The sequence below is a fragment of the Ornithinimicrobium cavernae genome (assembly GCF_003121625.1).
In the GTDB taxonomy this organism is placed as follows: Bacteria; Actinomycetota; Actinomycetes; order Actinomycetales; family Dermatophilaceae; genus Ornithinicoccus; species Ornithinicoccus cavernae.
In genome coordinates, this window is the sequence record NZ_QDDJ01000006.1 from 56,606 (window position 1) to 171,948 (window position 115,343).

The 115,343-nt window shown below is 71.6% G+C and carries 95 protein-coding genes (1 of these 95 cut by a window edge); 49 read left to right on the plus strand and 46 right to left on the minus strand.

The window, feature by feature from the left end:
- The 6 genes from DA085_RS07940 to DA085_RS07965 all read right to left on the minus strand — a co-directional run.
- Positions 1-23: the 5' end (the start) of a tartrate dehydrogenase gene (locus DA085_RS07940; protein ID WP_109472428.1), read on the minus strand. 1,069 nt of this gene lie to the left of the window's left edge; the window shows 23 of its 1,092 coding nt (coding positions 1-23); it begins with the start codon at positions 21-23; its stop codon lies off the left edge, out of view.
- A gap of 131 nt (positions 24-154) precedes the next feature.
- The gene (locus DA085_RS07945; protein ID WP_109472429.1) at positions 155-544 is read right to left on the minus strand and encodes an MmcQ/YjbR family DNA-binding protein; all 390 of its coding nucleotides are present in this window, start codon (positions 542-544) and stop codon (positions 155-157) included.
- 32 nt (positions 545-576) lie between these two features.
- On the minus strand, positions 577-1,992 hold the full coding sequence (gene purB / locus DA085_RS07950) for an adenylosuccinate lyase (protein ID WP_109472430.1): 1,416 nt from the start codon (positions 1,990-1,992) through the stop codon (positions 577-579).
- A 134-nt stretch (positions 1,993-2,126) separates the two neighbouring features.
- The gene (locus tag DA085_RS07955; RefSeq protein WP_109472431.1) at positions 2,127-2,483 is read right to left on the minus strand and encodes a hypothetical protein; all 357 of its coding nucleotides are present in this window, start codon (positions 2,481-2,483) and stop codon (positions 2,127-2,129) included.
- Between the two features lie 108 nt (positions 2,484-2,591).
- Positions 2,592-2,948 carry a hypothetical protein gene (locus DA085_RS07960; protein WP_154402133.1) on the minus strand — a complete coding sequence of 119 codons (357 nt, stop codon included), beginning with the start codon at positions 2,946-2,948 and terminating at the stop codon, positions 2,592-2,594.
- A 131-nt stretch (positions 2,949-3,079) separates the two neighbouring features.
- A complete protein-coding gene (locus DA085_RS07965; RefSeq protein ID WP_109472433.1) occupies positions 3,080-3,805 on the minus strand; it encodes an MFS transporter in 726 nt (241 codons plus the stop codon).
- Positions 3,806-3,849: 44 nt separating this feature from the next.
- Here DA085_RS07965 and DA085_RS21995 point away from each other — a divergent pair, with 44 nt between their 5' ends.
- The gene (locus DA085_RS21995) at positions 3,850-4,233 is read left to right on the plus strand and encodes a MerR family DNA-binding protein (RefSeq protein WP_161958448.1); all 384 of its coding nucleotides are present in this window, start codon (positions 3,850-3,852) and stop codon (positions 4,231-4,233) included.
- 734 nt (positions 4,234-4,967) lie between these two features.
- Here DA085_RS21995 and DA085_RS07980 read toward each other — a convergent pair.
- From DA085_RS07980 to DA085_RS08015, 8 genes are all read right to left on the minus strand, one after another.
- On the minus strand, positions 4,968-5,267 hold the full coding sequence (locus DA085_RS07980) for a MafI2 family immunity protein (protein ID WP_474100141.1): 300 nt from the start codon (positions 5,265-5,267) through the stop codon (positions 4,968-4,970).
- Between the two features lie 278 nt (positions 5,268-5,545).
- Positions 5,546-8,980 (minus strand): thiol reductant ABC exporter subunit CydD, encoded by a 3,435-nt coding sequence (cydD, locus tag DA085_RS07985; RefSeq protein WP_109472437.1) that lies wholly within the window; start codon positions 8,978-8,980, stop codon positions 5,546-5,548.
- Positions 8,977-10,026, minus strand: a complete 1,050-nt coding sequence (gene cydB, locus DA085_RS07990) for a cytochrome d ubiquinol oxidase subunit II (protein ID WP_109472438.1) — start codon at positions 10,024-10,026, stop codon at positions 8,977-8,979. Before cydB ends, cydD begins: the two co-directional genes overlap by 4 nt.
- 31 nt (positions 10,027-10,057) lie before the next feature.
- Complete coding sequence (locus DA085_RS07995) at positions 10,058-11,500, minus strand: cytochrome ubiquinol oxidase subunit I (RefSeq protein ID WP_109472439.1); 1,443 nt, start codon at positions 11,498-11,500, stop codon at positions 10,058-10,060.
- Between the two features lie 188 nt (positions 11,501-11,688).
- On the minus strand, positions 11,689-17,862 hold the full coding sequence (locus DA085_RS08000) for a S8 family serine peptidase (protein ID WP_109472440.1): 6,174 nt from the start codon (positions 17,860-17,862) through the stop codon (positions 11,689-11,691).
- 349 nt (positions 17,863-18,211) lie between these two features.
- Complete coding sequence (locus tag DA085_RS08005) at positions 18,212-21,130, minus strand: AAA family ATPase (protein ID WP_202619151.1); 2,919 nt, start codon at positions 21,128-21,130, stop codon at positions 18,212-18,214.
- A 275-nt stretch (positions 21,131-21,405) separates the two neighbouring features.
- On the minus strand, positions 21,406-22,299 hold the full coding sequence (locus DA085_RS08010) for a M56 family metallopeptidase (RefSeq protein WP_109472442.1): 894 nt from the start codon (positions 22,297-22,299) through the stop codon (positions 21,406-21,408).
- Positions 22,300-22,312: 13 nt separating this feature from the next.
- The gene (locus DA085_RS08015; protein WP_109472443.1) at positions 22,313-22,699 is read right to left on the minus strand and encodes a BlaI/MecI/CopY family transcriptional regulator; all 387 of its coding nucleotides are present in this window, start codon (positions 22,697-22,699) and stop codon (positions 22,313-22,315) included.
- Between the two features lie 192 nt (positions 22,700-22,891).
- Here DA085_RS08015 and DA085_RS08020 point away from each other — a divergent pair, with 192 nt between their 5' ends.
- The 4 genes from DA085_RS08020 to DA085_RS08030 are packed head-to-tail and all read left to right on the plus strand — an operon-like array spanning position 22,892 to position 25,933.
- Complete coding sequence (locus tag DA085_RS08020) at positions 22,892-23,101, plus strand: heavy-metal-associated domain-containing protein (RefSeq protein ID WP_109472444.1); 210 nt, start codon at positions 22,892-22,894, stop codon at positions 23,099-23,101.
- On the plus strand, positions 23,101-23,256 hold the full coding sequence (locus DA085_RS20910; RefSeq protein WP_154402135.1) for a hypothetical protein: 156 nt from the start codon (positions 23,101-23,103) through the stop codon (positions 23,254-23,256). Before DA085_RS08020 ends, DA085_RS20910 begins: the two co-directional genes overlap by 1 nt.
- Before the next feature lie 39 nt (positions 23,257-23,295).
- A complete protein-coding gene (locus DA085_RS08025; RefSeq protein WP_109472445.1) occupies positions 23,296-25,569 on the plus strand; it encodes a heavy metal translocating P-type ATPase in 2,274 nt (757 codons plus the stop codon).
- A gap of 34 nt (positions 25,570-25,603) precedes the next feature.
- Positions 25,604-25,933, plus strand: a complete 330-nt coding sequence (locus DA085_RS08030) for a metal-sensitive transcriptional regulator (RefSeq protein ID WP_109472446.1) — start codon at positions 25,604-25,606, stop codon at positions 25,931-25,933.
- A gap of 45 nt (positions 25,934-25,978) precedes the next feature.
- Here DA085_RS08030 and galE read toward each other — a convergent pair whose 3' ends face one another.
- The 7 genes from galE to DA085_RS08065 form a co-directional block, all read right to left on the minus strand.
- Entirely contained in the window at positions 25,979-27,001 is a 1,023-nt protein-coding gene (gene galE, locus DA085_RS08035) for a UDP-glucose 4-epimerase GalE (protein ID WP_109472447.1), read from the minus strand.
- Positions 27,002-27,013: 12 nt separating this feature from the next.
- Entirely contained in the window at positions 27,014-27,724 is a 711-nt protein-coding gene (locus DA085_RS08040) for an ABC transporter ATP-binding protein (protein ID WP_109472448.1), read from the minus strand.
- Positions 27,721-28,857 (minus strand): ATP-binding cassette domain-containing protein, encoded by a 1,137-nt coding sequence (locus DA085_RS08045; protein ID WP_202619152.1) that lies wholly within the window; start codon positions 28,855-28,857, stop codon positions 27,721-27,723. The genes DA085_RS08040 and DA085_RS08045 overlap by 4 nt, the downstream gene beginning before the upstream one ends.
- 23 nt (positions 28,858-28,880) lie before the next feature.
- On the minus strand, positions 28,881-31,700 hold the full coding sequence (locus tag DA085_RS08050) for an FtsX-like permease family protein (RefSeq protein ID WP_109472449.1): 2,820 nt from the start codon (positions 31,698-31,700) through the stop codon (positions 28,881-28,883).
- Positions 31,697-35,188, minus strand: coding sequence for an FtsX-like permease family protein (locus DA085_RS21820; RefSeq protein WP_109472450.1), 3,492 nt, complete (start codon positions 35,186-35,188; stop codon positions 31,697-31,699). Before DA085_RS21820 ends, DA085_RS08050 begins: the two co-directional genes overlap by 4 nt.
- Positions 35,189-35,358: 170 nt before the next feature.
- Positions 35,359-35,784 carry a hydroxyphenylacetyl-CoA thioesterase PaaI gene (paaI, locus tag DA085_RS08060; RefSeq protein ID WP_237565381.1) on the minus strand — a complete coding sequence of 142 codons (426 nt, stop codon included), beginning with the start codon at positions 35,782-35,784 and terminating at the stop codon, positions 35,359-35,361.
- Positions 35,781-37,184, minus strand: coding sequence for a glycosyltransferase family A protein (locus DA085_RS08065; RefSeq protein ID WP_109472451.1), 1,404 nt, complete (start codon positions 37,182-37,184; stop codon positions 35,781-35,783). Before DA085_RS08065 ends, paaI begins: the two co-directional genes overlap by 4 nt.
- A gap of 68 nt (positions 37,185-37,252) precedes the next feature.
- Between DA085_RS08065 and DA085_RS08070 the strand changes: the two genes are divergently transcribed.
- Positions 37,253-38,308 carry a hypothetical protein gene (locus DA085_RS08070; RefSeq protein ID WP_109472452.1) on the plus strand — a complete coding sequence of 352 codons (1,056 nt, stop codon included), beginning with the start codon at positions 37,253-37,255 and terminating at the stop codon, positions 38,306-38,308.
- Here DA085_RS08070 and DA085_RS08075 read toward each other — a convergent pair.
- Positions 38,239-41,448, minus strand: coding sequence for a glycosyltransferase (locus tag DA085_RS08075; protein WP_109472453.1), 3,210 nt, complete (start codon positions 41,446-41,448; stop codon positions 38,239-38,241). The two genes, DA085_RS08070 and DA085_RS08075, sit on opposite strands and share 70 nt — an antisense overlap.
- Positions 41,449-41,599: 151 nt before the next feature.
- Here DA085_RS08075 and DA085_RS08080 point away from each other — a divergent pair, with 151 nt between their 5' ends.
- Entirely contained in the window at positions 41,600-43,717 is a 2,118-nt protein-coding gene (locus tag DA085_RS08080) for an acyltransferase family protein (RefSeq protein ID WP_109472454.1), read from the plus strand.
- The gene (locus DA085_RS08085; protein WP_109472455.1) at positions 43,714-45,873 is read left to right on the plus strand and encodes a glycosyltransferase family protein; all 2,160 of its coding nucleotides are present in this window, start codon (positions 43,714-43,716) and stop codon (positions 45,871-45,873) included. Before DA085_RS08080 ends, DA085_RS08085 begins: the two co-directional genes overlap by 4 nt.
- Before the next feature lie 502 nt (positions 45,874-46,375).
- Here the strand turns inward: DA085_RS08085 and DA085_RS08090 are convergent.
- Positions 46,376-47,662 carry a glycosyltransferase family protein gene (locus DA085_RS08090; RefSeq protein WP_109472456.1) on the minus strand — a complete coding sequence of 429 codons (1,287 nt, stop codon included), beginning with the start codon at positions 47,660-47,662 and terminating at the stop codon, positions 46,376-46,378.
- Positions 47,663-47,864: 202 nt separating this feature from the next.
- Between DA085_RS08090 and DA085_RS08095 the strand changes: the two genes are divergently transcribed.
- On the plus strand, positions 47,865-51,584 hold the full coding sequence (locus tag DA085_RS08095; protein WP_154402136.1) for a glycosyltransferase: 3,720 nt from the start codon (positions 47,865-47,867) through the stop codon (positions 51,582-51,584).
- A gap of 3 nt (positions 51,585-51,587) precedes the next feature.
- Here the strand turns inward: DA085_RS08095 and DA085_RS08100 are convergent, their stop codons facing one another.
- Together DA085_RS08100 and DA085_RS08105 are read right to left on the minus strand one after the other, a co-directional pair.
- Positions 51,588-52,781, minus strand: coding sequence for a 3-hydroxyacyl-CoA dehydrogenase NAD-binding domain-containing protein (locus DA085_RS08100; protein WP_109472458.1), 1,194 nt, complete (start codon positions 52,779-52,781; stop codon positions 51,588-51,590).
- A gap of 82 nt (positions 52,782-52,863) precedes the next feature.
- Entirely contained in the window at positions 52,864-53,793 is a 930-nt protein-coding gene (locus tag DA085_RS08105) for a deoxyribonuclease IV (protein ID WP_109472459.1), read from the minus strand.
- Between the two features lie 104 nt (positions 53,794-53,897).
- On the opposite strand from DA085_RS08105, the gene DA085_RS08110 reads away from it, so the two are divergent.
- Genes DA085_RS08110 through DA085_RS08135 form a run of 6 tightly spaced genes read left to right on the plus strand, consistent with a single transcriptional unit; the run spans position 53,898 to position 61,667 of the window.
- On the plus strand, positions 53,898-55,529 hold the full coding sequence (locus tag DA085_RS08110) for an ABC transporter substrate-binding protein (RefSeq protein ID WP_109472460.1): 1,632 nt from the start codon (positions 53,898-53,900) through the stop codon (positions 55,527-55,529).
- A complete protein-coding gene (locus DA085_RS08115) occupies positions 55,526-56,482 on the plus strand; it encodes an ABC transporter permease (protein ID WP_109472461.1) in 957 nt (318 codons plus the stop codon). The genes DA085_RS08110 and DA085_RS08115 overlap by 4 nt, the downstream gene beginning before the upstream one ends.
- A complete protein-coding gene (locus DA085_RS08120) occupies positions 56,479-57,498 on the plus strand; it encodes an ABC transporter permease (protein WP_237565382.1) in 1,020 nt (339 codons plus the stop codon). The genes DA085_RS08115 and DA085_RS08120 overlap by 4 nt, the downstream gene beginning before the upstream one ends.
- The gene (locus tag DA085_RS08125) at positions 57,495-59,378 is read left to right on the plus strand and encodes a gamma-glutamyltransferase family protein (RefSeq protein WP_109472462.1); all 1,884 of its coding nucleotides are present in this window, start codon (positions 57,495-57,497) and stop codon (positions 59,376-59,378) included. Before DA085_RS08120 ends, DA085_RS08125 begins: the two co-directional genes overlap by 4 nt.
- A gap of 5 nt (positions 59,379-59,383) precedes the next feature.
- Positions 59,384-60,994 (plus strand): dipeptide ABC transporter ATP-binding protein, encoded by a 1,611-nt coding sequence (locus DA085_RS08130; RefSeq protein ID WP_109472463.1) that lies wholly within the window; start codon positions 59,384-59,386, stop codon positions 60,992-60,994.
- Positions 60,987-61,667, plus strand: a complete 681-nt coding sequence (locus DA085_RS08135; protein ID WP_109472464.1) for a GntR family transcriptional regulator — start codon at positions 60,987-60,989, stop codon at positions 61,665-61,667. Before DA085_RS08130 ends, DA085_RS08135 begins: the two co-directional genes overlap by 8 nt.
- Positions 61,668-61,745: 78 nt before the next feature.
- Here DA085_RS08135 and DA085_RS08140 read toward each other — a convergent pair whose 3' ends face one another.
- Positions 61,746-62,411, minus strand: coding sequence for a YoaK family protein (locus DA085_RS08140; RefSeq protein ID WP_109472465.1), 666 nt, complete (start codon positions 62,409-62,411; stop codon positions 61,746-61,748).
- A gap of 91 nt (positions 62,412-62,502) precedes the next feature.
- Between DA085_RS08140 and paaN the strand changes: the two genes are divergently transcribed.
- From paaN to DA085_RS21570, 4 genes are all read left to right on the plus strand, one after another.
- On the plus strand, positions 62,503-64,218 hold the full coding sequence (gene paaN / locus DA085_RS08145) for a phenylacetic acid degradation protein PaaN (protein ID WP_109472466.1): 1,716 nt from the start codon (positions 62,503-62,505) through the stop codon (positions 64,216-64,218).
- Positions 64,211-64,672 carry a DUF3817 domain-containing protein gene (locus DA085_RS08150; RefSeq protein ID WP_237565383.1) on the plus strand — a complete coding sequence of 154 codons (462 nt, stop codon included), beginning with the start codon at positions 64,211-64,213 and terminating at the stop codon, positions 64,670-64,672. Before paaN ends, DA085_RS08150 begins: the two co-directional genes overlap by 8 nt.
- Positions 64,673-64,825: 153 nt before the next feature.
- The gene (gene fdhA / locus DA085_RS08155) at positions 64,826-66,040 is read left to right on the plus strand and encodes a formaldehyde dehydrogenase, glutathione-independent (RefSeq protein ID WP_109472467.1); all 1,215 of its coding nucleotides are present in this window, start codon (positions 64,826-64,828) and stop codon (positions 66,038-66,040) included.
- 121 nt (positions 66,041-66,161) lie between these two features.
- Positions 66,162-66,950: an NUDIX hydrolase gene (locus tag DA085_RS21570; protein WP_237565384.1), complete on the plus strand. Its 789-nt coding sequence runs from the start codon at positions 66,162-66,164 to the stop codon at positions 66,948-66,950.
- 42 nt (positions 66,951-66,992) lie between these two features.
- Here DA085_RS21570 and DA085_RS08165 read toward each other — a convergent pair whose 3' ends face one another.
- The 4 genes from DA085_RS08165 to DA085_RS08180 all read right to left on the minus strand — a co-directional run bounded on the left by DA085_RS08165 (position 66,993) and on the right by DA085_RS08180 (position 68,813).
- Positions 66,993-67,277, minus strand: a complete 285-nt coding sequence (locus DA085_RS08165; RefSeq protein ID WP_109472468.1) for a DUF6458 family protein — start codon at positions 67,275-67,277, stop codon at positions 66,993-66,995.
- A 104-nt stretch (positions 67,278-67,381) separates the two neighbouring features.
- Positions 67,382-67,648 carry a hypothetical protein gene (locus tag DA085_RS08170; RefSeq protein ID WP_109472469.1) on the minus strand — a complete coding sequence of 89 codons (267 nt, stop codon included), beginning with the start codon at positions 67,646-67,648 and terminating at the stop codon, positions 67,382-67,384.
- 57 nt (positions 67,649-67,705) lie between these two features.
- Positions 67,706-68,428: a dienelactone hydrolase family protein gene (locus DA085_RS08175; RefSeq protein WP_109472470.1), complete on the minus strand. Its 723-nt coding sequence runs from the start codon at positions 68,426-68,428 to the stop codon at positions 67,706-67,708.
- Position 68,429: 1 nt separating this feature from the next.
- Positions 68,430-68,813 (minus strand): phage holin family protein, encoded by a 384-nt coding sequence (locus DA085_RS08180; protein WP_109472471.1) that lies wholly within the window; start codon positions 68,811-68,813, stop codon positions 68,430-68,432.
- A gap of 138 nt (positions 68,814-68,951) precedes the next feature.
- Between DA085_RS08180 and hisC the strand changes: the two genes are divergently transcribed.
- Positions 68,952-70,028 carry a histidinol-phosphate transaminase gene (gene hisC / locus DA085_RS08185; protein WP_109472472.1) on the plus strand — a complete coding sequence of 359 codons (1,077 nt, stop codon included), beginning with the start codon at positions 68,952-68,954 and terminating at the stop codon, positions 70,026-70,028.
- 45 nt (positions 70,029-70,073) lie between these two features.
- Here hisC and DA085_RS08190 read toward each other — a convergent pair whose 3' ends face one another.
- Positions 70,074-71,573 (minus strand): gluconokinase, encoded by a 1,500-nt coding sequence (locus DA085_RS08190; protein WP_109472473.1) that lies wholly within the window; start codon positions 71,571-71,573, stop codon positions 70,074-70,076.
- 118 nt (positions 71,574-71,691) lie between these two features.
- Between DA085_RS08190 and pdhA the strand changes: the two genes are divergently transcribed.
- The 6 genes from pdhA to DA085_RS08220 all read left to right on the plus strand — a co-directional run bounded on the left by pdhA (position 71,692) and on the right by DA085_RS08220 (position 78,055).
- Positions 71,692-72,879 carry a pyruvate dehydrogenase (acetyl-transferring) E1 component subunit alpha gene (gene pdhA / locus DA085_RS08195; RefSeq protein WP_419866503.1) on the plus strand — a complete coding sequence of 396 codons (1,188 nt, stop codon included), beginning with the start codon at positions 71,692-71,694 and terminating at the stop codon, positions 72,877-72,879.
- Between the two features lie 74 nt (positions 72,880-72,953).
- Positions 72,954-73,922, plus strand: coding sequence for an alpha-ketoacid dehydrogenase subunit beta (locus DA085_RS08200; RefSeq protein WP_237565402.1), 969 nt, complete (start codon positions 72,954-72,956; stop codon positions 73,920-73,922).
- Positions 73,923-73,994: 72 nt separating this feature from the next.
- Positions 73,995-75,548, plus strand: coding sequence for a dihydrolipoamide acetyltransferase family protein (locus DA085_RS08205; protein WP_109472475.1), 1,554 nt, complete (start codon positions 73,995-73,997; stop codon positions 75,546-75,548).
- Between the two features lie 2 nt (positions 75,549-75,550).
- Positions 75,551-75,952 (plus strand): DUF2178 domain-containing protein, encoded by a 402-nt coding sequence (locus DA085_RS08210; protein ID WP_109472476.1) that lies wholly within the window; start codon positions 75,551-75,553, stop codon positions 75,950-75,952.
- Positions 75,953-76,159: 207 nt separating this feature from the next.
- Positions 76,160-76,573, plus strand: a complete 414-nt coding sequence (locus DA085_RS08215) for a VOC family protein (protein ID WP_109472477.1) — start codon at positions 76,160-76,162, stop codon at positions 76,571-76,573.
- A 129-nt stretch (positions 76,574-76,702) separates the two neighbouring features.
- On the plus strand, positions 76,703-78,055 hold the full coding sequence (locus DA085_RS08220; protein ID WP_109472478.1) for a hypothetical protein: 1,353 nt from the start codon (positions 76,703-76,705) through the stop codon (positions 78,053-78,055).
- On the opposite strand, the gene DA085_RS08225 is transcribed toward DA085_RS08220, so the two are convergent.
- Genes DA085_RS08225 through DA085_RS20915 form a run of 3 tightly spaced genes read right to left on the minus strand, consistent with a single transcriptional unit; the run spans position 78,030 to position 79,752 of the window.
- The gene (locus DA085_RS08225) at positions 78,030-78,569 is read right to left on the minus strand and encodes a hypothetical protein (protein WP_109472479.1); all 540 of its coding nucleotides are present in this window, start codon (positions 78,567-78,569) and stop codon (positions 78,030-78,032) included. The genes DA085_RS08220 and DA085_RS08225 overlap by 26 nt on opposite strands.
- A complete protein-coding gene (locus DA085_RS08230; protein ID WP_109472480.1) occupies positions 78,566-79,123 on the minus strand; it encodes a DUF4352 domain-containing protein in 558 nt (185 codons plus the stop codon). Before DA085_RS08230 ends, DA085_RS08225 begins: the two co-directional genes overlap by 4 nt.
- Complete coding sequence (locus DA085_RS20915; RefSeq protein ID WP_154402137.1) at positions 79,120-79,752, minus strand: hypothetical protein; 633 nt, start codon at positions 79,750-79,752, stop codon at positions 79,120-79,122. The genes DA085_RS08230 and DA085_RS20915 overlap by 4 nt, the downstream gene beginning before the upstream one ends.
- Before the next feature lie 39 nt (positions 79,753-79,791).
- Here DA085_RS20915 and DA085_RS08240 point away from each other — a divergent pair, with 39 nt between their 5' ends.
- Positions 79,792-80,349, plus strand: coding sequence for a YybH family protein (locus DA085_RS08240; protein WP_237565385.1), 558 nt, complete (start codon positions 79,792-79,794; stop codon positions 80,347-80,349).
- An 87-nt stretch (positions 80,350-80,436) separates the two neighbouring features.
- Here the strand turns inward: DA085_RS08240 and DA085_RS20920 are convergent, their stop codons facing one another.
- Positions 80,437-81,030 (minus strand): hypothetical protein, encoded by a 594-nt coding sequence (locus DA085_RS20920; RefSeq protein ID WP_154402138.1) that lies wholly within the window; start codon positions 81,028-81,030, stop codon positions 80,437-80,439.
- Positions 81,031-81,279: 249 nt separating this feature from the next.
- Positions 81,280-82,152: a maleylpyruvate isomerase family mycothiol-dependent enzyme gene (locus tag DA085_RS08250; RefSeq protein ID WP_109472481.1), complete on the minus strand. Its 873-nt coding sequence runs from the start codon at positions 82,150-82,152 to the stop codon at positions 81,280-81,282.
- Positions 82,153-82,178: 26 nt separating this feature from the next.
- On the opposite strand from DA085_RS08250, the gene DA085_RS08255 reads away from it, so the two are divergent.
- A complete protein-coding gene (locus tag DA085_RS08255) occupies positions 82,179-84,191 on the plus strand; it encodes a bifunctional copper resistance protein CopD/cytochrome c oxidase assembly protein (protein ID WP_109472482.1) in 2,013 nt (670 codons plus the stop codon).
- Positions 84,192-84,201: 10 nt separating this feature from the next.
- The gene (locus tag DA085_RS08260; RefSeq protein ID WP_109472483.1) at positions 84,202-85,011 is read left to right on the plus strand and encodes a carbon-nitrogen family hydrolase; all 810 of its coding nucleotides are present in this window, start codon (positions 84,202-84,204) and stop codon (positions 85,009-85,011) included.
- A 112-nt stretch (positions 85,012-85,123) separates the two neighbouring features.
- Here the strand turns inward: DA085_RS08260 and DA085_RS08265 are convergent, their stop codons facing one another.
- On the minus strand, positions 85,124-85,897 hold the full coding sequence (locus DA085_RS08265) for a helical backbone metal receptor (protein WP_109472484.1): 774 nt from the start codon (positions 85,895-85,897) through the stop codon (positions 85,124-85,126).
- A gap of 88 nt (positions 85,898-85,985) precedes the next feature.
- Here DA085_RS08265 and DA085_RS08270 point away from each other — a divergent pair, with 88 nt between their 5' ends.
- Both DA085_RS08270 and DA085_RS08275 read left to right on the plus strand, forming a co-directional pair.
- A complete protein-coding gene (locus DA085_RS08270) occupies positions 85,986-86,759 on the plus strand; it encodes an SIR2 family NAD-dependent protein deacylase (RefSeq protein WP_109472485.1) in 774 nt (257 codons plus the stop codon).
- Between the two features lie 45 nt (positions 86,760-86,804).
- Positions 86,805-88,439, plus strand: coding sequence for an FAD/NAD(P)-binding protein (locus tag DA085_RS08275; protein ID WP_109472486.1), 1,635 nt, complete (start codon positions 86,805-86,807; stop codon positions 88,437-88,439).
- Positions 88,440-88,588: 149 nt separating this feature from the next.
- Here the strand turns inward: DA085_RS08275 and DA085_RS08280 are convergent, their stop codons facing one another.
- The 3 genes from DA085_RS08280 to DA085_RS08290 all read right to left on the minus strand — a co-directional run bounded on the left by DA085_RS08280 (position 88,589) and on the right by DA085_RS08290 (position 92,134).
- The gene (locus DA085_RS08280) at positions 88,589-90,439 is read right to left on the minus strand and encodes an acyl-CoA dehydrogenase (protein WP_109472487.1); all 1,851 of its coding nucleotides are present in this window, start codon (positions 90,437-90,439) and stop codon (positions 88,589-88,591) included.
- A 172-nt stretch (positions 90,440-90,611) separates the two neighbouring features.
- Positions 90,612-91,244, minus strand: a complete 633-nt coding sequence (locus DA085_RS08285; protein WP_109472488.1) for an NAD(P)-dependent oxidoreductase — start codon at positions 91,242-91,244, stop codon at positions 90,612-90,614.
- A complete protein-coding gene (locus tag DA085_RS08290) occupies positions 91,241-92,134 on the minus strand; it encodes an EamA family transporter (protein WP_109472489.1) in 894 nt (297 codons plus the stop codon). The genes DA085_RS08285 and DA085_RS08290 overlap by 4 nt, the downstream gene beginning before the upstream one ends.
- Positions 92,135-92,231: 97 nt before the next feature.
- Here DA085_RS08290 and DA085_RS08295 point away from each other — a divergent pair, with 97 nt between their 5' ends.
- Positions 92,232-92,741 carry a MarR family winged helix-turn-helix transcriptional regulator gene (locus DA085_RS08295; protein ID WP_237565386.1) on the plus strand — a complete coding sequence of 170 codons (510 nt, stop codon included), beginning with the start codon at positions 92,232-92,234 and terminating at the stop codon, positions 92,739-92,741.
- A 15-nt stretch (positions 92,742-92,756) separates the two neighbouring features.
- On the opposite strand, the gene DA085_RS08300 is transcribed toward DA085_RS08295, so the two are convergent.
- The 3 genes from DA085_RS08300 to DA085_RS08310 all read right to left on the minus strand — a co-directional run bounded on the left by DA085_RS08300 (position 92,757) and on the right by DA085_RS08310 (position 94,619).
- On the minus strand, positions 92,757-93,158 hold the full coding sequence (locus DA085_RS08300) for a DUF202 domain-containing protein (protein ID WP_109472490.1): 402 nt from the start codon (positions 93,156-93,158) through the stop codon (positions 92,757-92,759).
- Positions 93,155-93,547 carry a YidH family protein gene (locus tag DA085_RS08305; RefSeq protein WP_109472491.1) on the minus strand — a complete coding sequence of 131 codons (393 nt, stop codon included), beginning with the start codon at positions 93,545-93,547 and terminating at the stop codon, positions 93,155-93,157. The genes DA085_RS08300 and DA085_RS08305 overlap by 4 nt, the downstream gene beginning before the upstream one ends.
- A 103-nt stretch (positions 93,548-93,650) precedes the next feature.
- Positions 93,651-94,619, minus strand: a complete 969-nt coding sequence (locus DA085_RS08310; protein ID WP_109472492.1) for a sugar-binding transcriptional regulator — start codon at positions 94,617-94,619, stop codon at positions 93,651-93,653.
- Positions 94,620-94,805: 186 nt separating this feature from the next.
- On the opposite strand from DA085_RS08310, the gene DA085_RS08315 reads away from it, so the two are divergent.
- The 10 genes from DA085_RS08315 to DA085_RS08360 all read left to right on the plus strand — a co-directional run bounded on the left by DA085_RS08315 (position 94,806) and on the right by DA085_RS08360 (position 105,412).
- Positions 94,806-95,795: a phosphotriesterase family protein gene (locus DA085_RS08315; RefSeq protein WP_109472493.1), complete on the plus strand. Its 990-nt coding sequence runs from the start codon at positions 94,806-94,808 to the stop codon at positions 95,793-95,795.
- Entirely contained in the window at positions 95,792-96,478 is a 687-nt protein-coding gene (locus tag DA085_RS08320) for an orotidine 5'-phosphate decarboxylase / HUMPS family protein (RefSeq protein ID WP_109472494.1), read from the plus strand. Before DA085_RS08315 ends, DA085_RS08320 begins: the two co-directional genes overlap by 4 nt.
- Positions 96,475-97,323, plus strand: a complete 849-nt coding sequence (locus tag DA085_RS08325; RefSeq protein ID WP_109472495.1) for an L-ribulose-5-phosphate 3-epimerase — start codon at positions 96,475-96,477, stop codon at positions 97,321-97,323. Before DA085_RS08320 ends, DA085_RS08325 begins: the two co-directional genes overlap by 4 nt.
- 16 nt (positions 97,324-97,339) lie before the next feature.
- The gene (locus DA085_RS08330) at positions 97,340-98,302 is read left to right on the plus strand and encodes a sugar kinase (RefSeq protein WP_272914481.1); all 963 of its coding nucleotides are present in this window, start codon (positions 97,340-97,342) and stop codon (positions 98,300-98,302) included.
- Positions 98,303-98,313: 11 nt separating this feature from the next.
- Positions 98,314-99,006 carry an L-ribulose-5-phosphate 4-epimerase gene (locus tag DA085_RS08335; RefSeq protein ID WP_109472497.1) on the plus strand — a complete coding sequence of 231 codons (693 nt, stop codon included), beginning with the start codon at positions 98,314-98,316 and terminating at the stop codon, positions 99,004-99,006.
- A 161-nt stretch (positions 99,007-99,167) separates the two neighbouring features.
- Complete coding sequence (locus DA085_RS08340; RefSeq protein WP_109472498.1) at positions 99,168-100,238, plus strand: ABC transporter substrate-binding protein; 1,071 nt, start codon at positions 99,168-99,170, stop codon at positions 100,236-100,238.
- Positions 100,235-101,932 (plus strand): ABC transporter permease, encoded by a 1,698-nt coding sequence (locus DA085_RS08345; protein WP_161958450.1) that lies wholly within the window; start codon positions 100,235-100,237, stop codon positions 101,930-101,932. Before DA085_RS08340 ends, DA085_RS08345 begins: the two co-directional genes overlap by 4 nt.
- Positions 101,929-103,014, plus strand: a complete 1,086-nt coding sequence (locus DA085_RS08350) for an ABC transporter ATP-binding protein (RefSeq protein WP_109472500.1) — start codon at positions 101,929-101,931, stop codon at positions 103,012-103,014. Before DA085_RS08345 ends, DA085_RS08350 begins: the two co-directional genes overlap by 4 nt.
- Complete coding sequence (locus DA085_RS08355; RefSeq protein ID WP_161958451.1) at positions 103,011-104,462, plus strand: sulfatase family protein; 1,452 nt, start codon at positions 103,011-103,013, stop codon at positions 104,460-104,462. Before DA085_RS08350 ends, DA085_RS08355 begins: the two co-directional genes overlap by 4 nt.
- Entirely contained in the window at positions 104,459-105,412 is a 954-nt protein-coding gene (locus DA085_RS08360; protein WP_109472502.1) for a formylglycine-generating enzyme family protein, read from the plus strand. Before DA085_RS08355 ends, DA085_RS08360 begins: the two co-directional genes overlap by 4 nt.
- Before the next feature lie 14 nt (positions 105,413-105,426).
- Here DA085_RS08360 and DA085_RS08365 read toward each other — a convergent pair whose 3' ends face one another.
- Entirely contained in the window at positions 105,427-106,344 is a 918-nt protein-coding gene (locus DA085_RS08365) for a sugar-binding transcriptional regulator (RefSeq protein WP_161958452.1), read from the minus strand.
- A 238-nt stretch (positions 106,345-106,582) separates the two neighbouring features.
- Here DA085_RS08365 and DA085_RS08370 point away from each other — a divergent pair, with 238 nt between their 5' ends.
- The 5 genes from DA085_RS08370 to DA085_RS08390 all read left to right on the plus strand — a co-directional run bounded on the left by DA085_RS08370 (position 106,583) and on the right by DA085_RS08390 (position 111,392).
- Positions 106,583-107,494 carry an ABC transporter substrate-binding protein gene (locus tag DA085_RS08370; RefSeq protein ID WP_272914483.1) on the plus strand — a complete coding sequence of 304 codons (912 nt, stop codon included), beginning with the start codon at positions 106,583-106,585 and terminating at the stop codon, positions 107,492-107,494.
- 88 nt (positions 107,495-107,582) lie between these two features.
- Positions 107,583-108,332, plus strand: coding sequence for an ABC transporter permease (locus DA085_RS08375; protein ID WP_161958454.1), 750 nt, complete (start codon positions 107,583-107,585; stop codon positions 108,330-108,332).
- A gap of 56 nt (positions 108,333-108,388) precedes the next feature.
- Positions 108,389-109,114, plus strand: coding sequence for an ABC transporter permease (locus DA085_RS08380; RefSeq protein ID WP_161958455.1), 726 nt, complete (start codon positions 108,389-108,391; stop codon positions 109,112-109,114).
- On the plus strand, positions 109,111-109,971 hold the full coding sequence (locus tag DA085_RS08385) for an ABC transporter ATP-binding protein (protein WP_109472507.1): 861 nt from the start codon (positions 109,111-109,113) through the stop codon (positions 109,969-109,971). The genes DA085_RS08380 and DA085_RS08385 overlap by 4 nt, the downstream gene beginning before the upstream one ends.
- Positions 109,968-111,392, plus strand: coding sequence for a sulfatase-like hydrolase/transferase (locus DA085_RS08390; protein WP_109472508.1), 1,425 nt, complete (start codon positions 109,968-109,970; stop codon positions 111,390-111,392). Before DA085_RS08385 ends, DA085_RS08390 begins: the two co-directional genes overlap by 4 nt.
- Before the next feature lie 160 nt (positions 111,393-111,552).
- On the opposite strand, the gene DA085_RS08395 is transcribed toward DA085_RS08390, so the two are convergent.
- Positions 111,553-112,278, minus strand: coding sequence for a response regulator transcription factor (locus DA085_RS08395; protein WP_237565388.1), 726 nt, complete (start codon positions 112,276-112,278; stop codon positions 111,553-111,555).
- Positions 112,275-113,471, minus strand: coding sequence for a sensor histidine kinase (locus DA085_RS08400; protein ID WP_109472509.1), 1,197 nt, complete (start codon positions 113,469-113,471; stop codon positions 112,275-112,277). Before DA085_RS08400 ends, DA085_RS08395 begins: the two co-directional genes overlap by 4 nt.
- Positions 113,472-113,612: 141 nt before the next feature.
- Between DA085_RS08400 and DA085_RS08405 the strand changes: the two genes are divergently transcribed.
- Together DA085_RS08405 and DA085_RS08410 are read left to right on the plus strand one after the other, a co-directional pair.
- Entirely contained in the window at positions 113,613-114,512 is a 900-nt protein-coding gene (locus DA085_RS08405) for an ABC transporter ATP-binding protein (RefSeq protein ID WP_109472510.1), read from the plus strand.
- On the plus strand, positions 114,509-115,327 hold the full coding sequence (locus DA085_RS08410) for an ABC transporter permease (protein ID WP_109472511.1): 819 nt from the start codon (positions 114,509-114,511) through the stop codon (positions 115,325-115,327). Before DA085_RS08405 ends, DA085_RS08410 begins: the two co-directional genes overlap by 4 nt.
- Positions 115,328-115,343: the final 16 nt, after the last annotated feature.

Genomic DNA, 115,343 nt, shown 5'->3' on the forward strand with positions numbered 1-115,343 from the left:
ATGCGGTGGGTCGTGCCTGGCATGGGTCCTCCTCGTATTGGCTGCTGGAGGTCAGCGTGCCACGTGGGCCATCCCCGGGGGGCAGGGGCCTGCAGTTCGAGCTCCACGCCAAAGCCGGATCAGGAACCCGGAGGGAACGGGGCGACGGGGAGGCTCAGTCCTCGAGCGACGACTCCAGATAGGTCCTGGCCAGCCGTTTGGGTGCGCGCACGAGCCAGGACTCGATCATCACCTCGCGCAGCTCCTCGACCGGGATCGCTGCCAGGTGCACGAGGATCATGCGCGAGTTCGCGAAGTGCGGCGTCGTCATGAAGTAGCCGGAGTCGTCGGCCGCCAACACGTCTTTGGTCTCCAGGTCCGGCACGTAGAGCACGACGAGGCCCTCGATGCGCTCACCGTGCTCGTCGACGGCATCGTGCCGCGGCTCCCGTCGCAGCACGAACCACTTGTCCCGCACCAGGAACGCCGGCCGACCCCAACCGAGACCCTCGGACGTCTCCGGCAGCTCGCCGGCGATCGTCCGCACGTCGTCCCAGGTGGCCATCGGTGCCTCCTTGTGTGGCAGCCCAGCTGCCCTCAGCCGCGCTCGCTCTCCAGGTGAGCGACCAGATCAGGTGCGAGTCCGACATACTGCGCCGGGGTCAGGCTGGCCAGGCGCTCCTCGACCTCGGCCGGCAGACCCAGCCCGCGCACGAACTCGACCAGCTCCGGCTGACCGATGCGACGGCCCCGGGTGAGCTCCTTGAGACGCTCGTAGGGGTTGTCCATGCCGGGGTGACCGGCCGCCGCCAGCGCGCGCATGGCGGACTGGATCGGCTCGGCGAGCACCTCCCAGTTCGCGTCGAGGTCGGCGGCCATCCGCTCCGGGGCCGCGTCCAGACCGGCCAGCCCGCGGGCGACGTTGTCCAGCGCCAGCAGGGAGTGGCCCAGGGCGGTGCCGATGTTGCGCTGCATCGAGGAGTCGGTGAGGTCGCGCTGCAGCCGGGAGGTCACCAGGGTCGAGGCGAGCACGTCGAGCAGCGCGTTGGAGACCTCCAGGTTGGCCTCGGCGTTCTCGAAGCGGATCGGGTTGACCTTGTGCGGCATGGTGGAGGAGCCGACGGTGCCCTGCCCGCGGACCTGGGCGAAGTAGCCCATGGAGATGTAGGACCAGACATCCGTGCACAGGTTGTGCAGCACCCGGTTGAACCGTGCGAGGTCGGCATAGACCTCGGCCTGCCAGTCGTGGCTCTCGATCTGCGTGGTCAGCGGGTTCCAGGTCAGCCCCAGCCCGGTGACGAAGTCGTGGCTGACGGCCTGCCAGTCGGCTTCCGGCACGGCCGCCAGGTGGGCGCCGTAGGTGCCGGTCGCACCGTTGAGCTTGCCGAGGTACTCCGCGCCGGCGATGCGCGTGAGCTGCCGGCTCAACCGCCAGGCCAGCACGGCGAGCTCCTTGCCCATCGTGGTGGGCGTGGCCGGCTGACCGTGCGTGTGGGCCAGCAGCGGTATGCCGCTCAGCTCGCGGGCCATCCCGCTCACCTGCTCGACCAGCTCGGTGGCGCGGGGGAGCCAGACCTGTTGCACCGCGCCCTGGACCATGAGGGCGTAGGAGAGGTTGTTGATGTCCTCGGACGTGCAGGCGAAGTGCACCAGCTCGGCCAGGTCGCCGCGGCTGTCGAGCCGGTCGGTGAGACGCCGCTTCAGGTAGTACTCGATGGCCTTGACGTCGTGGACCGTCTCCGCCTCGATGGCCGCGAGCTCCTCGATGGCCGCCCGGTCGAACTCGTCGACGAGCGCGCGCAGGCTGGCGGCCTCCTCCTCGCTCAGGGTCCCCGCGCCGGGCACGACCTGGTGCGAGGTCAGGTGGATGAGCCACTCGATCTCGACGTGCAGTCTGGTCCGGTTGAGCGCCGGCTCGGAGAGGTGGTCAACCAGCGGCGCGACGGCGCGGCGGTAGCGGCCGTCGAGGGAGCCGAGGGCGATCGGGGGCGTCAGGTCTGCGAGGGAGGCCATGACCCCGATTCTCGCAGAGCGTGGCAGGGCCAGGGACCGCTGTTGCTCCACCGGGCGACCCCGTGTCAGGCATTGTCGGGGCCTGCACCCTGGGAACGCCTGACACGGGACCCTCGGCGACCGGTGCCCTTCCGCTACTTCTTGGTCTCGGGGTCGATCTCGTCGGCCTCGACGTAGCTCTCGGTGACCCGGTCGCGGTGGTCGCGCGCGTCGGCCGTGGCTGCCCTGGCCTCCCGGTCGCGCGCGGCCGCCTCACGCTCGGCCTGCGCGACGCGCTCCTTGGCGGCCTCGGCCTCCTCCTGCGCCTGGCGGGCGGCCGCCTCCCGGGCCTCGGCGTAGTGCTCCCCGCCGGCTGCTCGCCGCCGGATCAGCTCTGCCTCCTCGTGCGCACGGACCCGGTCCCGCTCCCGCTTCCTGAGGAAGAACCAGACCGCGCCGAGCAGCACGAGGACCAGCACCGCGAGCAGCACCCACATCAGCCAGTTGTCCATGAGGCACCTCCTGTCGTCCTCCCCAACGTAGTCACGGTCGGCGCGGGCGGCGACCGCTGGACGCGGGCACCGCCATGACGCCGTTCGCTCCGACCCGGGTGCTGAACCTCAGGGGCTGGTATGGCGCAGGATGAGTGTGAGCGTGGGTGGGACCACGAGGGTGAGCGCTATGGCCGTCGAGGTCGCGAGGGTGTCGGGGTTCATTTCACTGGCGATGAGTACCAGGATGTAGGCGAGGGCGGCTCCAGCTCTGGCGATGATCGACCACATGGCGTAGGTCCGGCCCAGGGTGCGGTCTGGTGTCGTGCGAGCGACGTAGGTGTCGGTCATGACGCTCTCTGGCCCGAAGATGACTCCCCAGACGAACCAGGACAGCGGGAGTGCCCACCAAGGGCCGATGAAGCCTGAGGCTGCGATGAGCCCGTAGAGCGCGGCTGACCCCACGAGCACTCTGGGGATCAACACCTCGGGCCAGCGGATTCGACCCGCTAGCCACAGGCCGAGGAGAGCGCCGGCGCTGTAGGCAGACAAGGCGTACCCGTAGGCGCCATCTGGCGCGGCTGGGTCATCCTGAAGGGTCGGCACTCCGAGCGCGATCACGACACCACGAGAAGTGAAGAGAACAGCGTCGCGATGAACGTCGGCAACGTCCAGCTGGCCATCACTCGATGCAGCTCAGGAAGCGAAGGCGATGCCATGACCGGGATGGCCTGACCATCTCCAGCATCTTCCAAGTGACCGACTCCGCGCAGAAGAAGCAGGGCCAGGGCCAGCAGCACGAGTGAGCCGAAGAACCCAATGGTGCTGCCGCCAAGTCCCACCAGTAGGCCGGCCAGTGCCGGCCCAACCATCTGCGAGAGTGCTTGTCCCGCCTTCCGGACCACGGCCAGCGACGTCAGTTCGTGACGGTGAAGCACGCGCAGACCCGCCTCTGCCGCGGGATTGTCGAACGCTCCGACGGCGCCGAGCGTGACGCCGACCAGTGCGAATGCCCACATGGGCAACGGAGCGAGCAAGACGCTCAGCAAGGTGATTCTGGAAACCAGGCTCCACATCAGGAGGGCTCGCCGGGGTGCTCGGTCTGCCAACCAGCCGCCTCCCCATCCCGTGGCAGCTGAGAGGAGGAGTCTGCCGAGGAAGGTCAGAGCCAAGAGGGTCACGCTCTGTGTGAGTGCATAGACGGACAGCGGCACGAGCACGGTCACGACACCGTCGGCGAGTTCAGCCAGGAGGTAGGACGACAGGAGCGGACGCGTGCGTTGGTCTCGCCAGGGGCGGGGGTCTCGGCCCTGGGAGTGATGGGGGATCGGCATGACCGGCATACTCGGTGCTCAAGTGAGCTTGAACGCAAGCAAGGAGAGTGTTCGTGGGATCCCTGAGCATCGCCGACGTCGCCGCGCAGTCGGGTCTTGCACCCTCTGCGCTGAGGTACTACGAGAGTCTTGGTCTGATCAGTGCCCAACGGGACAGTCTGGGGCACAGGTGTTACTCGCGCCTGATGCTGCGGCGTCTCGGCCTCATCCGCCTTGGCCGCTCGCTCGGTCTCAGCTTGCAGCACATTGGCGGGGAACTTGGTCACCTGCCACCGCACCGCGCCCCCACGCGAGCAGAATGGCGCGAGATCTCCACTCGGTGGGACTCATTGCTACGAAACGAGATTGCCGCCCTGACGACCGCACGCAAGTCCCTCTCAGAATGCACTGAGTGTGGCTGCCTCAAGCCAACGTCGTGCACTCTCCTCGCAGCGTGATGGGGACGGTCTGAGAACGGCCAAACCAAGGTCCGAAACTCGACACGACAGCGACTCGCGACCGGCGGCAAAGTAGTGCGCCGCGGAGCCCGTTCGCTCAACCTCGTTGCGGGGACGCGATAGCGCTGCTCTGTCCTGACCTCGTGACCGGCCGAGGCTGCTCCCCGAGGCCGAAGGCAAGGCCCGTTCCCTCATCTACGGTTAGACACACGAGGGCGCGCGGCAACGTCACCGACATCGAGAGAGGAAGAGTCGTGAGCGACATCGCCGGCAACTCCCAGAGCCACTTCGAATTCCCACCCGTGGAGACCGCCCGGTCTCCTCAGACCGCGAAGGTCTTGAGCCGCCTGCACGAGGACATGTCGCGAGCTGCGAGCGGAACGCCCATGGACCACACAGGGGTCATTCTCGTCCTACACAAGGCCGTTATGGACCTTGCCTACGTTGTGGGCGGCCTTGAGGCGGAACGGCGTCACGACGCTGGGGATTCCGGTTCGCGACGGCACGTGAATGAGTTGATCGAGGGTCAAACCGTGGTGGCCTTGGCCGCCGGTACAACCTCATGGGCGACGTCGCGCAGTAGTCCGGACGCCTCGCGATCGATGATCTTCAGAACACGGTAGTCGCCGAAGCGGCCCGGCGCGGGACTCCTGCACCAGCCGGTGACGTATGACTTCTGAGCCCCAGATGTGACGAGGCGGTCGGCCGACCCGACCTGCGGCAAGAGCGGACATTCATGCCTCTGGTTCCCAGCGCAGGAACACCCAGTGTTCACCCGGGACGAGTTCGCGGGCCGCGTGCTCGACCGCCCGGAACCTTACTGAGACCTCTGGTGGAAAGTCCGCGATGCAGTAGGCCTCAGCCAAGGACACGCAATCAGCTTGCACGGCACGGATCTCGCCGTCGTACAGGAAGCGGGCCTCCACTGATCCCTGCGCGGATGACCCTTGGAACGCCACGGTCACTCCGCGTAGGTCGGCGGTCACCTGCTCCCAAAGGGCTCGCATCATTGACAGCATCACATCGGTCCTCATGTCCGCCACAGGTCGAGTATGACGCCGCCCGCTCATCGGCGAGACCGATTCCCAGCATGGTCGGACGCTACGCGCCCGCAGAGCGGCAGAGTCGGATACGACCGTGTTGGCGGCGCGGACGTCGTCTTGGAGCCGCGCATCGTTCTCAGAGCGTGAAATAGCCGGCTCGAAGAACGCTTGGCGGCTCCAAGACGACGTCGGACTCCGAAGGAGTACGTCTGACACTCGGCAGTTGAGTTATGTCACGACCATCGGCACGCAGAGCGCCGTGCTGACGGTTAGCGGCTCGCCAGCCGCATCGTGGGGCGTCCGTCGCTGAGGTCGACCTCGGCCCAGCCGGCAGGCCGCAGCCCGTGCGAGACCACGACCGTCGTCCGGTCGCTGTCGGAGGCCAGCCGGCCCAGCACCCTGCGCGCCGTGGGCTCGTCCAGGTGAGCGGTCGGCTCGTCCAGGAGCAGCACGGGGCGGCCGGACAGTATGCCGCGTGCCACGGAGAGGCGGGTGCGCTCGCCGCCGCTCAGGCCGGTCAGCGGTGTGTCCAGTCCGTCGCTGAGCCGGCTGAGCCAGTGCCCGAGGTCGGCTCCGTGGAGCGCCGCGACCAGCTCGCTGTCCTTGGCCTCCGGGCGGGCCAGCAGGAGGTTGCCCCGCACGGTGGCGGCGAAGGCGTGCGGCTCGTCGTCAACGACCGCGAACAGCGCGCGCGCCAGGTCGAGCTCGACCCGGCGTGCGTCGGCGTCGTCGAACTGGTAGCTGCCGGCCACGGGGTCGAGGTGGCGTGCGAGCACGGCGAGCAGGGTGGACTTGCCGACGCCGTTGGGGCCGGTCAGCACGACGGCGTCACCCGGCTGCAGGGTGAGGTCGGTCGCCGCCAGGTCGGAGGAGGTGCCGTGACCCCTCGGTTCCGGGGACCAGGACGCCTCCAGCCGGTCGGCGACGAGGGCGGGGTGCCGGGTGAGGGTCGCGAAAGGTGGCCGGGGGTCCGTGACCGCAGGCTCCTGGGTCAGAACGGCGGTGAGCCGATCCCGCGCGGCGTGGGCACGCGCCCGGGCGCCGAAGGCATCGGGCAACCCGGTCCAGGCCTCGGCCAGTGCCATGGGCGTGAGGGTGACGAGCGCGGCGACCGGGCCCGCCAACGTGCCGGAGGCGTGCGCGACCGCAGCCAGCCACGCGGTCGTGCCCACCGCACCGGAGACCAGCACCCACGTTGCGGCGATCATTACGCCGCGGGTCACACTCAGGGACCGGACCGCGCGGTCGGCCAGCACCTGCTGCCGGGCGACGCGGGACACGACCTGGTCGGCACCGCCGGTGGTGCCGGTGACCGACTGCACGGCGGTCAGCTGACTCGTCACGAGCGCCGTGAGCCGGTGGACCGCGCCCCGGTGGGCGACCGCGCGGCCGTGCGCCCGCTGCTCCAGCGCCTGCCCGGCGCGACCGAGCAGGAAGACGGCCAGCGTGCCGCCGGCGACGACCCAGCCGGCGGACGGCAGGAAGGCACCCACGACCAGGGCGGCCACCCCGCCTGCAATCGCGGTGTCGACGAGCGGCACCACGACGCGGACCTGCTCGTCCACCACATCGTCGAGATCCCGCACGACCGCGGTCAGCACGTCGCCGCGGCTGCGCCGGCCCAGCCGCGCCGGGGTCAGCGGGATGAGCCGGCGGTAGACCTGCGTGCGCTGGTGGGCGAGCTCTGCCAGGGCGACGTCGTGGGAGAGGACGCGTTCGGCATACCGCAGCACCGGCCGCGCCAGCCCGAAGGCGCGCACCCCGACGACGGCCACGAGCAGGGTGAGCACGACGGGCTGGTAGGACGCCTGCACGATCAGCCAACCCGACGTCGCCGTCAGCGCCACACCCGAGGCGGTGGCCAGGCCGCCGATCGTCGCGGCGATCCAGAGCCGCCGGCGCGGCGAGACCCTCCCCCACCGTCCCCGACCGGTCGGCGGCGCCTCCTCCTCGACCGGGCGCGCCGCCACGTGAGATTCCACCGCACCGGGCGCGCCGGCGAGGTCAGTTTCGATCCCAGCGGGCGCGCCGGGGCTGGTCGGGTCACCGAGCAGGGGGAGGTGCCAGCGCTGGTCCGCCAGGGCGGCCAGCTCGAGGTCGTGCGTCGCCACGATCACGCGCCGCCGCCGTGCCAGCTCGAGGATGACCTGCCGCAGCGCGGCAACCGTGTCCGGCGCGACGTGTGCTGTCGGCTCGTCGAGCAACACGAGCGGTGCCTCGGAGAGCAGTGCCCGCGCCAGCGCCAGTCGGCCGCGCTGGCCGGCCGAGAGACCGAAGCCGTCGTCGCCCAGCACAGTGTCCAGCCCACCGCGCCCGGCGATGGCCTCCCACAACCCGACCGAGCCCAGTGCCAGACGCATCTCACCATCGGTCGCCGCCGGTGCGGCGAGCGCGAGGTTCTCCCGCACGCTCCCCGGCAGCAGCAGGGGGCGCTGCGTCGCCAGGTGTGCCTCCGGTGCCTGCACGCTGCCCTCGTTCGGGACGCGCAGCCCGGCGAGCAGCTCCAGCAGGGTGGTCTTTCCTGCGCCGGACGGGCCGGTCAGGGCGGTCAGACCGGGGCCGGACGGGCTGGAGAGGTCGAGACCCCGCAGCGTGTCGGTTGCCCCAGGGTGGTGGTAGGACAGCCCGGCGGCGACGACGTCCTCGTCTGGCAGGGCGCCCGGTGGGGTGGAAACCGCCTTCGCCGACGGACCCGGTGGGGTGGAAACCGCCTTCGCCGACGTGCCCGGTGGGGTGGGAACTCGCTCGCCGGCGCGCTCGGTCGAGGGGGAGGCGGCGAGGCCCTCGCCCAGCGCCTCGAGCGCCGCGGCGCCGTCGGCCGCACTGTGGAACTCTGCGCCGACCCGCCGGACCGGCCAGTACGCCTCGGGCGCCAGCAGGATCGCTGTCATCGCCACCTGCAGGTCCATCGCGCCGTAGGCCAGCCGCAGGCCGACGCACACGGCGACCAGCGCGACCGAGATGGTGGCCAGCAGCTCCAGCGCCACGGTGCTCAGGAACGCCGTGCGCAGGGTCCGCACGGTCGCCAGCCGGTGACGGCGCCCCACCTCGGCCACGACACCCACCTGGCGCTCGGCGCGACCGTAGGCGACCAGCGTGGGCAGCCCCCGGACCACGTCGAGGAAGTGCCCGGACAGGTCGGTCAGGGCGCTCCAACGGCGCTCGGTCTCGGCCTGGGTGTGCTTGCCGATGAGCACGGCGAACACCGGGAGCAGCGGCAGGGTGAGGACGACGATCAACGCTGCCCACACGTCCACGACCACCAGCGTCACCACGGACAGCACCGGCACCACCGCTCCGGCGACGAGCGCGGGGAGGTACCGCGCGACATACGGCTCGACGGAGGCGACCCCCTCCGTCGCCCGGGTCAGGGCCACCTCCGGCGCCGGCCGGGCGCCCTCGGGCAGGCGGGCCCACCGGTGCAGCAGCTGCACGCGGATCCCCGAGGCGACGCGGTGACCGGCCCAGCCGCCCAGCCACTCCTGACCACCGGAGAGCAGGCCGCGGGTCAGCAGCAGCAGGACCGTCCAGGTCAGCGGTGTCATCACCCCGGCACCGGTCACCACCGCGCTCGCCAGCCAGGCCAGACAGACCGCCTGGGCGACGGCGACCGCACCCCCGGCTACCCCCGCCACGGACAGGGCCGCCACCGGGAGCCGGGCGGCCGGCACGTCCCGGAGCAGCGCGGGGTCGAACGGCCTCATCGGGTGTGCGCCGGCTCCTCGCCGACGGCCTGCGGGGTGGGGATGTGGTGACCACTGACGCGCTTGCGGAAGGTCCAGTAGGTGAACGCGGTGTAGGCCAGGACGACCGGGACGAAGAACGCCGCCACCCACGTCATGATCAGCAGCGTGTAGTCCGTCGACGACGCGTTGGTCGTGGTCAGGCTGAACGCGGGGTCGGTGCTGCTCGGCATCACGTCCGGGAACAGCGCGAAGAAGAGCGAGGCCACCGCCAGCCCGATCGCCGCGAAGGTGCCGGTGAAGGCCCAGCCCTCTGCGCCACGGCGGGCCAGGACGAGCGAGCCGCCCAGGGCCGCGGCAGCGAGACCGGCCACGAGCCAGGACAGGGCGGTGCCCGTGTCGCGGTGGATGATCGCCAGCCAGACCGCCGCCAGCACCGCGGTGACGCCGCCGACCCGCACTGCCAGCGCGCGCGCCTCGTGGCGGATGGGGCCGTCGGTCTTCAGGGCGAGGAACATTGCGCCGTGCGTGACGCTCAGGCCGAGCAGGACCACCCCGCCGAGCAGGGCCACCGGGTTGAGCAGGCTGAGGAAGCCACCGGTGTACTCCATCGACGCGTCGATCGGGACCCCGCGCACGATGTTGGTGAACGCGATGCCCCAGAGCACCGCCGGGACCACCGACCCGGCGACGATGCAGAGGTCCCAGCGCCTCCGCCAGACGGCGCTGTCGACCTTGCCCCGGTAGTCGAAGCCGAGCGCGCGCAGGATCAGCGCGACCAGGATGAGGAACAGGGGCAGGTAGAAGCCGGAGAAGAGGGTGGCGTACCAGTGCGGGAACGCCGCGAACATCGCCCCGCCGGCCGTGATCAGCCAGACCTCGTTGCCGTCCCAGACCGGGCCGATCGTGGACAGCATGACGCGTTTGCGGGTCTCGCCGTCCATCGCCTCGTCACCCTTCCCGAGCACCGGGAAGAGTGCGCCGACGCCGAAGTCGAAGCCCTCCAGGACGAAGTAGCCGACCCAGAGCACCGCGATGAGGACGAACCAGACGGTGGACAGTTCCATTGCTCTGCTTCCTTTCGGTATGCCGTGTGGCTCAGTAGGTGAAGACGAACGGCTGGTCGTCGGTCCGGTCCGCCGGGTCGAGGGACTTCCCGTCGTAGGGCTCGGCGCCGGCGCGGGTGTAGCGCAGGATGAGGCCGACCTCGATCACGGCGAGCACGCCGTAGAGCAGGGTGAACAGCACCATGGAGGTGAGCACCTCTGCGGTCGTCGTCCCGGGGGAGACGCCGGTCCGGGTGGTCATCAGACCGAAGACGAGCCACGGCTGGCGACCCATCTCGGTGAAGATCCAGCCCCAGGAGTTGGCGAGCAGCGGCAGGAACGCCACCGCCACGGCGGCCCAGTGCCAGAGCCGGTGCCGCATGTCCCAGCCCCTCCACAGCCACAGCAGGGCAGCGGCCGCGATCCCCATGGCGGCGAAGCCGAAGCCCATCATCAGCCGGAAGGTCCAGTAGGTGACCGGTACGACCGGGCGGTAGTTCTCCGCCTCGGTCAGCTCGTGGCCTGCGTAGGTGAGGGTGTACTCGGCCTGGAGGTCGTTGATGCCCTCGACGCCGCCCTCGAACGTGCCTGTGGACAGGTAGGACAGCAGCTTGGGGACCGTGAGGGCCCAGACCTCCTCGTGGCCGTCGAGGGTGCCGACGGTGATGATCGAGAACGGTGCGCCCTCGCCCTCGGGGACCGAGTCGTAGAGCGCCTCGGCCGCGGCCATCTTCATCGGCTGGACCTCGGTCATCACCTTGCCCTGGAGGTCGCCGGAGATGACGGTGCCGAGGCCGCCGACGAGGATCGTCACGGCGCCGATGGCGGCGGCCCGGCGGTACATCCGACGGTCGCTTGCGGGGGTCCGTGCGCGCCACACGTGCCACAGGGCGATGGCCAGCATGAAGCCTCCACCGGTCATCCACGCTGCGGCGAGGACGTGCGGGAAGGTCACCAGCTGGACCGGGTTGGTGAGGACGGCCCAGAAGTCGGTGAGCTCGGCCCGCCCGGTCTCGGGGTTGTTGACGAAGCCGACCGGGTGCTGCATGAAGGAGTTGGCGGCGAGGATGAAGTAGGCCGACAGGACGGTGCCGATGTGCACGATCCACATACATGAGGCGTGCAGCAGCTCGGGGATGCGGCCCCAGCCGAAGATCCACAGCCCGAGGAACGTCGACTCCAGGAAGAACGCGAGCAGCGCCTCGATCGCCAGCGGTGCGCCGAAGATGTCGCCCACGAAGCGGGAGTAGTCCGACCAGTTCATGCCGAACTGGAACTCCTGGACGATGCCGGTCACCAGGCCGAGGGCGAAGTTGATCGTGAACAGCTTGCCGAAGAACTTGGTCAGCCGCAGCCACTCCGGGTTGCGGGTGCGCATCCACAGTGTCTGCAGGATCGCGACCAGCAGGGACAGGCCGATCGTGATCGGCACGAAGAAGTAGTGGTAGACGGTCGTGATGCCGAACTGCCACCGGGCCAGCTCAAGGGCTTCCATGGGCGCTCCCACCTGTGTGACGGCCGGACGCAGCCTCTACTACGTCCGGTAGTTACACTACGCCACGTAGTAGGTCAGGTCGAGTCGTCCGCTGGTGAGTTGCCTCACTCCCTCGGGTTCCGGTGCCCTCCGGCACGCGCCTGGGCAGCCGCGACAGAGCCACGGCTGCCCAGACGGCGATCACTCGGTCAGTCGCGCGGGTCCTCCCGGAGCCGGAGCGTGCTGAGGATCGGGTCCAGCTGGCCGTTCTCGCCGACCAGCCGGACCGTCAGGTCACCGCCGGCGTGCTCGATCGTGACCGAGTGGGTGTCCGCGGCGAGCTTCCCGGCCTCCGCCTGCACGTCGTGCTCGTACAGCGCGACGTCCCCGCCGACCACGACGTCGAAGGTGCGCCGTCCGGCCTTGACGTTGTCGATCTCGGCGAACCCGAGCTCGACGTGGTAAGCCCCGGCCGGTGCGTCAGTGAAGACGTAGGAGAAGGTCGGGCCGGTCCGCTGGGTGCGGAACACAGGGTCCTCGTCAGTGCCGGCGATCTCCGCGTCCGTGGACCGCTGCGACCCGCCGACGTGACCCCAGGCGGACGTCGACGACTCGGGGTCCAGTGCCTGGTCGGGGGACCAGGTGAACCCGTTCGCGTCGACGTGCCCAGGACCTCCGGCGTCGACGCCCAACCAGTAGGCCGAGGTCGCCATACGGGCGCGCACCGGTTGCTCAGGGGCACGTCCGGCTGTCGAGGCCACGAGGACCTCACCGGTCAGGACCCCGGGCTCCGTGCCGGCGTTGTCGACCGTCACCGTGACGGTGGTGGTCTCACCGACCGCGAGCTCGGCCGTTCCCGCGGCGGCGTCCCCGGTCAGGGACAACCAGGGCAGGTCGGCGGGCTCACTGTCGCTGCCCCGCTCCGTGAGCGTCACGTCGAGCGGCGCGCTGCCCGCATTGGTCACGGTGAGTTCCGTCGTCGCGGTCCCGTCCGGGCCGAGCAGCCAGTCGAGCTCGCCGTCGACCTCGGCGATGCCGGTGGCCAGCACGGTGTCGAGCACCTCCGCCTGCCCCTTCTCGGTGAGGGTCACCAGGTCGCTGGTGGCGACGTAGTGGGGAGCGGAGACCTCGACGGTGTGCCCGCCGACCAGGGCCTGGGCCTTCCAGCGCCCGAGCTCGTCCGCGATGACAGTCCGGGAGCTGTCGTCGGCCTCGGCGGTCAGGGTGACGACCGCGCCGCCGACGGGTTTGCCGTCGTTGGCGTCGACGACCTCGCCCTCGATCGTGCCCGACTGCGGGAGGGTGTACTCCAGCCCCAGCCCCGGTGTCAGGACCGGTTCGTTGTAGGAGTACCGCTCCACCGGGTTGCCGACCAGGCTCTGGATGCCGATCGTCGCCGAGGACCCCTTGGTCAGCGGGTTCTCGCCGCCGACGCCGGGACCGTAGCCGATCTGGATGCGCCCGTCCTCGATGAGGGTCACCGAGAAGCTCACCCGCTGCGACGGGTCCGACCTGAAGACCAGGTTGCGGTACTCGATGACCTGTCCTCGCAACCCGTCGACCTCGGTCACGCCGACATAGATGCCCGCCTCGTCGTCGACGTCCAGCTCGTCCCAGAACGGATAGATCGCGTCGGCGTCGTCCCGGGTGGGCAGATCCGTGTTGGTCGACCTCGAGCGGGAACGGTCAAAGGTCATCATGCCGTTCGTCCCCACGCACACCCCGTCCCAGGCGGTGTCATAGAACGGGAAGTCGAAGGCGAACCACAGCACGCCGCAGCTGTACCGGCTGCTCCACCCGGTCTCGGTGGTGCCCTGTCGGTACAACCCGGTCGTCTCGGTCAGGGTGTAGGACCGCCCCGCAGGCACGACCGGCACCTCCTCGGGCTCCGGCTGGGTCGGTCCGGGTGCCTCCTTCTGTGCCTCGCGGGGGTCCAGCGTCACGCGCAGCGACGCGACGCTCGGTCGCCGGAGGCCTCGCGCGCCGCGCAGCTCGACGGTCAACGGACCACCGTCGTGCTCGACGACGGTGGTGCGCACGTCCGCGGTGCCCATGCCGACCGCCGCGGCGACGTCGTAGGCGTAGTGGGTCACCTCGCCGTTGACGAGGACGTCGAGGACGCGCCTGCCGGCCTCGGCATCCTCGATCTCCGCGAAGCCGAGCTCGACGAGGTAGCTGCCCTCGGGGGCGTCATCGAACGCGTAGGTCAGTCCGGTCCCGTCGGCAGTGCGCTGGGCCTGGAACAGGGCATCGTCGTCGGTGGCCAGCACGTCGGCCTCCGTGGCGGTCGTGCGGTCCTTGCCGAGGTATCCCCACGAACCGTCGCGCTGTGACTGGTCGGCCGACCAGTTGAAGCCGACGCCGTCCGTGAACGCCGACCCACCGGCGTTGACGGCGACCTGGAAGGCCGTGGTGGTCAGTGTGACCGGGACATACTCCTTGGACTGTCGCCCGGCGTCGGACCGCACGAGGATGTTCGCACCCAGGACCCCTGGCTCGAGCCCCTCGCTGGAGTAGGACACCTCGACCGTCATCGACTCGCCCGGTGCCAGCGTCCCGCCCGTCGTCGACAGCGAGAGCCACGGCAGGTCGGTCACGAGGTCGTCCTCGACGTCGACCAGCAGCACCTCGTCACTGAACTGGTCAACGGCCCACAGGGCACCGGTGGCATCGGTCGCCAGGCCACCGGCATTCCCCCTCTGCTGCCCGGGGAACCACCACGCGTTGACCAGGCTGCAGTCGACGGGGTCGACCTGCAGGAGTCGGGTGGGGCGGTCCGTGGTCCGGTCGGTGTACCAGATGGTGTCCGAGGTGGGGTTGTAGGCCAGCCCCATCACCTCGGGAAGGGGCGGTTCGCAGTAGGACAGGAACTCACCCGGCGTCTCGTGCGAGGTGCCGGCGACCGTGCCGATCGCGCCGATGCCGCGACCACCCACGTAGAAGACGTCGAGGTTGGCGTTGTAGGCGAGCCCGGTCAGCTGCGTGTTGGACCAGGCCCCCTCGATCTCCCGGGTCTTCTCGCCCGTCTCGCGGTCGAAACAGTGAATCAGGCTGGCCGGGCTGTCCTCGATCTGGCACATGTCACCGGTCAGGCTGTCGAAGGCCAGGTCGAAGGCGCGGAAGTCCGGGTTCCACTTCGCAGGGAACTCCTTGCCGGTCTTCTCTCCGGTCACGGTGTAGACCGCGTTGACCCGCTCGTTGTAGTCGTGGACCCACACGTCGCCGTCGAAGCCCACGCCGGTGGCAGAGGACATGTCGGTCGCGATCCGAGCCAGGACGTCACCACCGGAGTGAGTGCCGATCTGGTCGGCCTCGTCACCGGTTGGTGTGCGCGCTCCGTCGCCGGTGGTGGACTCTGCGAAGTCCTCCGGCGCTGCGCTGGCTGCCTCGTTCCATGCCGTCAGGTCGAGGGTGCTCTCCTCTCCGGTCACGGTGCGTGTCGTCACGTTGTCGCTGTCCAGCTCCGGGTGACGCTCCATCTCGCCCAGGTCGAAGGTGACCGGCGCCGTGCCCGGGTTGGTCAGGGTCAGGGTCCCGGTGCCGTTCTGGCCGGCTCCGAGCACCGCGTCCAGACCCTCGGGTGCCAGCCCGGCGATGCCGGTGGTGAGCTGCGCGTCGACCTCAGCCGTCGCATACAGCTCCTCGAGGGAGAACTCGTAGTCCTCGGTCACATAGTTGGGGGCCACCACGGTCATCGTGTAGTCGCCGGTGTGCAGCTGCCGATGGAAGGAGCCGTCCGCGCCGGTCGTGACGTCCTCGACCAGGCCGTCGGCGTCCGCGATCGTGACGGTGGCCCCGGCGATCGGGAGGCCGTCGTTGGCATCGGTGACCGTCGTGTCGACGTAGCCGAAGTCGGGCATGTCGTAGGTCACGACCATGCCCTCGTGCAGGACTGCCGCGTTCTCGGAGAACCGGATCCCGTCCTGCCCCTCCCAGCCCTGGATCCCGGTGAGGGACACCAGGCCTGCCGTCAGTGGGTCCTCGGCGCCCACGCCGTCGCCGTAGGCAAAGATCACGGTGCCGGAGCGGGTGATGGTGGTGGAGAAGCTGATGGGGGTCTCGGACTCGCGTGGGTAGTTCGACCCACCCCAGATGATGACGTCGCGATACTCGATCACGAAGGCGTCCTCACCGTCGACGGTGGTCTCCGCGGTGTAGATCCCGCCCTCGTCCAACCGGAGGGGGCTCTGGGTGTAGAACGGGAAGAGCGCTGCACCCCCGTGGCCGGGGCCGGAGGTCTGTGACTCCACGGCCACGACTCCACGCCTGCCGATGTTGAGGGTGTCGTGGCTGGTGTTGTAGATGGCCACCGGGAACGGCAGCTCGACCTGCGACCAGACGCCGGAGGTGAACACCACCTCGTCGGTGCCGGTGCGGAACTCGCCCTCGGACACCGCGCAGGTGTAGCCCCACTCGTCGACGACCAGCTCAACGGGGACCGTGACCGTCACGTCCTCGGCAACCCCCAGTGGCATGGTGAGCGGTGAGAAGCAGGCATTCGGCACGACCTCGAGGGTGTAGTCGCCCGTGGGGACGCCCGGGATCGTGAAGGTGCCGTCCGCGGCCGAGGTGACGGCCGGCAGCGGAGTGCGGGGGACAGAGACCGTGGCGTTCGGGACAGGCTCTCCGCCGGACAGCACGGTGCCGCTGACGGTATGCCGTGGCGCCACCTGGAGCGTGAGGTCCACCGTCACCTCCTCCCCGACCTCCACCGTGGTGGCGGCCGAGCCGTCGAGATAGCCGAACGCGGTGGCGGTGAGGTCGTACTCGCCGGCGGGCAGGTGCACCGAGAAGGTGCCGTCCTCGGCCGTGCCGACGGTCCGGGTGAACGGCCCGTCGAGGGTGACCTCGGCCCCGGCGACCGGCCCACCGTCTCCGGTCACGACACCGGTCAGGGTGCCGCCCTCCCGCGGAGCGAGCTGGATGAGCCGGGCCAGGTCGAGGCGTCCCTCGCCGTACTTGTTGTTGAAGTCGGCGGTGCCGCCGCACGCCGTGTCGTCGACGTCGACGGCCGAGTCCGCCAGCAGCTGGCGGGTCAGGTCGATCTGCCCGATGAGGGTCGGGTCGTAGCTCCACAGTGCGGCCACTGCGCCGGCGACGTGCGGCGCCGCCATGGAGGTGCCGCTGATCGTGTGGTAGCTGTTGCCCGGCCAGGCCGAGCGCACGCTCACACCGGGCGCGGAGATCTCCGGCTTGATCACACCGTCCTCGCCCTCGCCCTTGCGGGAGAAGGCTCCCAGGGTCCCCGTCGAGCCGAAGGCGCCGACGGAGTAGGCGTTCGGGTGCGAACCCGGCGAGGAGACGGTGTCGCAGGCCGCCCCCGGTGAGGTGTTCCCGGCCGACCAGACACCGAAGATCCCGGCGGCGCTCCACGCCTCGTTGATCGCGGTGTAGAAGTCCGAGTAGGCGCCCTCTGCACTCGAGCCCCACGAGTTGTTCACGATGTGGGGGCGCTTCGAGACGTCCGGGTTCTCGCCGTTGCGGTCGGTGGGGGCCAGGACCCACCAGCCGGACTCGAGCAGGGTCTGGAAGCCGGTGTCCTCACAGCACCCGTTGGTCGCGATCCACTGCGCGTCCGGGGCGACACCGATCTGGTTGCCCGCGTCGTCGGCACCCACCATGGTGCCCATGGTGTGGGTGCCGTGCCCGTTGTCGTCGCACGGCGCGTCGTCGCAACCGGTCCGGGTGTTGAACCAGTTGTAGTCGTGGTCGAAGGTGCCGTCGGCGTTGGTGCCGCGGTAGGCACCGACCAGGGCGGGGTGGTCGAACTGGACGCCCGAGTCGATGTTTGACACGGTGATGCCTGCCCCGGTGGCGCCCTGCTCCCACGCCTCGGGGGCGTTGATGAAGTCGAGCCCCCACTCGACGTCGGAGTCCTCGGCGGCGGCCGCGGCCGCACCGGCCGTGGGCGGCAGCGGCTCGACCAGGCCCACGTCGGGGGTGTCGTGGATCTCCACGACACCCCGGTCGGCGGCCAGTTCCAGCGCGAGGTCCTCGGTGCCGCCCGTGACGAGGACGACGTTCGCCACCGGGAACGACTCGTAGTCCACGCCCGCTGCCTCGAGCTCCGGTGCCACCCTGGCGAGGGAAGCCGCGGCGTGCTCGGCGAGGGTGTCGTAGACGAACTGCCCCCGTTCGGTCCAGTCCGTGATGTCCGCAGCCGGCGCGAGGTCCGGCCGGTCGGCAAAGGCGATCCAGAAGTCCGTCGTCTGCTCGCTGCGGAACGCGTGACGCAGCTCCGGCACGATCTTGTCGGCCTCTGCTCCGGACTCTGTGGTGGGAGCGGCGGTGTGGGAGGGGCCCGGGACGGCCGACGCCGTCGGCGCACCCACTCCCAGTCCGGTCACCATGGCCAGGGACATCAGGACGGCTAGGCGTCTCATCAGGTTTCCTTTCGCACGCCAGCAGGTGGCGTTTGTCGGCGCGGGTCGCCGCTGGGTCCTACGGGGCTAGCTGGTGCTGCTCGGCACTCGTGGAGAGGTGGGGATCCGCGGGGACCGGGGAGGTTGTCAGAGGGGTTGGTAGGGGTCGCGCGGTGCAGGTTCGTGCTCACGACCCTGGGGAGGCGCACCCGCCGCCGTGTCCGTCGGGTCCGCTGGCGGCGCCGGGGTCGGTTCGGGGGCCTTCGGGCCGCGGTCGTTCTCAGGCATGCGCCCCTCCAGGGATCCGGATCATGGGTCCCCATGCTGGAGGGTGCGGTCGGGCGCCGCTATCCTGCGGATCCGTTAATCATCACGACCCGGACAGATATCCGGTGTCCTCGGCGAATACGCCGGTCTCGACGGCGCGCACGGCCAGCGCGGTGCGCGAGGGTGCGCTCAGCTTGCGCATCGCCGAGCGGACCTGCTGCTCCACCGTGGCAGGTGACTTGGACAGGATCCGACCGATCTCACGGTTGGTCTTGCCGGCCACCACGAGTCGGACCACCTCCAGCTCGCGGGGGGAGAGCCGGTCACCGTACCCACGGCGACCTCCCCGCCACGGGCGCGGCACGGCGGCGTCGTTGGCCCGCAGCTCCTGGGCGACCCGGTCGGCGTCCCCACGGGCGCCGAGCCGGAAGAGCTGCTCGTAGACCGCGGTCAGGAGCTCTCGGCCAGCCTGGTCTCCGCCGGCTGACAGCAGCGCCCCGGCCTGCCGCTCGCGGGCGAGCAGGGCGTCGTAGGGCCGCGGTAGCGCGTCCCAGGCCCGGGCCGCCCGGGCGAAGGCACGCGCTGTTCGGTGATGGTCTCCGTCGGCGGCCAGCAGCAGGGCGCGGCACAGGGTGAGTGCGGCGCGGGCACCTGGGGCGTTGCGGTGCCGGAGGCCCCTGGCCAGGCGGGTCGTCAGCCGGCGTGCTCCTGCGGGATCCCCGGCGGCGATCAGAGCCTCCACCCGCACCGGCGCGATCTCGGTGGCCCACACCCAGACCCGTTTCTCCTCCACCATGCGCAGGGGGCTCTCGGTGACGCGCAGCGCCTTGCCGGGCTCACCGTCACCGAGTGAGAGCCGCGCCAGTGCTGCTGCCGGTTCCAGGGTGTCGTCGAGCGCACCGAGGCGGGTCGCCTCGTCGAGGGCCAGTCGGAACTGCTCCTGGGCTGTTCGCCGGCGGCCCCGCGCCGCTGCGAGGCGGGCGCTGAGCCGGACGCTGGCCAGATAGGCCCCGGGTCGGTCGCGGTTCAGCTCGCCCAGCTCCTCGGCCCGCTCGGCGAGACCCTCCCATCGACCCGTGAACCAGTCCAGGTTCGCCTGTTCGAGGCGAATGTTGTTCTGCAGCCGCTCCGACTTCTCGGACTCGGCGAGCAGGAGCGCGTGCGCCAGGTGCCGGCCAGCGTCGGAGTAGCGGCCCCACAGCAGGGCACCGGTGCCGATGTTGGCATTGATCCGCGCGATGTCCAGTCGTTCGGCCGGGCTCGACGCGTCAGCGGGAAGGTCCGCGATCGCGTCCCAGGCCGCCTCCTCGCCGAGCATGAGCAGCGCGGCGGCGCGGTTGCCAGCCAGGGACAGGCGGTCGGCGGGGGAGTGGATAGCCGGCACGAGCTCGGCGGCACGCTGCAGCCACCGCAGGTGGGTGGACGCCGGCCACGGACCCGCGAAGGCCCAGCCCAGGTAGGTCATGACCTTGGCGGCCTCCACCGGGTCATGGCCGAGGTGGGCCACCGCCTGCTCGAGCTCGGCCAGCGCCGCCTCGGCCTCGCCGGTGTTGATCAGCAGCCGACCGAGGTAGTTGCGGATCTCCCCCTGCTGGCGGTCGCTGAGGTCGGTCGACTCGAGCGTGCGGCGCAGGGTGCGGACCAGGTGGTGGTAGATCTCGTCGACGGTCTCCCGCCGACCGAGGGCCGCGAGCGCCGCCGTCCGCGCGATTCTCGGCCGGTCGGACGGCGGGATGTCCGCCGTGGACAGCAGGTCGTCGAGGTGGAGGACCGCGGAGGTGTGGTCCCCCGAGTCGATGGCCCGGTGCGCTGTCTGCTCGGCATAGGTGACCCACGAGGAGTCGTCGCCGGCCTCCCGGAAGTGGCGGGCCAGCTGGGCGATCGGCTGCGGGCTGAGTCCGGCGAGCGCACGGCCGGCACGTCCGTGCAGCAGCCGCCGCTCCGGTGCGGGGATCGACTCGTAGACAGCGGTGGCGGCCAGGCCGTGCCGGAACCGCCACCGCCCGCGGTCGTCGCCGTCGAGGAGGCCGGCTGCGGCCGCATCGGCCAGGCCGGCACGGCACCCGGCGGGACCCAGCCCCGTGGTCGCGGAGATGACCTGCTCGCTGTGCGGCTCACCCAGGGCTGCCGCGGCGCGCAGCACGGCCTGGGCCGACGTCGAGAGCCTCCCGACCCGCTCCCGCGTGGAGTCGCGGACGGTCGGCGGCACCTGCAGGTCGCTCAGGCTCAGCCGGACCCACGTCCCGGCCCGGAACACGAGGTCGGCCCGGTCGCACAGCAGCCGTACCGACTCCTCGACGGCGAGGGGGATACCGTCGGTCCGTTCGTGCAGGAACGCGGCGAACTCCTCCGACATCGGTCGCCGGTCCAGCATCGAGGACACGAGTGACGCTGTCCCGTCCCGGTCCAGGGGTGCCAGGAGGATCCGCACCTGGGTGGTCCCGGCGGGTAGGCGGGACGACAGCCGCAGCAACAGCGACTGGTCGTCGAGGTCCTCGGGTCGGTAGGTGAGCACCAGGTCCGGCCGGTCGGCCTCGTGGCGGGAGGTGAGGAAGAGCAGGAACTCCAGCGTGACCTCGTCGGCCCACTGCACGTCCTCGACGACCAGCAGGTCGACCCCGAGTGCCCGGACCAGCTCGGTGAGGGCCCGGAAGAGCCTGTGCCGGGAGGCCGTGGCGTCGTCGAGGGGGCCGGGGGCCGGTGGGAGATCGGCGGACCACTCGGGGAACAGCGGCCGCAGTGCCCCGGCGAGCTCGGTGAGCACCACACCGGCCAGTGTCGGCTGGGCAGCGCGGAGGGCATCGACGACAGGTCCCAGCGTCAGTGACTCCCGGAACGGCGGGCACACGGCCATCAGCCGGGTCCGCCGGGCCGTCGGGTCAGCTGTGAGGGCCTCCTGCACCAGGCGGCTCTTGCCGATCCCGGCCTCGCCCTCCACCAGCACCACGGCCGGTGAGCGGGTCAACGCATCGGTCAGCGTCGTCAGCTGTCGGTCCCGTCCGACGAGCCTCGGTGCCGACACCGGGGGAACAACGGACGAGGAGGGTCCCTGGACCTGGGGCATGAGTCGTCAGAGCTCGAATCTCCCCGTCAACGGACCCGGGGCTGGTCAGTGGGGCCGTGAGCGAACCGCGGCGATGGCGTCTGCGGGACCACCGTCGCCCCGTCCGCAAAGTCACTGATCACGGTGTGGAGCATCCCGAGGGAGTCTGGCACACGCGCTCAGAGGGGGTCAGCCGTGAGCGGCGCGGAGCTACCCGGCCGTTTCTCGTCGCGCTCGTGACGTCTGGCTCGCCGTCACGCCCAGAGCGCCCAGGCCAGCAGCGCCCACGGCAGCAGCCCCAGCACGATGGCAGCCAGGGCCACGGCGAACACGGTGGGCTGGAACCTGAGGTGCCCGGGCAGAGCGCGGATCCGGACGGCGGCGTCGCCCTCCGCGGCGGCGTCGCTGAGTGTCGCCCGCGGGTGCCCCTGGCCGGCCATCGTCACCAGGGCGCCGCCCATCGCGCTGACGCCCACCCGGCGGGCCGCCTGCCGGTCGGCGAGCAGCTCGATCAGCAGGTGCACCTCGGCCAGGGCCGGCTCGCTGCGGACCCTGGCGGGCACCGTGCGGTGCAGCACGGTGAAGAACTCCAGCATGAGATCGTGCCGGGAGCGCACGTGGGCGTGCTCGTGGGCGAGCACGGCGTCCAGCTCGGCGGCGGACAGGGCGTTGACGGCGCCCTGGGTGAGCACGACGCGTGACTGCAGCCCGGGGAGGCAGTATGCCGAACGGCCGGGGTGGTCGAGCACGCGGAGCCTGCCGTCGGTCCGGCTGGCGACGACGTCGACGACGTGCCGCTGCTCCCGACGGTTGCTGCGCAGGGATCGTCCCACCAGGTGTCCCGAGCGCAGCAGCAGCACCGCCATGCCGCCGCTCAGCGCGACCGCGACCGCGAGGACCAGCGACAACCGGAGGGGTCCGTCGAGGACCGTGGGCGCGGCGTCGTCCGGGCTCACCAGCGACAGCGCGGCTGCAGGTGCGGTCAGCAGGGCTGCCGACACGCCCGTGAGGCCGGCGACCTGCCAGAGGGTCAGCGCGGCCGCCGGGGTCCGCCGCAACCAGCTGAGACGGGGGAGCAGCCGTGGCAGCAGGACGGAGGAGACGACGGCGAGGACGCCCAGGGCCAGGACCGGCAGCGCGGAGGACACTGCGTCGACCGGGTCAGCCGGCGTCCCGCTCGGTGACCTCGGCCAGGGCCGCCCGCAGGTCGGCGATCTCGCTGGGGGACGCCTCGCCCAGGAAGTGCAGCATCGCAGCCTTCCGGTCGTCGGCGTCCAGGGCCTCGAGGCTGCCCCGCATCGTCGCGGCCGTCATCTCCTCCCGCGAGGCCGCGGGGGCGTACTGCCAGGCCCGGCCGTCACGGGTGCGGGTGACCACCTTCTTCTTGCTCAGGCGGTCGAGCACGGTCATCACCGTGGTGTAGGCCAGGTCGCGGTCCTCCCCGAGGCGGGCGTGCACGTCACGCACACTCAGCCGGCCGTCAGCATCCCAGAGGACATCCATGACGGCGCGCTCCAGGTCACCAAGACTCGTTCCGAACGGCCACATGCTCCCAGGGTACGTCGCCGACGCACGATCTCCTACGCCGCGTAGTGGCCATCGGTCGGTCTCCGGACCGAGGTCGTCGCACGGTGGTCGTGCCGTCGCTCCCGAAGTGCAGTTGGATGTATACCCCTCATGGGTATATGGTGCTGCCACGGAGATACCTAGAGGGGGTATCTGTTGACGGAAGGAACGACCATGGAGACGCGTGAGTACCAGGTGACGGGCATGACCTGCGGACACTGCGAGATGTCGGTGCGCGAGGAGGTCGAGCAGATCGCGGGTGTGCAGGGCATCGAGGTCAGTGCGGAGACGGGGCGGCTCGTCGTGACCGCCGGCCAGCCGGTGGAGGATGCCGCGGTCCTCGCAGCGGTGGACGAGGCCGGCTACCAGGCGGTGCGGGTCTGATGAGCGTCGCCGCCCGACTCGGGCTGTACGGCGCAGGCCTGGTGGTGGTCTTCGCGGCCTCCGCCGGCGTGGCGAGCGTCGTCGTCCCCGAGGAGACCGTGCAGTCCTGGACCCAGCAGGTCGAGGGTCCCGAGCAGGTCGACACCGACCACTGATCACGACCCGCGCACGATGCGCGAGAGAGAGGTTTCATGATGTCTGCAGCACCGGCTCCGCAGGGGGTGGGCTCGTCCGTCGAGCTCATGATCGGCGGGATGACCTGCGCCTCGTGCGCCATGCGGGTCGAGAAGAAGCTCAACAAGCTGGACGGCGTCACCGCGTCCGTGAACTATGCCACCGAGAAGGCCCAGGTCACTGTGCCCGAGGGGACGGATGTCGCGGCGCTGATCGCCGAGGTCGAGAAGACCGGCTACACCGCTGCCCTGCCCCGGGCCGAGGAGTCGGCCACGCACGAGGACCAGGACGGTGAGGACCCGGAGCTGACGGCGCTGCGGCACCGCTTGATCGGCGCGGTGGCGCTGTCCGTGCCGGTCATCGCGATGTCGATGGTCCCGGCCCTGCAGTTCACCAACTGGCAGTGGGCCTCCCTGACCCTGACCGCACCCGTCGTGGTGTGGGCGGCGTGGCCGTTCCACCGTGCGGCGTGGACCAACCTGCGCCACGGCGCGGCGACCATGGACACGCTGATCTCGGTCGGCACGTCGGCGGCGTTCCTCTGGTCGCTGTACGCGCTGTTCCTCGGCACGGCCGGGGTCCCGGGGATGACGCACCCGTTCGAGCTGACCGTCGCACCCACCGACGGTGCGGCCAACATCTACCTGGAGGTCGCTGCCGGGGTGACGATGTTCATCCTGGCCGGACGCTACTTCGAGAAGCGGTCCAAGCGCCAGGCCGGGGCGGCGCTGCGTGCGCTGCTGGAGCTGGGCGCCAAGGACGTGGCGGTGCTCCGCGACGGTGTCGAGACCCGCGTGCCGACTGCCGAGCTGGCGGTGGGTGACGAGTTCGTCGTCCGTCCCGGCGAGAAGATCGCCACCGACGGCGTCATCACCTCCGGCAGCTCGGCGGTGGACGCCTCCATGCTCACCGGCGAGTCGGTGCCCGTCGAGGTCACCGAGGGTGATCCGGTCACCGGCGCCACCACCAACGCGGGCGGTCGACTGGTCGTGCGGGCGACCCGGGTCGGCTCCGACACCCAGCTGGCCCAGATGGCCAGGCTGGTCGAGGAGGCGCAGTCCGGCAAGGCCGAGATCCAGCGCCTGGCCGACCGGGTCTCCGGGGTCTTCGTGCCGATCGCGATCGCGATCGCCGTGGCCGCCCTGGGCGCGTGGATCGGTGCCGGCTTTCCGCTGAGCGCCGCCTTCACCGCCGCGGTCGCGGTGCTGATCATCGCCTGCCCCTGCGCCCTGGGGCTGGCCACCCCCACCGCCCTCCTGGTCGGCACCGGGCGGGGCGCCCAGCTGGGCATCCTCATCAAGGGCCCGGAGGTCCTGGAGTCCACCCGCAAGGTGGACACCGTGGTGCTGGACAAGACCGGCACCGTGACCACCGGCAAGATGGCCCTCACCGACGTCATCACCGGCCCCGGCGTGGACCGGGCCGAGCTGCTGCGCCTGGCCGGCGCGCTGGAGGACGCCTCCGAGCACCCCATCGCCCAGGCCATCGCCAAGGGCGCGGTCCAGGAGGTCGGCACCCTGCCGGCACCCGAGGACTTCACGAATGTCGAGGGCCAGGGCGTCCAGGGCATCGTCGACGGCCACGCGGTCCTCGTGGGCCGGGAGTCGCTGCTGGCCGACTGGTCCCAGCACCTCACCCCGGAGCTGGCGGTCGCCAAGGCCGACGCCGAGGCGCAGGGCAAGACCGCGGTCGCTGTGGGCTGGGACGGGGTGGCCCGCGGGGTGCTGGTCGTGGCCGACACGCTCAAGCCCACCAGCGCCCAGGCGATCCGCCAGCTCAAGGACCTGGGCCTGACCCCGATCCTGCTCACCGGCGACAACAGGACCGTCGCCGAGCAGATCGCCGCCGAGGTCGGCATCGAGCAGGTCGTCGCCGAGGTCCTGCCCCAGGACAAGGTCGAGGTCGTCACCGGGCTCCAGGCGCAGGGCAAGGTCGTCGCGATGGTCGGCGACGGGGTCAACGACGCCGCCGCACTCGCCCAGGCCGACCTCGGCCTGGCCATGGGCACCGGCACGGACGTGGCTATCCAGGCCGCCGACCTCACCCTGGTCCGTGGTGACCTGCGCAGCGCCGCCGACGCGATCCGCCTGTCCCGCAGGACCCTGGGCACCATCAGGACCAACCTGTTCTGGGCCTTCGCCTACAACACGGCCGCGATCCCGCTGGCTGCCCTGGGCCTGCTCAACCCCATGCTCGCCGGTGCGGCGATGGCGTTCTCGAGCGTCTTCGTCGTCGGCAACAGCCTGCGACTGCGGTCCTTCCGGAGCCGGGCCGACGCCCCGGTGACCCGCTGACACCACTCGAGACCACACCAGCAAGGAGCACACCATGACCACCATGACGACCCCGCCGGAGTCCACCGTCGACCCGCACACGGGTCACGGCTACATCACCGACAAGGCGCGCTACCTGGCGCGGCTGAAGCGGATCGAGGGCCAGGCCCGCGGCCTCCACCGGATGGTCGACGAGGAGCAGTACTGCATCGACATCCTCACCCAGGTCAGCGCGCTCACCAACGCGCTGCAGGGGGTGGCCCTCGGCCTGCTCGACGACCACCTGAAGCACTGTGTCGTGGATGCCGCCCGGGCCGGCGGACCGGCCGGGGAGGACAAGCTCAGAGAGGCCTCGGACGCCATCGCCCGGCTGGTCCGCTCCTAGCAGGTCCGCACGGCCTCACCCCGTGCCAGGCACGGGGTGAGGCCGTCACCCGCTGTAGCCGCGGGGGTTGCCCTGCTGCCAGCGCCAGGTGTCGGCACACATGTCCTCGACGGTGTGCTCGGCACGCCAGCCGAGCTCCGCCTGCGCCCGCGAGGGGTCGGCATACGAGGCGGCGACGTCGCCGGGACGGCGGGCCACCACGTCATACGGCACCGGCCTGCCGGAGGCCTGCTCGAAGGCGGCGACCAGCTCCAGCACGCTGGTGCCGCGCCCCGTCCCCAGGTTCCACACCGACAGCGGCTCGTCGGTGACCGCCAGCCTCTCCAGCGCCGCCAGGTGCCCGCGGGCGAGGTCGACCACGTGGATGTAGTCCCGGACGCCGGTGCCGTCGGGGGTGTCGTAGTCGTCACCGAACACCTGGAGCCGCTCGCGCCGGCCCACAGCGACCTGCGCGATGAACGGCATCAGGTTGTTGGGGATCCCGGCCGGGTCCTCCCCGATCCGCCCGGACGCGTGCGCGCCGACCGGGTTGAAGTACCGCAGCAGCGCGATCCGCCACCTCGGGTCGGCGGCGGCCACGTCGCGCAGGATCTGCTCGATCATCACCTTCGTCCAGCCGTAGGGGTTGGTCCCCGACGTCGGCAGGTCCTCGGTCATCGGGACGGGCGCGTCCCCGCCGTAGACGGTGGCGGAGGAGGAGAAGACGAGGCGGTGCACGGCATACTCCTGCATCGCCCGGACCAGGGAGATGGTGCCGCCGAGGTTGTTGTCGTAGTACTCCAGCGGTTGCTCGACGCTCTCCCCGACGGCCTTCTTGCCGGCGAAGTGGATGACCGCGTCGAAGTGGTGGTTGGCGAACACCTTGAGCAGGCCGTCGTGGTCGCGCAGGTCGAGCTCGTGCACGACGAGGTCGTCCTGGTGGGTGAGCTCCCGCACCCGGTCGACCGCCGCGGGCACCGCATTGCTGAAGTCGTCCACGACGACGACGTCGTGGCTGGTCGCGAGCTCGACGATCGTGTGGGAGCCGATGAAGCCGGCGCCGCCGGTGACCAGGACCTGCTGTCTCATGACCCGATCCTGTCAGGTGCGTGAGGACGCGGACAAGGTCGAGCTCCCGTTGACCACATGGCCGTCGTGCAGCTCGACGAGCCGGTCCGCGCGCTCCATCAGGATCGGGTCGTGCGTGGACACCACGGCGGCGATGCCGCGCTCGTGGGTCAGCTCGGAGAGCAGGTCCATGATCGTGGCGGCGGTGTCGGAGTCGAGCTGACCGGTGGGCTCGTCCGCGATGAGGATCTGCGGGTCGCCCACCAGGGCGCGGGCGATGCCGACCCGCTGCTGCTGACCGCCGGAGAGCTCATAGGGGCGCTGCGTGCCGTGCTTGCCCAGCGACACCTGGTCCAGCGCCCGGGCCACCCGCTCGGAGCGCTCGGCGACGGGGGTGTTCTTGAGCCGCAGCGCGACCTCGACGTTCTCGGCCGCGGACAGCACCGGCACGAGCCCGAAGCTCTGGAAGATGTGCCCGACCATCTCCCGGCGCACGGAGAGCACGTCGTTCTCCCGCAACTCGGAGAGCACGCGTCCGTCGCCGAGCAGGACCCTGCCGGTCGTCGGCCGGTCCAGGCCGCCGAGGATGTTGAGCAGCGTGGTCTTGCCGGAGCCGGACGGCCCTCGCACGACCGTGAGCTCGCCGGGGTGCACCTCGACGTCCACGTCGACGAGCGCGTGCACCTGCGCCGCGCCCCTGCCGAAGGTGCGGGAGACCTGCTCGGCCCTGATCAGGTAGCTCACCGGTCCACCTCCGGTCGGCGGAACGCGGCGTCCGGGTCGTCCTCGGCCGGTGGCCGGTGCCCCATCGCGGTGGCACCGCCAGAGCCGGTATGCCGAGGGGCCGGCTTCTCCTCGACCCGGTCGGTGGGTGCGGGGTTGGCGGACGGCTCGCCGGGGGGTGTGGGGTCGGACTGTGCGTCCTGGTGGTGCGGCTCGGGCTCGACCGGGCGGTTGCGCTCGGCGTCCGGCCAGACACCCACGTGGTCGGGTTCCAGCTCCAGGCGGACGCGGTCGCGCAGCCCCAGCTCGGTGACGTAGCCGCTGGGCAGCTGCATCCGTCCGGCGCGGTCGATCACGGTGTACTCCTGCGCGACCAGGTGCTCCACGCCGTGCTCGTCGACCTCGGTGTGCCGCAGCACCTCGGTCGAGGTGCGGCCGTCCCGGATCTGGACGGTGCGGCGGACGTGGTCGGCGATGGTCGGGTCGTGGGTCACGATGAGGACGGTGACGCCGAGCTGCTCGGAGGCCTCCCGCATCGCGTCCAGCACGACGGCGGACATGGCGTCGTCCAGCTCACCCGTCGGCTCGTCGGCGAGCAGCACGGCCGGGTTGTTGGCGACCGCCGTCGCGATCGCCACGCGCTGCTGCTGACCGCCGGACATCTCCGCGGGACGGCGCCCGCTGACGTCGGAGACGCCGAGCAGCTCGAGCAGCTCCCCGACCCGCTCGCGCTTCTCGCGCGCGTTGCTGATCAGCAGGGGGAGCGCGACGTTCTCGGCAGCGGTGAGGAACGGCATCAGGTTGCGGGAGGTCTGCTGCCAGACGAAGCCGACCGTGTGCCGCTGGTAGTGCACGCGCTGCGCCCGCGACATGGACCCCAGGTTGACGCCCGCGACAGTGGCCCGGCCGCCGGTCGGCCGGTCCAGCCCCGAGAGGATGTTGAGCAGCGTGGACTTCCCGGAGCCGGAGGCGCCCACGAGGGCGACCACGTCGCCCGGTTCCACGCGCAGGTTGAGGCCCTGCAGCGCCTGGATCTCCACCCCCTCGGTCGAGTAGATGCGGACCAGGTCCTCGCACAGGATGTCCGGACCGCCGTGGTCGCGGGCCGCTGCGCTCCGCGGCGCGGTCCGGGTGGCGTTCTGGGTGGTCGTCATGCTGACTCCTTCATCTCAGGTGCCTACCTCTCCTCGCCCCGGCGGAGCTGGTTGACCAGGTCGGCCCGGCCGGACAGTGCTGCCGAGACCGCGATCGCCACGGCGACCGTCCCCAGGATGCCCAGGACCACCGGCCCCAGGACCGTCCAGTCGAGCGCCAGGGCGGGCTGCGTGCTGCCGCCGGTCAGGCCGGTCAGGTCGATCGCCCGCAGCAGCAGCCAGGGCACGATCACGCCGAGGGCCGCGCCCACGGCGAACGCCATGGCCACCAGCGGTCCCAGCTCCCAGGCCGTGAGGGCACGGGCCTGCCGCTGGCTCAGGCCCAGCGTGCGGAGGACCGCGAACAGCGACGTGCGGACCGAGGCGCCCATGAGCTGCACGAACAGGACGGCGAGCACGGTCAGCACCGTGGTCGCCAGGACGGCGGCCGCAAAGAACCAGAGCATGGTGCCGGTGACGGGGGCCTGCTGGAAGGTCGCGAGCTCCTTCTGCGGGGTCTCCGCCAGGGCGTTGGGGATGGCCCCGTTGAGGGCGGTCACCAGCTCCTCGACCTGCCCGGGGTTGCTCGCCGCCACCAGCGCCACCTCGCCGGAGGGCACCGAGCCGCCACCGGCCTCCCAGGCCGCGCGGTCCACCACGAGGAACTCGCCGCGGGTGCGGACCCCCGGGAGGTCATCGACGTGGCCGACCACCTCGACCGCCCCGAAGCCCTCGAGCGAGGCGGTGCCGGAGTCGCCGGCCAGCGCGCCCCCGGTGAGCACCGACGTGGTCGAGGGGTCCGCGAAGAGCGCTCCGGGCAGCGGGTCCAGTGGGGTGTCGGCCCATACCTCCGGCAGGGTGCTGTCGACGATGTAGACCGAGAGGCCACGTGCCGAGACGTCGCCGGACAGGTCCATGGTCTGGGACGCGGCCCGGACCGCGGCGACCTCCTTGACACCGTCGACCGCGCGCACCGTCGCCAGGTCCTCCTCGGTCCAGGAGGGCCCGGACAGGCGCACATCTGCCCCCGCTGTCCGCCAGACGGCCGACTCCGCACCGGTGCTGATCGTGGAGGCCAGGACGGAGGAGAGCACAGCCACGGACACCCCGAGGATCACGGCCAGGGCGGGGACCACCCCACCGGCCGGGTCGCGCACGGCGCGGGCGGCACCCAGGAAGTTCGTGAGCCCCGGACGCCGGCGGAACACCGCCATCAGGGCGTGCACCGGAGCGGGGTACAGCCGCAGCGTGAGCACGCAGGCAGCCAGTGCGAGCAGCACCGGTGTCCCCGCCATCAGCACGTCGACGCCCGTGTCGACCTGGACCGCAGAGACGGTCTCCGCCGCCTCGCCGGAGGCAGCCGGCACCTCGGCGACCCCCGTGAGCCCACGGTCGAACAGGCGCCAGAGAGCGAGCCCCGCCAGGGCCAGCACGACGACCTCCACGAGCACGCGCACCCGGCCGGCACCCTTGCTGCGGAGGTCCCGTCGGCTGCTCCGGGTGGCGGTGCTCGTCGTCAGGGCGAGCAGCGCGGCAGGGGCCAGTCCGATCAGGGCCACCGGCACCCACTCGGTCCAGCCGCTGGCAGGGAGGTCGACCAGTCCGGCCGCGTAGTGCCCGATGACCGCCGCGGGGACACCCATGGCCAGGCCCTCCAGGGCCATGACCCCGCGCACCTGCCCCGGTGACCCGCCGCGTGCCGTCGCCAGGGCCAGGGCCGGCTGTCGGCGGGAGACGATGAGGCGTGACGCCAGCGCGAAGACGGCGAGGGCGACCCCGATCGGCCCGGCCGCGACCACCGCCAGGATGGAGGCGGTGGCCCGTTGCTGCTGGGAGAGTGCCTCGAAGGTGCTCAGGATCTCGGTGCCGAAGGTCGTCTGGACCGGCGGGAGGGACAGCTCGATGTCGGGGCTGTTGAAGGTGGTGTCCCACCCCTCGGGGCCCTCGGGGACCCGCAGGTCCTGCTGGGTGGCGCTCAGCTGGATGAGCTGGGCGGTGACCACGTCCACCTGGTTGCCCGGAACGGCGCTGCCGTCCAGCGGATAGAACAGGTGCATGTTGTTGTTGGTGATGGGTCCGGTCGAGCCGGGACTGGCCGGGGGCAGGTATGCCGTCACGTAGGCGTGCAGGCCGCTGTCGCCGGAGAAGATCTCACCGACCGAGATGGAGTTGGGCATGTGCGCCCACCGGGGCGCCTCAGGGTCCTTCGGTGTGAACGTGCCGGTGACCAGCAGGTCCTCGAACGCGTCACCCGCCTCGAGGTTGAGCCGGGTGGCGGCCTCCTCGAGCAGCAGCACCTGCACGGGGCCGCTGGCGGTGCCGTCGGCGATGCTGTCGGCGGGCAGCTGCGGGCTCTCGTTGAGGACGACCTCCGGCCAGGTGCCGGAGACCAGGTCGACGTGCTCCTCCAGCTGGGGGTCGACGCGCTGCTGGATGTGCACCCGGGCGAACTCGGTGCCGTCCGGCGGCACGAGTGGGGTGTCGTTCTTGCCCAGCTCGACGAAGAAGTCCCCCTCCTGCAGCATCGAGCGCAGCGGCTCCGGCTGGGCCTGCCGGCTCCGCTCCAGGCCCTCGATGAGGGAGCCCCAGGTGTCCTCCGCGCTGGTGTACGCACGGTTCGGCTCGGGCACGATCGTGGCGGACCAGAACGCCGTGAGGTCCCGCTGCTGTGCCGAGAGCGCCTCGACCCGGTAGGGCACCTGGCGTCCGTTCATGTCGAGGATATAGCGGGGCCACAGGGTCGAGGCCAGGGCGACGAGCGCCACGAGCAGGGCCAGCAGGAGGGAGGGCCAGGGGTCGGCCAGGAACTGTCTCAGGATGACCCTGGCGCGGCCCGGCACGTGGGTCTGCGAGTGGCGGCTCACCGGATCTCCTCCCGGTACTCGGTGTCGAGCGCCTGGCCGCGGACCGTCGCGTAGAGCACCGCGAGCAGCAGCACGAGCGTGGCGAGCAGGGCTCCGAGCAGCGCAGCCCAGAGCGGGACCTCCAGGGCCAGCGGGGCCGGCAGCTCGGCCTGACCGGCCAGGGTGGTGCTGCGGGCCAGCTCGGGCACCACCAGCCAGCCGACGAGCCAACCTGCCAGGAGCCCCAGGCCGATCGAGGCGAGCACCACCGAGAACAGCTCGGCCGTCCGTGCCCGGGCCTGGCCTCCCGGTGTCATCCCCAGGGCGCGGAGGACCGAGACCTCGGCGCGGCGCACCCGGAGCAGGTTGGCCGCGACCGCCCCGATGCCGGTGACCGCGAGGAGCACCGCTCCCGCGGCGGCGACCCAGAAGACCAGCCGGACGGCGCTGGCGGCGTCCGTCACCGACACGTCGCCGGGACCGGAGGCGGAGGCGATGCCGGGGAGCTCGCGCACCCGCTCCAGCGCCGCGTCGGGGTCGCTGCTCGACGCCCACACCTGCGTCGGCGCGCCCAGCGTCTCGCCGGTGCGCGAGAGGTGTCCGCTCAGGGCGGCGGTGTCGATGAGGACACTGTGCGGGGCCGTGGAGCCGGGCACGGCGGTCACGATGGCCGCGACCTCGGCCGGGATGTTGCGCCCGAGGGCCTGCACCGTGATCGGCATCCCCACCTCGAAGTTGCCCGTCGCGGCGAGCGAGTGGGTGATCGCGACGGGGACACCGGGCCCGGCCGGGGCGGCGACCGCGTCGTCGGGCTCCTCGCCGTCGGTGTCGGCGGTGGTGCCACCTGTGGGTTGCTCCGGAGCAGCGGTCGTGGCGCCGGGCGCAGGTGCCGACCCGGTCTCCAGTCCCGGCGCGCGCAGCTGCACCACCCCGACGGCCTCGTTGCGGAAGGTGGTGGTGTCCTCGCGCCCCGTGGTGCCGGTCAGCACCAGCCCGTCCTGGCCACCGCCCGCGAGGGTGCCGGTGGTGGGCGAGGGCGTGTCCTGCTCGACCGGCCACTCGCCCGGGATCGGCGTCACCCACGCGCCCAGGGCGTCGTCGGCCATCAGGTTGGTGCCGCTGTCGCTGTCGCCGCTCGTGGTCAGCCCGGTGACCGCTGCCTCGTAGTCGTAGAAGCGGCCGGTCTGGGGCAGGCCCAGGTCGATGCCCACGAGGCTCCGCCCGGGGGCGGCCGCCACCGGCACCGGCACGGTCACGCGGGTCGTGGAGGGGCTGGCACTCACCTGGGGGACGCCAGGGGGTTCGCTCAGCCCGACGTCGAACTCGAACGGCATGGCGGGGGTGTCCACCCGCAGCAGGGTGCTGCTCGGCTCGTCCCAGAACCACAGGACGGCAGTCAGCTCCTTGGCCTGGGTGAACTCCCGCAGCTCGAGTGCCGCCTGGTCCTCCGCGAGCTGGTCGGCAAACTCGACGAAGTCCGGGTCGGAGGGGTCGCCGCCCCCGCCCTCGAGGGTCTGCTGCCTCGTGAACTCATAGGTGTGGTCGACCGCGGCCTGCAGGTCCTCCGGCGGAGCGACCGTGAGCTCCACCGTGAGCTCCAGCCCGGTTGCCCCCGCAGGCAGGGCGATCGTGGCCTCGGGCTGTGCCGGCCCGCGGAGGGCCGCGGTCACCTCGGGCACGTCGAGCACCCCGTCGGGCACGCTGACGGCGTGACCGAGCTGGTCGATCGGCAGCACGGTGGAGGACACGATGGTGCTGCCGACGCGGCCGTCGGACAGCCACACGGGGGCGCTGGCGTCGATGCCGTCGGTCCCGGCCAGGGTGGGCACGGCGGGCAGCATGGTCTGGGACACGGGTGCCGGGGCCACGGTCGCCCGGAGGTCCGCGCCGCGACCGAGGGCGGAGATGCCCTCGCGCAGCTGGGCGGAGGTGCCGGCATACAGCCCCGACGCGGTGGTCGCACCGACCGCGAGGACGGTGAGGACGACCGGGACGGCATAGACCACGATGCGGCGGGAGACCTGGGCCGAGACCAGGTGGGTGAGCAGCCCACGGGAGCTGCGGCTGCTGGCCTCGACGAGGCGGCCCACCGGGCCCAGGACCGTCGTGGCCAGCAGGGCGGCCGCCGCGAGCAGCAGAGCCGGGGCCGCACCGGCGACCAGGTCGGTGCGCAGCGTGCCGTCGGGGTTGGTGACCAGCGGCGACCCGTAGCGGCTCAGCTGCCACCAGGAGATGGCTGCCGCGCCGAGGGTGAGGACCATGGTGCCCAGGGCCGCCACGGTCCGGGTCCGTCCCGACCGGTCGGTGGCCGTGCGCGCGGAGAGGGAGCGCACCTGCAGCACCGCGACGACCACGAGGGCGGCCAGCACGGCGACACCGGCTGCGATCCCCGTGCGGACCACGATCCCGGTCTGGAGCTCGCCGGCCGGCACCAGCTGCATGACTCCCAGCGCGGCCAGGGTGCCGAGCGCGGCGGCGAGCACGGCGACGGCGACGGACTCGATGACCGACCAGGTCAGGAGCTGACCGCGCGAGGCGCCGCGCGCGACCATCAGCTCCACCTCGCCGGCCCGGGCCTCGGCCTGCAACCGGGCGATCTGCACGATCGCGATCAGGCTGACCAGGAGCAGCAGGGTGACCGGCACGAGGTTGAGTGCGCGGGCGGTGGCCAGGTTCCGGGAGGCGGCAGAGGCGGTGGGCGCCAGGTCACCCTCGACGGTCACGCCACGGACCTCGACCTCAGGGGTGCGCAGGGAGCTGTCCAGGGCACCGGCGACCGCGGCGAGGCGGGGCATGTCCGCGGGCAGGACACGCTCCGCGTCGGGCTGGACGGTGAACCGCACGAACGGGGTGTCACCGAAGCTGGTGGTGGCTGCCTCTGGAACGACCAGCGGACCGGTCTCGGAGTCGGAGCTGCCGGCCTCGATGAGCGGGTCTCCGAACCAGAAGGCCTCCCGCGCGTCGACCGGACGCCAGACCGCCGTGATCTCGACCGTGGCGCCGCTGACGTCCAGCCGGTCGCCCACGCCGACCTCCCACTGGGCGGCGGCGCCCTCGTGCAGGGCCCCCTGCACGGGAGCGCTGTCCCCGGGCTCGGGCCAGGTGCCCTCGACCACCTCGATGCGGTCGGTGAAGTCGGGGTCCTGCGGGGACAGGGCCGGGCCGGCCATCACGATGAGCCGACCCTCGTGGTCGGCGACCGCTCGCGGCTCGGAGACCACCGTGCGCTGCACGTGCACCTCGGTCGGTGCGAACTCCTCGCGGATGATCCGTTCAGCGGCAGCGGCCTGTGCGCCGGGGTCCTCCGCGAGCCTGGTCTGCACCCGGATGCCGGCCTCGGTCGGGTCCGGAGCGCTCAGGGCCTGCCGCGCCGCGGTCGTGGCCGCCGCCTCGGAGTAGCCCAGTGTGCCGGCGATGATGGCCGTGGTCCCGGCCGCGAGGACGAGGATGGTGAGCAGCAGTCCGAGGCCGGCGCGGGCGCGCTTGACCACCAGGGCGAGCACGCCCATCCGTTCCCCTCTCCTGCGACCGTGCAGAACTCCCGGACCGACCCCTGGTCCTCGGGAGACCATCGCACGCACACGCGGGCGTGGCAATCAATTTCCCCAAGCGTTGCCAATTCGTGATCCCCTGCGTTGCCTGCTCCTGCTCACCGCCCGCGACGAGTCCAGCGGCTAGGTCAGCGGAGCGGGAGCGACCGGGAGCGGCCACGGAACTCGGCGACCAGGGTGCCGTCGTCCTCACGGGTCACGGTGACGTCGGTGAGGCCGTTGCGCCCGTAGGTGGCGCGCTCCCGTGCGGTGGCCACCAGCACGTCGCCGAGACGGGCGGCGGCGACGAACGTGATGTCGCACGCCGCGGCGACGGTCGGGGTGCCGCCCGCGTTGCAGGCCAGGGCAAAGGCCGAGTCGGCGAGGGCGAAGACGAACCCTCCGTGACACAGCGCGTGCCCGTTGACCATGGCGTCGGTCACGGTCATCCGTGCGGTCGCCCGGCCGAGACCCTCGTCGTGAGTGACGTCGACGAGCTCGATGCCCAGACCGGCCGAGGCGCGGTCGTCGGCCCACATGGCGCGCACGTGCTCGAGGTCGCCCACAGGCGTCACCAGGTCGTGACCATGCCCTGCGGCGTGAGCCGGGGCTGCGGTCGGGTCACGTGCAGGGCGCGCTCACTCACCCAGTGCTCACCGAGGACGTCCTCGGGCACCCGGTCCAGGCCCACGCGGAGGGCCCGCTCCAGGGTCCTGGTCCGCCAGATCTCCAGGCCCTGCGCCCCGCCCCACGCCGGCAGCGTGCGCACCACCCGGACCTCCTCGGAGAGCAGTCCCAGGCCGGCGGACAGACTGCCCTGCCCGAGGACGACGCCGGGCGGGACCACCACGGTGAACGGGCTGGGGAAGCCGCTCGCCACGTCCCGGCGGTCGGCGGTGACCTCCACCCGCGACTCCGCCGCGACGTAGTCGTGCCACCAGCTGGGCAGGCCGCCGTCGTCGACGACCGTCACGGCCAGGTCGGTCACGTCGCTGGCCAGGACCGAGTCGACCGTCAGGAGCAGCCGCTCGGCCTGCCACTCCTGCGTCAGGTCGGTGCCGGTCACGTCGATGACGGCCCGCACCATCGGCACGCTCCAGCGACGGCCGGTGTTCTGCGTGCGGAACATCGGCACCGGCAGGTGGTTGGCCGCGAGCCCGAGACGTTCCTTCTTGATCTCGCCACCGCGGCTGGCGAAGTTGCGCGAGCCCTGGTGCCACGAGCGGGCCTGCTCCTCCGGGACGATGACGCAGCCGGAGGTGAACGCGCGGTAGCCGAACTCGGTGTCGACGATCCCCCGCAGCCCGAAGGAGGCGAAGCCGCCGCAGCGGTCGTAGGCGGCGCGCCGCAGGGAGACCGTCGCCCCCACCACCGCGAGGAAGGCGTCGTCGACGTCGTGGGTGAGGTTGTCCTGGTCCCGGATCAGGTCCTCCTGCCACGCGTGCGTGCCCTGCCGGCGGCCCTCCACGAGGGCGGCCACCCCGGTGCCTGAGGCACCGGCCGCGGCGATCGACTCCGGGGTCAGGTCGTCCACGGCAACGAACCACTTGTGACCCAGCACCACCGCGTGGTCGCACACGTGGTGCCACCGGGCGTGCGCCTCGACGTGCCGGGGGTCGGCGAGCATGTCGGAGTCGAGGAAGAGCACGATGTCCGAGTCGCTCGCCAGGGCCCCGGCGTGGCGCGCGGCGCCGGACCCGTGTGACTGGGCCTCGTCCCGGCGCACGACACGCGTCCCCGCAGGCGCCAGGTCGGGCAGGACCAGCGGCGGCTCGGAGGAGTCGTCCACCACCACGACCTCGAGCAGGTCGGCCGGGTAGGTCTGGTGGACGAGGGCAGCCAGGGTGCGGTCCAGCTCGGTCTGGTTGTCGCGGGCCGGGAGGACGACGCAGACGCTGTCGGTGGGTGTCCACTCCCCGAGCGCGGGCACCGGCAGACTGGTCCAGCGCTGACCCTCGACCGTCGTCTCCTGCATGCTCTTCTCCACTGTCTCGTCGGTCGGGCCGTGGCAACTCTAACCGCCGGGGATGGCAGGATCGCGGGGTGGAGTTCCTCGTCCTCAACAGCAGCATCCTGTCGCCGCGCGGCTTCCGGCCGCGCGTCAGCGGACCCCGCGAGGGCCAGCAGGTCGCACCCCGGCGCCTGTGGGGGACCGACGACGTCGCCGCGCTCCGCGAGGCCCCGTTCGTCCGGGTGACACCGGACGGCGAGCCCGGTGAGCGGCAGGTCCGGCCCGTCCTGGAGACAGTGGTCGCGCTCGCGCTGGCCGGCGTCCCGGTGACCGGGGACGGCCTCCCGGGGCCGGTCCGCGAGCGGCTGGACCCCACCCTCCTGGAGGTCATGGACCGGATCGGTCCCGACAGTGTCAGCGACGCGGGCGAGCGTGAGCTGGCCTCGCTGGCCCTGCGCCGTCGGGCGTGGCAGGTCGCGGGTTACCGGCCGCCCCCCACCCCGGTGCCCCCCACCGTCCTGGTCCTGCTCCCCGACGGTGACCTCCCGGCATACCTCCTGCAGGACCTCGCCGCCCAGGAGACGACCGGTCTGACGGTGCGCCGGCGCGCGGTCTCCGCGGAGGACGAGGAGGAGGTCCTCCGCGAGGAGCGGGCCACGGGCGCCGTCTATGTGACCCGGATGGATCCGGGGCTGCGCTACGGGCCGCACCACCTGGCCGACCTGGTGCACGCCCTGGCCCACAGCGGTGCCCGGGTGGCGCTGAGCCCCCCGCGGTTCCTGCCGTGGCGGCACGGCGCCTGGCTCGAGGACGGGTCGGGCGCGACGGAGGCCCCGGCGGGGAGCGGCCTGCCCGGTGGGTCACTCTGGTATGCCGTTGACGGCGCCACCGAGCCGGTGGCCGGGGAGCAGGGGTATGCCGTGCACGGCGCCAACGCGGTCCCGGCCGGTGAGCCGGACGAGACGGCAGTGACGGGGCCGGCCCCGCTGCGGCTGCACCGGAGCCTGCCGCGGGTCCTCGCCTGGCTCGGGGCGGACGACAGCTTCCCGGCGGCGGCCCCGGGGCCGGTCGCCCCGTCCTACTTCGCGCTGCCCCGCAGCGGCGACCCGGTCCGTGCCCGCAGCTCGGTCACGGCCTCGGACAGCTGAGCCGCCCGCGCGTCGAAGGTGTGCTCCGTGCGGATGCGGGCGCCCAGCGCCCGCCGGGCCTCGGCCCGCTCGGGTGACTCGGTCAGCTGAGCGGCCACCAGCTCGGCCAGGTCCGTGCCCTCACCGAAGGTGAGGACCACGTCACCGAACACCTCCTCCACCTCGGGGAGGTAGTCACTGATCACCCGCGCGTCGCAGGCCGCGAGGTCGAACAGCCGGTTGGACAAGATGCCCAGGTCGCGCATGTCGTCCCAGTGGTCGTTGAGGACGACGCCGGCCGCGCAGTAGACGCCCGGCAGCTCCTCGTTGGGGATGTACGGAGCCTGCCAGGCACCCTCCGGCAGCAGCCCCTCCCAGCGCAGCCCGTAGACGGCGGGCACGATCCCGCTGTCGAGCGCGGCGGCCACGCTCGGGCGCAGGCCCCGGGCGTTGGCGACGGCCAGCACCTGGTGGGCCCGGCGGCGGTCCGGCTCCACCGGGTGGAACCGGTGGTGGTCGGTGCACTGCAGCATCGGCAGGACCGGGCGCCCCAGCCGCTGGGTCATCGCCCCGCACCAGCGAGGGGAGGCGCCGAACACCAGGTCGTAGTCGGACAGCTCACCGGCGGTGACCCGGTCGGGGTGGCTGATCACCCAGGACACGTTGGTGTGGCCCGGGTTCACCTCGTAGACGGAGACGCCCCGCATCTGCAGGACCACGTCGTCCAGGACGCTGCTGGGGCGGTACCACTCGCCCTTGCAGTCGATGCTGACCTCGTGGCCGAGACGCTCCAGGGAGGCCTTCAACGATCTCGCGAAGTGCCAGTCACCCCAGTTGGTGCGGCGCTCGACGGTCGGCGGGCCGATCTTGATCGCCCAGCGCAGCGGCCGTTCCGGGCGGTCGTGCACCAGCAGCGGCTGGGGGGCGACCTGCGTGTTGCGGGCGCGGTCGAAGCCGAGCAGCCGGTAGTGGGGCAGCACCGCCTCCGGCGCGAGGGTGGGGCTGCCGACCTGCCGCCAGCGCTCCCGGTCCCGCCGCTGGTTGTCGCGCGCACGCCCCAGGGCGCTGGCGCTGCGCACCTCGGCAGGGTCCACCCGCCAGGCGACCGTGCTGCCGGTCGCGCACCCAGCGGTGCCACCGGTGTGGTCGGTGACCCGCAGCGACAGGTCGCCGCCGTAGACGTCGTCGCGCAGCAACGGGTCGAAGCCGTCGACCGCCAGGAAGTCCTCCGCCCGCACGGCGAGGGCCGCTGCGCTCGCCGCGACCACGGTGCGCTCGCCGTCCAGCTCGGGAGCGTCGCCGGAGAAGCCGGACCAGGGCAGGTACCAGGACCCGTTGTCCAGGAAGTCGAGGCCCGCGGACCACACCGCACCACCGGAGGTGAGCACGAGCGGCTGGACGACGCTGTGCCGCTCCAGCCCGTCCCGCAGCGGCTGGTCCCAGCCCGGCTGGGCCCACACGGTCGCCGGCAGGAAGGTCAGGATCCCGCCGCGGGTCTCCGCGACACCGACGTTGCGGACCAGCTCGAGGGGCAGCGACTGGGACAGTCGTCGCACGCTGACCCCGTCGAGCAGGCCGAGCTCGGCGTGCAGCCGCACGAACTCCGCCTCGGAGGTGCGGGCGTCGAGGACGGCCACCTCGAGGCCCCCCGTCGCGGTCTCCAGCAGCTGGCGCACCGCGGTGACGACCGACTCGGCCGAGTCCGTGGGGCCGACGGCGACCACGGCACTCACCAGGCCGGGGTCGCGGTCGGCCGCGGTCTCCCGCAGGGCCGCGAGGTCGACGAGCGTGCGCTGACGCACGACGAACCGGTAGGCCATCGGTTCGAGGGTGGTGATCCGTTCCCCCTGCTCGGACCACACGTCATACTGCGTGGCCAGGACCGGCACGTGGGTGAAGTCGGTCTCGTCGGCCAGCCGGATGAACAGGTCCCAGTCCACGTTGCGCTTGAGCGTCTCGTCGAAGCCGCCGGTCGCCTCGAGCAGGGACCGTTCGTGCACCAGCACGATGCAGTCGATGTAGTTGCGCTCCCGCAGGTGCTCCCGGTCGAACGGCAGGCCGCGGTAGAGGTGGCGCCCCTGGCCGCCCTCCTCGACCAGGGCCGTCACTCCGTATGCCGCACGGTCGCCGCTGCGGACCAGGTGCCGCACCATCAGCTCGAGAAAGTCGGGGAACCAGGTGTTGTCGGAGTCGAGGTAGGCGACGTACGTCCCGCGGGCCCGCGCGAGACCCGCGTTGCGGGCGGCCGCGACGCCGCGGGCCTCCTCGTGCCGGACCACCTCGATGCGCTCGTCCCGGGCGTAGCGCTCCAGCAGCGCGGGCGTCCCGTCGCGGCTGCCGTCGTCGACGACGACGAGCTGCCAGTGCGGGTAGGTCTGGGCCAGCACCGAGTCCAGGGTGGCCCCGAGCAGGTCGGCGCGGTCCTTGGTGGGGATGACGACGCTGACCAGCGGCGGGTCGTCGGGGAGTGGTTGGCTGCGCAGGTCCGCCTTGACCGCCGCCTCGCGCTCGAGGTCGAAGTCGGGGGTGTCCCGCTCGATGTGGGTGTACCCGCGCGTCTCGCGCAGGATCTCCGCCGCGGCGCGGGCGGCCTCGAGGAAACCGCGCGGCTCGTCCCACGGGACCCCGGACGCTCCGGAGGCCGGGGTCAGCGCGCGACCTCTGGCGAGGAAGTCGGCCAGCGGACCGCCGGCCACCCGGGCCGAGCGCGGGTACGCCTCGAGGTAGGCGCCGGCGTCGAACAGGGGGTGTGGTGACCGTCCGGCGGCGGCCCCGACGGTGAGGTAGTGGGTGAAGGGGGCGGCGAGGACCGCGGCCTTCTTCTGGTCGCCCCGGGGCAGCCCGGCCAGGTAGTGCGGGGCGAGGAAGCCCGGGTGGGGGGAGAGGCCGGCCTGTTGCCCCTCGAGCAGGAAGTGCTCGAGGGCGTCCGCGACCGTGTCGGTGACCTGGCTGAGGTACCACGCCTCGTCGAACAGCCCGCTCTCCCGGACCAGGTCGGCCAGCGCCGGTGGCTCCGGGGGCAGCCAGCCCGTCGGCCGCCGCCGTGGCGTCACGGTGGCGCGGCTCTCCCGGAGCCGCTTGTTCTGCGCCTTGAGCTCCCGCAGCCGGGCATCCCGCCAGGCGATGGGTGGCAGTCGTCGCATGAACTGCTTCAGCGCCACAAGAGTGTCCTTCCCTGTCCTCGGTCCCCCGGACGATCCGCGGGCGATGGTACCCGCGCGTTCTGGCCGCGGTTCCCAGGTTGTTCCACTCACTGTCTGACCCTCAGTGTGCCGCCCTCACGCCGTGCGGGTCGGGTAGCCTCGCTGCGACATGATCAGCAGCCGACCGCGCGGCGCGCCGACAGGGGACGCGACCGCCACGCCGAAGCGCCGCCGGGACCGCGGGGGACGGCTCCGGCGGGATATCGAGGGTCTGCGGGCGGTCGCGGTGCTGATGGTCCTGCTCTACCACCTGCGCGTGCCCGGTGCCGAGGGTGGTTTCGCCGGGGTGGACGTCTTCTTCGTCATCTCCGGCTTCCTGATCACCGGCCTGATGCTGCGCGAGGTGGAGGCGAGCGGCACCCTCCGGCTCGGCCGCTTCTACGCCCGCCGCGCGCGCCGGCTGCTGCCCGCGGCGCTGCTCGTCACGGTGGCCACGCTGCTCGGCGGCGTGTGGGCACTCCCGGGCAGCCAGCTGCGCGACCTGGTGCACGACAGCATCGGCGCGACGCTCTACGTCGTCAACTGGGTGCTCTCCTCGCGGGCCGTGGACTACCTCGCCGAGGACGCGGGCGTCTCGCCGCTGCAGCACTACTGGAGCCTGTCCATCGAGGAGCAGTTCTATCTGCTGTGGCCGGTGCTGGTGCTGGTGGGTCTGGGGCTGGCGGCCCGCTCCCGGCTGGCGTGGCGGCCCACGCTGCTCGGGCTGCTCGCGCTCGTCGCGGCCGCCTCGCTGGTCTACTCCGTCCTCCTGACGGCCAGCGCGCCGGGCCAGGCCTATCTCAGCACCTTCACCCGGCTGTGGCAGCTCGCCGCCGGCGCCCTGCTGGCCTTCGCGGCCCCCGCCCTGACGCGGCTCCGCCCGTGGGCCAGTGGGCTGCTGGTGCTCGTGGGCCTGGCCGCGGTCCTGTTCACCGCGGTCGGGGTCGACGCCGCGACCGCCTGGCCCGGGTGGGCGGCCGCCGTCCCCGTCCTGGGTGCCGCCGCGGTGATCGCGGCTGGGTGCTCCGGCCGCGACACCCTCGGGGGCCGGCTGCTGTCGACGGGGCCGATGGTGTGGCTCGGCGGGCTCTCCTATGCGCTCTACCTGTGGCACTGGCCGCTCATCGTGCTGGCCGAGGCCCGCTGGGGGGAGCTGGGCGCGACCGCCCGCGCCGGGCTGGGTGTGCTGGCGGTGCTCCTGGCCTGGGTGACCAAGCACGCGGTCGAGGACCCGGTCCGGTTCCAGCGGCGGCTGGCGGCACGTCCGCTGACGAGCCTGGTCGCCGGCGGCACGGGCATGGCGCTGGTCTGCGGTCTGGCGCTCGCGGTGCTCTCGACCCGGCCGGAGCTGCAGGACCGCACCGACGCACCGGGTCCCGCCGCGCTCGTGGCGGACCCCGCGGCGCAGGAGTGGCGCCTCGTGGACGACCCGGCGCACGCCTTCACCCGTCAGGGACCACTGAGCCCGGACCCCGAGCTGGCGCCGGAGGACATCCCGCCGTACTACGGCGACGAGTGCCAGATCGCCCAGGGCGACCCGAGCCCCCGCTACGACTGCGTCTACGGCAACCCGGACTCCCCGACGGAGGTGCTGATGGTCGGCGACTCCAAGGCGGGGCAGTGGTTCTCCGCCGTGGACGCCGTGGCGGAGCAGGAGAACTGGCGACTGACGGCATACCTCAAGAGCTCCTGCCCCTTCACCGTCGCCGGCGCGGAGGAAGAGGACTGCAACGCGTTCGGCCGGACCGTCGTCGACCACGTCACGGCGCAGGAGCGACCACCGGCCCTCGTGCTGGTCTCGATGGGCGCCAACCGGGACCCCGAGCTCGAGGCCGGGGTGCGCAGCGCCCTCCAGGCCCTGCAGGAGACCGGGGCGCGGGTCGTCGTCCTCGCCGACAACCCCTACCCGCCCGGCAGTCTCTACCCGTGCGCCGCCGAGCGCCCCGCCGCCCTGCTGGAGTGCTCCTCCGAGGTGGAGCTGGCCGGTGGCGCGGAGCTGCTCGGCGCCGTCGCGGACGATCTCGACCTGACCACGATCAACCTCAACCGCTGGATCTGCCCGCTCGAGGGCACCTGCCCGGTCGCGGTCGGCGGGATCCTCATCTGGCGGCAGGGCAGTCACCTCACCGACACCTACGTCCGGGCTCTCACCCCGTTCCTCTACCGCGAGCTGAGCGCGCTCGGGCTCACCGAGCGCCCGGCCGGTGACATCGCGCTCGCCGACGTCCCCGACCGGAGTGACGGATGAGCGGGCGCACCTGGGTCGTGTGGTGCGGCCCCGCGGGGCCGGACCCCGAGCTGGCGGCCGCGCTGGGGGGCCGCACCGCCGCCGGTGACACCGTGGACGTGCGCGAGCACCGGAGTGGTTCGCGCGGGCTGCGCGCCGTCGTCGCCAGGTTGCGGGGGGCCGGACCTGCCCCGTATGCCGACAGCGCGGCGGGCAGGTCGGCTGCCGGGGAGGTGCATCTCGCCGTCGGCCTCGCCGGGTCGGACCGGGCGGACCTCGGCCGGGCCATCGGGGTCGAGGTCGTGGGGCGGGAGGAGGGTCTGGCCCTGCTGCACCAGGCCCAGCGCTGGGACGCGGTCGACCGCCCGCTGCGCCTCATGGCTGCCCGGCCGGAGCGGGAGCGGCTCAAGCCCACCGAGCTGGTGACCGCGCTGCGCGACCTGCTCCTGCCCGCCAGCGGTGCGGACCCGCGACTCGGGGCGGATCCGATGCCGCTGCGGCTCGCGCGGCTGCGCACGGTGTGCCGCCGCCTGGTCCGGCAGAACCGCTACCTGCCGGCGCGGGACCTGCTCGAGGTGGCACTGCCCGCCTGGGACCCCGACCCGGCCCTCGGTTTGCACGCCCTGGCCGCCCACGCCATCACGAGCCTGACCGGCCGCGCCGCTCCCGGTCTGGTGGAGGCTGGGGCGGCCGCGCTGGAGGGCGCCGACCGCGCACTGGCGACCGGGGACCTCGACCTCTGTGCCGAGCTCGTCGTGATCGGAGCGGGCCTGCTGCTGCACCGTGACCTGCACGCGGACTCCGAGCGGAGCCCGCTCGTCGATGACCCGGAGGTCTACCTCGCGCCGTTCCGGGGCTCGACGGCGATGGTCGCGCTGGCCGCGCCCCGGCGGGAGTCACACGTGGGCCAGAGGGACCAGCCGGAGGTGGGCCAGGAGCTGGTCGGCCGGGGGGACGAGCAGCAGGTGGAGCAGGGGGGCCAGGAGCAGGAGAGCGAGGGGATCCAGGAGCAGGGGAGCGAGGGGATCCAGGAGCAGGGGAGCGAGGGGATCCAGGAGCAGGATCCGACGGGGACCCTGCGGGTGGTGGTCCTGCCCGGTGCCTATCCCCGCTTTGCAGGACCGCTGGTGGCCGAGCTGCGGCGCCGGCCGGACCTGGAGGTGCAGGTGGTGGATCTCATTGCCACGCACGCGGCCTTCCGCTGGCTCAGCACCGAGCCCGACCTCGTGCGGCTGCGGCTCGCCGGGCCGGAGGAGCCGCCGCCCACGGATGCGTCCTGGGGCTTTGGCGTGGACCCCGCGCAGCTCAGAGCCGTCCGCGAGGCCGATGTCGTCGTCGCCGACTGGGCCGACAAGGGGGCCGTCTGGGCGAGCCTGGTGGTGCCCGCGTCGACCAGGCTGGTGGTCCGGGCCCACGGCATGGACGCCTTCTCCCTGTGGCCGCACGTGATCGACTGGTCCCGCGTGGATGCGCTGGTGGCGGTCTCGCCCCACCAGGTCGAGATCCTCGAGGACGTGCTGCGCCACGGCGCGGTCGGGCCGGCAGCGCACCCGTCCGGACAGACCGTGCCCAACATCGTCCGGCTCCCCGACGTCGCGGACCCACCGGCCCGGGACCCGCACGCGCTCGTCCTCGTCGGCTGGGCCAAGCGGGTCAAGGACCCCCTGTGGGCGGTGGAGGTCCTGGCGGGGCTGCTGGCACGCGGCGGGGACTGGCGGCTCGTGCTCGTCGGTGACGGGTTCTCGCCGGGCGGCGTCGTGACGAGTCAGGACTACGCCGCGGCCTTCGCCCGGCGTATCGAGCAGCCCGACGTGGCCGCACACATCCACCACGTGCCGCAGACCGACGACGTCGCCCGCGAGGTCGCCCGGGTCGGGTTCGTCCTGAGCTCCAGCATCCGCGAGAGCTTCCACCAGGGGCTGGTCGAGGGGGTGCTCGGCGGGGCCGTCCCGGTCGTGCGCGACTGGCCGTTCGTCGCGCGCAGGGACGGTGCGCGACGGCTCTACCCGCCCGAGTGGGTCGTGGCCGACGTCCCTGCGGCGGTCGAGCGCATCTGGGCGCTCCGCGAGGAGGCCGAGCGGGCCGACGCCGCCGCGGCCGCGCAGGCGCAGGTTGCCGCGCGGTTCGACCCGGAGGCCACGGCGACCGCGCTCGTCCGCGTGGTGCTGGGCGAGTAGCGCGGCACCGGCGCGAGTAGCGCGGGCGCTCTGCAGTTGATGTCGCATGACGTGACTTCTGCAGAGCGTTGGGCCAGGTGGGTGTGGCGCCTGGGGCGAGCGCTCAGCCGGGTCCCGTCGCGGGCGCGGCGGGGCGGCACCGGGGCGGGTAGCGCGGGCGCTCTGCAGTTGGTGTCGCATGACGTGACTTGTGCAGAGCGTTGGGCCAGGTGGGCTCTCGGCACCAGCGCGGCGGGGCGGCACCGGGGCGGGTAGCGCGGGCGCTCTGCAGTTTGTGTCGCATGACGTGACTTCTGCAGAGCGTTGGGCCAGGTGGGTGTGGCGCCTTGGCGAGCGCTCAGCCAGGTCCCGTCGCGGGCGCGGCGGGGCGGCACCGGGGCGAGTAGTAGCGCGGGCGCTCTGCAGTTGATGTCGCATGGCGTGACTTCTGCAGAGCGTTGGGCCAGGTGAGGCGCAGGCATGTGCAGAGCCCAGGCAGGGGCGAGCGCTCAGCGGGGTCTCGTCACGGGCGCGCGTCCGGTGCTGATCTCGCGGGCAGCGTGCCGCGCGCCAGCGACGTCAGCACCTGCAGGGTGGCGGTCTGGTGGCCGAGCGGGGTGCGCACCGCGAGGTCCTGGGAGGCGAGGTCGCTGCCGGGGGTGACCATGCCCCATACGCCGGTCCCCGAGCCGACGTAGTCGCTCCATTTGGACAGCCGCACGTGAGGCACCGTGTCGCCCTCGACCGGAGCCGCGTCGATTGCGAGCAGCAGGTCCATCTGCCGGGTCGCGGCCAGGAAGTCCAGGAACGGCAACCTGTCCCGGACCCGCACCACGTCGCCGGCGCCGGCCTCCAGGACCTGGGCGCTGAGCTCCTCTGACTGACCCGTGAACAGGTGCACCCGCACCCGCCCACGGTCCTCGGGCGCCAGCGACGCGGCCGCGCGCAGCAGGGTCTGCGGGCTCTGCGAGGCGTAGAACCCTCCGAAGTAGCCCACCTGCACCTGCCGCTCACCGCCAGCGCGGCCCGCGAGCGGTGCGTCGCCGAGCACGTCCGGGTCACGGCGGGTGTACCACTCCGGCGGGAGCGTCGCGTGGGGCGTGACGACCGCCTTGGGGGCGAGAGCCGCCCTCACGTGTGGGTCCTCCACGAGGGAGAGGCAGTAGTCGCGCTGGCCGTCGCTGGTGAAGACCACCTCGTCGGCGAGGGTGTAGGCCACCGTCTCCGCCCACTGGTAGACGGTCGCCCCCTCCGGCATCCGCACGCCGCGGCCGGCGAGCAGGGTGGCCAGCTCCTCCGCCAGCGGGCCGCGCGGCTCCGGACCCTCGCGGAGCTCGCCGGTCGCCTTGCGCGACAAGGGGTCCGACATCTCCGCCTGCCAGTGCAGACCGGGCCGCTCGCCCACCACCAGCGCGGCGAGGAGGTGCGAGGCGATGAAATGTGCACGGCTGTAGACCGACGTGTAGGGGGTCCCGCCGGGCTCCTGCGCCCACGCCGCCAGGGTGCGCTGACCGGCCCGGCAGAAGGACAGGACCGACGACCAGCCGGCGAACATCGTGGGGGTGTCGAGCACTGCGCGCCGGCGGACGAGACCACCCACGACGTCCTTGAGGGAGTCGTCACGGCCGCGCAGCGAGTCCATGGCGTTGCTGATGACGTCGACCGGCTCGGCCTGCACGGCGACCCGCTTGGTCGCCGCCACGGCGGAGGTGTCGGCGTAGGGCGCGAAGGCGTAGGCGATCACCAGTCGCTCGGCAGGAGCGCGGTCACGGGGCCCCGACGCCGCGGCGGTGTGCTCGGTCGCGGTCATCCCGGTCATCGTATCGGCGCGCGCGGCCACGGTGCCCGGACGCCGTGGAGTGTTCCCGGAGTGAGCGGGTCCGCGGCGACTATGCTGGCGGACCGTGGGGTCAGGGCGAGGAGGTGGCGGCGTGCCGGGTGCCGGTGCTGCCCGAGGCGATGGCCGACCCGCCTCCCGCTGCATCGTCGTGCTGGCGGGGGACCCTGAGCGGTTGACCGCGCAGGAGTCCGTGGTCACCCGGCTGCGTGAGCTGGGGCAGGAGGTCCGGTGGGCGTATGCCGAGGGGCGGCTCCCGGTGCGGCCGCCCGGCTCGGCGGAGAGCACGACAGAGGCACCTCACCGGTTGCGGGCCACCCACACCAACTCCCTGCCCCACCGGGTCGTCCTGACGGTCGCCCCCCGGGTGGTGGACGCGCACCGTCGCGCCACCCTGGCGGCACGCTTCGACCCGTGGTTCCGGGCGGCCGCCCGGCGTGCGGACGACCTGGTGGTGCTGGACCCGGCGGCGGAGGCGATGCTCACGGTGCTGCGCCGACTGGGCGTCCGGCCCCGGGTCCATGTCGGGGCGCAGGCTCTGCGCGACCTGGTCGACGACGTGCGGGTGGAGAGGCTGCAGGCAACCGTGGCGGCAGCGCACGAGGACCTCGCGCGCGCCACGCCCCGCAAGCAGGTCGAACGGATCGACCCCAAGCCGTTCGCCCGCCTCACCGCCGCCCTCGACGTGCTGCACGGGGCACTGGCGACCCGGGCCGACCTGCCCGACCCCTCGGCGGTGCGGCTCGAGCCGGACTCCCCGCCCCTGCGCCAGCTGCCGGGCACCACGCGGGCCCCCGACCAGGTCCACGAGTTCGTCGACCTGCTCGCGCCCCTGCTCGGTGCGGACGACCCGGTCCTGACCGCCTACCGGGTTCGGGCCGAGCTCGACGGCACCGGACACACCGATGCCGACACCGGGGCCGTCGTCGCGGCCCTGCTCGAGACCGTGGAGCCGCACCTGGTGGCCGACCCGGCCGGCGCCGTCGACCCGGACGACCTGGACGTCGCCGTCCCGCTGGTGTGTCTGGCCCTCGACGTGCTGTTCCACCGGGAGCTGCACTCCGACTCGGTTGAGTCCCCCCTCGTGCGCGACCCGCGCTCACACCTGGCCCCCGTGCTGAGGTCCCGCGCCTGGCAGCTGCTCACCGGTGCCACCCCGCCCCCTGCGGCAGGCGCCGACGACCCGGACGACGACCCAGCCCATCGCGTTCCTCGCCGGGTTCTGGTGCTGCCCGGGCCCTACGGGAGCTTCGTCGAACCCCTCGCGGACGCCCTCCGGGTCTCACCCGCAGCCCGGGTGCGTGTCGTCCAGCGCAGCTGGCTGCGACCCCACCTGCGCACGATGGGCACCAGCCTCCCGGTCGTGCGACAGCGGCTGCGGGTCGGCGCCGGCCTCACGCTCGGCGGCTATCCGGAGCTCACCAGGCTGATCGGGGGCTGGGCCCCGGACGTGCTCGTCATCGACTGGGCGGACAAGACGGCCGTCCTCGCCACGCTGCTGGCCCCTCCGCACACCAGGATCGTGCTGCGCGTGCACGGTGTGGACGTGCTGCGTCCGTGGATCCACCTGCTCGACTGGAGCAGGGTCGAGGCCCTGGTGAGCGTCAGCGCCCCGCTGCTGGACCTGGTGCGCGACGTGGTGGGTGAGCGTGCCCGCGCGACCCCGGCGCACGTCATACCGAACCTGGTCGACCTCGACCGCTTCGGGGCCGTCGCGGCCCGCGAACGCGTGCGTGAGCCGCAGACCCTGTGCCTGGTCGGGTGGGCCCAGCGCGTCAAGGACCCGCTGTGGGCACTTGAGGTGCTGGCCGCGCTGCGCGCCGGAGGTGGTGACTGGCGGCTGCTGCTCGTGGGCGCGGACTTCACGCCGGCCCCGACCGCCAGCGGCGCGGACTACGCCGAGGCGTTCCGACGGCGCGCCATGGCCGATGACGTGCGGGAGCACATCGAGTACACCGGCTTCGTCACCGACCTCCCACCGGTGCTGGCGCGCGCCGGCTTCGTCCTCAGCTCGAGCCTGCGGGAGTCCTGGCCGGTGGGGACCGCAGAGGCCGTCGCCGCGGGAGCGGTGCCGGTGGTGCGGAACTGGCCGATGATGGCCCCCAGGGGAGCGCCGCGTCGGCTGTACCCGGACGAGTGGGTGGTCGACTCCGTCGACGAGGCGGTCGAGCGCATCCGGTCGCTGTCCGAGCCGGAGGCGCGGGACCGCGCCGCGAGCGAGGCCACCTCCCGCCTGCACTCCCTGGCCGACGCGGCCGGGACGCGGGAGCAGCTCCGTGAGCTGGTCCTCGGTGACCTCGGCCGCCTCGCGCACCTGTCGCGGGAGCGTCGCCACGAGGAGGCGCTGGAGCTCGTCCGCGCCGTGATCGCCGATCCGGCGAGCAGCCCGGCGACGTTGCGGCAGGCCTCGATCAGCGCCTCGGTCGCCGGCGAACAGACCCTGCGCCTGGAGGCGCTGCGCCGCTGGGCCGCGGACGATCCCCGCGACGACGTCCTCCAGCTCGTGCGCCAGCAGGAGGGGAGGCTGCTCGAGCTCGACCCCCAGTGGGAGCCGGAGATCGCGCCCCGGAGCCGCCCGGAGGGACCGGTGACGCCGGTGCCCGGGCGGGTGCTGCACGTGCTGAAGATCTCCCTGCCGCACCGGCAGAGCGGCTACGCCCTGCGCTCCTACTACCTGCTGCGGGAGCAGGCGCGGGCCGGGGCGGATCTCAGCGCCGTGACACTGCTGGACTTCCCGCCGCGCGACAACGGTGCCGGCGACGACCCAGCAGGTGAACGCCCCACCGAGGAGTGGGTCGGGGAGGTGCTCCACACCCGGCTGCTGCGCGAGGAGGTCCCGCGCCCGGAGCACCCCGACGAGTTCCTCAGCGCCTTCGCGACCGCCCTCGCCGAGGTGGTCAGGGAGCGCCGGCCCTCGGTCATCCACGCCCACTCCGGCCACCGTGGGTACGACCTGGTCCGCGCGGCCCTCGTGGTCGGCCGGGCGACCGGCGTGCCGGTGGTCTACGAGGTGCGTGGCTTCTTCGAGGCCCTGTGGACCTCCGACCTGGAGCGCGCCGAGCGGGGCGAGATGTACCAGCTGCGCCGGGCGGTCGAGGCGCACTGCATGGCCAGTGCGGACGCCGTGGTCACGCTCAGCCAGTCCATGCGTCAGGACATCCTGGAGCGGCGCCTCCCGGCCCCTGGCGGCAGCGAGGGAGAGGGCGCCCTGGCCGTCGACCCGGAGCGGGTGTTCGTCGTGCCCAACGGGGTCGATGCGCAGGCGATCGTCCCGCGCGAGCGGCGGGAGGACCTCGTCGAGCGGCTCGGGCTGCAGGGGGCGTTCGTCTTCGGCTACGTCAGCAACCTGGACCACCCGCGGGAGGGTCAGGAGCTGCTCGTGGAGGCCGTCGGGATCCTGCGCTCGCAGGGGGTGGCCGCGCGGGCACTCATCGTCGGTGACGGCGCCCGGGCGGACTACCTGCGGCAGCTGGCCGAGGACCGTGGCGTGGCCGACGACGTCGTGTTCACCGGGCAGGTGCCCCACGATCAGGTCGGCGACTACTACGCGCTGCTCGACGTCTTCGTCGTCCCCCGCATCGACGAGCGGGCGGCCCGCCTGGTGACGCCGCTCAAGCCCTACGAGGCCATGGCGATGGGGCTGCCGGTGGTCGTGTCCGACCTGCCCGCGCTCCGGGAGATCATCGGCGACGGTGAGCGGGGCGAGTCCTTCCCGGCCAGTGACGCCGCCGGTCTGGCGCGCACCCTCGCGCGGCTGGCGGGGGACCCGGAGCAGCGCCGTCGGCTGGCCGAGCGCGGACGCGCCTGGGTCGTCCGGGAGCGCACCTGGGCCGCCGCCGCAGCCACCTACGAACAGGTCTACGCCACCGTCCGGAGCAGACGGTCCGTCGACTGAGCCTCAGACCCGGTCCTCCAGGGCGGGGCTCACGCGGTAGCGGCCCCCGGGGAACGCCGCGTCCAGCGCCCTGAGCTGCTCCACGACCGTCGCCGCCCCGAGCTCGGCGAGCCACGCGTGCGGACCCTTGGGGTAGTTCGTGCCCAGCGTCATCGCGGTGTCCACGTCCTCGGCCGAGGCCTCCCCACGGCGGACCAGGTCGACCCCCTCGTTGACCAGCATCGCGATGGTGCGGGCCACCGGGTCGGTCTCGATGGGACCGCCGACGAGCTCGCGAGCCCGCGCCGCGTCCGGGGTGACGTCGACGGTCTGCCCGCTGTCGGCATACCGGAAGTAGCCGTGGCCGGTCTTGCGCCCCAGGCGCCCGGCCTCGACCAGCTCGCGCTGCACGTCCACCGGCTCGTAGCGCGGGTCCCGGTCGGTCTGCAGCCACACGCTCGTCCCGACCGCGAGGTTGACGTCCTGGCCGATGAGGTCGGTCAGCTCGAAGGGACCCATCCGGAAGCCACCGTGCTCGCGCAGCGCCAGGTCCAGCGTGGCGGCATCAGCGACCCCGGCCTCGAGCATCCGCTGTGCCTCGCCATAGAACGGGCGGGCCACCCGGTTGACGATGAAGCCGGGAGTCGAGGTGCACGTCACCGGGGTCTTGCCCCAGCGGCGCATCAGCTCGCTCGCGTCCTCGAGGACCGCCGGCGCGCTCTGCGTGGTGCGCACGACCTCGACCAGCTTCATCAGGGGCGGTGGGTTGAAGAAGTGCAGGCCGATCACGCGCTCCGGGGCCCGGAGGTCGGCGGCGATCGCCCCGACGTCGAGGCTGGAGGTGTTGGTCGCCAGCACGGTGGACTCGTCCTGGTGGGCGGCGAGGGTGCCGAAGATCTCGTGCTTGACGCCGAGCTCCTCCACGACGGCCTCGATCACCAGGCCCACGGGGGGCAGTGCCCTCAGGTCACCGTCGGCCGCCGGTCCGATGACGATCCGCCTGAGTATGCCGTCGCTCTCCTCCGCGCTCAGCCTCCCCTTCTCGACCAGGCGGGTGAGGGTGTTGGCCAGCTTCTCCCGCGCGCGGGCGGCCGCCCCCTCGGCCGCGTCGACGAGGTGGACCTCGTGGCCGGCCGCGGCGGCAACCTGCGCGATGCCGGAGCCCATCGCACCGGCCCCGACGACGGCCACGGTGGTCTGAGCGTCAGTGAGTGGCATGGGCACATCGTGCCATCCGCCATGTCCCCGACCGGTGCGTGGTGGCCCGGTGTTCAGGCCGACCGGGCGTCGACGACCGTGGCTAGCGCATCCTCACGGGGGCGGTCGCGCGTAGCTGCTTCAGCAGCGGGAGGTCGGGGTTGCCGGCATCGCGCGAGCCCGGGGTCTCCAGGACGAACGGGACACCGTCCGTGGCGGGGTGGGCGAAGAGCTCGGCGAAGGCACCCTCGCCGATGTGACCCTGCCCGATCGGTGCGTGCCGGTCCTTGAAGGCACCCCGCACGTCCATCGAGTCGTTGGCGTGGATCAGCCGCAGTCGGTCCGGCCCGCCGATCTCGACGATCCGGTCCACCGTGGCGGTGGCACCACCGGTCTCGTCCAGCGGAGCACCAGCGGCAAAGACGTGACAGGTGTCCAGGCAGATCCCGGCCTTCGGGTGGTGGTCCAGTGCCTCGAGGTAGCCGTGCAGGTCCTCCACCCCGGCGCACAGCGAGCGGCCCAGGCCGGCGGTGGGCTCGAGCAGGAGCCACGGCGCCCGGTCATCCTCGATCGCCTCCAGGATCGGCAGCAGACCCTCGCGGACCTGTCGCATCGCCGTGGCGAACAGCGTCGGATCGCCGCTGGGGTCGACGAACGAGCCGGTGTGCACCACCACTCCCTCCGTGCCGATCTGGGCAGCGCGCGTGAGGTTGTGAGCCACCGTGCGGACCGACTTCTCGTAGGTCGCGGCCGTGGGGCTACCGAGGTTGACCAGGTACGGCGCGTGGACAAAGGCGCGGATGCCGCGCTCGACCAGGGCCTCGCGAAAGGCCTCGTCGTCGGCCGGCTTGCCGGTGCTCAGGGCCCACCCGCGCGGGTTGCCGACGAAGATCTGCAACGTCTCGCAGCCCAGGTCCAGGGCCGTGGTCAGCGCCCCGGCGACCAGTCCCTTGCCGACCGGCACGTGGGTGCCGACCGGGTTGCGACGGGTCGCCTCGGCGTCGGTCGGCACGGGCGTGTGGGGGAGCGGCATGGGCTCGAGGGTACGGCGTGCGCAACCTTGCACCGGCACGCGGTTGTCGTGTATACAAACCTGGGGGTTGGTGAGGATTGTATCCAAACAACAAGGGTGGCAGTGTGACGACCAGACTCCGTCGGGCCCTCGCGGCAACGGTGATCCCCTCGACAGCGCTCGTGCTCGCCGGCTGTGTAGCGCCACAGGAGCTCGGCGACCCGCCGGAGCGGGAGGACGTCCTGTCGGTGGACTTCGGGGACCACACGCCGCAGGACGGTGGCGAGCTGGTGATGGCCCTGTCCTCCGAGCCGGACCGGCTCGATCCGACGACCTCCACGTCGTTGTACACCCGCTACGTCATGCAGACGATGTGCGAGAAGCTCTACGACGTCGACGCCGAGGGGCAGGTGGTGCCTATGCTCGCGTCGGGCATGCCGGAGATCTCCGACGACGGCCTCACCGTGGAGATCCCGCTGCGCACCGACGGCGTGCGGTTCGCCGACGGCACCGCCTTCGACGCCGAGGCGGTCGTGACGACGCTGGACCGCAACGTCAACCACGAGGACTCGATGCGCGCCTCGGAGCTGGGGCCCATCACGGACATCGAAGCCGTCGACGACGACACGGTCCGGGTCACCTTCGAGCGACCCTTCGCGCCGTTCACCGCAGCACTCGCGGACCGTGCCGGCATGATGCTGTCGCCGAAGGCCCTCGAGGAGCTGGGGGACGACTTCGGTGACTCCCCGGTGTGCATCGGCGCCTTCCGGTTCGAGAAGCGCGTCCCGCAGACGTCCATCAGCGTGGTCGCCGACCCCAACTACTACGACCGCGACGGCGTCCACCTGGACCGCATCGAGTACCGGATCATGACCGACGCGAACATCCGGGCCGCCAACATCCGCTCCGGCGACGTCCACATCGCGGACAACATCTCGCCCCAGGACATCGACGCGATCCAGCAGGAGTCCGGCATCGGGACCCTCCAGGTCCCCTCCCTGGGCTACCAGGGCCTGACGATCAACCTCAACCGCCTCCCGGACGGGATGGAGCCCACGCCCCTGTCGCAGCAGGAGGAGATCAGGCGCGCCCTGTCGGTGGCGGTGGACCGGGAGGCGCTGGTCAACACGGTCTTCAACGGGTGGTACCTCCCGGCGTGCTCCGGCATCTCGGACACCTCGCCCTTCGCGAGCGAGGCCAGCCGGTCGTGCCCCGAGTACGACCCCGAGGGGGCCCGGAAGATCCTGGAGGAGGCCGGCGTCGAGGTGCCCTATCCCCTCCACGTCCAGGTGACGAACACCCAGGACTCGCTGCGCTACGCCCAGGCCCTGCAGGCGCAGCTGGCCGAGTCGGGCTTCGCCGTCTCGGTGACGCCGGTCGAGTACACCGCGATCCTCGACACCCAGGACCGCGGCGACTTCGAGGTGATCCAGCTGGGGTGGTCCGGCCGGGTGGACCCCCACGGCAACCTCTACTCCTTCCTCTACACGGGCGGCGGCAACAACTACACGGGCATCGATGACGCCGACCTCAACGAGCGGCTCGACGAGGCCGCCTCCCTCACGGACCCGGCTGAGCGGGCGCAGGCCTACGGCCGGGTGGTGGAACGGGCCCACGAGACCAACTCGATCATCTACCTGTACCGACAGCGGTACCTGACGGCCCACACCGAGGACCTGGCCGGTGTGCAGGTGTACGCCGACGGGGTGGTGCGCCTGTCCCACGCGGGCTTCATCGCCGAGGAGGAGGGCCGATGATCCGGTTCACGGCGGTCAAGATCGGCGAGGCGGCGATCACCTTCGTCCTCGCCTCCATCGTCATCTTCGTCGGGGTGCGGTCCCTCCCCGGCGACCCGGCGCTGGCCATGGCCGGCGAGGAGGCCACCCCGGAGCGGGTGGCCCAGATCCGTGCCGACCTCGGTCTCGACGAACCGATGGTGGTGCAGTACCTCACCTTCCTGCGCAACGTGTTCACCGGTGACCTCGGCGAGTCGACCCGGACGGGGCAGGCGGTCACGGAGATGATCGCGACCACCCTGCCCGTCACGCTCTGGCTCTCGGCCTACGCCCTGGCGGTCGCGGTCATCGCGGGCGTCGCCCTGGGCATGCTGGCCGAGCGCTTCCGGGGCCGGATGCCCGAGGCCCTCTCCAACGTCCTGGCGCTGGTGGGGCTGTCCGTGCCCAACTTCTGGCTCGGACTGCTGGCCATCCTGCTGCTGGCGGTGAGCCTGGGCTGGTTCCCCGCCTCGGGCTATGTCGACGTCCTGTCCGACCCCGTCCGGGGTCTCTACTACCTGACCCTGCCGGCGGTGATCCTGGGCACGAGCCTGGCCGCCGTGATCACGCGGCAGACCCGGGCCTCCATGATCGAGACGATGAACACCGACTACGTCCGCACCGCCCGGGCCAAGGGCCTCTCCCGGCCCCGCATCCTCTTCCGGTACGGCCTGCGCAACTCGCTCATCGTCCTGGTGACGATCATCGGGCTGCAGCTCGGCGGCCTCATCTCCGGTGCGGTCGTCACCGAGCGCATCTTCGCCCTCCCCGGCCTGGGCAAGCTCACCCTCGATGCGGTCTTCGCGCGGGACTACCCGGTCATCCAGGCGGTCGTGCTGGTGATCACCCTCGCCTACATCGTGATCAACCTGGCCGTGGACCTTCTCTACTCTGTGATCAACCCGACCATCCGGACAGGAGTGTCGACGCCGTGAGCACCCCACTCGTGACGACCGAGAGCACCGAGCCGGTCAGGGCGCCCCGGCGGGGTGCGCTCGCCTCGCTGGTGCGGACGCCGCTCGGGCTGCTGGGCACCGTCCTGCTGGTCCTGACCGCGGAGGTGGCGGTGCTCGCGCCCTGGATCGCCCCGCACGGCTTCTCCGAGACCAACTTCGCCTACCCGTTCCAGGTGCCGGGCACGATCGGCTACCCGCTGGGCACCGACGACCTCGGCCGCGACATCCTGTCCCGGCTGCTGTATGGCGTGCGGGCGTCGATGCAGGTCGGTCTCCTTGCCGTCGGGCTGGCGGTGCTCGTGGGCACCCCACTGGGTCTCCTCGCCGGCTACTGGCGGGCCTGGGACCGGATCATCTCGCGGCTGACCGACGTCGCCCTCGCCTTCCCGTTCCTGATCCTGGCGGTCGGCTTCGTCGCGATCGCGGGGGCGAGCCTGACGAGCGCGGCGATGGCCCTGGGCATCGCCCAGATCCCGACGATGGTCCGCGTCGTGCGGGGCGAGACGATCCGGCTGAAGAACGCGGACTTCGTGCGGGCGGCGGTCGCCATGGACGCCTCCGTGCCCCGGATCCTGCTCACGCACATCCTGCCGAACTCGGTCAGCGCGATCATCGTCCAGGCGACCGTGATCATGCCGACGGCCGTGATCGGTGAGTCGATGCTGTCGTTCCTCGGGCTGGGGATCCAGCCGCCCAGCCCCAGCCTGGGCATCATGCTCTCGGACGCCCAGCAGTACATCTACCGTGCCCCGGCGGCCGCGGTGTTCCCCGGCCTGGCGATCCTCGTGATCTGCCTGGCGTTCAACCTGTTCGGTGACGCCCTGCGCGATGCCCTGGACCCCAGCTCGGCCCGGGGGTCCTCGTCCCGGCGTCGCCGCACCGGGGGCCGCAGAAGCACTGCGGTCCGGCAGCCGGCTGACACGTCCCCCGACCCGGCCGCGCGGACCGTCTCCGACGCGGGCAGTGCCCACGACACCGATGGAGAGCCCCGATGACCGCATTCGTCACCCCCGCAGCCTTCACCTCCCGGCCCACCCTCGAGGGGACGTTCGGCATGTCCGCCTCGACCCACTGGCTGGCGACCGCCACCTCCCAGTCGGTGCTCGAGCGGGGTGGCAACGCCTTCGACGCCGCGGTCGCGGGGGCGTTCGTCCTCCATGTCGTGGAGCCGCACCTCAACGGACCTGCCGGGGACATGACCGGCATCTTCGCGACGGCCGAGGACCCCTCCCGCCCCGTGGTGATGATGGGGCAGGGTGCGGCGCCGGCGGGCGCGACCATCGAGCACTACCGTGCCCTGGGGCTCGAGCTGGTGCCCGGCTCCGGCGCGCTCGCCGCCGCGATCCCGGCGGCGGTCGACGCCTGGCTCAAGCTCCTGGAGGAGCACGGCACCTGGGAGCTCGGCGAGGTCCTGGCCTACGCCATCGGCTACGCCGAGGACGGCCACCCGGTGCTCGCCCGCGTCTGCCACCAGATCGCGGCCGTCAAGGACCTCTTCGAGCAGCACTGGCCCACCAGTGCGGAGCGGTGGATGCCGGGCGGGCGGGTCCCCGAGCCCGGCGAGCTGATCCGCAACGCCGAGTACGCCCGGGTGCTGCGCGAGCTGGTCGCCGCGGGCGAGGAGCACGCGACGAGGCAGGAGCGGGTCGCCGCCGCCCGGCACGAGTGGCGCACCGGCCGGGTCGCCCGGCTGGCTGCGGAGTTCGTGCGCACCCCGCACCGGCACTCCGACGGTGGTGACTACGCCGGGGTGATCACCGAGGAGGACTTCGCCGGGTCGTCGGCGCAGTTCGAGGAGGCTGCGACTGTCGACTTCCGCGGCTACACGGTGGCCAAGGCCGGGCTCTGGAGCCAGGGCCCGGTGCTGCTGGAGGCCCTGCGCATCCTCGACGGCTTTCCGGACGAGCGGCTGGACCCGTCGACCGAGCTGGGCGCCCACACGATCCTGGAGACGCTCAAGCTGGCGCTCGCCGACCGCGACACGCACTACGGCGACAACGACACGGCCGTCGCCGACCTGTTGTCCGAGGAGTTCATCGCCGCACGCCGCGCCCTGGTGGGGGAGAGGGCCTCGGCAGAGTTCCGTCCCGGCACCCTGCCGGGCGGTCCGGGCCACCTCCCGCCGCTCGTGACCGACGAGGAGTTCGCGGCCGCCCACGGCAGCGACCCGGCCGCGTCCGGCGGCGGTGAGCCGACCGTCCCGGGCGCCCGGGGTGGCACACAGCCGGGCGGGGCCACCCCCGCGGTCGACCCGGCCGACCCGGGTGCCGACGCGGACGGCTCGGTCCGGGGCGACACCTGTCACATCGACGTCGTCGACCGGTGGGGCAACATGATCAGCGCCACGCCCTCGGGTGGCTGGCTGCAGTCCTCTCCCACGATCCCCGGGCTGGGGTTCTGCCTGGGCACCCGGCTGCAGATGACGTGGCTCGACGAGGCCTCGCGCTCCGCCCTGGAGCCCGGCCGGCGTCCGCGCACGACGCTCACCCCGACCCTCGTCCTCCGGGACGGCGCACCGGTCATCGCGCTCGGCTCGCCCGGCGGGGACCAGCAGGACCAGTGGCAGCTCCTCCTCGTCCTGCGGCTGCTGGTCGGCGGTTACGAGCCGCAGCAGGCGATCGACGCCCCGGCGCTGCACACCACCTCGACCCCCGGGTCCTTCTGGCCACGCACCTGGCAGCCGGGCGGCGCGGTCGTCGAGGACCGGCTGGGTGACGACGTCATCGCCGGGCTCGAGGCGCGCGGCCACCGGGTCACCCGCGCCGGCGACTGGGCGCTGGGCCGCCTGTCGTGCGTCACCAGGGACCCGGGGACGGGCGTGCTCACCGCCGCGGCCAACCCGCGCGGCGCCCAGGGCTATGCGGCGGGGAGGTAGGAGCCATGGCTGATCCGACCGCAGCGGCGACGCCCGTCCTGGAGGTGTCCGGCCTCACGGTCGCCTACGGCGACACGGAGGTCCTGCGCGACGTGTCCTTCACGCTCGCTCCGGGCGAGCGGCTCGGCATCGTCGGCGAGTCCGGCTCCGGGAAGTCCACCGCCGTCAGCGCCGTCCTCGGTCTGCTCGCCGGCGACGGGCACGTCACGGGAGGGTCGATCCGCTTCCGGGGCGAGGAGATCGCCGGGGTGCCGGAGGCCCGCATGCGACAGCTGCGGGGTCGCTCGATCGCGCTCATCCCGCAGGACCCGATGACCAACCTCAACCCGTCGATGCGCGTCGGCGACCAGATCGCCGACGCGCTGCGCGCCTACGGCACACGGGGTCGGGCCGCGGTGAGGGCGCACGTCGTCCGGCTGATGACCGAGGCCGGGATCCCCGAGGCCGAGCGCCGGCGCCGGCAGTTCCCGCACGAGTTCTCCGGTGGGATGCGCCAGCGCGTCCTCATCGCGATGGCCCTGGCGGGTGACCCCGACCTCATCATCGCCGACGAGCCGACCTCCGCGCTCGACGTGACGGTGCAGAAGCAGATCCTGGACCACCTCCAGAAGCTGGTCGACGACCGGGGCATGTCGCTGCTGTTCGTGACGCACGACCTCGGGGTCGCCGCCGACCGCACCGACCAGATCGTGGTGATGCACCGCGGCGCCGTGGCCGAGCAGGGAGGCCCGGCCCAGGTGCTCTTCGACCCGCAGGACGACTACACCAGGGAGCTCATCGCCGCCTCCCCCAAGCTCGTCGTCCCACCCCGGGACGGGGCGGACGACACCGGCGATCCCGTGCTCGAGGTCCGTGACCTCACCCGGGTCTACCCGCTCCGCGGCCGCCGCGAGGAGCTGCGCGCCCTGGACGGCGTGACGTTCACGGCGGCCCGGGGGAGGACGACGGCGATCATCGGGGAGTCCGGTTCCGGCAAGTCCACGACGGCCCGGATCGTGCTCGGCCTGGAGACCGCCACGTCGGGAGAGGTGGTCGTGGACGGCACGTCGACGACCAGCAGCACCCGCGCCGACCTCGCCCGGCTGCGCCGCTTCGCCCAGCCCGTGTTCCAGGACCCCTACTCCTCGCTCAACCCCACGATGTCGGTCGAGCGGATCATCCTCGAGCCGCTCACGATCTTCCGGGTCGGCACGAAGACTCAGCGGCGCGCCCGCGTCGCCGAGCTCCTCGACCAGGTGGCCCTGCCCCGGTCGGTGGCCGACGCCCGGCCGGGCGAGCTGTCGGGCGGGCAGCGTCAGCGGGTGGCGATCGCCCGCGCCATCGCGAGCCGTCCCGAGCTCCTGGTGTGTGACGAGGCGGTGTCCGCGCTCGACGTGCTCGTCCAGGACCAGATCCTCACCCTGCTGCGCTCCCTGCAGGAGGAGCTGGGGCTGTCCTGCCTGTTCATCTCGCACGACCTGGCAGTCGTCGCCGACTTCGCCCACGACGTGGTCGTCATGCGGTCGGGCCGCATCGTGGAGCAGGGACCGGTCGACCGGGTCATCGACCACGCGGAGCACGAGTACACCCAGGCGCTGATCGCCGCCGTGCCCGGGGACCAGCTCACCCGTGTCTGACTCCGCCGCGGTCCGGGTCACCCAGCAGGTCAGGTCCGACATCATCTTCGGCCGGGTCCCGCCCGGCACGCGGCTGACCGAGAAGCTCCTCTCGGAGACCTACCAGGTGTCCCGGGTGCCGGTCCGGGAGTGCCTGCGGGCCCTGGAGGCGGAGGGTCTCGTCGAGGTCAGGCCGTATGCCGGGGCAACAGTCGTGCGACCGCAGCTCGCCGATGCGGACGTCCTGTTCGAGGTCCGACAGACGCTCGAGGCCGAGATGGTGCGGCGTGCGGCACAGCGGTCGGGGGTCCAGAGGTCTGCCGACACCCCGGACCCGGAGTGGTGGCGGCTCCGGCGCGAGATCCGCAGGGTCCTGGAGGAGGGCGACCAGGTGCTCGCCGACGGCCATTCCGACCTGCTGCCGAACTACAACCAGCAGTTCCACTCGCTGCTGGCGGAGATGAGTGAGTCACCGGCCCTGCGCGGGATCCTGCGGCAGGTGTCCGGCAAGATCGAGTGGCTGTTCGTCCACTCCGGCGCCTACCGCGGCAACGAGGCCTGGAACGAGCACAAGGACATCATGGAGGCGGTGGACGCCGGGCGCGCGGAGGCGGCGACGACCCTCATGGTCGCCCACGTGCAGACGTCGAGGGACGGGCTGAACCGGGCGCTGCGGGGGGACCCGACGGCCTGAGGGGCCGGGCCCACGGGGGGCGCCGCCGGACCCTCACGACGTGGCACGGCGCACGACGCGGCGCGGCCCGCGGGCCGGCTACGCGACGTGGCGCGTGCGGTGCCCGATGACCGTCACCGCCCCGATGATCACCGCCGTCAGCAGGACCCCCAGCCACAGGTTGACGGCCAGCGTGAGCGCTCCCACCAGGGCTCCCGCCAGGATGCCCACGATCGCGAGCAGCCGGCGACCCCACAGGTGGCCGTCGCCTCCGGCCAGGCGGGACTCACTGGCCAGCCCCACGATGGTGGACGTGACGACCACGGTGGTCACGTCGGCGACGCCGATCTTCCGTGCGGCAGCGGCCTGCATGCCCATCACCACGGCGAGGACCGTCGTGGTGACGGTCCCCACCGAGTGGTGCTGCGTGGGGTCCTCGACGAGGACGAGGCCGACCAGGCCGAGACAGCCGAGCGTCACTGCGCCGAGCATCAGGGACGTGCGGTTGGTCCACACCCCCTTGGCCGACGACACGAGCACCCGGCCGGCCAGCAGCGCGCCGAGCATGAACCCGGCGAAGGCCAGCAGCGGTCGCAGGACCGGCAGTCCCGAGGTGCCGGACAGACCCATGCCCAGGATCACCACGTTGCCGGTCATGTTGCCCGTGAACACCCTGTCGTACCCCAGGAAGCCGACCGCATCAACGATTCCCGTCGAGAACGTGAGCGCCAGCATGAGCACGAGGTGGATTCTCGCCTTCCCCATGGGCCACATTGTATACAAAGCATGGCAGCGTGACGTCAGGGGGCGCCGGTGCCCGTGAGAGGCGTCGGCGTCCGGCGCTAGGGTTGAGGGCGTGACTGAGACAGCCCCCGGCGCCGCCCTCCTCGAGACCCACGCCGAGGTGCTCGAGGCGGCCACGAACGCCCTGGCCACCCGCGAGTACTACAGCCGCTACCCGGAGTCCCCGTCCCCCCGGGTCTACGGCGAGACCGCCGCACAGGAGGGGCAGGCAGCCTTCGAGCAGGCCCGCAACGCGACCTTCACGCCGCTGGCTGACCAGCCCGGCACGGGGGCGGAGGTCGGCTCCGAGGTCTCGCCCTACGGCCCGCCGCTGGGCGTGCGCTACCCCGAGCTCGACGTGGACGCGGCTGTCGCGGCCGCGCAGGCCGCGCTCCCGGCCTGGCGGGATGCCGGCCCGCGTGTCCGCGCCGCCGTCTGCGTCGAGATCATCGAGCAGATCAACAGACGCAGCCACGAGCTGGCCAACGCGGTGATGCACACCTCGGGGCAGCCGTTCGTGATGTCCTTCCAGGCCGGTGGCCCGCACGCCCAGGACCGGGCGCTGGAGGCGGTGGCTGCAGCCCTCGTCGAGCAGGAGCGCGTCCCCGCGTCCGTCACCTGGGAGAAGCCGACCAAGGGCGAGCCGATCCGGATGCAGAAGGACTACCGCGTGGTGCCGCGGGGCCTGGCCCTGGTCATCGGCTGCAACACCTTCCCGACCTGGAACGCCTATCCCGGCCTGTTCGCCTCGCTCGCGACGGGCAACCCGGTCCTCATCAAGCCGCACCCGCGGGCCGTCCTGCCGCTGGCGATCACGGCATCCATCGCCCGCGACGTGCTGGACCACGCCGGTTTCGACCGGGCGCTGGTCCAGCTGGCCGCCGAGGGCGAGCCGGTCGAGGGGCGCGACGGGCTGGCCAAGACCCTCGCCCTCCACCCCGCGGTGAGGATCATCGACTACACCGGGGGGCCGGGCTTCGGCGGCTGGCTGGAGCGCGAGGCCGGTGGCGCCGGCAAGCTCGTCTACACCGAGAAGGCCGGCCTCAACACGGTCGTGGTGGACTCCACCGACAACCTCGAGGGGCTGCTGGGCAACCTCGCCTTCTCCTTCTCGCTGTACTCCGGCCAGATGTGCACCGCCCCCCAGAACGTCTACGTCCCGGCCGGAGGCGTCAGCACCGACGAGGGCGAGCTCACCTACGCGCAGTTCGCGGAGCGGCTCGCGGGGGCCATCACCGCGTTCAATGCGGACGAGAGCCGGGCCGTCGAGATCCTCGGTGCCACCGTCAACCCCGACGTGCGTGCCCGGGCCACCGACGTGCCCGGCCTGGCCCAACGGCTCGGTGGCGAGCTGCTCCTGGACGCCAGGCCGATCACCCACCCGACCTACCCCGACGCCGTGGTGCGGGTCCCCGCCCTGATCGGGGTCGACGCCGCCAACACACCGGCATACTCCCAGGAGTGCTTCGGTCCCGTCGCCTTCGTGATCCGCACCGAGGACACCGGCGCCTCCCTCAGGCTGCTCCGGCAGACCGTGCAGGAGCACGGCGCGATGACCGCCTCGGTCTACTCGACCGACGAGGAGGTCCTGGAGGCGGCACGCGAGGCCGCAGCCGACGCCGGAGTCGCCCTGTCCGAGAACCTGACCGGGCAGATCTTCGTCAACCAGACGGCGGCCTTCAGCGACTTCCACGGGACGGGCGCCAACCCGGCGGCCAACGCCGCCTACACCGACGCCGCGTTCGTAGCCAACCGGTTCCGCGTCATCACGAGCCGTCGCCATGTCTAGCCTCGGCGCGGGACGGATCGCGCGGGCCGCGGCGCGTCAGGTCGCGCAGGAGCAGCGCCGGCGGCGGGGCGGTGACTGGCGCGCCCGTGACCGCGACACGATGCTCACGCACTGGGCGCGGCAGCAGGCCGTCGCCCGCGGCGTCTTCCGCGCCGCAGCGCTGGCCGAGGCCGTCTCGTGGGGCCTGCTGCTGGTCGGGATGTACCTCAAGTGGATCGCCCAGGTCTCCGAGATCGGGGTGCAGGTCTTCGGCCCCATCCACGGCACCCTGTTCATCGTCTACTGCCTCATCGCGCTCGCCACGAAGAGCGTCTTCGGGTGGAGCTGGCGGATCCTGCTCCTCGCCCTGGTCGCCGCGGTCCCGCCGTTCGCGACGTGGTGGTTCGAGCGGTGGGCCCTGCGCGCCGGTCTGCTCGGTGATCCGGACCCGGTGGCGGAGCAGTCCGGGGGCTGATCCGGGGGTCCCGGGCGCCGTTTCGGGTGGCCGGTCAGGGCCCCTGGTGCCCGTGCGGGTTTGGCCCTACGGTGAGGAGTATCCCCCACAGTGGTCACGGCTCAGTGACCCGGCGAGCGGGTCTCCGGCCGGGGCCGAGAGAGCGAGCCCCAAATGTCAAGCAACCGCGGAGTGGCCTACCTCGAGCCGGGTAAGACCGAAGTCCAGGACATCCCGTACCCCGAGTTCGAGCTGCAGGACGGCCCCGGCGTCAACCCCGACAACGTCGGGCGCAAGGTCCCGCACGGTGCCATCCTCAAGGTGGTCACGACCAACATCTGCGGCTCCGACCAGCACATGGTCCGAGGCCGCACCACGGCCCCCCAGAACCTGATCCTGGGTCACGAGATCACCGGCGAGGTCATCGACACCGGGCCCGGGGTCGAGTTCATCAAGAAGGGCGACATCTGCTCGGTCCCGTTCAACATCGCGTGCGGCCGGTGCCGCAACTGCAAGGAGCGGGCCACGGGCATCTGCCTCAACGTCAACCCGGACCGTCCCGGCAGCGCCTACGGCTACGTCGACATGGGCGGCTGGGTCGGTGGCCAGGCCGAGTACGTCCTGGTGCCCTACGCCGACTGGAACCTCCTGAAGTTCCCCGACCGGGACCAGGCACTGGCCAAGATCATGGACCTGACCATGCTCTCGGACATCTTCCCCACGGGTTTCCACGGCGCGGTGAGCGCCGGGACCGGCGTGGGTTCCACCGTGTATGTCGCGGGTGCCGGCCCCGTCGGCCTGGCAGCGGCCGCCTCGGCCCAGCTGCTCGGCGCGGCGGTCGTCATCGTGGGTGACCTCAACGAGGAGCGGTTGGCGCAGGCGCGCAGCTTCGGCTGCGAGACCGTCGACGTCTCCAAGGGCCCGGTGCCCGACCAGCTCGAGCAGCTGCTCGGCGTGCCCGAGGTGGACTGCGGCGTGGACGCGGTGGGCTTCGAGGCCCGGGGTCACGGTGAGCAGGCTGACTCCGAGCAACCGGCGGCCGTGCTGAACTCCCTGATGGAGATCACCCGTGCCGGCGGTGGGCTGGGCATCCCGGGCCTCTACGTCACGGGTGACCCGGGCGCGGCCACGGACGCCGCCAAGGAGGGCTCGCTGTCGATCCGCCTGGGCCTGGGCTGGGCCAAGTCGCACTACTTCGTCACCGGCCAGTGCCCGGTGATGAAGTACCACCGCGGCCTGATGCAGGCGATCCTGCACGACCGGGTGCAGATCGCCAAGGCGGTCAACGCCACGAAGGTGTCGTTGGACCAGGCCCCGCAGGCCTACCAGGACTTCGACTCCGGGGTGGCCAAGAAGTACGTCATCGACCCGCACGGGATGGTCGCCTGACCGGCCGCCCGGCAACGACGCGCAGGTCCCGCGGCGCAGCGCCCGCGGGACCTGCGCGCGGTGGGGGCGCGACCAGCGCCGTCCTCCGACACCCCACGGCCGCCGCGGCTAGGGTGGCAGGGTGAGCTCCACCCCCACGTCAGACCCCGCGCTGCGAGAGGTCGACCCGGGGGTGGTCGAGCTGACCTGGACCGACGGCACGGTGCCGGAGACCACCGCGCTGCTCCCCCTGCTCGACCGTGCCTTCGCGGACGGTGCCCGACGGGTGGAGGCCCGGGTCCGCGTGGGGGACCGGGACACGAGGGTGGCCCTGCAGCGGGCAGGGCTGCGTCCCGAGGGCACCGCCCGGGGGCGCGGCACCACCGAGGGAGGGCGGCCCGTCGACGTCACCCTGCTCGCGCGGCTGGTCGACGACCCGGAGCCCGGCAGCCGGGATTCCTTCCTCGCCATGCTCAACGCGACCCTGCCCAGGACCCGGGTGATCGCCCAGGGGCTGGTGCGTGACGACCGGGGGCGGGTGCTGCTGTGCGAACTCACCTACAAGTCCGACTGGGACCTGCCCGGGGGTGTCGTCGACCCGCACGAGTCGCCCCGGCACGCGCTGGAGCGTGAGGTGGCCGAGGAGCTCGGCCTCGAGCTGCGCGCCGGCCGGCTGCTGGCGGTGAACTGGCTCCCGCCCTACCGCCAGTGGGACGACGCCGTGCTCTTCGTGTTCGACCTGGGCACCGTCCCGGACCTGCGCGAGCGTGCCCGGCTGGAGACCAGTGAGCTGGCGGGGGTGCACTGGACCGCTCCCGAGGAGCTCGGCACCCACCTGGCTCCGTATGCCGTGCGGCACCTCACGACGGTCCTCACCTCGGACGGGGGCGAGGGCCCGCTCTTCCTGGAGGACGGCCTGCTCGTCACCTAGCCCGACCTGCAGCCGGGCGCCATCGACTGGCGCGGAGGGCCGTCAGACCCTCGGGTCGTCGCGGCGGTCGGTGACGTCACGCTCGATCACGTCGGGACCACGCCGCTCGATCACATCGGGGCCACCGCGACGCTCCTCGACGACCGTGTGCGCGGTCCGGGTCCGCTGGGCGTTCTGGATCAGGCCGAGGATGAGCGCCAGGGCACCACCGCCCATCAGGATCCACCCCACGGTGTTGAGGTTGGTGCCGATGTAGTCGGAGTCCAGGGTGGTGAACGAGAGGATCGCTCCGATGACCAGCAGGGTGATGCCGAGTCCGATGCCCATTGCGTCTCCTTCGGTTGTGGCGCGCCGGGGTGCGCACAGCCTCATCATGACCTGATCGGGGCCCGGCTGCCGCTCGGAGACGCACCCTGCCGTCCGGGCGCGGGTCAGGTCCGCGGGTTCTCACCGCTGGTCCGGTCGATGGCATCGCGGTACCGCCGCTCGGTGACCGACGGTCCCTGACGTTCGACGACCGGTCCCGGGTGGTCGCGGTAGTCCAGGCCTCCTCGCACGACCGGCGGTGCACCGTTGGCCTCCGGCTCCGGGGGCCGTCCGGGCCGGACCTTCTCGACCAGGAGCCACAGCATGGCCACGGCACCGGCGGCGACCAGGCCGACGGTGCCCGCCAGGAACAGCTCCAACCAGAGGCTCATCGGTCCCTCCTCCGCCCGGCCGTCCCCGGAGGCACGTGCCGGTCCCTCTCTGCCGGGTCAGCCCACCGGCAGCCGCTGGGCCAGGAACGCCACGGTCTGGCGCCACGCCGCGCGTGAGGCGTCCTCGTGGAAGAAGGCGGGGTGCGGGTTGTCGAAGGCGTGGCCCGCCCCGTCGTGGAGCTCGAACTGCACGTCGTCGCTGCCGCGGCTGACCCACGCGCGGATCTCCTCGACCTGCTCCATCGGGATGTAGGTGTCGGCGGTGCCGAAGTGGTGCAGGCTGGGCACCGCCACCTCGACACCGGCCTCGACCAGCTGGGGCAGCGCGGAGCCGTAGTAGCTCACCAGCGCCGCCGGCGGGGTCGGTGTCTGCGCGGCCGTGGCGTAGGCGAGTCCACCGCCCAGGCAGAAGCCGACCAGCCCGACCTCACCGACGTGCGGCAGCGTCGCCAGGTGCCGGGTGACCGCGACACCGTCACGGACGGCCGTGTCCCAGTCCAGCTGACCCACCAGCGACATCCCCTGCTGCAGCATGTCGTCGGCCCCCTCCTCGACGCGCTGCTCAGGCAGGCGCCAGTAGAACTCCGGCGCGATCACGGCATACCCCAGCTCTGCCAGGTCCGCGCAGCGGTCGCGGATGTAGCCGCTGACACCGAAGATCTCCTGGAAGACCACGAGGGCGGGCCGCTGCTCGCCGTCGGAGGTGTGGGGGAACCACAGCTGGGCCGGCATCGCCCCGTCGGCCGTGGGGACGGACACCTCGGTCGCCTCGAAGGTCATGTCAGTCCCGCCCGTCGGGGAGGACGGCGTTGAGGATCATCGAGATGATCGTGATGATCAGCGCGCCGAGCACCGCGTCCCACCAGAAGCTCTCGACCCGGAACCCCAGGTCGAACCAGCCGGCGACCCACGAGGTCAGCCAGAGCATGATCGCGTTGAGGATGAAGGTGAACAGCCCGAGGGTGAGCAGCATGATCGGCAGCGACAGCACGAACAGGATCGGTTTGATCACCGCGTTGAGGACGCCGAAGATCAGTCCCACCGCGCCGAGCGTCAGCAGGAAGGCGGTCGTGTCGGAGGTGTCCTCGAACACGATGCCGTCGATGATCCGCGAGGTGATCCACAGCGCCAGGGCGTTGACGAGGACCTTGATGAGGAACGACATGGGCCCATCGTCGCACCAGGTGCGCCCGGGGACCGGAATCTCTGCGCCGGCGTCCCGCCGGGGGAGGGTGGACCGGCACGGGCGGTGTGCCGGGTGCTGGGGACAGTGCACCCCTCGCCACGGTCTAGTCTCGGTCGCATGACCAACGGTGTCCGCCTCCGCAAGACGCTCGAGGGCGTCCCCGCCTACAAGCCGGGCCGGCCGGCCGCCCCGACCGAGGGGCTGACGGCCTACAAGCTCTCCTCGAACGAGAACCCGTACCCGCCGCTGCCCTCCGTGGTCCAGGTCGTGGCCGACGCGGCGGCCAGCATGAACCGCTACCCCGACATGGCGGTCACCCGGCTCACCGAGGCCCTCGCCGAGCGCTGGGACGTCCCGACCACGCACATCGCCACGGGCACCGGCAGCGTGGGGGTGCTCACCCAGCTGATCAACATCACCTGCGAGCCGGGCGACGAGGTGGTCTACGCGTGGCGCTCGTTCGAGGCCTACCCCATCGTCGTCGCGCTGGCGGGGGCGACCTCGGTGCAGGTGCCGGTCACCGACACCGCTGAGCACGACCTGCCCGCGATGGCGGCCGCAGTCACCGACCGCACCCGACTCGTGCTGGTCTGCACCCCGAACAACCCGACCGGTCCGCACGTCACGGACGCGGCCCTGCGCGAGTTCCTGGGCTCGGTGCCCAGCGATGTCCTCGTGGTCGTCGACGAGGCCTACCTGGAGTTCAACACCGCGGAGGACGCGCCGGACGCCCTGGCGATCTACCGCGAGTTCCCGAATGTCGCCGTGCTGCGCACCTTCTCCAAGGCCTACGGCCTCGCCGGGCTGCGCGTCGGCTACTGCATCGCCCACGAGGACGTGGCGACGGCGCTGCGCAAGGCGGCCACGCCGTTCGGGGTCTCCGACCTGGCCGAGCGCGCAGCGGTCGCCAGCCTGGCGGCCTACGACGAGCTGGAGGTGCGGGTCAAGGCCCTCATCGACGAGCGCGAGCGGGTGCTGTCCGGCCTGCGCGAGCAGGGGTGGGCCGTGCCGGACACGCAGGCCAACTTCGTGTGGCTTCCGCTGGGGGAGGACACCGTCGACTTCGCTGCCGCCTGTCAGGAGCAGGGGCTGACCGTGCGCCCGTTCCCCGGCGACGGCGTCCGCTGCACGATCGGCGAGACCGAGGCCAACGACCGGCTCCTCGAGGTGGCGGCGGCGTTCCGCCACCGCTGACCCGAGCCCGCGGCAGCGCCGACCGAGGGCCGGACCGCTGCCGGGTCAGGAGAACAGCGCGGCGTAGACCTTCTCGAACCGCTGGAACCGCTCGGTGTAGTACGGCCGCCGCCGGAGCACCGGCGTGAGTGTCGCACCACGGTCCGGCGCGGCCCGCTCCACGCCCGGGGCGAGGGTCTCCAGCGCCAGCAGCGCCGTGCCGTGGAGGGTGGAGCGCTTGATCGCCACCGGCGTCACGGGGGTGCGCATCGCGTCGGCCATCACCTGCAACAGCTCGGGCCGGTCCGTGGTCACCCGACCGCCGCAGTAGAGCTTCTCCGGCTGCGGCGCGACGGTGCGCAGCTGCGACGCGATCCGCGCGTAGGACAGCGCGATGCCCTCGACGACCCCGCGGTAGACCTCGACCGGCGCGGAGCCGGCGCCGATCCCGGTCATCACGGCCCGGGCGTCCGAGGCCCAACCCGTGCTGCGCTCGCCGGTGTAGAACGGCAGCACGAGCGGCGTGGTCCCGTGCGGCTCACCCCGCAGCACGCGGGCCAGCTCCCGGGGCTGCACCTGGTCGGTCCGCAGCGTGACCTCCGCCCAGTCCAGCGCGCGGCCCACATCGTTGAGGGCACCACCCAGCAGGGCCCGGTCGTGGGACACGCGGTAGCACCACAACCCCGGGGGAAGCTGCTCCGGCACCTGTCGGACCAGGACCCGCAGGGCGCCCGAGGTGGCGCAGGAGGCCCCGATCGTGGTCTCGTCGTGGGCGCCGAGACCGACGTTGGCCGCCAGCCCGTCGGCGACCGTCGCGAACCAGGTCGCACCCTCGAGCTGCGGCCACCGCCTGGCCAGCCTGGCTGCGCGCTTGGCCGAGAGCCGGAGCGGGTGGTCGAGGTGGTGGATCGGGGGCAGCTGGTCGAGCCGGACCCCCGAGACCGCGACGGTCTCCGGGTGCCAGTCGGCCGTCTGCCGGTCCACCAGCCCGGTCCACGCGGCGGCGGAGGTGCCGGTGGCCAGGGCGCCGGTGAGGGCACGCAGCACGTAGTCCCCCAGGGAGAGGTAGTGCGCGGCCGCGGCGACGACGTCGGGACGCTCCGCGGCGAGCCAGCGCACCCGCGCGGGCCAGTAGCTGGAGTGCACCCGCGTGCCGGTCTGCTGCTGGAGGGCCTCCTCGTCGAGCTCCTCGCGCAGCTCGTCGACCGCACGTCCGCAGCGGCCGTCGGCGTAGGTGTAGCAGGGTGTGAGCGGCCTGCCGTCGGCGTCGACGACGACCAGCGAGGAGGCGAAGGTGTCCAGGGCGACACCGGCGACCTGCCGGTCCCCGAGCCCTCGGGTCAGGGCGTCGATGACCTCGCCGAGCTCCTCCAGCACCTGGTCCGGGTCGATCTCCGAGGTGCCGTCGGGGGCGACCGTGAAGTGATGGGCGACCTTGGCGCGCTTGCCGACCGGGCGGCCGTGGGCGTCGTAGACCATGCCGCGGGTCGCCGTGGAGCCGACGTCCAGCGCGAGCACCAGGGGCGCGACGGCACCCTGCAGGTCGGTCTCGAAGTCGGAGCCCATGGAGTCACCCTAGGGGGACTGTGGTCCGGGGACCCCTCGGTGCTGCGGTAGCGTGGGGCCGACCCTGCAACAGGCCGTGGCGTTCGCCGCGCCGGGCCCCATGAAGGAGCAAGAACCTGTGAGCGACGACGTCGTCGCGCCGGTGGACACCGCCGCGCCCGCGACCCACGAACCCCCCGCCAGGGACATCACCGACGGCGGGCCGGACATGGTCCAGTTCCTCGACGCCGAGGGCCACCGGGTCCCTGTGACCGAGGTGAACAGCCCCTACGCGCAGTACCTCGAGGACGTCGACGGCGAGATGCTGCGCAGCCTCTACCGCGACCTGGTGCTGGTGCGCCGCGTCGACGCCGAGGGCCACGCGCTGCAGCGGCAGGGCGAGCTGGGGCTGTGGCCGTCGCTGCTCGGGCAGGAGGCCGCCCAGGTCGGTGCCGGCCGCGCGATGCGTCCCCAGGACTACGCGTTCCCCGGCTACCGCGAGCACGGGGTCGCCTGGTGCAAGGGCGTCGACCCGGTCAACCTGCTCGGCATGTTCCGCGGCGTCAACCACGGCGGGTGGGACTCCAACGAGAACAACTTCCACCTCTACACGATCGTCATCGGCAACCAGATGCTGCACGCCACCGGCTACGCGATGGGGGTGCAGAAGGACGGCCTGGTGGGCACGGGCGACCCCGACCGGGACACGGCCGTCATGGCCTTCACCGGCGACGGCGGCACCGCCCAGGGTGACTACAACGAGGCCCTGGTCTTCTCGGCGGTGGCCCAGTCCCCGGTCGTGTTCTACGTCCAGAACAACCACTGGGCGATCTCCGAGCCCAACGACCGGCAGTTCATCATCCCGCCCTACCAGCGGGCCCGCGGCTTCGGCATCCCCGGCGTCCGCGTCGACGGCAACGACGTCCTGGCGTCCCTGGCCGTGACGCGGGCGGCCCTGGACCGGGCGCGCGGCGGTCAGGGCCCGACGCTGATCGAGGCCTTCACCTACCGGATGGGGGCGCACACCACCTCCGACGACCCGACCAAGTACCGCATCGCCGCCGAGGTCGACCTCTGGAAGAAGAAGGACCCGATCGACCGGCTGCGCAAGCACCTGGTCGCCGAGGGGCTCGGCGACGACGAGTGGTTCGGTGCGATCGACGCCGAGGCCGACGACCTGGCCCAGCGCATCCGCACCGCCTGCCAGCAGATGCCGAACCCTCCGCACGAGGAGATGTTCGAGAACGTCTACGTCGACGAGCACCCGCTGGTGACGCGGGAGCGGGACGAGTTCGCGGCCTACCAGGCCAGCTTCGAGGAGGACTGATGACCACCAGTGCAGGGGCCCAGACGCAGGCCGCGCCCGCCGGGGGGCAGCCGCAGGAGCAGGCGCCGCAGAAGATGACCATCGCCAAGGCGCTCAACGCCGGCATGCGCCGCGCCATGGAGGCCGACCCCAAGGTCGTCCTGCTCGGTGAGGACATCGGCAAGCTGGGCGGCGTCTTCCGGATCACCGAGGGCCTGCAGAAGGACTTCGGCGAGGACCGGGTGCTCGACACGCCGCTGGCGGAGTCCGGGATCATGGGGACCGCCGTCGGGCTGGCGCTGCGCGGCTACCGGCCCGTGGTCGAGATCCAGTTCGACGGCTTCGTCTACCCGGCCTTTGACCAGATCGTCAGCCAGGTCGCCAAGATGCACTACCGCTCGCTGGGGCACCTGAAGCTGCCCATGGTCATCCGTATCCCCTACGGCGGCGGCATCGGCGCGGTCGAGCACCACAGCGAGTCCAACGAGGCCTACTTCGCGCACACGGCCGGCCTCCGGGTCGTCACCGCCGCCACCGCCGAGGACGCCTACTGGATGATGCAGCAGGCCATCGCCAGCGACGACCCGGTCGTCTTCTACGAGCCGAAGCGGCGCTACCACGAGCGGGGAGAGATCCTCCTGGGTGAGCGCGCACCATACGGCCTCCACGACGCGGTCGTGCGCACCCAGGGCACCGACGTGACCCTGCTGGCCTACGGGCCGATGGTCAAGACCGCCATGATCGCGGCCCAGGCCGCGGAGACCGAGGGGCGGTCGGTCGAGGTCATCGACCTGCGCTCGCTGTCCCCGCTGGACGTGCCCACGATCCTGCAGTCGGTGGAGAAGACCGGCCGGGCGGTGGTCGTGCACGAGGCGCAGACCTACCTCGGCATGGGGTCCGAGCTCGCCGCGCTGATCCAGCAGGAGGCGTTCTACCACCTCGAGGCTCCGGTCATCCGGGTCGGTGGCTACAACATCCCCTACCCGCCCAGCCGTCACGAGGAGGTCTTCCTCCCCGACCTGGACCGCATCCTGGACGCGGTCGACCGGTCCCTCGCCTACTGACCCCGTCACCCAGAGCCCCGGTCCTCCGACCGTCTGTCTGACCCACCACTCGCACGCCTAGGAGTTCGCACCGTGCCACAGTTCAACCTGCCAGACCCCGGTGAGGGCCTCGTCGAGGCCGAGATCGTCACCTGGAAGGTCAAGGTCGGCGACGAGGTCAAGGTCAACGACATCGTCGTCGAGATCGAGACCGCCAAGTCGCTGGTCGAGCTGCCCATCCCGTGGGCCGGCACGGTCCAGGAGATCCTCGCCGAGGAGGGCACGACGGTGGAGGTCGGCTCGCCGATCATCGTCATCGACACCGGTGACGGCGGCGGGGCAGCGAGCGGTCCTGCGGGGCAGTCCGCGACGACCGGGCCGGAGGGGGCCGGTGCCGCGTCCGGCGGTGACACCGCCGGTGCCGCCGAGCCGGGCACCCTTGCCGCCCCCGGTGAGACCGCTCCGCGCGAGGCGAACCTGGTCGGTTACGGGCCCTCGGCCGGCTCCACCACCCGTCGTGCGCGCCGCTCGGGTGGCTCCAGGATCGGCCAGCCGGCCCAGACAGCGCCCGCCACGGTCCCTGCCCCCGTCCCGGCGCCGAGCGCCGAGCCGGTGCAGGCGGCCCCGACCCCGGAGGCTGCTGCCGGTCAGGCACCCGCCGGCGGCAAGCCCCTGGCCAAGCCCCCGGTCCGCAAGTACGCCAAGGACAAGGGTGTCGACCTCGCTGCCGTCACGCCGACGCGCGAGGACGGCGTGATCAGCCGTGCAGACGTGGACGCCTTCCTCGCCGGTGGGGCGCAGCCCGCTGCAGCGGCGGGCGCTGCGGCTGCCGCGCCCCACGTGGGTGTGGCCGGCACGACTGACTCGGGACCGGACTCCGCGGGCGGAGCCCCTCGTGCGTACTCGGCCCCGGTGTTCGACCGCTCGGGCGAGCGGGAGACGCGCACCCCCGTCAAGGGCGTCCGCAAGATGACCGCTCAGGCGATGACCGGGTCGGCGTTCACCGCCCCCCACGTCACCGAGTTCATCACCGTGGACGTCAGCGCGACGATGGACCTGGTCGAGCGGCTGAGGTCCGACCGTGAGTTCCGTGACGTGAAGATCTCCCCGCTGCTGATCCTGGCCAAGGCGCTGTGCCTGGCGGTCCGGCGCAACCCCGGCATGATCGCCGTGTGGGACGAGGCGGCCCAGGAGATCGTCCAGAAGAACTACGTCAACCTGGGCATCGCCGCCGCGACCCCGCGCGGGCTGCTCGTGCCGAACATCAAGGATGCCGACCTGATGGACCTCCGGCAGCTCGCCGAGGCCATGGCCTACCTGATCGAGACCGCCCGCTCCGGGCGCACCCAGCCGGCCGAGATGTCCGGCGGCTCGATCACGATCACCAACGTCGGCGTCTTCGGTGTCGACACCGGCACCCCGATCATCAACCCCGGCGAGTCCGCGATCGTCGCCTTCGGCGCCGTGCGTCGTCAGCCCTGGGTCGTCACGGCCGCCGACGGCACGGAGCAGATCGTGCCGCGCTGGATCACCCAGCTGGCCGTGTCCTTCGACCACCGCGTCATCGACGGCGAGCTCGGCTCCCGCTTCCTGGCCGACCTGGCCGCGATCCTCGAGGACCCGAGCCGGGCGCTCGTCTGGGGATGACGATGGCGCAACGTCGGGTGGCCCGCCTGAAGGACCGCCTCCTCACGGGGCTGTGCGTGCTGGCCGCCGTGGCCGTGGCCCTGTTCGCGCTGTCGCGGGGCAACCCGCGAGCGGCGGCGATCGGTGCCGGGCTGTTCCTGGGCTATGCGGTGCTGCACGCCGTCATGCGACGCCTCGAGCCGGCCGCGCGCGTGGTGAGCGGGCTGGGCGCGGACGCCCGGGAGCAGCTGATCCACTATCGCGCGACGCGGACGGCCGGGCAGACCGCCCTGGTCATCGTCGCGGTCGGCGTCGCCATGTCGCTGTTCGCGAAGTGGGACACCGGACTGTGGATCGCGGGCTCGGCGATGGCGGTGCTGGCCTCCTTCGTCGTCGGGCTGTGGTTCTTCAGCCGCGAGTCCTGACCGCTCGCCGGCCACACCGGGGGCGAGGCACGCTTCCACTCGTGCGAGCGAGAGCTCGCCCGGTCCACTCGTCCGTCCGGGCTGGCACGGTCGCCCGGTCCACTTGTCTGTCCGGCCTGGCGCGGTCGCGCGGTCCACTCGTCCGTCCGGCCTGGCGCGGTCGCCCGGAGAGGCGGAGACTGACGACAGCCGTCCCGAGGAGGAGCCATGGACCGACCGCCGCAGGTGCAGGCGACGTCGGTGTCGATCAGCACGCCCGCCCCGCGCGACCTGGCTGCCTTCTATGCCCGGCTGCTCGGCGTGGGGCTCTCCGCCTCAGAGGGGCCCCGGCCCGGGGAGCCTCCGGATGCCGGGTGGGCCCAGCTGCGTCCGGCCGAGGGGCGGCTGGCGATGACCCTCAACTTCGAGTGGGACGAGCACTATGCGGCACCGGTGTGGCCGACTCCGGAGACACCCGGGTCGCAGGTCATGGCGCACCTGGATCTCAGGGTCGATGACCTCGTCGCGGCCGTCGCATGGGCCGTGGAGTGCGGGGCCACTGTGCACGCGCACCAACCGCAACAGTCTGTGCGCGTGATGGTCGACCCGCACGGCCACCCCTTCTGCCTCTTTGTGGGATGACAGTGAGAGCTGCGGACCTCGCCCGAAACCAGCTCGAGCCGTTCTCGGGTTGCCGTCCGGGCGGCGGTTCCCGGGTTGGTGCGGGTCGTCGCCCACAGTCCCTGCCGGGGCTCGCTACAGTGACCCGCGATGGCTGACGGCACGACTCCGCAGGTGGACTCTCCGCCCGGTCCCCGGGCTGCCCCGGAGCGGTCGGGCACACCAGCCGCGCCGCGCAACGACCCGTTCGGGCTGCGTGAGTCGGCCGAGCTGGTGCGTGGGGCCACCGCACTGCTGACGCAGCGCTGGTTGCCGCTGCTGGCGCTCGCGGCCGTGGGACTGCTGGCGCACGAGCTCCTCCGCCGACTCGCCGTCGCCGCAGGCCTGATCGGGTCGGTGCCCGGCTTCCTCGCCCTGGCGCTGGTCCCGCTGGCGAGCCTGGCCGTCCTGGTGGGCATGCTGCTGGTGGTGCGCGCTCGGGAGGCGCGTCGCTCCGGGCTGTGGGGTGTGGTCGGTGCCGCGGGCAGCGTGCTCGTGCCGTTCCTCGTGGTCTATGAGAGCCGCGGCGACCTGCGCGCCGATCTGATCGACTACGCGCGGGGCACGCTCTATGCCCAGCTGGGTGCCGAGACCGTCATCAGCGCGCTCCCGCAGATCGCCTCCTGGCTGGTGCTGGGCATCGTGGCGGGCGCCCTCGTGGTCCGGGCCGTGGGCGGACGGCTCGTGGACGACGACCGCTGGGGCACCAGGGAGGGCCGGCGTCGCGGTGTGCTGCACGTCATCGTCGGCTACGCCGAGGCCGTGTGGATGACCCTGGGTGCCTGGGTGCTGGCAGGGGTGCTCAGCGGCGTGGGTGTCTGGTGGTCGAGCCGGGCGGTGACCCAGGAGATCTCCGCGTGGTGGGCCGGGGTGCGCGAGGGCCTGCCGAGTCTGGGCGCGTTCGGCGACTGGGTGGTCGGCGCCGTGCCTGTGGTGAGCGACGCCGTGGTCACGGGACTGGTCGTCCCGATCTCGATGCTCACGATCGCGGTCATCGTCTACGGTCTGCAGGTGGCCGACACGGTCAGCGCCGACGAGGTGGTCGCCACGGTCAGACGCAGCCGCTGGACCGCCGCCCTGAGCAACCGGGTCGGTGACGCACCGCTGCGGGTGGCCTGGGCCCGGCTGTCGGACACGACGGGCCGGTTCGGAGCGCTCGGGGGCGGGCTCGCCCTGGTGCTCCGGTCGGCCTTCGCCCCGGTGCTGGTCTACTGCGTGCTCTTCACCCTGGTCGCCCAGGCCGACGTGGTGGTCTGGTGGCTGGCACGCGTCGTGCTCGGCTGGCGTCCCGAGCTGGTCTGGGACGCGCTGGCCATGCCTCTCGACGGCATCGCGCAGCTGCTCACCCTCGTCCTCACCGTCGCGCTCACCGCGGTGTTCGCGGACCGCCTGCTCATGCGGTTCGGGGCCTCCGGTCAGCTGCGGGCTCGTCGCGGGATCAGGACGGCAGGGGCAGCTCGATGAACCGTGCGGGCGGGAACTCTCGCGACACCACCCGCAGCGAGGTCAGCTCGGCGTCGACCGGGACGAGCACCAGCATGGAGGCCGTCGTCGGCACCGGGTCCTCCTCCGGATCCGACGTGCCACAGGTGAGGGACGACTCGTAGGGGTCCGTGCTCGGCACCTCCCGCCCCGCGCGGAAGAGCCGACCCTGCGCATCGCGCACCTCGACGTCGCACATGCGGAACAGCTCGGTCTCGGTCGACTCGACCTGGAGGTCCAGCGCGAGGAACACATAGCCGGCTGGCGGCTCCTCCTCGAGCCCCACTGCCCTCCCGGCGCTGGTGAGTCGCACGCTCAGCGTGTCGATGCTCGCCCATCCCTGCTCCTCCGGCCCCACCGCGACGTGCTCCCCGAACGTCCACCACCCCGTGCGCGCGGCCTCGGTGGCGAACCAGCCCCACCCCGCGAGCGAGAGCAGCAGCGCGATGACGGCGACGACGGTGGTGCCGCGGCGCGCAGGCCGCTTGCCTGTCATCGCTCACCCTCGGGCAGGACGGTCGCCCGCTCCAGCGTCAACGGCGCGGAGGTCCTCGTCACGGTGAGCGGGACCCTGAGGACGGATGCCGGTCGTTGCGGGTCGGGCATCTCGGGGCGGAACTCCAGTGAGAGCTGCTCGACCGTGTCAGTGGGCACCTCGAACAGCAGCGTGCCGCGGGACCAGATGTCCGGTCCCGCCTCCCAGACCCGCCCGGCGGAGCCGAATCCGGCAGGCTCGGAGAACTCCCGCCCCTCGCCGTCGATCAGCACGACCTCCTCCGGCAGCGCCCAGGCGTCGGTGGTGGCGTAGGACAGGTCGACCACCACGAAGGACGCGGGACTGGTCACCACCTCGCCGTCCTCGAGGGTGGTGGACGCGGTGGCTCCGTGCACGTGGACCTGGAAGTTGCCCACGGTGAGGTCGGTGGCCTCCTCACCGCGCTGCACCGAGTGCCAGCCCGACGCGAGGTAGTTGCTGTCGACGGCGTTGGCCGCGGCCCCTGCGGCGACGGCGGCCGCCAGCATCGCGGCCACGGCCCAGCGGCGACTCACTCGTCCTCCTCGAGGATGGACGCCGGTGCCTCACCCAGGGGTAGGTCCACCTCGGAGCGGTGTGCGGTGGCGCGCCAGCTCGAGAACCCCGCCTCGATGTTCCACCGGGTCCACGCGGTCTCGTGCAGCGTGAGGGTCAGGGCAGGCGGTGGGTCCTCCAGCCCGGTGGTGCGCCACAGCAGCGCGACCTCATAGGTGACGCCGGGCTGCGCCGAGCCCAGCCGGCTCCCGGTGTCGAGGCGCAGCACCTCATAGGGGGCGTCGAGGTCGTCGTCGGGCACGTCGACGGGGAGCCGGAACGTCTCGTCGCTCCCCGTGACGCTGATCGGCTCCGACCCCTGGTTGGTGATCTGCGCGACGGCGCCGACCCAGCGGACGCCCTCGTCGAGGCTGCCGGCGTCGACCCGGTCCGACACGAAGTAGTGCCGGGGCACCACCCGATAGGCGCCCGTGTCGGTCACCACCTCGGGGGCGACGGTCAGTGGCGGCGGGTCGGCGACCCGCAGACCTCCGGAGGCGGCCACCACGACCGGGACCAGGAGCAGCAGCGCGAGCAGGAGGCGTCGGGGCCAGGTCGCGAGCAGGAAGGCCAGCGCGGCGCGCGCAGTGATCCTCCCGGCCTCGGTCACACCGGAAGATTAGCGCGCCGGAGCCGAAAGGCATGGAGCGTGGACGGTCACAGCGGCCGGCAACAGGTGAGCACCCACGGCATACTGGCTGCCGTGCCGTGTGCCCGCCCCCAGGATGTCGCGGCCGGCTTCGCGGAGGCCTGGAACCGCGGGGACGCCGGCGCGATCGCCGACCTCTTCAGCGAGGATGCCGACTTCATCAACGTCGTCGGGTTCTGGTGGACCAGACGTGAGCAGATCCGGCACAACCACGCCTACGGGTTCGAGCAGATCTTCCCCGGCAGCACGATGACGGTCGAGCGGCTGCGCGTGCGCGACCTGGGCGACACCGCCGTGGTGCACGCCCGGTGGCGGGTCGAGGGGCAGCGGATGCCTGGGCGCGGGAGCCCCGCCCGTCCGGACACCGGAACCGACCCGTCGGAGGCGCAGGGCCGGGCCGGAGTGCGCCGGGGCATCCTCACCTTCGTGGTCCACCGCCAGCAGGACGGGACCTGGCTGGCGGTCGCGGCGCAGAACACCGACATCGTCCCCGGTGCCCAGACCAACGTCGTCGACGACCACGGGAGGCTGCGACCCGAGCACTACGGGCGCCACTGATCCCGAGCCCGGCACCAGAGACAGCGAGACGGCGCCGACCCCACCGGGTCAGCGCCGTCTCGTTCCGGGGACCGGATCAGGTGAGCATCAGCCCGCGCAGGCGGTCTCCAGCTCGGCCTGGGCGTCGGCGGAGGCCTGGGTGTCGATCTCCGGCAGGGTGATCGTGCCGGCCTCGGGGTCGACGACGTCCTCGCTGCCCTCGTTGACGGCGGCCACGGCCTCGGCGAACGGCGCGTTGACCTCGAGGATCAGCGCGGAGATGTCCTCCGGCGCCTCCTCGGCGGTGGCGTCCAGGCGGCTCTTCAGCAGCATGACCTCGCTGTAGGTGATCTGGTCGGTGATCTCACCGGCGTCGAGCGCCGCGCGGGCTGCGTCGGCGCGGTCGGCCAGCGGGCCCCCCTCGGTGAAGAACTCCTGGCAGGCAGGCTCGCTGTAGGTCGCCGCCTCGCCGGCGCCGGTCTCGCCGGCCATGTCCCCGGTCTCGCCGGCCATGTCGCCCGTCTCACCAGCGCTGTCCCCGGTCTCGCCGGCCATGTCGCCGGTCTCGCCAGCCATGTCCTCGCTGGTCTCCTCGCCGGTCTCCTCCGCCGCGGTGGGCTCCTCGGGCTCCTCCTCGACGGCGCAGGCACCCAGTGCCAACGTCGCGGTCAGGGCCAGGGCAACCACGCTGAACTTCTTCATTCCATGCTCCTCTGTCTCGTCCTCGGACCCGGATGGGCAGCCAGCGCGCAGGGAGGCCTCGGAGGTCGTCCCACACGCGAGCGGCGGCGACATTGACCCGGGCAGGCACCCCTGACGCTCCTCGCCAGGCTGTGCCACTCAGGCAATCTTGCGTCAATTGCTTACCCGAAGCAACTTGATATCGCGGGTGCAGATGCTGGGAGTTTCCTGGGTCGTGCGGCCCGGTTTCGGCCGGTCCCGAGCCGGCCCTCAGGGCGTGAGGACGAGCGCCTCCAGCACCCGTTCGGCGAGCTCCTCGTCGCCGACCACCGAGTATGCCGTGGCGTGCGTCGGCCGCCGACCGGCGGCCCGGCGGGTGAGGGCCTCGGTCGACAGGCTGATCGTGGTGCTGGGGTCGTCCTCGGAGTGCACGGCCTCACCCATGCCGCTCTCGCTCTCGCCGGTGAACAGCTGGTGGTAGGTGGCGGCCCCGGCCTCGTCGTGGCTCACCCGCACGCCGGTCCGTGCGGTCACCGGGCCGGTGCTCTCCAGGATCACGGTCTGGCCGTCGGCCATCGGCACCTGCTCGACGAGTCTGGGGAAGCTGCGGACCACGCCGTCGACGAAGGACGCGGCGGCGGGGGTGTCCAGGTCGCCCATCCGGTGCAGCGCCTCCCGGATGTCCTGCTCATGGACCCAGATGTCCTGCAGGCGCAGCCGCAGCAGCGAGCCGAGCCGCCTCGTGGAGTCCGCCGGTGCCCGCACCTCGGTCTCCAGCGTCAGCTCCGGGTCGGCGAGGGTGGCGAGCCGGTTGTGCAGCAGGGTCTCCAGCTCGGCGACGACCACACTGCCGGCGAGGCCACGACGGGCCGCCACCCCGCGCTCCATCCAGCCCCCGAACTCGTGGCGCACGTGCTCCAGGCCGTCGATGTCGGCCTCCGGGTTCTCGCCCCCATCGAGGTAGTGCTCGACCGCGGCGATGTGGGAGAAGTGGTCCAGCAGGCTCCAGCCGGGGCACGTCGTCGGCCGCGCGAAGTCCTCGGGATGGCACCCATGGCCCAGGTCGATCACCGCCTGCAGGGTCTGGCGGTAGCCCTCGACGAGCCCGGACAGGTCGTGCGGAGGAGCAGGATGGATGGGCATACAGCGAGCCTACCTAGCATGGGGGCGTGTCGACAGATCTCGCGAGCCCCACCCCGGCCCCACCGCGGCCGCAGATCAGGCGCGTCCTGATCGGGCCGCTCGCCGTCGTCGTGACGGCCGGACTGGTCGTCGCGGTCCTCGCGGGCCTGCTGTCCGGGGCGGTCGAGCCCCTCGTCCTCGGCGACACCGGGCCGGTGGTCCGCTACGGCCAGATCGTCAACCGTGTCCTGCACGACCTCGCCAGCGCACTGGCCATCGGGCTGCTGCTCGTCGCGGCGCTCCTCACCCCCGAGGGACGACAGACCGCACGCCGGTCCACGGCGGCCGTCGCCGCGGCATACTGCGCCGGTGCGTGGGCCCTCACCTGCCTGGTCAGCCTGGCGCTCACCTTCTCCCAGTCCTCCGGTCTGCAGCTCAGTGACCCGGTCTTCCTCGGCGAGCTGCGCAGCACCGCCTGGTCCCTGGAGATCACCCGGTTGATCGTCATCGAGCTCGTCATGGCCGCCACGCTGTGCGCCTTTGCCGCGTGGGCCCGCACCCGTGGCCAGCTCGCCTGGGGTCTCACGCTCGCGCTCGCCACGTTGTGGCCGATCAGCTTCGCCGGTCACGGCAGCGGCCTGGTCGGCCACGAGCAGGGGATGACCGCCCTGCTGATCCACCTCGTCGGCATCACTCTCTGGGTGGGCGGCCTGCTGGCCATCCTGGTGCTCCGCCCGGTGCTGGGCAGCGCGGTGCAGGTCGTCCTGCAGCGCTACTCCCCGATCGCGCTGACCTGCTACGTCGCCGTCGGCGGGTCCGGTGTGCTCTTCGCGTTCCTGCAGGCGGACAACCTCGCCGACCTCGCCACCCCCTACTGGCTGCTGCTGTGGCTCAAGGTGGTGGCGCTGCTGGTGCTGGGGATGTTCGGCTTCAACCAGCGCCGGCTGCTGCTCGAGCGCGACACCACGCAGCCGGGGGTGTTCGCCCGCCTCGCGCTCACCGAGCTCGGCGTCATGGCCGTCGCGCTCGGCCTCGGCGTGGCGCTGGCCCGCACCCCGCCGCCGGTCATCGAGGACCTCACCGGTGTCGACCCGGCCCTCAACCTGACCGGGTTCCCCACGCCCGAGCCGTTCACGGTGGGCAGGCTGCTGACCGCGTGGGAGCCGATGTGGATGTTCCTGCTGCCCGCGCTGGTGCTGATCGGTCTCTACCTGGCGGGGGTCCGCCGGCTCCGCCGCCGGGGTGACGCCTGGCCGGTCGGACGCTCCGTGCTGTGGGTGATCGGCTGGGCGGTCTTCATCTACGCCACCTCTGGCGCCCCCGGCATGTACGGCAAGGTCCAGTTCAGCATGCACATGGTGATGCACATGGCGCTGATGATGGCGGTGCCGATCTTCCTGGTGCCGGCCGCGCCGATCACCCTGGCCCTGCGCGCGCTGAAAGCGCGGACGGACAAGACGCTCGGCCCGCGCGAGGTGATCCTGGCCATCGTGCACTCCCGGTGGGCGGGGTTCTTCGTGCAGCCCGTCGTCGCCGCCGTGATGTTCTTCGGGTCGCTCATCGCCTTCTACTACACCGCCTGGTTCGAGTGGTCGCTGAGCACCCACTCCGGCCACGTGGTGATGGTGGTGCACTTCTTCCTGACCGGCTACGCGTTCGTCTGGGCGCTGGCCGGCACCGACCCCGGCCCCCGCAAGTGGCCCGCCCCGATGCGGCTGATGATCCTGATCGGCACGCTGGCGGCGCACGCGTTCTTCGGCCTCGCCCTGATGTCGGGCAACTGGCTGCTGGCTCCCACGTTCTTCAAGACCGTCGACCTGCCGTGGGTGGAGGACCTCCTCGCCGACCAGCAGCTGGCGGGGATGATCGCGTGGGGCATCGGTGAGCTGCCGACCGTGGTGCTGGCGATGATGGTGACCTACGACTGGCTGCGCTCGGACTCCCGCGACGCCCGCCGGCACGACCGCCAGGCCGACCGGGACGACGATGCCGAGCTCGCCGCCTACAACGCCCACCTCGCCCGCCTGGCCGAGCACGGCCGGGACCCCCGACCGCAGTAGAGGAGACGCTGTGCGCATCGCCCTGATCCAGCTGGAGTATGCCGACGGAGAGTCGGTCGAGGACCGCACCACCCGGGTGGTGGAGCTGGTGCGGGCCCAGGCGGGCCACGACCTCGTGGTGCTCCCCGAGCTGTGGAGTGCGGGCGGCTTCGACTACCGCGCCTGGCCCGACCGGACGCAGACCGTGGACGGCACGGTGGTCTCGCGGGTCGCGGAGGTCGCTCGCGAGATCGGGGCCGTGGTGCACGCCGGGTCGATCGTGGAGGCGCCCGGTGACGAGGCCGGCCCCGAAGGGCGGGGCCTGTGGAACACCTCGGTGCTGCTGGACGCGTCCGGGGGGCGGGTCGCGCGCTACCGCAAGGTGCACCGGTTCGGTTTCGGCAACGGCGAGCCCCGGCTCATGGAGGCGGGAGAGGAGATCGTCGTGCTCGACCTGCCGGCCCCGGCGGACGGGCTCCGCGCCGGGCTGTCCACCTGTTACGACCTCCGCTTCCCCGAGCTCTACCGCGCGCAGGTCGACCAGGGGGCGGAGCTGTTCGTCGTGCCCGCGGCCTGGCCGGCCCCGCGCGTCGAGGCCTGGCGGCTGCTGCTGCGGGCCCGGGCGGTCGAGAACCAGTGCTTCGTGCTCGGGTGCAACACGGCGGGCACGCACGCGCGCACGCCGATGGGTGGCCACAGCGCCGTCATCGACCCGCGCGGGGAGGTGCTGGCCGAGGCCGGCACGGACGAGGAGGTGCTGTCCGTGGAGATCGATGCCGCTGACGTGCGCGAGTTCCGGGAGCAGTTCCCGGTGCTGGCGGACCGGCGGCTGGGCCGGTAGCACCCACAGAGAGGGAAGATGGGAACGCCCTCCGCACACACAGAGGGAAGATCGGAGCGCCCTCCGCACACAAGGAGGGAAGGTCGGAACGCCGGTGTCGTCCCTCTGCCGGTCAGCGGTCGTCGTGGATGGCGGCGAGGTGCTCGCGGGCCTCGAGCAGGGACGGGCCGTACCACGTGAGCAGCCGTCCACTGACCAGCCGGGTCGGCGTCCGCGAGAAGGCCTCCGGCCCGTCAGCGGCGCCGAACTCGTAGGGCTCGTCGGGCAGCAGCACCACATCGGCCCCCACCGTGTCCACGTCCGCGACCTCGACGTGGGGATAGCGCTGGTCATGGTCGGCATAGACGTTGCGCAGGCCCGCTCGTGCCAAGAGGTCGGTCGTGAAGTTCCGTCCCCCCACCACCATCCACGGGTCCCGCCAGATGGGCACCGCCACCGACGCCCGCGCAGGCGGTAGGTCCGGTGCGCCCCAGGCCGCCTCGGCCTGCTCCAGCCAGCCCGGGGAGTCCCAGCCCAGCACCTCGGTCACGAGCTGGCGCATCGCTGTCAGGGCCTGCGGCACGGACTCGATCACGGACACCCAGACGGGGACACCGGCCTCCCGCAGCCTCTGCACGTCGAGCTCGCGGTTCTCCTCCTGCACGACCACGACCAGCTCCGGCTCCAGAGCGGCGATCGCCGCGCGGTCGGGGTTCTTGGTGCCGCGCACACGCATGACGTCCAGGTCGCTCGGGTGGGTGCACCAGTCGGTCGCCCCGACCAGGGCCTCGCGGCGGGTGGCGGCGATCGCCTCGGTGAGTGACGGCACCAGGGAGACGACCCGCCCGACGGGACCGTCCGGCAGCTCGACCGGGTGCCCGAGGTCGTCGGTGAGGGTGCGCGGCATACCGGCACGCTAGCCGACCCCTGTGCTCGGGGCGGCCCCGCCGTCCGCCGACTGGGCCGTCTCTCGATGCGAGTGGTAGGACGGAGGGATGCCTGAGACTGCCGAACTGCCCGACGGGGTCGTCACCGCTGTGCGCGGGGCCCGCCGCGTCCTGGTCCTCACCGGCGCCGGCATGAGTGCCGAGTCCGGGATCGCCACCTTCCGCGACGCGCAGACCGGGCTGTGGGAGACGTTCGACCCCGGCCAGCTGGCCACCCCGGAGGCGTGGGCAGCCGACCCGGCGCTCGTGTGGGCCTGGTACGCCTGGCGGATCCGCCTCGTGCGCGACGCCGAGCCCAACCCCGGCCACCGGGCGCTCGCCGACCTGGCGGCCCACCGCGAGGTGGCCATCGTGACCCAGAACATCGATGACCTGCACGAACGGGCCGGGTCCCAGGTGGCAGCCCACCTGCACGGGTCGCTGCTGGACCTGCGCTGCGCCCAGTGCGGCGCGCCGTTCGAGGGGTTGCCGGAGCTGCCCGAGGAGCCCGTCGAGCGGGTCACCCCAGCCTCCTGTGCGGGCTGCGGTGGTGACGTCCGGCCCGGTGTCGTCTGGTTCGGGGAGGTGCTGCCCGAGGACGCGGTGCGCGAGACCGAGGCCGCGATCGGGGCGCTCGGGCCCGGCGACGTCTGCCTGGTGGTGGGCACCTCCGGCATCGTGTTCCCCGCCGCCGGGTATCCGTCGGCCGCCGCGGCCCAGGGAGCGACCGTGATCGAGGTGAACCCCGTCGAGAGCGAGCTCAGCGACCTGTGTCACCACGTGGTGCGAGGGACGGCGGCACAGGTGCTGCCGGCTCTCGTGACGGTCCTGGACGAGGGCTGAGCGACCACGGGCGCCCGCTCCCGAGGGTCCGCCTATGCTGACCCGGTGCCGCACGACGAGATCCTGAACGGACCGCGGATCGCCGTCGTGGGCAGCGGGCCGAGGGCGCTCTGGGCCCTCGAGCGCCTGCTGGAGCACCTGAGGTCCGGCAACGCCCGCGTGCGTCCGGTCATCGAGGTCTTCGGTCCCGGCCCGCTGGGAGCCGGGCCGAACTATCACCCGGACCAGCCGGAGTTCCTGCGCCTGAACCTGCCGGTCGACCGGGTCGACGTCTGGTCCCTGTCCGGCCACCGCGGGCCCTCGATGGCGGACTGGCGAGGGACGCCGACCGAGGCCGGTGAGCTCGCCGTCTACCCCTCGCGCGCCCGCACCGGTCGCTACCTCGCGGAGCAGGCGGCCGACGTGGTGGCCCAGCTCGACCGGCTGGGTGTCCCGGTCCGGCACCACCGGCAGCTGGTGGAGCGGGTGACCGGGCCGTATGCCGAGGGGTCGGCCACTCCGTCCACCGCCGGTGTCCGGGGTGGCCGGGGTGGGGGCTGGTGGGTGGATGACGTAGGCCCCGTTGACGAGGTCCTGCTCGCGACCGGACACCCGGTCGACTGGCCAGGTGCGCTACGGCATACCTGGTCTGCTGGCCTGCCCCCGCTGCACCCTGTCACCTTCCCGGTCCAGGACCTGGTGGCGCGGGAGGAGCTGGTGCCCGGGGCCGGCGTCCTGGTGCGCGGCGCGGGGTTGACCGGCATCGACGCCGCCCTGGCACTCACGACGGGACGCGGCCAGACCGTGGCCGGGTGCGACCTGCGCATCGTCCTGGTCTCGCGCAGCGGACGGATGATGGTGCCCAAGTCGCCGGCCGACCTGGTGCGGGCCACGCACGCACGGGCTGGTGACCCGGCGCGGTTCGTCGACCAGGCGGTCGGCCTGGTGCGTGCCGGCCGAGGCGCAGAGCTGCCCGGGGTCCTGCACGACCTGGCGGCGCACCTGCTCGTGGGAGCCACGGGGAGCCAGACGGGGGAGGCGCGGCGGCAGGTGGAGCACGTGGTCGAGGACCTCCACTCCGGCGACGAGCCTGCGGAACCGGTGGTGCAGCTGCGGTCGGCGGTGGCCGTGGCCCGTGGTGACGTGCCGCCCGACGGCACCTGGGCGTTGGGCCAGGCGTGGCGGGTGCTGCAAGGTGACCTGGCCCGCGCGCAGCAGGAGCTGGACCCGGACGGGCCTCCGCTGGGGTGGCCGGACTACGCGATGTGGGGCCCGGAGCTGGAGCGACTGGGGTACGGCCCCTCGCTCATGCACGCCGAGTTCCTGGTGGCCGCGATGGAGGCTGGCGTGGTGCAGGTGCGCAGGGGTGACACGGCCCAGTTGGCGCGGGAGCTGCGCCCCGACCTGGTCGTCGACGCCGTGCTGCCGCCACCCGGCGTCCGGGACCTGCCCGACGGTCACGTCCTGCGGCACCTCGTCGACGACGGCGTGCTCGTGCCGGCCCGTGGGCACCGGGGCGCCCGGGTCGGTTGTGCAGCCGAGGTGCTCGACCCTGCCGGGTCGCCGGTGCCGGGCCTCTCGCTCGTCGGCCGGGCCGCCGAGGGCGCGGTCCTGGCCGCCGACACCCTGCTGCGGGACATGCACCCGGCGGTGGACCTGTGGGCCCAGCGGGTTCTCGGCGTCCGCCCCGAACGAGCCTGACGCCGACGCCCATCCCGCGTCTTGGAGCAGTGTGTTGTTCTGAGAGCCGGCTACAGGAGGCCGCGAGAAGCAGAACCCGCTCCAAGATCGGGGCGCGCGGGACCGAGCAGGGTCCGCGCAAACCCCGTCCGGTTTCCCGGTGACCCGGACTAGAACGCCGACTCGGGCAGCCCCATGATCGAGTCGTCGACGTGGGTGATGATCCCGCGGTCGGCGTGGACGCGCGGCAGGACGTCGCGCGCGAAGAACCTCGCGGCCGCCACCTTGCCGAGGTAGAAGTCCTGGTCCGCACCGGTCGCGCCGGCGTCCAGCGCGGCCTGGGCGACCTCGGCCTGGCGCAGCAGCAGCCAGGCGATGACCACGTCGCCGGCGGCGAGCAGGAAGCGGGTCGTGGACAGGCCGACGGAGTAGATGGCCTCCGGGGTGCCGCCGTTGCGCGGGTCGGAGGCCATGACGCGGCCGACGAGGAACTCGACCATGCCCTGGACGTCCTCCACGGCGCGGCCCAGCAGGCCCCGCTCGGTGGCCAGGACGTCGTCGGCGCCACCGCCCTTGACCAGCTCCATCATCTGCGCGGCGAGGTGGCCCAGCGCCTGGCCCTGGTCGCGGACGATCTTGCGGAAGAAGAAGTCCTGCCCCTGGATCGCCGTGGTGCCCTCGTAGAGGGAGTCGATCTTGGCGTCCCGGATGTACTGCTCGACGGGGTAGTCCTGCAGGAAGCCCGAGCCGCCGAAGGTCTGCAGCGACTCGGTGCCGAGCAGCACCCAGGCACGCTCCGACCCGCAGCCCTTGACCAGTGGCAGCAGCAGGTCGTTGAGCTTCTCCGCCATCCGGGACTCGTCGGTCGGGGAGTCCCCGGCGATCATCACCGTGTCTTGCTGCACCGCCGTGAACAGCAGCAGCGCCCGCAACCCCTCGGCATACGACTTCTGGAGCATCAGGCTGCGGCGGACGTCCGGGTGGTGGGTGATCGTCACGCGCGGCGCGCCCTTGTCGGCCATCTGCGTCAGGTCGGCGCCCTGCACGCGCTCCTTGGCGTACTCCAGGGCGTTCAGGTAGCCGGTCGACAGCGTCGCGATGGCCTTCGTGCCGACGAGCATCCGGGCGTACTCGATGATGTGGAACATCTGCGCGATGCCGTTGTGCACCTCGCCGAGCAGCGTGCCCACGGCGGGGTTGTCGGGGTCCTCCCCGAAGCGCAGCTCGCAGGTGGTCGACACCTTCAGCCCCATCTTGTGCTCGATGTTGGTGACCTGGACGCCGTTGCGCTCGCCGAGCGCGCCGTCCTCGCCGATGTGGAACTTGGGGACGATGAACAGGGACAGCCCCTTGGTGCCCGGGCCCGCACCCTCGGGGCGGGCCAGCACGAAGTGGATGACGTTGTCGTAGAACGGGGCCTCGCCGGAGGTGATGAAGCGCTTCACGCCGGTGAGGTGCCAGGTCCCGTCCTCGGCCCGGACCGCCCTGGCCCGACCCGCACCCACGTCGGAACCGGCGTCCGGCTCGGTGAGCACCATCGTGGCGCCCCAGTGGTTGTCGATCATCTGCTGGGCGAGCACCTGCTGCTCGGGCGTGCCGAGCGTGCGCAGCACCTCGGCGAAGGTGTAGCCGGCCGAGAACATCTTCACGGCCGGGTTGGCGCCGAGCGCCATCTCCGAGACGGCCCAGGTCAGCGAGGCCGGGGCGCGGGTGCCACCGAGCTCCTCGCTGACCTCCAGGCGCCACCACTCGGCATCGCGCCACGCCAGGAACGACTTCGTGAAGGCCTCCGGCATGGTGACCTCACCGGTGGCCGGGTCGAACGTGGGTGGGGTGCGGTCGGACTCCAGGAGGCTCGCGCCGAGCTCGTTCTCCGCGAGCGTGGAGACCTGCCTGAGGATGTCGCGGGCGGTGTCCTCGTCGAAGTCGCCGAACGCGCCCTGCCCGAGCACCTCCTGCCGGCGCAGGACCTCGAACAGGTTGAACTCCAGGTCTCGCAGGTTGCTCTTGTAGTGGCTCATGGTCCTCAGTTCCCTCGTGCCGACGCCGGTGATCCACGGCGATCCGTCCGCGACAAGTACCCGGTACTGCGCGTACCTACTTCTGAGTAACAGTGTGCCTCTCGCCGGCACGAAGGTCAAGGCACGGCGCCGGTATGCCGACGCTCACCCGGGGCGTCTGCAGCACGCTGGCTCAGTGGCCGACCGAGAGGACGCTGCGACTGGTTGTCGGGTGCTCGACCTCGTCGAGGAGGGCGATCGCGAAGTCCTCCATGCTGATCGATGACGTGCCATCGGGGGCGACGACCAGGCTCGCGCCTCCGGTGCGGTAGGTCCCGGTCCGCTCGCCCGGCTGGAACAGGGCAGGCGGGGCGAGGTAGGTCCAGTCGACTCCGGACGAGGCCTCGAGGGTGGAGAGCTGGTGGACGCTAGCGGCGGCAGATCGACGGTAGGCCGCGGGGACCCAGTGCGGGACCTCGATGGCGGTGCGGTTCGTGTCCCCGACGCGCAGGGGGCCGGCGCCACCGACCACGACCAGGCGCAGCCCGGCTGTCCGCGCCCCTCCGAGGAGGCCCTCGGTCACAGGCAGGATCTCGCCCTCCCGGCCGGGGCCCGGGCGTGTGGCGCTGATGATCACGTCGTGCCCCGTCGAGGCAGCTGCGACAGCGGTGGCGTCCGCCGCGTCGAGGGTCACCCACCCTGACTGACCGCCGAGGGGACCTGCCGGGCTGCGACCTGCTGGGGTGGTGTGGTGCCCCCGTGCGTTGGCCTCGCGCACGATGCGGTTGCCGCACGCGCCGTTCGCTCCGATGACCAGGAGCTTCATGCCACCGCCTCCCGGACCCGACGCAGCGCGGGTCTGCCGGGAAGCTGGGCGCTGGACACTGCGACGAGGGCGAGGGTGAAGCCGACCAGCTGCAGCGGGGTGAGCCTCTCGTCCAGCACGAACCAGCCGAGGAGGGCGGCCACGAGTGGTGAGATGACCGGGAGGAAGGCGACGGCGCCGGCGGGGAGGTGCCCGACGCCACGGAACCACAGGGTGTAGGCGAGCAGTGCCCCCACCAGGCTCAGCCAGCCGTAGCCGGCGAGTGCTGAGCCATCCAGTGCGGGCGCCGGCCCCTCGAGGACGAAGGCGACCGGAACGATGACCAGACCTCCCGCGGTGAGCTGCCACCCGGCATACGGGACGGGGCCGACAGGTCTGCCCCAGCGTTTGGACAGCACCGTGCCCAGCGCCATCACCAGGGTGCTCGCCAGTCCCGCCAGGATGCCGGTGGTGCTCAGCGCTGCCGCGGGTCCCGCGACCATGAGGGCGACGCCGGCCACCGCCAGGACGCCCCAGCCCAGCCTCCAGCGGGTCGCCCGCTCGCCGAGCAGGGGCACGGCGAGGACCGCAACGACCAGGGGACCGGCCGCGCCGAAGATCGCGGCGACACCGCCGGGCAGGAGGTAGGCGGCCAGGAACAGGAGCGGGAAGAAGGCGCCGATGTTCAGGGCGCCGAGGACGAGGGCCTTCCACCACCACGCGCCCTGAGGGAGCTGTCGGGCCAGGGTGACGGCGATCAGTCCCGCAGGCAGGGCGCGCAGGGCGCCCGACCACAGCGGGTGGTCGTCCGGGAGGAAGAGTGTGGTGACGACGTAGGTGGTGCCCCACACGACCGGGGCCAACGCGGTTGTCAGCGTGACGGCCGTGCTCGACGGTTGGCCACTGGGCATTGGTCATCCCTTGATTCGAGGTAGAAGTGTTTGACGTCGTCCAATATAAGGAGGGAGTAGGCTCACGTCAAATAGTTTGAGATGGAAGGGGTTTGTCGTGGCCGACCGGGTGAGTGACTTCCTGCGGCAGTGGGCCCGCGAGCGCCCCGACCTCGAGGTCGCCCCGATGGGTGTCGTCGGTCGGCTGGGTCGCGCCGCGGAGATGGTGGCGCGGGGGACGCAGGAGTACTTCGCCGCCCACGGGCTGCAGCACGGCCAGTTCGACGTGCTGGCCACCCTGCGCCGGTCGGGGAGGCCCTTCACCCTGACTCCTGGGGCGCTCGCCGACTCCACCATGCTGTCGCAGGCGGCGATGACGAACCGGCTCACCAGACTGGAGGCCAAGGGGCTGATCGACCGGCGCACCGACCCGACGAACCGCCGTAGCGTCCTGGTCTCCCTCACTGACGACGGGCTCGCCCTGGTGGACCGCATCGTGGAGGGCCACCTGGAGAACGAGCGGCGGCTGCTCGACCCGCTGACCGCGGCGGAGCAGGCCCGGCTGGCTGCCCTGCTGGAGAAGTGGCTGGCCGGCTCGGGGGACGTGTCCCACGCAGAGCGCGACTGATCGGTGGTCCTCCGGTCAGGGTGCGACGAGGGCGAAGCACGCCCCGGCCACGCCGAGAGCCAGCACGACGCCGACCAGCATGAGCGGGGGGAGCGGGTCCGCGGTCAGCGACCCGCGATGGATCCCGTGCACGCCCCGGTTGGTGCGGATCCGCTGGGTGTCGGTGATCACCACTGCGGCGACCAGCGCGATGGCGGGCAGCACGAGGAGCCACGCGCCGTAGTGGCTGACCCACCGCAGGAAGATCGCGCTGATCGTGACCAGTGCGAGGCAGGTACGGCTCCAGGCGAGCGTCGCGCGCTCGGGCTGGAGGCCCCTGTCGAGGTGCGCGGCCGTCGTGACGGTCGGGAGGCGGCGCGACCGGCCCGCCCGTCGCCGGCGTGCGGTCGCGGGGCCGCGGTGCCTGGGTGTGGTCATGGGCCCGAGGTCAGGACGACGATCCCGACGACGATCGCGGCCACGGCCCCACCGATCCCGAGCAGGGGGGCGATCATGGGCAGGGGGAGGGGCTTGGCGTGACGCATCGCCCGCTCGACGCCCAGCCAGCGCACAAAGGCTCCTCCGCTCAGCAGCATGCCGAGGCCGATGAGCAGCAGCGCCACGAGCTTGCGCACGTTCGCGTCGAAGATGTCGACCGCGAAGGCCTCGATCGCGATCCCGCCGGCGAGCAGTGCCAGAGCCGTCCGGATCCAGGCGAGGAAGGTCCGCTCGTTGGCCAGCGTGAACCGGGGATCCGGCTCGTCGCCATCGGGAAGCAGGCGTCGCGCGAGCCAGGTCCGGTCGTCGGCGTCAGGTGCTCGGGTCACGACAGCACTATGGCAGGCAGCGTCGGGGAGGCCCGCCCCGCCCTGCCTCCGGCAGGGGTGCCGACAAGGGCCGGATCGGGGCGTCGGGACAGGAGACGTCCGGTCAGGTGGCGCTGTCGAGCACGGCTGCCGCGGTCTCCGCGTCCGTGATCACCACGTTCGCATAGCGACCGCGCAGCGAGCCGCGGAGCGGGCCGACCTTCTCCGGGCCGTACGCGACCACGACCACCTTCGGGATCGAAGCGAGTCGATCAGGGGGCACCGAGAGCACGCGCCGGCACAGCTCGGTGACCAGGTGGCGCCCCTGCTCATCGAAGTGGTGGCCGCAGATGTGGCCGACCGCTCCAGAGGCGCGCAGCTCCTGGTTGATGGCCGGTGTCAACCAGGTGTCGAAGATGGAACCGGACGTCGAGGTCGAGTCGATGGCGCCCACGCCGAGGAGCGCCAGGTCGGCCCGGCCTCCGAGGGCGATGGCGGTCGCGACCGAGTCCTCCCGTCGAAGGGCCGTCGCCAGACGGGCATGTGCCACCACCAAGGGTGCGGGCATGAGCCGGTAGGAACACCCGAATGCCGTCGCGAACCGGCGGCAGATGTCCGGGCTGTCGACCAGCGTGCTCTCGTTGCCCAGCGAGCCGATCATCTGCACTGCGCACATGTCCGGTCTGTGTTGGTTCCCCAGCGCATCGACCACCCGCGAGATCGTGCTGCCGTTGGAAACGGCGACGACCGAGGTGGGGCCCGTCACCTCGGTCACGTAGGACGCCGCCATGTCCTCGACCATGAGCTCCTCGCCCGGACCGGGGTCAGCCACCCGGGCGTCCTTGAGCTTGAAGCGGCTCACGAGCTCGCGCTCGAGCTGCAGCGCACGCTCCTGAGGGTGCTGGACCTCGATCTGCACGATGCGGCGGCGGCGCGCCTCGCGGAGCAGGCGCGAGACCGTCGGACGGGAGAAGCCCACCTCACGTGCGACCTGGTCCTGGTCCATTCCGTCCAGGTAGTACAACCGAGCCACTCGTACCAGGAGGAGCGTGCGTTCTCGTTCCCGCTCGCTGGCCGTCGTGTTGGTGATCATATGTGCAACTCTACTCAACCACCGTCCCTGGCTCCCACCACGAACGAAAGGTGCCGAACGGAGGTCTTTGAGACATGGTGCACAAATGTGCAGCCCAGGCCTTGCGGCGCGAGAGGCGCGCCTCCTATGTTGCGGGGACGACGTGGCCCGGGACGGTGGCCACACCGACCCAGGAGGCCCCCTTCTATGTCCTTCGTCCGGACCATTCTCGGAGACGTCGACCCGACGACTCTCGGCGTCGTGAACTCCCACGACCACCTCATTCGCATCGGTGGTGGCGAGGTCTACATCGACCCTGACCACCTCCTCGATGATGTCGACAAGGCGGTGGAGGAGGCTGGCTACTTCGTCGACGCCGCGAAGAACTGGGCCTCGGGCGGCACGGTCATCGACATGTGCCCCGCGGACTGTGGTCGGGACGTGCTCAAGCTCGCCGAGGTCAACTCCCGGGTGCCCGATCTGCAGGTCGTCGTCGCCACCGGGTTCCATCAGGAGAAGGTCTACCTGGAGACGCGGGCGCACTGGGTCTGGCAGCAGCCGGTTTCCACCATCGCGGACCTGCTGATCGCGGACATCATGGAGGGAGTCGACCGTTGGGACTACAACGGCCCCATCGTCGAGCGCACGCCGCACAAGGCGGGCGTGATCAAGTTCGCCTCCGCCTACGGGAAGATCACAGACTGGGAGGCCAAGACGCTCGAAGCCGCTGCCATCGCGGCCAAGGAGACCGGTTGCCCCATCAACACGCACACCTCGGCCGGCACTGCGGCCCTGGAGCAGGCCCAACGCTTCGTCGAGCTCGGTGTCAACCCCGAGAAGGTGGCCATCGGTCACACCCAGCGCAATGCAGACGTGTGGTACCTCTCGCAGATCACCAAGCTCGGCTGCTACCTGGAGTTCGACGGAACCAGCCGCATCAAGTACCGCGCCGACAGCGACCGTGTCATGTTGGTTCGGGAGCTGGGTGAGCTCGGATACGGCAAGCAGATACTCCTGGGCACCGACTCTGGCAAGCGCGGCTACCAGAAGGCTTACGGCGCGACGACCGGCATGGACTTTGACCCTGCCGTCTTCGCTCCCCGCCTCCTCGACGAGGGACTGGACAAGGAGTATGTCGAGGACCTGCTGATCAACAACGGCCAGCGCTTCTTCGCCTTCGACGAGTCGGGTCGATGAGCGCCACTGCACCCCTGGCTGTCCGGCGGCGGAGCCTGCAGATCGCGCTCGATGTCCGGACGGTTCCCGAGGCGCTCGCGGCGCTGGAGTCCACCGCCGACGATGTTGATGTCATCGAGGTCGGCACCATTCTGTGTCTCTCGGCGGGGATGGAAGCCGTGCGTTGTCTGCGCGCCGCGTATCCGCTGCACACGATCCTCGCCGACGTCAGGATCGCCGAAGCGGGCTCACTCATCGCCAACCTCGCCTTCGACGCCGGCGCCGACTGGGTCTCTGTCGTCAGCGGGGCCGCCCCTGCGACGGTGCCGGCCGTCGCTCAGGTCGCGGCCGCGCGGGGCAAGGAGGTTCAGGTGGAGCTGTCCGACGGCTGGGACTGGGACCTGGTGAGTCGGTGTCGTGAGGTCGGCATCGCGCAGTTCATCGTGCACCGTAGCCGCGACGCCGAGGCGAGTGGCAACCTCGCTTGGTCGGCGGCCGACCTTGACGCGATCGCCGAGCTGCATCGCCGTGGTGGACGGGTCTCCGTGACCGGAGGACTGAAGCCGGAGGAGATCCGGGCCTTCTCCGAGATCCCCGCGGAGATCTTCATTGCCGGCCGTGGCATCTACGGTGCCGAGGACCCGGCCGCAGCAGTGCACACGTACCGCACGGCTATCGACTCTCTACCGGCCGTCGACCGATGAGTGCGGAACCCGAGCCGCAGGGCCCGCCCATCGGCATCTACGAGAAGGCACTGGCTCCCGGCACGTGGCTCGAGATGCTGACGGCCGCGGGACGTGCCGGTTACTCGTTCGTGGAGATCTCCGTCGATGAGACGGAAGGGCGGCTGCGTCGACTCGAGTGGGACAGTGCGCAGCGCGATGAGCTGCGGAATGCTGTTCGCCAGACCGGTGTCCGCGTGCCGACCTTGTGCCTGAGCGCGCATCGCCGGTTCGGGCTCGGGTCAGGGGATCCCGAGACCCTGGCCACGGCGCGGCGCATCGCTGCCCAGGCTGTGGAGCTCGCCGACGCGGTCGGTGTGAGAGTGATCCAGGTTGCCGGCTACTTCGCCTACTACGAGCAGGCGGACCCGGGTGCCCGCGGGCGGTTCGTCGCCGAGATGTCACGGTTCGCGCAACTGGCCGGGCGCTACGGGGTGATGCTCGCCCTGGAGAACATCGACACCGCCGACGTGGGGTCCGTGCGAGATGCCTGCCAGATCGCGGACGAGGTCGACAGTCAGTGGTTCGGCATCTATCCCGATGTCGGGAACATCGTGGTGAACGGTCACGACGTCGCCAGCGACCTGCGCGCGATCGGAAGCCGGGCGGTCGGCATCCACCTGAAGGATGCGCGGCTCGGAGAGCCGCGGCGGGTGCCGTTCGGCACCGGTTCGGTGCCCTTCCCGCTCGTCTTCAGCACCCTTCAGGAACTGGCCTACCGGGGCCCGTTCATGATCGAGATGTGGAATGACGACCCGGCCACGGCCGAGGCCACAGCCGCGGACGCGCTGACCTGGATCCGGGCACAGATGGCCGAAGCGGCCTGATCAGAAAGCGATGCACATGGAAGTGACGACCATCGGTGAGGGGCAGCTCCGGCTGACTGCCGGACCTGGCAAGGCCCTCGCCTCTGCCGACGCCCTTGAGGTCTACGTGGCCGGAACCGAGGCAAACGTCGTTGGCCTGCTCTCCCGGCTGGGTCATCGCACGGCGATGGTGAGCGCTCTGCCAGACTCTCCGCTGTCGAGGAGGATCCTCGAGGAGCTGGGGGCGGCCGGAATCGATACCTCCGGGATCGTCACACTTCCCGGGCGCGTGGCTCTGTACTTCGTCGAGGAGAACGTCTCCCCGCTGCCCAGCCAGGTGCACTACGATCGGCAGCACTCCGCGTTCGCGAGCATCAGACCGGAAGACGTGGACTGGTCACTCGTCTCGTCGAGCCGGCTCCTGCACCTGACCGGGATCACCGCAGCGCTCACCGACCACACCAGGGCCGTGCTCGAGGCTGCGTTGGAGCGGGCGAGAGCAGTCGGACAGCGAGTCAGCTTCGATATCAACCACCGAACGCGGTTGTGGGATGCCGAGACAGCACGCCGCTGGTTCGACGACAACCTGCCGGGACGGGTCACGGTCGTGACCTGCGCCCGACGTGACGCCGAGGCGGTCTTCGGCCTGACCGGAGCAGCACCGGAGGTGGCCCGTCACCTCGCAGACCGTCTGGGTGCCCGCACGGTGCTGGTGTCCGACGGCAACCGCCCGGTGCACTGCTGGCACGGGGGAGACGTTCTCTCTCGTGCCCCACTGACCGTGCCGGTCGTCGATCGCGTAGGCGCTGGCGATGCGCTGGTGGGCGGCTTCCTGCACGGCTACCTCACCGGCGACATAGAAGAAGGTCTGGCCGCCGGCGTGGCGGCGGCGTCCCTGACACTCACACGCCGCGGCGAACAGCTGCGGACCACGGGGGCGGAACTTGCCCGTCTCGCCGCTCGAGCCGATGACGGACAGACCGAAGACATCGAACGTTGAGGAGTTGACGAATGTTGGACGTTCAGGTATCAGATTTCTCGCCGGCCCTGCGCAGAGCCGTCGACGCAGCACGCGCCACCGTCTCCGATCTGCACGCCGAGCTGCCCCGCTGGGGACTCGTGGTCTGGACCGCTGGCAATGTCTCCGAGCGGGTGCGCGGTGCCGACCTGTTCGTGATCAAGCCGAGTGGCGTGGGCTACGACGAGCTCACGCCTGAGTCGATGGTCGTCTGTGACCTGGACGGCAACCTCGTGGAAGGCACCCGATCCCCGTCGTCCGACACCGCGGCCCACGCGTACGTGTACCGGCACATGCCGCACGTCGGCGGCGTGGTCCATACCCACTCGACCTACGCCACGGCGTGGGCAGCCAGGGGGCAGGAGATCCCGTGCGTCCTCACCATGATGGCGGACGAGTTCGGCGGCCCCGTCCCGGTCGGTCCGTTCGCGCTCATCGGTGACGACTCGATCGGCCGCGGCATCGTCGAGACACTCCGCTCCTCCCGCAGCCCTGCTGTGCTCATGCGCAATCACGGTCCCTTCACCGTCGGGCCGGACGCCCGCGCGGCGGTCAAGGCCGCCGTCATGTGCGAGGAGGTCGCGAGAACCGTCCACGTCGCCCGGGAGCACGGTGAGCCAACGCCCATTTCTCGTCGGGACATCGACCACCTCTATGAGCGGTACCAGACGGTGTACGGCCAGTGAGCACGCGGGCAGGAACGGCTGTCAGCGGGTGACCTCGCACTGGCGGCCGACGCGCCAGCAGACCGCCGCGAGAAGCACACGTCCTACTCGTCGACGACACCCACCAGTGATTGGTCACTCGGCCGGGTCGCGGTAAGAGCACATCGAACAAAGGAGTTCCCATGAGTACATCGCCCAAGACGTTCACCCGCCTGCTGACCACACTCGCCGTGGCCGGTGTTCTGCTGTCTGCCTGTGGCGGATCCGGCGGGGCCAGCCCGGGCCAGGACCAGGCTCCCGCCGGCCCGCCCGACGAGGCCGCGGCTCAGGAGGAGGGCAAGGTCGTTGTCTATACCAGTGTCGACACCAAGGCACTCGAGGCGATCAACGCCGCCTTCACCGAGAAGTACGGCATCGAGGTCGAGTACTTCCGGGGTGACTCGCAGGATGCCATCAGCCGCCTTCTCAGTGAGAGCCGGGCCGGTGGTGCGAAGGCAGATGTGATCGAGACGTCAGACACACCGGGGATGATCTTCCTCGGTGAGGAAGGCCTGACGACACCGTACGTCTCTGCCGAGGCTGCCGAGATCCCTGACGAGTACAAGGACCCCGAGGGTCTGTGGACCTACACACGTCTGACCCTGGGCGTCATCGCCTACCGGCCCGACAAGGTCGAGGCGCCGACATCCTGGGCCCAGCTGAGCGAGGAGCCGTACCGCAGCCAACTCGCGCTCTTCAGCGACTCGCAGGGCTCGGGTGCCGCCCGGCTGTGGACCCTCGCCGAGGAGCTGGGCTGGGACACCATTGAGTCCTGGGGGGAGGCCGAGCCCTTGCGCGTGGAGACCCCCCAGCTGCTGCGCCAGACCCTGGAGCGTGGAGAGCGTGCCGTGGGTATCGCGCAGAACGACAACCACGCACTCAGCTCGCGCGCCGACACCGACGGAGCAGTCGACTTTGCGATCCCCGAGGAGGGGGTGCCGCTGGAGCCGGCAGCAATCGGCCTCGTCACGGACTCGCCGCACCCGAATGCGGGCAAGCTCTACCTCGACTTCTGGCTGTCCGAGGAGGGCATGGAGATCCTGGTCGACGTCGGGAAGAAGTATGTGTCGCGGGACGGGGTCGGTCATCCCGAGGGCGCGGAGCCGCTCGAGGACATCCCGTTGATCCTTCCGGACTACGAGGCGTATGCGGAGCAGCGGGGTGAGGCGCTCGGCAGGCTCCAGACCATTTTTGGTGGTGAGTGGGGCCAGTGACGCCCCTCGTCGCGCCCAGAAGGCGCACGACTGCCGGGTCGAAGCTGCCCCTGTGGGGTCTCATCGCGGGGCTCAGCCTTCTCGTCGGCTACCCCAGCCTGTGGTTGCTGCTGACGGCCTTCGAACTGCCGGAACAGTTCTCGGTCCGGGCATTCACCGATTTCGTCGGTGACGACTCGTTGGTCCGGCCGACGCTCAACACCGTCGTCCTGGGTGTGCTCACAGCGATCGGAACGGTGCTGGTCGGTGTTCCGCTCGCGTGGTACACGGCAGTGACCGACGGCCCCTTCCGGCGCTTCGTTCACCTGGCCGTGCTGGCGACCTACATCACGCCGCCGTACCTGACGGCGATCGCCTTCACCCTGCTGTTGAGCCCTGAGGCCGGGATCCTCAACGTGTTATCCCGCAGGATGGGTGGGCCGTCGTTCGACGTCTACAGCATGGCCGGGCTCGTTCTCGTGGTCACACTGCACGTCTGTTCGTTCTGCTACCTGCTCGTGCACGACGCTCTCAAGCGGATCGACGCGCCGCTGATCGAGGCGGCGCGCACGCTTCAGGCGGGGCCGTGGCAGGTGCTGCGGCGGATTCTCCTGCCGCTGGTCGCACCCGCGGTCACTGGCGGTGCCCTGCTCGCCGGCATTCTCGCGATGACGGAGTTCGGGCCCCAAGCGGTGCTCGGCACGCCGGGTGGCCTGACCTTCCTCCCGACCCGCATCGTGAGCTCGCTCGGTGGCTACCCGCCCCGTTGGGCGGACATGGCCGTCCTCGCGCTGATCCTCGTGGTGTTCGCTGCCGTCGGGTTGGTTGCTCAGCGGCGAGCGCTCGGCAAGCAGTCGTTCATCACGGTCACCGGCCGCGGGGTGCGGCCCATCCGGTTCTCCCTGGGCAGAGCCCGCTGGCCAGCGGCGATCGCAGCAGTGGGGTTCGCCACGGTGGCCACCGTGCTCCCCTTCGGGGTCCTGGTCTCGGGTGCCTTCGCCCGTGACTGGACAACGCTCGTGTCCCCCGGCAACTTCACGCTCGAGAACTTCCGGGCGGCCTTCGTCGAGGACGAGGTGACCGGTTCAGCGGTTCTCAACAGCGCTGGCCTGGCCGCAGCAGCGGCGACGATCTGTGTGGTCATCGCGCTGGCCGTCGCCTACTTCGGGCACCGGACGACGCAGCGCTTCCGCGACCTGCCGGACTACCTCGCCGCGGTGCCCCTGGGGCTTCCGGCAACCGTCCTGGCCTTCGGGCTCCTGCTCGCGGTCACCAACCCCCCGTTTCAGTTCCTCTACGGCACCCTGGGGTTGCTGCTCGTGCTCTATGTCGTGCGGTTCCTGCCGCTGGCGACACGGACGATGAACTCCGGCGCCTCGCAACTGAGCGGTGAGCTCGAGCTCGCGGCGCGCATCACCGGTGCCTCCTGGTGGCAGGCGACCCGCCGTATCTCGTTGCCGCTGATCTGGCCGACTGTGGTTGCGGCGTGGCTGCTCGTCCTGATGCCGGCCAGCAACGAGTTGGGCGGCACGGTGGTCCTCTATGCGTCCGGCACGGAGACCATCTCGATCGCCATCATCCGGCTCAACGACCTTGGACAGTTCGGACCCGTCGCAGCCCTGGCTGTTGCGGTCATCAGCGCACTGCTGCTCATCAGCGGCCTGGCGCAGTGGATCACCACCCGCAGAGCATCACCAGATAGGAGAACGCGATGAGTGACGTCACCTTCGAGGCCGTCAGCAAGGGCTACGGAGGCAACCTCGTCGTCAAGGACCTCGACTTCACGATCCCCGGGGGGCAGTTCACCTCGATCCTGGGACCGAGTGGGTGCGGGAAGACGACGCTGCTCCGCATGCTGGCCGGCTTCATGACACCTGACACGGGTGAGATTCGCAACGGCACCGCCGTCCTCTCCACGCCGGGGACGATGGTGCCTCCGGAGAAGCGCGGGATGGGCATGGTCTTCCAGCAGTACGCCATCTGGCCACACATGAATGTCTTCGAGAACGTGTCGTTCGGCCTGGAGATGGCCCAGGTCCCACGCCACGAGATCGGCTCCCGCGTCGCGGAGGCCCTGGAGACCGTCGGCCTCGGCGGTTATGAGTCACGCGGGTCCGCAGACCTGTCCGGCGGCCAGCAACAGCGGTTGGCGCTGGCTCGTGCGCTGGTGACCCGCCCCTCGGTGTTGCTGCTCGATGAGCCACTCTCCAACCTGGATGCCCGCCTGCGCGAGCGGATGCGCTTCGAGCTGCGGGAGCTGCAGCAGCGCACCGGAATCACCTTCGTCTATGTCACGCACGACCAGGTCGAGGCGATGAGCATGTCGGACACGATCGCCATCATGCGCAGCGGCGTGATCGAGCAGCACGGCGCACCCGAGGAGCTCTACAACCGGCCGGTCAGCGCCTTCGTCATCGACTTCCTCGGGCTGAACAACTGGTTCGACGGCACGGTCGTCGGGATGGACGGCGACCGCGCACGGGTCAAGGTCACCTCCGGAGCCACCGTCACGGGCACCGCGGCCCCGGGCATCGCCGTGGATGCCAACGTCCGGGTCGCCGTGCGTCCCGAGGACTTCGTGCCGACCGACCGACCTGCCGGTCAGGACAACGTGCTGGCCGGCGAGGTGACCCAGTCGCTCTTTATGGGCAGCTACCTGCACCACTCGGTCAAGGTGCCGGGCCGGGAGGACAACGTGGTCGTGCAGACCGGTCGCGGTGCGCGTGTGCAGCAGGGGCCCATCAACATCTGGGCAGATCCGCATCTCACCCACGTCGTCCCAGCGAGCGACCTGTGAGCCGGCCCGCTGCCCAGGAGCAGCCACTGAACACGTTGATCCTCTGTGCGGACCAGCTCAACCCAACGGCCCTCGGCTATGCGGGCAGCCCGTGGTCGGTCACGCCGGCCGTCGACGAGCTGGCCAGGCAGGGCACCGTCTTCAGCGATGCGGTGTGCGCGAGCCCGATCTGCGTCCCGGCGAGAGCGAGTCTCGTGACGGGACGGTACGTCCACGAGCTGGGCACCTGGGACAACGGCCACCCCTACTCCGGCGAGGCCCCCAGTTGGGGACACCGCCTGAGTGCCGCCGGGCAAGAGGTGGCCACCATCGGCAAGCTGCACTTTGCGGGAGACGACGCACCCACGGGCTTCGAGCAGCAGCACGTCCCCATGCACGCGGAGGAGGGGCACGGTGACCTGTACTCGATGCTCCGCGACGACCTGCCCGACCGTCCGGAGCTGCGCCGCATGATCGCAGGGGCGCACTCCGGCGACTCGGAGTACACCACCTATGACCGGGTGGTCACGGACGCCGCGTGCGAGTGGCTGCGCGACCACACCGGGTCGACGACTCCGTGGACCACCTTCGTCTCCCACGTGTCGCCGCATCACCCTCTCATCGCGCCGCCGGAGTTCGACAGGCTCTTCGACGAGGTCGACATCCCCTTGCCTCGACAGTGGACGCTGGACGAGCGCCCGACGCACCCAGCGCTCGAGCGACTGCGGCGTTACTACGGGTTCCACGGAGAGCTCAGCGTCGAGGAAGTGCGCCGGGCGAGACGGACCTACTTCGCCCTGGTCGCCTACCTTGACGCGCAGGTGCGACAGATACTCGACGTCCTTGACGAGACCGGTCTCAGGGAGCGGACCCGAATCATCTTCACCGCGGATCACGGAGACAACATCGGTGAGCACGGCCTGTGGTGGAAGAACAACATGTATGCGGGCTCGGTCGGGGTCCCCTTGATCCTCACCGGGCCCGGCATCACGCCGGGGGCAAGGTCCACGACGCCGGTGTCGCACCTCGATATTCTTCCGACGCTCCTCGAGTGGTCCGGACTCCCGGCCGAGCCGGACCTGCCCGGGAGGAGCCTGGCGGCCATCGCAGGAGAGCCGGACGATCCGAACAGGCTGGTCTTCTCCGAGTACCACGCGACGGGGTCGAGCGCCGGCATGTTCATGGTGCAGGACTCCCACTACAAGTATGTCGAGTACGTCGGTGAGGCGCCTCAGCTCTTCGACCGCCGGGCCGACCCGGGTGAGCTCGTGGACCTGTCCGGTGAGGACCGGTGCGCCGAGGTCGTGGACGGCTACGCGCAGCACCTCAGGTCGATCTGCGACCCTGAGGTGGTGAATGAGAGGGCACGGACCAGCCAGCGTGCGAAGGTCGATGCCTTTGGTGGGCCCGAGGCCGTCCGCGCAGCGGGGTTCCGCACCCACGTGCCACCACCGGCGACGCGCCGGTGACCGACGCCTGCACCTGCACGCCACGACGCGACCCGGCAGACGGCGCGACGGGGCGGGCGCCCCGCCAGCCCGACGCCGGGCGGGGTGACCGGCCGGCGGCTGTGGCGCCCGTAGCCAGGCGGGCCGCCCCCGTGGAGCTGGCCGGCGGAGTGTTCTGGATGGGTAGTGAGGACCCGGACGCGAACCCCTCGGACGGGGAGGGCCCAGTGCGTCAGGTCGAGGTGCCTGCGTTCGCGATCGATGCGTGCGCCGTGAGCAATGCTCAGTTTGCTGCCTTTGTCGCCGAGACCGGCTACGTGACCGAGGCGCAGGAGATGGGCTGGTCGTACGTCTTCGCCGGCTTCCTGCCTCCACGGCTGCGCGCCGTCTCGCCCCGCCCGCCTACCGTCCCGTGGTGGTGCGGCGTCCGAGGAGCCTCCTGGGACCGACCGGAGGGTCCGGGCTCGTCGGTCGAGGAACGCTGGGACCATCCGGTCGTGCACGTGTCCTGGCGCGACGCAGAGACCTACGCGGAGTGGGTCGGAGGTCGACTGCCCACTGAGGCCGAGTGGGAGTTTGCGGCACGAGGGGGCCTCCAACGGGCGAGGTACCCCTGGGGTGATGAGCTCACTCCGGGCGGCGAGCATCGTTGCAACATCTGGCAGGGGGTCTTTCCCACGAGGAACACACGGGAGGACGGCTACGCGGGGACCGCACCCGTCGACGCCTTCCCTCCCAACGGCTACGGGTTGCGCAATGTGGCCGGCAATGTGTGGGAGATGCTGGACGACTGCTGGCGGGTCGAGCACATGTCGCCCGCAATCAGGGACGAGTCCGTCCGTGTCATGCGCGGTGGCTCCTACCTCTGCCACGACTCGTACTGCAACCGCTATCGCGTCGCAGCGCGGACGCACAACACCGTGGACTCCAGCTCGGGCAACCAGGGGTTCCGAGTGGCCTATGCACGCTGAGGTGCCGCCTGGCATCAGCCTGTCTGGCTGAGGGCATAACGGGCCGCCGCATCGTCTGTCACGAGAACGTCGAGGTAGCCACCGCGCAGAGCCGCCAGGATGGCCGGTCCCTTCTCTGCGCCACCGGCAACCCCGATGACCATGGGGATCTGCCGCAGCCCCTCAAGCCCGATCCCGATCACACGCTCATTGATGGGGTGATCGAGCGGGTTGCCTCGGTGATCCAGGTGCTCCCCACACAGGTGGCCCACGGCTCCGGCCGCCAGAATGCTCTCGAGGTCTTCCTCCGAGCGGAGCCCCTCGAACAGCGGACTCGAGTCGGTGAGATGGACGGAACCGACACCGACGACCGCGAGGTCGGCCCTCCTACCCGCGTCGAGCGATCGACGCACACGCGGGTCAGCCGTCAGGTTCTCCCGGATAGCGGCGCTCGGCACCAGGAGGGGTACGTGAAGGTACCGGCACATGCCTCCGTAGGCGGAGGCGACGGCTCGTGTGACGTCAGGGCCGTCGATCATGAAGTTCTCAGAACCGAGGGCGCCGATGATCTGAACCACGGTGACACGGTCGGTCGCCCTCGCCCTGAGGGCCTTCGCCGTGGCAGCGAGCGTTCGGCCGTTCGAGACGCCGAGCACCGTGCCGTCCTCGACGAGCGCGTCCAGGTGCTCGGCCCCGGCCCGGCCGAGGTCCGGGGTCAGCGCGTCGCCGGTGCGCCCGCCCGAGACGATGACAGAAGCGGATCTGAGTCCGAATCGCTGCTCAAGGGCCCGGGCAATGTGCTCCTCCTGGCGGAGCGGGACGCTGACCTCGATCCGCACCACGCCGAGCTCGCGCGCAGCCGTGAGCAGCCGGGACACACTGGGCCGCGATCGGTGAACACGCAGGGCGATCTCGCTCTGCGTCAGCCCCTCCTCGTAGTAGAGCCGCCCCACCTGGTACAGCAGCTGGATGTAGTCCTCGTCCTGTACGACTACCGATGGCATGGCCACGTCCTGAACATCGGTTCAAACTACACGAACAAGTGTTGACAGGCGACTCTGAGCAGGTGACCGTAGGTGGAACCTGAAGCCCCGGGACCGCTTCCCAGCGGGCAAGTTCACGCAAGGAGCACTGACGATGACGTCACGACGAACGCTTGTTTCCGCCCTCGCTCTCCTCTCTGCCCTGACCATGGCGGGGTGCGGTGGCGCGGTGGAGGGCTCAACGCCGGATGACGCAGGAGGACTCTCGCTCCGCGTAGGTGTCGTACCGGGAGTCGATGTGGGGCTGCTGTATCTCGCCGAGGAACAGGGTCTCTTCGAGGACCAGGGCCTCTCACTGGAGATCAGCGAGGTCCAGGGTCCGCAGGTCGTGACGTCGGTCATCTCCGACCAGTTCGACATCGGGTATGCCGCCTACTCACCACCCCTGTTGGCGGTCGCCGAGGGGACGGAACTGACAGTCGTGGCCGGGCTGGCAACGATTGGTGAGGCGGGGCACAACGGCGCGACCCTGGTCCGGAGCGACTCGGGCATCTCGGACTGGGCAGACCTGTCCGGTATGAAGGTGGGGGCGACCTCGCCACGGTCGCTCACCACGCTCACGCTGCAGACAGCCATCGCCCAGGACGGCGGGGCGGAGCCGGTCGAGGTCGTTCCGTTGCCACACGCCCAACTGGGTCGTGCTGTCGCTGACGGAGACGTGATGGCGGCGGCAGTGGTCGAGCCGTTCGCCTCCCAGGCCATCGCAGAGTTCGACAACCTGGAGATCCTCGGAGACTCCTCGGCAGAGGTCTTCCCGGTCGGTGGCGCCTACACCGGGTTCTTCACGACGACGGAAAAGGCCGAGGACGAGGCCGATGCCGTCGCCGCATTCCGCGCTGGTCTCACTGAAGCGGTGAAGTACGGCAACGAGCACCCGGATGAGGTCAAGACTGCGGGAGCCGAGATCGCAGGCCTGGATGTGGAGACGGCCCTGTCGTTGCCCGATTCGCACTTCGATGTCGACGTCGACCCTGCCGGCCTGGAGATCCTGGTGCAGGCGATGCTCGACCAGGGCTGGATCAACGCGGCTCCCGACCTCGACGCCTTCCTTGGGGAGTGACGTGGCGTCCACTACCGCGGTCCTGCGTCCGCCGGCCACCGCTGCTGTGCTCCGACGGTTGCAATCGTCCGAGCGTGGCTATCGAACTGTGGTCGGCGCTCTCGGTGTCGCGATCCTTGTCGCTGTCTGGGAGATGGTCAGCCGGCTCGGGCTTCTCACTCCCGACGTCGCCCCGTCCTTCCTGCAGACCGTGGCGGAATTGGGCGCGCTCGTGGTCGATCCACGGTTCCAGTCGTCCCTTGGTTTCACCCTTCGGTCGTGGGTGATCGGCTTCGTCATCACGGCCAGCCTGGCCGTGCCCGTGGGACTCTTCTTTGGCGTCAACACCCGTGCCTGGCGCTGGTTCCGTAGCACGTTCGAGGCGGTTCGACCGATACCTCCGATCGTCGTGCTGCCCCTCGCCATCCTTGTCCTCGGAGCGGGGACCTCGTTCACCACGGTCATGATCATGCAGGGCGTGTTCTGGCTGATCCTCATTCAGGTCACCTACGGCACCTCGGTGATCCCCGCGGTCACCGTGGACACCGCCAAGGTGTTCCATGTCGGGATCCTTCGCCGCTACGCGCTCTTCCGGCTCCCGTCCGCGGCTCCCATCATCACCACCGGCCTGCGCATTGCGGCCGGGATCTCGCTCGCCGTCCAGATCATGAGTGAGCTGATCGGGGGCGTTCCCGGCATCGGCCAGATGCTCATCTCGGCGCAGGCCGGCAACGACATCCCGCGGATCTATGCCCTCACCGCCTTCACCGGCCTCCTAGGGCTCGCTGTCGCCCTGGCGCTCCGCGCGGCGGAGCGGTGGTTGCTCCGCAACTTCGGACCCGGCGGAGGTGCCGAATGAAGGTGGCTCTCCATGAGCGGCTCCTCCGGGTCGCTCGCCTGATGACTCTGCCCGTCGTGCTCGTGCTCGGCTACCACCTGTGGGCCTCAGCGGGCCAGAGTCCCTTCTTCCCACCGGTGGACCAGATCCTCGAAGCGTTCATCACCACGTGGACCGGGGAGGGCTTCAGGACCCACGTCCTGCCGAGCCTGACAAACCTTGCCATTGGCTACCTGGGTGGTGTCGCCCTCGGCATTGTCGGAGGCGTCGTCCTGGCCCAGTCGCGCTTCGTCAGGACGGCGGTGGCTCCGGTCATCGCCTTCCTGCTCGCCCTGCCCGCTGTGGCGCTCGTTCCGCTGTTCATCACGGTGGTGGGCATCGGGCCGAGCATGCAGCGTGGGGTGATCGCCTTTGCGGCAACCCTCTATGTCCTCGTGAACACGACGGATGGCCTCGTCAAGGTCGACGAGGGACTGCTCGACATGGGTGCAGTGTTCCGCGTCGGCCCACTGCGTCGGATCGTGCTTATCCAGTTGCCCTCCATCGCTCCTCGTCTCCTCGGCGCCGGGCGTGCTGCCCTGTCGCTCTGCGTGCTGATCATGGTCGTGAGCGAGATGGTCGGTGCGTCGGTCGGGATCGGTGCCGTGACACTCCTTGCCCAACAGTCCTTCCAGTACCGGACCATGTGGGCGGGGATGGTGATTGTCGCGTTGATCGGCGTGGTCCTCAACGCCCTCTACGGTGCCCTCGAGCGACCCGTTCTCGCTCGTTCCGGACTCGATCCAAAGGAGACCTCCCGATGACCCTGCACAGCCTGACCACCGACCATGCCCACGCCGTTGAGGAGCTCCCGATGGACAGCCCCCACGAAACCCTCGTCTGCGTCGAAGACGTCGCCATCAGCTACGAGGGCCGGTCCGGTCGCCATGTGGCGGTCGCAGACGCAAGCTTCACCGTGCGAGCGGACGAGTTCGTCGCGCTCGTCGGGCCCTCGGGAGCAGGGAAGACGACGCTGCTGCGCACCATCGCCGGGCTGCACAAGCCACAGAGCGGTCGAGTCCTGGTCAACGGAGAGGTCGCCGACGGCCCGCCGCGCGACGTTGCGGTGGTCTTCCAGGACTACAGCCGCTCCCTGCTGGCCTGGCTGACGCTGAGAGGCAACGTCATGCTGCCGCTCCGGGTCCAGGGCCTCGGGCGCAAGGAGGCAGCACGGAGGGCTGATGACGCGCTGGCAGACGTCGGCCTCGCCGGTAAGGGCGCCTGGCATCCCTGGCAGCTCTCGGGCGGGATGCAGCAGCGCGTCGCGATCGCCCGAGCCCTGGCGTGCCGACCGCGGCTGCTGCTGATGGATGAGCCGTTCGCCTCGGTCGACGCCCAGACCCGGATGGACCTGGAGGACCTGGTCCTGCGCATCCGCGAGGACCGGGACATCTCCATCCTGATGGTCACCCACGACATCGACGAGGCGACCTACCTCGCCGACCGGGTGATCGTGCTGAGCCCCCCTCCAGCACGCGTCGCGCGCATCGTCGATGTCGACCTGCCCTCGCCGCGGTCGCAGGAGGAGACTCGCGCGACCCGGCGATATGTCGAACTGCGGACAACGATCCTGGAGCTCGTGCGCCATCGCACCGAGGACAGCGCGCAGGCGGACCGATGACGAGTCGCCTGTCAGACCGGCAGTGTGCGGCCGGTGCGGCGGAGGTCCCGTTCGAGGCGATGGGCGTGGCTCCTCCGGCACGGCCGAACATCCTCTTCGTGCTCGCCGATGACCTGGGCTGGGGCGACCTCGGGTGTTACGGCTCCCTCCAGAACGACACCCCGCACCTGGACCAGCTGGCGGCAGACGGCCTCCGTCTCACAGATGCCTACGCAGCGTCGCCGACCTGCTCGCCGACGCGGGTAGCGCTCTACACGGGGCGCTACCCGGGGCGTCTTGCTGTGGGTCTCGAGGAACCACTGCTCACGCGGGACGAACACCACGGGATCCCGCCAGGTCACCCCACGCTTCCGTCGCTGCTGCGGGACTCCGGCTACCGGACGGCGATGGTGGGCAAGTGGCACTGCGGCTGGCTTCCCTGGTTCAGCCCGCTGCGCATCGGCTTCGATGAGTTCTTCGGGAACATCGACGGTGTCGCGGACTACTACAGCCACATCGACAGCACCGGCACCCCCGACCTCTACGAGGGCGAGGAGCCCGTCGTGCGCGACGGCTACTACACCGAGCTGCTCACCGAGCGGGCGGTGAGATTCATCGAGGACCGAGCCGGTGAGGATCCCTTCTATCTGCAGCTGAACTACACGGCCCCGCACTTCCCGTGGGAGGCACCGGGGGACCGCGAGCTGAGCGACCAGGTCACGCAGGCAGTGCAGGAGAAGGGCCCCCGCGGGATGTTTCATTTCGACGGTGGCTCTCTGGACACCTACCGCCGCATGATCGCCTCGCTCGACGACGGCGTCGGCCAGGTGCTCGAGGCGCTCGAGCGCACCGGTGCCCGCGACAACACGATCGTGATCTTCGCCTCGGACAACGGCGGGGAACGGTGGGCCTTCCTGTGGCCGTTTGTCGGCTCGAAGGGCCATCTCGAGGAAGGCGGCATCCGGGTGCCGTTCATCGTGCGCTGGCCGTCCGTGCTGCGAGCCGGAACCGTCACGAACGAGCCGGTGATCACGATGGACTGGACTGCCACCCTGCTCGACGCCGCGGGGTGCACGCCTGATCCGGACTACCCGCTTGACGGCCAGTCATTGCTGCCGTGGCTCGTTGGGGGAGTGCCACTCGGGGAGCGGTCGCTGAGGTGGCGCACGCGCAGCCAGGGCGCCGTTCGACGTGGCCGGTTCAAGATGGTGCACGACCGCCGCGCCAAGCCGCTGTGGCACATGGATGACGACGTGCCAGCGTCGCGGACGAAGCTCTATGACCTCGGTGTCGACGGGCGCGAGATGGCCGACGTGTCGGCCCACCATCCGCAGGTGTGCGCCGACCTGCTGCGGGAGTTCACCGCCATGGACGAGGAGCTCCTGCCCTATGAGCAGAGCGAGCCGCTCGAGGGAGTGGCGGGCATCGGGCTGCGCGACTAGGTGAACTGCCCGGACAGGTTGGTCGAGTGAGTGTGACGACACGGTGTGAGATGACGTGAAGGGAGGACCCTCCCGCGGTTGAGTGGAACTGCTGAAGGTTCACTCGACAGGAAGGTCCTCCCGATGTCCCACGCTAATGCAGCGCTGACTCCCCGCGTGCTCAGTCGGTCTGCTCGGTCAGGCCGGCATCGTGGACGACGAGGGCGATCTGGGTGCGGTTGGCCGCGCCGAGCTTGACCAGCACGCGTGAGACATGCGCCTTGACGGTCGGGACGCCCATGTAGAGCCGCGCCGCGATCTGGGCGTTGGACCAGCCCTGCCCGATCGCGACGGCGACCTCGTGCTCGCGGTCGGTCAGCTGTTCCAGCAGCTGGAGCGCGCGCTCGCGTCTGGCCTCCCCGTTGCCGCCGGCGAGCCGCTGCACCCCGCCGGCCACCCGGGCGATGAGCTGCTGGGTCACGGAGGGGGACAGGCGCGGCTCGCCGTCCCGCACGACGGCGCGCACCGCCTCGACGAGGTGCTCCGGCCGGGTGCTCTTGAGCAGGAAGCCGTGGGCGCCGATGCGCAGCGCCTCAAGGACCATGTCGTCAGTGTCGAAGGTGGTCAGCACGATCACCCGGGGCGGGTCCTCGCGAGCGAGCAGCTCGGCCGTGGCAGCCAACCCGTCCATGCGGGGCATCCGGATGTCCATGAGGACCACGTCCGGCTTGAGCTGCGCCACGAGGTCCACGCCGGCGCGCCCGTCGCCGGCCTCGCCCACCACCTCGAGGTCGGGCGCGCCCCCCAGGATCAGCCCGAGGCCGGTGCGCACGAGGGCGTCGTCGTCGACGAGCACGACCGAGATCGGCGCGTCGGCCCGGCTCGGGTCCGGGGATGCAGGGGTCACGGGGTCCACGGTAGCCAGGCGCGCACGACGAAGCGTCCGGACCGGTCCGTGCCGTAGCTGAGCTGGCCGCCGCTGAGCACCGCGCGCTCCGCGAGCCCGAGCAGGCCCATGCCGGACCCGCTCGCCCGGGCCGCGTCGGTGTGCGGCGACGTGCCGTACGGTCCGGGCTGGTTGACGACGGTGAGATCCAGGCCGACGCCGGCGCCACCGGAGAGCGAGACCGTGACCGGTTGTCCACCGGCGTGCTTGCGCGCGTTGGTCAGGCCCTCCTGCACGATCCGGTAGGCGTGGCGGCTGATCGCCTCGGGCACGGTCCCGGGGTCCACCCGCAGAGTCGTCACGACCGGGGTGCCTCCCGCCCGCACCTCCTCGAGCAGCTCGGTCAGCTGGGAGAGGTCCGGCTGCGGTCCGCGGGGCTGGGCGGGCTCGTCGCTCCCGCGCAGCACACCCAGCACGGTGCGCAGCTCCTGCACGGCCTGGTCGGCGTTGTCCCGGACGGTGCCGGCGATCTCGCGCACCTGCTCGGGCGGCAGGTCCTCGCGGTAGCTCAGGACGCCCGCGTTCATCGCGATCAGGCTGATCCGGTGAGCCAGCACGTCGTGCATCTCCCGCGCGATCCGGGCCCGCTCGGTCGCCCGCGCCTGCTCGACCCGCCGGCCCTGCTCGCGCTCGGCCGACTCGGCCCGCTCGCGCAGCGCCGCGATGTTGTCCCGCCGCACCCCGATCGAGTAGCCGACGGCGATACAGGTCGCCAGGACCAGCGCCTGGATGATGAGGTTGGGGACCCACCACCACTCGCCCGTCGCGAACGCGGTCGGAGGGAAGAGCCAGTCCCAGGCGAACCCGGTCACCAGGAACACCGGCACGAGCAGCACGTGGTCCTGCCAGCGGCGACGGGTAGCCAGGGACACGATCGCCAGGGCCGAGGCCCCTGCGGCCGTGACCGCGACCGCGGAGATGAGGACCAGGGCGAAGGCCACCGGCAGCGGCCACCGTCTCCGCAGGAGCAGCAGGCCGACGGAGGCCACCCCGATCACCGGATCGGCGCCGAAGAACCACCACCCCGGGACGTCACGTCCCTCGACCCCGATGCTGCCCCAGGCCCCGAGCCACAGCAGGAGACCGAGCACCGCGGCGAGCAGGAGACGCCAGGTCTCCCCCCAGCGGGTCGTCGGTGGTTGGCCTGGTCGCACACCCCGACCATAGGTCGTCCGAGCCGGGCCCAGCAGCAGCCGAAGGTCTGCGACCCGGCGACAGACGGCATACCAAGGTATGACGCAGGTCCAGTCTGTGGACGGATGTGCCGGAGGCCTGTGGTCCCGCAGGCTAGAGGCATGATTCAGGTACAGAACCTTGTGAAGACGTACGGGGACTTCACTGCCGTGGACGACGTGTCGTTCACCGCCGAGGCTGGACGGGTGACCGGGTTCCTCGGTCCCAACGGGGCGGGCAAGTCCACCACCATGCGGGTGATGACCGGGCTCACCCCGGCCACCTCGGGCACCGCGACGGTGCTCGACACGCCCTACGAACAGCTCACCAACCCCGGGCGGCACGTGGGGGTGCTGCTCGACGCCTCGGCCCAGCACGCCGGCCGCACCGGCCGTGAGGTGCTCAGCCTCGGCGCGCTGACCCTCGGCATCGACCGGCGCCGGGTCGACCAGATGCTCGAGGTCGTCGGTCTGACCCCCAAGGAGGCGGGGCGGCGCGTCCGGAACTACTCCCTGGGGATGCGGCAGCGCCTCGGCCTGGCCAACGCGCTGCTCGGCGACCCGAAGGTGCTGATCCTCGACGAGCCCGCCAACGGCCTGGACCCTGCGGGCATCCGCTGGATGCGGGACCTGCTGGGCACCTTCGCCGCCGAGGGCGGCACCGTGCTGCTCTCCTCCCACCTGCTCCACGAGATCGAGCGGATCGCCGACGACATCGTCGTCATCGGGCGGGGACGCATCGTGGCCTCCGGCACCAAGGAGGAGCTGTTGCGCCCCTCCGGGTGCCTGGTGCGCAGCATGGACGACGCCGCCCTGCAGGCGGCCCTGCAGGAGGCCGGGATGGACGTCACCGTCCTGCCCAGCGGCGCCCTGCAGGTCGAGGCGGAGACCGCCGCGGTCGGTCAGGTCGCGGCAGGCCGGGGCCTCGCGCTCATCGAGCTGCGCGGGGCGGACAGCCAGGGCCTGGAGGAGATGTTCCTCACCCTCACCTCTGACGACGCACGACAGGAGACGGCAGCATGAGCACGACGACAGTGCAGACCGAGGCGCCCAGGGTGGCGCCGGCCCGCGGCGGGTTCCACCTGCCGACCATCGACACCCCCATCACGGCGGTCTCCTTCAGCCGGCTGGTCGGGGTCGAGGCCCGCAAGCAGGTCGACACCCTGGCCGGGCGCTGGTTCCTGATCTTCCTGGGCGTGGTGATCGTCATCGCGATGACGATCATGCTCTTCGTCGACGGCGGTGACCACAACTACGGGTCCTACCTCGCGGCGGCGGCCGTGCCCCTCGGTATCGGTCTGCCAGTGCTCGGCATCCTCTCCGCCACCCAGGAGTGGAGCCAGCGCACCGCGATGACGACCTTCGCTCTCGAGCCGCGCCGCGGCCGGGTGATCTGGGCGAAGGTCGTCAGCACTGTGCTGATCGGCCTGGGTGCGGTCGCGCTGACCCTCGTCCTCGGCGCGGTCGGCCGGCTGCTCGGTGACCTGCGCGGGGCGGAGACCCCCTGGGGCTTCGACGGGTGGTCCATCGCCGGCATGACGCTGATGATGCTGCTGTACGTGCTGCAGGGCCTGGCCTTCGGCCTGGCGCTGCTCAACACGCCGGCGGCGATCGTGGCCTACTTCGCCCTCCCGACCCTGATGCCGCTGATGAACCTGGTCAGCTGGCTACGGACGCCCTACGAGTGGATCGACCTGACCATGACGACCGCGCCCCTCCCGTCCGGGGCGGCAATGACTGGCGAGCAGTGGGCACAGCTCGCCGTATCGGTGGCACTGTGGGTTGGAGTCCCACTCGCCATCGGGGTGTGGCGCGTGCTGCGCCGCGAGGTCAAGTGACCTGCGCGTAGCCGCC

Excerpts from the sequence above, each read along its gene's own strand:
- DA085_RS07945 (WP_109472429.1), bottom strand. The coding sequence starts at position 544 with ATGGCCACCTGGGACGACGTGCGGACGATCGCCGGCGAGCTGCCGGAG.
- purB (WP_109472430.1), bottom strand. The coding sequence starts at position 1,992 with ATGGCCTCCCTCGCAGACCTGACGCCCCCGATCGCCCTCGGCTCCCTC.
- DA085_RS07955 (WP_109472431.1), bottom strand. The coding sequence starts at position 2,483 with ATGGACAACTGGCTGATGTGGGTGCTGCTCGCGGTGCTGGTCCTCGTG.
- DA085_RS07965 (WP_109472433.1), bottom strand. The coding sequence starts at position 3,805 with ATGCCGGTCATGCCGATCCCCCATCACTCCCAGGGCCGAGACCCCCGC.
- DA085_RS07980 (WP_474100141.1), bottom strand. The coding sequence starts at position 5,267 with ATGAGGACCGATGTGATGCTGTCAATGATGCGAGCCCTTTGGGAGCAG.
- cydD (WP_109472437.1), bottom strand. The coding sequence starts at position 8,980 with ATGAGGCCGTTCGACCCCGCGCTGCTCCGGGACGTGCCGGCCGCCCGG.
- cydB (WP_109472438.1), bottom strand. The coding sequence starts at position 10,026 with ATGGAACTGTCCACCGTCTGGTTCGTCCTCATCGCGGTGCTCTGGGTC.
- DA085_RS07995 (WP_109472439.1), bottom strand. The coding sequence starts at position 11,500 with ATGGAAGCCCTTGAGCTGGCCCGGTGGCAGTTCGGCATCACGACCGTC.
- DA085_RS08000 (WP_109472440.1), bottom strand. The coding sequence starts at position 17,862 with ATGAGACGCCTAGCCGTCCTGATGTCCCTGGCCATGGTGACCGGACTG.
- DA085_RS08015 (WP_109472443.1), bottom strand. The coding sequence starts at position 22,699 with ATGTGGCCGTTCGGAACGAGTCTTGGTGACCTGGAGCGCGCCGTCATG.
- DA085_RS08020 (WP_109472444.1), top strand. The coding sequence starts at position 22,892 with ATGGAGACGCGTGAGTACCAGGTGACGGGCATGACCTGCGGACACTGC.
- DA085_RS20910 (WP_154402135.1), top strand. The coding sequence starts at position 23,101 with ATGAGCGTCGCCGCCCGACTCGGGCTGTACGGCGCAGGCCTGGTGGTG.
- DA085_RS08025 (WP_109472445.1), top strand. The coding sequence starts at position 23,296 with ATGTCTGCAGCACCGGCTCCGCAGGGGGTGGGCTCGTCCGTCGAGCTC.
- DA085_RS08030 (WP_109472446.1), top strand. The coding sequence starts at position 25,604 with ATGACCACCATGACGACCCCGCCGGAGTCCACCGTCGACCCGCACACG.
- galE (WP_109472447.1), bottom strand. The coding sequence starts at position 27,001 with ATGAGACAGCAGGTCCTGGTCACCGGCGGCGCCGGCTTCATCGGCTCC.
- DA085_RS08045 (WP_202619152.1), bottom strand. The coding sequence starts at position 28,857 with ATGACGACCACCCAGAACGCCACCCGGACCGCGCCGCGGAGCGCAGCG.
- DA085_RS21820 (WP_109472450.1), bottom strand. The coding sequence starts at position 35,188 with ATGGGCGTGCTCGCCCTGGTGGTCAAGCGCGCCCGCGCCGGCCTCGGA.
- DA085_RS08065 (WP_109472451.1), bottom strand. The coding sequence starts at position 37,184 with ATGCAGGAGACGACGGTCGAGGGTCAGCGCTGGACCAGTCTGCCGGTG.
- DA085_RS08080 (WP_109472454.1), top strand. The coding sequence starts at position 41,600 with ATGATCAGCAGCCGACCGCGCGGCGCGCCGACAGGGGACGCGACCGCC.
- DA085_RS08085 (WP_109472455.1), top strand. The coding sequence starts at position 43,714 with ATGAGCGGGCGCACCTGGGTCGTGTGGTGCGGCCCCGCGGGGCCGGAC.
- DA085_RS08090 (WP_109472456.1), bottom strand. The coding sequence starts at position 47,662 with ATGACCGCGACCGAGCACACCGCCGCGGCGTCGGGGCCCCGTGACCGC.
- DA085_RS08100 (WP_109472458.1), bottom strand. The coding sequence starts at position 52,781 with ATGCCACTCACTGACGCTCAGACCACCGTGGCCGTCGTCGGGGCCGGT.
- DA085_RS08105 (WP_109472459.1), bottom strand. The coding sequence starts at position 53,793 with ATGCCGCTCCCCCACACGCCCGTGCCGACCGACGCCGAGGCGACCCGT.
- DA085_RS08115 (WP_109472461.1), top strand. The coding sequence starts at position 55,526 with ATGATCCGGTTCACGGCGGTCAAGATCGGCGAGGCGGCGATCACCTTC.
- DA085_RS08125 (WP_109472462.1), top strand. The coding sequence starts at position 57,495 with ATGACCGCATTCGTCACCCCCGCAGCCTTCACCTCCCGGCCCACCCTC.
- DA085_RS08130 (WP_109472463.1), top strand. The coding sequence starts at position 59,384 with ATGGCTGATCCGACCGCAGCGGCGACGCCCGTCCTGGAGGTGTCCGGC.
- DA085_RS08140 (WP_109472465.1), bottom strand. The coding sequence starts at position 62,411 with ATGGGGAAGGCGAGAATCCACCTCGTGCTCATGCTGGCGCTCACGTTC.
- DA085_RS08150 (WP_237565383.1), top strand. The coding sequence starts at position 64,211 with ATGTCTAGCCTCGGCGCGGGACGGATCGCGCGGGCCGCGGCGCGTCAG.
- fdhA (WP_109472467.1), top strand. The coding sequence starts at position 64,826 with ATGTCAAGCAACCGCGGAGTGGCCTACCTCGAGCCGGGTAAGACCGAA.
- DA085_RS08165 (WP_109472468.1), bottom strand. The coding sequence starts at position 67,277 with ATGGGCATCGGACTCGGCATCACCCTGCTGGTCATCGGAGCGATCCTC.
- DA085_RS08170 (WP_109472469.1), bottom strand. The coding sequence starts at position 67,648 with ATGAGCCTCTGGTTGGAGCTGTTCCTGGCGGGCACCGTCGGCCTGGTC.
- DA085_RS08175 (WP_109472470.1), bottom strand. The coding sequence starts at position 68,428 with ATGACCTTCGAGGCGACCGAGGTGTCCGTCCCCACGGCCGACGGGGCG.
- DA085_RS08180 (WP_109472471.1), bottom strand. The coding sequence starts at position 68,813 with ATGTCGTTCCTCATCAAGGTCCTCGTCAACGCCCTGGCGCTGTGGATC.
- hisC (WP_109472472.1), top strand. The coding sequence starts at position 68,952 with ATGACCAACGGTGTCCGCCTCCGCAAGACGCTCGAGGGCGTCCCCGCC.
- DA085_RS08190 (WP_109472473.1), bottom strand. The coding sequence starts at position 71,573 with ATGGGCTCCGACTTCGAGACCGACCTGCAGGGTGCCGTCGCGCCCCTG.
- DA085_RS08200 (WP_237565402.1), top strand. The coding sequence starts at position 72,954 with ATGACCATCGCCAAGGCGCTCAACGCCGGCATGCGCCGCGCCATGGAG.
- DA085_RS08210 (WP_109472476.1), top strand. The coding sequence starts at position 75,551 with ATGGCGCAACGTCGGGTGGCCCGCCTGAAGGACCGCCTCCTCACGGGG.
- DA085_RS08215 (WP_109472477.1), top strand. The coding sequence starts at position 76,160 with ATGGACCGACCGCCGCAGGTGCAGGCGACGTCGGTGTCGATCAGCACG.
- DA085_RS08220 (WP_109472478.1), top strand. The coding sequence starts at position 76,703 with ATGGCTGACGGCACGACTCCGCAGGTGGACTCTCCGCCCGGTCCCCGG.
- DA085_RS08225 (WP_109472479.1), bottom strand. The coding sequence starts at position 78,569 with ATGACAGGCAAGCGGCCTGCGCGCCGCGGCACCACCGTCGTCGCCGTC.
- DA085_RS20920 (WP_154402138.1), bottom strand. The coding sequence starts at position 81,030 with ATGAAGAAGTTCAGCGTGGTTGCCCTGGCCCTGACCGCGACGTTGGCA.
- DA085_RS08250 (WP_109472481.1), bottom strand. The coding sequence starts at position 82,152 with ATGCCCATCCATCCTGCTCCTCCGCACGACCTGTCCGGGCTCGTCGAG.
- DA085_RS08265 (WP_109472484.1), bottom strand. The coding sequence starts at position 85,897 with ATGCCGCGCACCCTCACCGACGACCTCGGGCACCCGGTCGAGCTGCCG.
- DA085_RS08270 (WP_109472485.1), top strand. The coding sequence starts at position 85,986 with ATGCCTGAGACTGCCGAACTGCCCGACGGGGTCGTCACCGCTGTGCGC.
- DA085_RS08280 (WP_109472487.1), bottom strand. The coding sequence starts at position 90,439 with ATGAGCCACTACAAGAGCAACCTGCGAGACCTGGAGTTCAACCTGTTC.
- DA085_RS08285 (WP_109472488.1), bottom strand. The coding sequence starts at position 91,244 with ATGAAGCTCCTGGTCATCGGAGCGAACGGCGCGTGCGGCAACCGCATC.
- DA085_RS08290 (WP_109472489.1), bottom strand. The coding sequence starts at position 92,134 with ATGCCCAGTGGCCAACCGTCGAGCACGGCCGTCACGCTGACAACCGCG.
- DA085_RS08300 (WP_109472490.1), bottom strand. The coding sequence starts at position 93,158 with ATGACCACACCCAGGCACCGCGGCCCCGCGACCGCACGCCGGCGACGG.
- DA085_RS08310 (WP_109472492.1), bottom strand. The coding sequence starts at position 94,619 with ATGATCACCAACACGACGGCCAGCGAGCGGGAACGAGAACGCACGCTC.
- DA085_RS08315 (WP_109472493.1), top strand. The coding sequence starts at position 94,806 with ATGTCCTTCGTCCGGACCATTCTCGGAGACGTCGACCCGACGACTCTC.
- DA085_RS08320 (WP_109472494.1), top strand. The coding sequence starts at position 95,792 with ATGAGCGCCACTGCACCCCTGGCTGTCCGGCGGCGGAGCCTGCAGATC.
- DA085_RS08325 (WP_109472495.1), top strand. The coding sequence starts at position 96,475 with ATGAGTGCGGAACCCGAGCCGCAGGGCCCGCCCATCGGCATCTACGAG.
- DA085_RS08330 (WP_272914481.1), top strand. The coding sequence starts at position 97,340 with ATGGAAGTGACGACCATCGGTGAGGGGCAGCTCCGGCTGACTGCCGGA.
- DA085_RS08335 (WP_109472497.1), top strand. The coding sequence starts at position 98,314 with ATGTTGGACGTTCAGGTATCAGATTTCTCGCCGGCCCTGCGCAGAGCC.
- DA085_RS08340 (WP_109472498.1), top strand. The coding sequence starts at position 99,168 with ATGAGTACATCGCCCAAGACGTTCACCCGCCTGCTGACCACACTCGCC.
- DA085_RS08350 (WP_109472500.1), top strand. The coding sequence starts at position 101,929 with ATGAGTGACGTCACCTTCGAGGCCGTCAGCAAGGGCTACGGAGGCAAC.
- DA085_RS08370 (WP_272914483.1), top strand. The coding sequence starts at position 106,583 with ATGGCGGGGTGCGGTGGCGCGGTGGAGGGCTCAACGCCGGATGACGCA.
- DA085_RS08385 (WP_109472507.1), top strand. The coding sequence starts at position 109,111 with ATGACCCTGCACAGCCTGACCACCGACCATGCCCACGCCGTTGAGGAG.
- DA085_RS08390 (WP_109472508.1), top strand. The coding sequence starts at position 109,968 with ATGACGAGTCGCCTGTCAGACCGGCAGTGTGCGGCCGGTGCGGCGGAG.
- DA085_RS08405 (WP_109472510.1), top strand. The coding sequence starts at position 113,613 with ATGATTCAGGTACAGAACCTTGTGAAGACGTACGGGGACTTCACTGCC.
- DA085_RS08410 (WP_109472511.1), top strand. The coding sequence starts at position 114,509 with ATGAGCACGACGACAGTGCAGACCGAGGCGCCCAGGGTGGCGCCGGCC.